93 protein-coding genes, 2 tRNA genes and 2 pseudogenes (1 of these 97 running past the window's edge) are annotated in these 104,008 nt (G+C 44.3%); 59 read left to right on the top strand and 38 right to left on the bottom strand.

Translation table 11 applies throughout. From position 1 onward, the window contains the following. Positions 1-22 precede the first annotated feature (22 nt). Entirely contained in the window at positions 23-1,756 is a 1,734-nt protein-coding gene (gene argS / locus AB4503_RS02125) for an arginine--tRNA ligase (protein ID WP_017070297.1), read from the bottom strand. A gap of 347 nt (positions 1,757-2,103) precedes the next feature. On the opposite strand from argS, the gene AB4503_RS02120 reads away from it, so the two are divergent. Next, on the top strand, positions 2,104-2,700 hold the full coding sequence (locus AB4503_RS02120) for a VOC family protein (RefSeq protein ID WP_017070298.1): 597 nt from the start codon (positions 2,104-2,106) through the stop codon (positions 2,698-2,700). Between the two features lie 315 nt (positions 2,701-3,015). Here AB4503_RS02120 and purU read toward each other — a convergent pair whose 3' ends face one another. Further along, positions 3,016-3,849, bottom strand: coding sequence for a formyltetrahydrofolate deformylase (purU, locus tag AB4503_RS02115; RefSeq protein ID WP_029235356.1), 834 nt, complete (start codon positions 3,847-3,849; stop codon positions 3,016-3,018). A gap of 301 nt (positions 3,850-4,150) precedes the next feature. Between purU and AB4503_RS02110 the strand changes: the two genes are divergently transcribed. The 8 genes from AB4503_RS02110 to rnd all read left to right on the top strand — a co-directional run bounded on the left by AB4503_RS02110 (position 4,151) and on the right by rnd (position 12,139). Then, the gene (locus tag AB4503_RS02110; RefSeq protein WP_372113506.1) at positions 4,151-4,351 is read left to right on the top strand and encodes a hypothetical protein; all 201 of its coding nucleotides are present in this window, start codon (positions 4,151-4,153) and stop codon (positions 4,349-4,351) included. Between the two features lie 160 nt (positions 4,352-4,511). Continuing rightward, a complete protein-coding gene (locus AB4503_RS02105) occupies positions 4,512-6,440 on the top strand; it encodes an ATP-dependent DNA helicase (RefSeq protein ID WP_372113504.1) in 1,929 nt (642 codons plus the stop codon). Between the two features lie 59 nt (positions 6,441-6,499). Continuing rightward, positions 6,500-7,201 carry a tRNA (adenosine(37)-N6)-threonylcarbamoyltransferase complex dimerization subunit type 1 TsaB gene (gene tsaB / locus AB4503_RS02100; protein WP_017062379.1) on the top strand — a complete coding sequence of 234 codons (702 nt, stop codon included), beginning with the start codon at positions 6,500-6,502 and terminating at the stop codon, positions 7,199-7,201. 72 nt (positions 7,202-7,273) lie between these two features. After that, positions 7,274-7,579 carry a chromosome partitioning protein ParA gene (locus tag AB4503_RS02095; protein ID WP_372113503.1) on the top strand — a complete coding sequence of 102 codons (306 nt, stop codon included), beginning with the start codon at positions 7,274-7,276 and terminating at the stop codon, positions 7,577-7,579. Between the two features lie 35 nt (positions 7,580-7,614). Next, positions 7,615-8,175 (top strand): Slp family lipoprotein, encoded by a 561-nt coding sequence (locus tag AB4503_RS02090; protein ID WP_017062377.1) that lies wholly within the window; start codon positions 7,615-7,617, stop codon positions 8,173-8,175. A gap of 49 nt (positions 8,176-8,224) precedes the next feature. Continuing rightward, positions 8,225-9,076: an alpha/beta fold hydrolase gene (locus AB4503_RS02085; protein ID WP_065583833.1), complete on the top strand. Its 852-nt coding sequence runs from the start codon at positions 8,225-8,227 to the stop codon at positions 9,074-9,076. A gap of 106 nt (positions 9,077-9,182) precedes the next feature. Further along, complete coding sequence (gene fadD, locus AB4503_RS02080) at positions 9,183-10,877, top strand: long-chain-fatty-acid--CoA ligase FadD (RefSeq protein ID WP_017062375.1); 1,695 nt, start codon at positions 9,183-9,185, stop codon at positions 10,875-10,877. Between the two features lie 143 nt (positions 10,878-11,020). Next, positions 11,021-12,139: a ribonuclease D gene (rnd, locus tag AB4503_RS02075; protein WP_372113502.1), complete on the top strand. Its 1,119-nt coding sequence runs from the start codon at positions 11,021-11,023 to the stop codon at positions 12,137-12,139. A 129-nt stretch (positions 12,140-12,268) separates the two neighbouring features. Here rnd and minE read toward each other — a convergent pair whose 3' ends face one another. The 3 genes from minE to minC are packed head-to-tail and all read right to left on the bottom strand — an operon-like array spanning position 12,269 to position 14,035. Further along, positions 12,269-12,532, bottom strand: a complete 264-nt coding sequence (gene minE / locus AB4503_RS02070; protein WP_010436847.1) for a cell division topological specificity factor MinE — start codon at positions 12,530-12,532, stop codon at positions 12,269-12,271. Positions 12,533-12,538: 6 nt separating this feature from the next. Beyond that, on the bottom strand, positions 12,539-13,351 hold the full coding sequence (gene minD / locus AB4503_RS02065; RefSeq protein ID WP_009848498.1) for a septum site-determining protein MinD: 813 nt from the start codon (positions 13,349-13,351) through the stop codon (positions 12,539-12,541). 21 nt (positions 13,352-13,372) lie between these two features. Next, complete coding sequence (gene minC / locus AB4503_RS02060) at positions 13,373-14,035, bottom strand: septum site-determining protein MinC (protein WP_017063419.1); 663 nt, start codon at positions 14,033-14,035, stop codon at positions 13,373-13,375. Positions 14,036-14,254: 219 nt separating this feature from the next. On the opposite strand from minC, the gene AB4503_RS02055 reads away from it, so the two are divergent. The 5 genes from AB4503_RS02055 to AB4503_RS02035 all read left to right on the top strand — a co-directional run bounded on the left by AB4503_RS02055 (position 14,255) and on the right by AB4503_RS02035 (position 20,014). Continuing rightward, positions 14,255-14,545 carry a YcgL domain-containing protein gene (locus AB4503_RS02055; RefSeq protein ID WP_017062372.1) on the top strand — a complete coding sequence of 97 codons (291 nt, stop codon included), beginning with the start codon at positions 14,255-14,257 and terminating at the stop codon, positions 14,543-14,545. A gap of 30 nt (positions 14,546-14,575) precedes the next feature. Continuing rightward, positions 14,576-15,574, top strand: a complete 999-nt coding sequence (locus AB4503_RS02050; RefSeq protein ID WP_102428816.1) for a lytic transglycosylase domain-containing protein — start codon at positions 14,576-14,578, stop codon at positions 15,572-15,574. Positions 15,575-15,709: 135 nt separating this feature from the next. Beyond that, positions 15,710-16,630 (top strand): LysR family transcriptional regulator, encoded by a 921-nt coding sequence (locus tag AB4503_RS02045; protein ID WP_017063421.1) that lies wholly within the window; start codon positions 15,710-15,712, stop codon positions 16,628-16,630. Positions 16,631-16,835: 205 nt separating this feature from the next. Beyond that, positions 16,836-18,035, top strand: a complete 1,200-nt coding sequence (locus AB4503_RS02040; RefSeq protein ID WP_017070735.1) for a NupC/NupG family nucleoside CNT transporter — start codon at positions 16,836-16,838, stop codon at positions 18,033-18,035. Positions 18,036-18,199: 164 nt separating this feature from the next. Further along, a complete protein-coding gene (locus tag AB4503_RS02035; protein WP_136978842.1) occupies positions 18,200-20,014 on the top strand; it encodes a sodium:proton antiporter in 1,815 nt (604 codons plus the stop codon). A gap of 125 nt (positions 20,015-20,139) precedes the next feature. On the opposite strand, the gene folD is transcribed toward AB4503_RS02035, so the two are convergent. Continuing rightward, a complete protein-coding gene (folD, locus tag AB4503_RS02030; RefSeq protein ID WP_017062367.1) occupies positions 20,140-20,997 on the bottom strand; it encodes a bifunctional methylenetetrahydrofolate dehydrogenase/methenyltetrahydrofolate cyclohydrolase FolD in 858 nt (285 codons plus the stop codon). 211 nt (positions 20,998-21,208) lie between these two features. Here folD and AB4503_RS02025 point away from each other — a divergent pair. Together AB4503_RS02025 and aroC are read left to right on the top strand one after the other, a co-directional pair. Further along, positions 21,209-21,285, top strand: a tRNA-Arg gene (locus AB4503_RS02025). 269 nt (positions 21,286-21,554) lie between these two features. Then, positions 21,555-22,640, top strand: a complete 1,086-nt coding sequence (gene aroC, locus AB4503_RS02020; protein ID WP_004734182.1) for a chorismate synthase — start codon at positions 21,555-21,557, stop codon at positions 22,638-22,640. 160 nt (positions 22,641-22,800) lie between these two features. Here aroC and AB4503_RS02015 read toward each other — a convergent pair whose 3' ends face one another. Continuing rightward, positions 22,801-23,424: a trimeric intracellular cation channel family protein gene (locus AB4503_RS02015; protein WP_004734183.1), complete on the bottom strand. Its 624-nt coding sequence runs from the start codon at positions 23,422-23,424 to the stop codon at positions 22,801-22,803. A gap of 299 nt (positions 23,425-23,723) precedes the next feature. On the opposite strand from AB4503_RS02015, the gene AB4503_RS02010 reads away from it, so the two are divergent. The 3 genes from AB4503_RS02010 (at position 23,724) to AB4503_RS02000 (ending at position 25,225) form a co-directional block, all read left to right on the top strand. Beyond that, positions 23,724-24,254 carry an elongation factor P hydroxylase gene (locus AB4503_RS02010; RefSeq protein WP_017063424.1) on the top strand — a complete coding sequence of 177 codons (531 nt, stop codon included), beginning with the start codon at positions 23,724-23,726 and terminating at the stop codon, positions 24,252-24,254. A gap of 9 nt (positions 24,255-24,263) precedes the next feature. Further along, the gene (locus tag AB4503_RS02005) at positions 24,264-24,527 is read left to right on the top strand and encodes a YfcL family protein (protein WP_017063425.1); all 264 of its coding nucleotides are present in this window, start codon (positions 24,264-24,266) and stop codon (positions 24,525-24,527) included. A gap of 176 nt (positions 24,528-24,703) precedes the next feature. Next, the gene (locus AB4503_RS02000) at positions 24,704-25,225 is read left to right on the top strand and encodes an NADPH-dependent FMN reductase (protein ID WP_017062355.1); all 522 of its coding nucleotides are present in this window, start codon (positions 24,704-24,706) and stop codon (positions 25,223-25,225) included. 145 nt (positions 25,226-25,370) lie between these two features. On the opposite strand, the gene mnmC is transcribed toward AB4503_RS02000, so the two are convergent. Further along, positions 25,371-27,521, bottom strand: coding sequence for a bifunctional tRNA (5-methylaminomethyl-2-thiouridine)(34)-methyltransferase MnmD/FAD-dependent 5-carboxymethylaminomethyl-2-thiouridine(34) oxidoreductase MnmC (mnmC, locus tag AB4503_RS01995; protein ID WP_372113499.1), 2,151 nt, complete (start codon positions 27,519-27,521; stop codon positions 25,371-25,373). 56 nt (positions 27,522-27,577) lie between these two features. On the opposite strand from mnmC, the gene fabB reads away from it, so the two are divergent. From fabB to purF, 10 genes are all read left to right on the top strand, one after another. Continuing rightward, on the top strand, positions 27,578-28,789 hold the full coding sequence (fabB, locus tag AB4503_RS01990) for a beta-ketoacyl-ACP synthase I (protein ID WP_017062353.1): 1,212 nt from the start codon (positions 27,578-27,580) through the stop codon (positions 28,787-28,789). Between the two features lie 485 nt (positions 28,790-29,274). Beyond that, positions 29,275-30,408: a 4-phosphoerythronate dehydrogenase gene (locus AB4503_RS01985; RefSeq protein ID WP_017062351.1), complete on the top strand. Its 1,134-nt coding sequence runs from the start codon at positions 29,275-29,277 to the stop codon at positions 30,406-30,408. 12 nt (positions 30,409-30,420) lie between these two features. Continuing rightward, positions 30,421-31,434, top strand: a complete 1,014-nt coding sequence (locus AB4503_RS01980) for an aspartate-semialdehyde dehydrogenase (protein WP_017070739.1) — start codon at positions 30,421-30,423, stop codon at positions 31,432-31,434. Between the two features lie 207 nt (positions 31,435-31,641). Then, positions 31,642-36,432 carry a FimV/HubP family polar landmark protein gene (locus AB4503_RS01975; RefSeq protein WP_372113497.1) on the top strand — a complete coding sequence of 1,597 codons (4,791 nt, stop codon included), beginning with the start codon at positions 31,642-31,644 and terminating at the stop codon, positions 36,430-36,432. Between the two features lie 194 nt (positions 36,433-36,626). Further along, positions 36,627-37,421, top strand: a complete 795-nt coding sequence (gene truA, locus AB4503_RS01970) for a tRNA pseudouridine(38-40) synthase TruA (RefSeq protein ID WP_004734161.1) — start codon at positions 36,627-36,629, stop codon at positions 37,419-37,421. A gap of 176 nt (positions 37,422-37,597) precedes the next feature. Continuing rightward, positions 37,598-38,524 (top strand): acetyl-CoA carboxylase, carboxyltransferase subunit beta, encoded by a 927-nt coding sequence (gene accD, locus AB4503_RS01965; protein ID WP_017062348.1) that lies wholly within the window; start codon positions 37,598-37,600, stop codon positions 38,522-38,524. Positions 38,525-38,566: 42 nt separating this feature from the next. Continuing rightward, a complete protein-coding gene (gene folC / locus AB4503_RS01960) occupies positions 38,567-39,829 on the top strand; it encodes a bifunctional tetrahydrofolate synthase/dihydrofolate synthase (RefSeq protein ID WP_017062347.1) in 1,263 nt (420 codons plus the stop codon). Further along, positions 39,830-40,405, top strand: coding sequence for an SPOR domain-containing protein (locus tag AB4503_RS01955; protein WP_017063432.1), 576 nt, complete (start codon positions 39,830-39,832; stop codon positions 40,403-40,405). It begins immediately after the preceding gene. A gap of 61 nt (positions 40,406-40,466) precedes the next feature. Beyond that, entirely contained in the window at positions 40,467-40,958 is a 492-nt protein-coding gene (locus AB4503_RS01950) for a CvpA family protein (protein ID WP_009848678.1), read from the top strand. 34 nt (positions 40,959-40,992) lie between these two features. Further along, the gene (purF, locus tag AB4503_RS01945) at positions 40,993-42,507 is read left to right on the top strand and encodes an amidophosphoribosyltransferase (RefSeq protein ID WP_017062345.1); all 1,515 of its coding nucleotides are present in this window, start codon (positions 40,993-40,995) and stop codon (positions 42,505-42,507) included. Positions 42,508-42,607: 100 nt separating this feature from the next. On the opposite strand, the gene AB4503_RS01940 is transcribed toward purF, so the two are convergent. Further along, positions 42,608-43,483 (bottom strand): LysR family transcriptional regulator, encoded by an 876-nt coding sequence (locus AB4503_RS01940; protein ID WP_017062344.1) that lies wholly within the window; start codon positions 43,481-43,483, stop codon positions 42,608-42,610. Between the two features lie 228 nt (positions 43,484-43,711). Here AB4503_RS01940 and AB4503_RS01935 point away from each other — a divergent pair, with 228 nt between their 5' ends. The 7 genes from AB4503_RS01935 (at position 43,712) to recR (ending at position 49,661) form a co-directional block, all read left to right on the top strand. After that, positions 43,712-44,815: a response regulator gene (locus AB4503_RS01935; RefSeq protein WP_372113495.1), complete on the top strand. Its 1,104-nt coding sequence runs from the start codon at positions 43,712-43,714 to the stop codon at positions 44,813-44,815. Between the two features lie 148 nt (positions 44,816-44,963). Further along, on the top strand, positions 44,964-45,101 hold the full coding sequence (locus tag AB4503_RS01930; protein WP_017067606.1) for a hypothetical protein: 138 nt from the start codon (positions 44,964-44,966) through the stop codon (positions 45,099-45,101). Positions 45,102-45,175: 74 nt separating this feature from the next. After that, the gene (locus tag AB4503_RS01925) at positions 45,176-45,547 is read left to right on the top strand and encodes a YbaN family protein (RefSeq protein ID WP_029225617.1); all 372 of its coding nucleotides are present in this window, start codon (positions 45,176-45,178) and stop codon (positions 45,545-45,547) included. Between the two features lie 161 nt (positions 45,548-45,708). Beyond that, on the top strand, positions 45,709-46,254 hold the full coding sequence (apt, locus tag AB4503_RS01920; protein ID WP_017062340.1) for an adenine phosphoribosyltransferase: 546 nt from the start codon (positions 45,709-45,711) through the stop codon (positions 46,252-46,254). 18 nt (positions 46,255-46,272) lie between these two features. Then, the gene (gene dnaX, locus AB4503_RS01915) at positions 46,273-48,501 is read left to right on the top strand and encodes a DNA polymerase III subunit gamma/tau (RefSeq protein WP_372113493.1); all 2,229 of its coding nucleotides are present in this window, start codon (positions 46,273-46,275) and stop codon (positions 48,499-48,501) included. A gap of 152 nt (positions 48,502-48,653) precedes the next feature. Continuing rightward, positions 48,654-48,983 (top strand): YbaB/EbfC family nucleoid-associated protein, encoded by a 330-nt coding sequence (locus AB4503_RS01910; protein ID WP_017062338.1) that lies wholly within the window; start codon positions 48,654-48,656, stop codon positions 48,981-48,983. A gap of 78 nt (positions 48,984-49,061) precedes the next feature. Next, positions 49,062-49,661 carry a recombination mediator RecR gene (gene recR, locus AB4503_RS01905; protein WP_019823189.1) on the top strand — a complete coding sequence of 200 codons (600 nt, stop codon included), beginning with the start codon at positions 49,062-49,064 and terminating at the stop codon, positions 49,659-49,661. Between the two features lie 66 nt (positions 49,662-49,727). Here recR and aqpZ read toward each other — a convergent pair whose 3' ends face one another. Together aqpZ and AB4503_RS01895 are read right to left on the bottom strand one after the other, a co-directional pair. Then, positions 49,728-50,417 (bottom strand): aquaporin Z, encoded by a 690-nt coding sequence (aqpZ, locus tag AB4503_RS01900; RefSeq protein WP_017099207.1) that lies wholly within the window; start codon positions 50,415-50,417, stop codon positions 49,728-49,730. Between the two features lie 100 nt (positions 50,418-50,517). Further along, positions 50,518-50,766 (bottom strand): YkgJ family cysteine cluster protein, encoded by a 249-nt coding sequence (locus AB4503_RS01895; protein ID WP_017059389.1) that lies wholly within the window; start codon positions 50,764-50,766, stop codon positions 50,518-50,520. A gap of 159 nt (positions 50,767-50,925) precedes the next feature. Between AB4503_RS01895 and AB4503_RS01890 the strand changes: the two genes are divergently transcribed. The 5 genes from AB4503_RS01890 to AB4503_RS01870 all read left to right on the top strand — a co-directional run bounded on the left by AB4503_RS01890 (position 50,926) and on the right by AB4503_RS01870 (position 57,313). Further along, positions 50,926-51,375: a YcgN family cysteine cluster protein gene (locus AB4503_RS01890; RefSeq protein WP_372113491.1), complete on the top strand. Its 450-nt coding sequence runs from the start codon at positions 50,926-50,928 to the stop codon at positions 51,373-51,375. A 68-nt stretch (positions 51,376-51,443) separates the two neighbouring features. After that, positions 51,444-53,012 (top strand): site-specific integrase, encoded by a 1,569-nt coding sequence (locus AB4503_RS01885; RefSeq protein ID WP_372113489.1) that lies wholly within the window; start codon positions 51,444-51,446, stop codon positions 53,010-53,012. Continuing rightward, positions 53,009-54,871: a hypothetical protein gene (locus tag AB4503_RS01880; protein ID WP_372113488.1), complete on the top strand. Its 1,863-nt coding sequence runs from the start codon at positions 53,009-53,011 to the stop codon at positions 54,869-54,871. The genes AB4503_RS01885 and AB4503_RS01880 overlap by 4 nt, the downstream gene beginning before the upstream one ends. 4 nt (positions 54,872-54,875) lie before the next feature. Next, on the top strand, positions 54,876-56,858 hold the full coding sequence (locus AB4503_RS01875) for a hypothetical protein (protein WP_372113487.1): 1,983 nt from the start codon (positions 54,876-54,878) through the stop codon (positions 56,856-56,858). Next, entirely contained in the window at positions 56,855-57,313 is a 459-nt protein-coding gene (locus tag AB4503_RS01870; protein ID WP_372113485.1) for a hypothetical protein, read from the top strand. The genes AB4503_RS01875 and AB4503_RS01870 overlap by 4 nt, the downstream gene beginning before the upstream one ends. Before the next feature lie 145 nt (positions 57,314-57,458). Here AB4503_RS01870 and AB4503_RS01865 read toward each other — a convergent pair whose 3' ends face one another. The 5 genes and pseudogenes from AB4503_RS01865 to AB4503_RS01845 all read right to left on the bottom strand — a co-directional run bounded on the left by AB4503_RS01865 (position 57,459) and on the right by AB4503_RS01845 (position 61,017). After that, entirely contained in the window at positions 57,459-57,779 is a 321-nt protein-coding gene (locus AB4503_RS01865) for a hypothetical protein (RefSeq protein ID WP_372113483.1), read from the bottom strand. Between the two features lie 657 nt (positions 57,780-58,436). Further along, positions 58,437-59,177, bottom strand: a complete 741-nt coding sequence (locus AB4503_RS01860; RefSeq protein ID WP_372113482.1) for a hypothetical protein — start codon at positions 59,175-59,177, stop codon at positions 58,437-58,439. Between the two features lie 196 nt (positions 59,178-59,373). Continuing rightward, positions 59,374-59,958, bottom strand: a pseudogene (locus AB4503_RS01855) (IS5 family transposase); the annotation flags it as partial. Position 59,959: 1 nt separating this feature from the next. Next, positions 59,960-60,076 (bottom strand): annotated as a pseudogene (locus AB4503_RS01850) (ISAs1 family transposase); the annotation flags it as partial. A gap of 512 nt (positions 60,077-60,588) precedes the next feature. Next, a complete protein-coding gene (locus tag AB4503_RS01845; protein WP_017028791.1) occupies positions 60,589-61,017 on the bottom strand; it encodes a VOC family protein in 429 nt (142 codons plus the stop codon). 564 nt (positions 61,018-61,581) lie between these two features. On the opposite strand from AB4503_RS01845, the gene yqfB reads away from it, so the two are divergent. Next, entirely contained in the window at positions 61,582-61,884 is a 303-nt protein-coding gene (yqfB, locus tag AB4503_RS01840; protein ID WP_102353401.1) for a N(4)-acetylcytidine aminohydrolase, read from the top strand. A 601-nt stretch (positions 61,885-62,485) separates the two neighbouring features. Here yqfB and AB4503_RS01835 read toward each other — a convergent pair. The 4 genes from AB4503_RS01835 to AB4503_RS01820 form a co-directional block, all read right to left on the bottom strand. After that, entirely contained in the window at positions 62,486-62,668 is a 183-nt protein-coding gene (locus AB4503_RS01835) for a hypothetical protein (protein ID WP_029203028.1), read from the bottom strand. Positions 62,669-62,711: 43 nt separating this feature from the next. Next, on the bottom strand, positions 62,712-62,975 hold the full coding sequence (locus AB4503_RS01830) for a hypothetical protein (protein ID WP_372113481.1): 264 nt from the start codon (positions 62,973-62,975) through the stop codon (positions 62,712-62,714). Between the two features lie 227 nt (positions 62,976-63,202). Continuing rightward, positions 63,203-63,724: a YgjV family protein gene (locus tag AB4503_RS01825; RefSeq protein WP_372113479.1), complete on the bottom strand. Its 522-nt coding sequence runs from the start codon at positions 63,722-63,724 to the stop codon at positions 63,203-63,205. Positions 63,725-63,822: 98 nt separating this feature from the next. Next, positions 63,823-64,389 (bottom strand): Crp/Fnr family transcriptional regulator, encoded by a 567-nt coding sequence (locus AB4503_RS01820; RefSeq protein ID WP_102291320.1) that lies wholly within the window; start codon positions 64,387-64,389, stop codon positions 63,823-63,825. Between the two features lie 1,455 nt (positions 64,390-65,844). Here AB4503_RS01820 and AB4503_RS01815 point away from each other — a divergent pair. The 5 genes from AB4503_RS01815 to AB4503_RS01795 all read left to right on the top strand — a co-directional run bounded on the left by AB4503_RS01815 (position 65,845) and on the right by AB4503_RS01795 (position 68,067). Next, positions 65,845-66,261 carry a DUF2513 domain-containing protein gene (locus tag AB4503_RS01815; protein ID WP_048666285.1) on the top strand — a complete coding sequence of 139 codons (417 nt, stop codon included), beginning with the start codon at positions 65,845-65,847 and terminating at the stop codon, positions 66,259-66,261. Between the two features lie 107 nt (positions 66,262-66,368). Next, entirely contained in the window at positions 66,369-66,815 is a 447-nt protein-coding gene (locus AB4503_RS01810) for a hypothetical protein (RefSeq protein ID WP_372113476.1), read from the top strand. A gap of 129 nt (positions 66,816-66,944) precedes the next feature. Further along, positions 66,945-67,274, top strand: a complete 330-nt coding sequence (locus tag AB4503_RS01805) for a hypothetical protein (RefSeq protein ID WP_048666283.1) — start codon at positions 66,945-66,947, stop codon at positions 67,272-67,274. 159 nt (positions 67,275-67,433) lie between these two features. Then, positions 67,434-67,742 (top strand): hypothetical protein, encoded by a 309-nt coding sequence (locus AB4503_RS01800; protein WP_048666282.1) that lies wholly within the window; start codon positions 67,434-67,436, stop codon positions 67,740-67,742. Then, a complete protein-coding gene (locus AB4503_RS01795; RefSeq protein ID WP_048666281.1) occupies positions 67,732-68,067 on the top strand; it encodes a hypothetical protein in 336 nt (111 codons plus the stop codon). The genes AB4503_RS01800 and AB4503_RS01795 overlap by 11 nt, the downstream gene beginning before the upstream one ends. A gap of 598 nt (positions 68,068-68,665) precedes the next feature. Here the strand turns inward: AB4503_RS01795 and AB4503_RS01790 are convergent. The 6 genes from AB4503_RS01790 to gap all read right to left on the bottom strand — a co-directional run bounded on the left by AB4503_RS01790 (position 68,666) and on the right by gap (position 75,383). Then, positions 68,666-70,552: a BCCT family transporter gene (locus AB4503_RS01790; protein ID WP_372113474.1), complete on the bottom strand. Its 1,887-nt coding sequence runs from the start codon at positions 70,550-70,552 to the stop codon at positions 68,666-68,668. 122 nt (positions 70,553-70,674) lie between these two features. Then, positions 70,675-71,028 (bottom strand): hypothetical protein, encoded by a 354-nt coding sequence (locus AB4503_RS01785; RefSeq protein ID WP_065584854.1) that lies wholly within the window; start codon positions 71,026-71,028, stop codon positions 70,675-70,677. A 276-nt stretch (positions 71,029-71,304) separates the two neighbouring features. Then, positions 71,305-72,258 carry a ChaN family lipoprotein gene (locus AB4503_RS01780; RefSeq protein ID WP_017067181.1) on the bottom strand — a complete coding sequence of 318 codons (954 nt, stop codon included), beginning with the start codon at positions 72,256-72,258 and terminating at the stop codon, positions 71,305-71,307. Between the two features lie 75 nt (positions 72,259-72,333). Further along, positions 72,334-73,149, bottom strand: a complete 816-nt coding sequence (gene rlmA / locus AB4503_RS01775) for a 23S rRNA (guanine(745)-N(1))-methyltransferase (protein ID WP_372113472.1) — start codon at positions 73,147-73,149, stop codon at positions 72,334-72,336. A 111-nt stretch (positions 73,150-73,260) separates the two neighbouring features. Continuing rightward, positions 73,261-74,145 (bottom strand): D-hexose-6-phosphate mutarotase, encoded by an 885-nt coding sequence (locus AB4503_RS01770; protein WP_372113470.1) that lies wholly within the window; start codon positions 74,143-74,145, stop codon positions 73,261-73,263. Between the two features lie 242 nt (positions 74,146-74,387). Then, complete coding sequence (gene gap, locus AB4503_RS01765) at positions 74,388-75,383, bottom strand: type I glyceraldehyde-3-phosphate dehydrogenase (RefSeq protein ID WP_017059382.1); 996 nt, start codon at positions 75,381-75,383, stop codon at positions 74,388-74,390. 319 nt (positions 75,384-75,702) lie between these two features. Here gap and msrB point away from each other — a divergent pair, with 319 nt between their 5' ends. Then, a complete protein-coding gene (gene msrB / locus AB4503_RS01760; RefSeq protein ID WP_080967323.1) occupies positions 75,703-76,140 on the top strand; it encodes a peptide-methionine (R)-S-oxide reductase MsrB in 438 nt (145 codons plus the stop codon). Positions 76,141-76,318: 178 nt separating this feature from the next. Here msrB and AB4503_RS01755 read toward each other — a convergent pair whose 3' ends face one another. Beyond that, a complete protein-coding gene (locus tag AB4503_RS01755) occupies positions 76,319-77,125 on the bottom strand; it encodes a DUF2989 domain-containing protein (protein WP_333919044.1) in 807 nt (268 codons plus the stop codon). A gap of 113 nt (positions 77,126-77,238) precedes the next feature. Here AB4503_RS01755 and AB4503_RS01750 point away from each other — a divergent pair, with 113 nt between their 5' ends. Continuing rightward, the gene (locus AB4503_RS01750; RefSeq protein WP_010437067.1) at positions 77,239-77,520 is read left to right on the top strand and encodes a YeaC family protein; all 282 of its coding nucleotides are present in this window, start codon (positions 77,239-77,241) and stop codon (positions 77,518-77,520) included. A gap of 143 nt (positions 77,521-77,663) precedes the next feature. Here the strand turns inward: AB4503_RS01750 and ansA are convergent, their stop codons facing one another. Then, positions 77,664-78,680 carry an asparaginase gene (gene ansA / locus AB4503_RS01745; RefSeq protein WP_019823767.1) on the bottom strand — a complete coding sequence of 339 codons (1,017 nt, stop codon included), beginning with the start codon at positions 78,678-78,680 and terminating at the stop codon, positions 77,664-77,666. 118 nt (positions 78,681-78,798) lie between these two features. Beyond that, complete coding sequence (gene sppA / locus AB4503_RS01740) at positions 78,799-80,649, bottom strand: signal peptide peptidase SppA (RefSeq protein ID WP_372113468.1); 1,851 nt, start codon at positions 80,647-80,649, stop codon at positions 78,799-78,801. A 279-nt stretch (positions 80,650-80,928) separates the two neighbouring features. On the opposite strand from sppA, the gene AB4503_RS01735 reads away from it, so the two are divergent. The 3 genes from AB4503_RS01735 (at position 80,929) to AB4503_RS01725 (ending at position 85,804) form a co-directional block, all read left to right on the top strand. Next, positions 80,929-82,938: an NADPH-dependent 2,4-dienoyl-CoA reductase gene (locus AB4503_RS01735; protein WP_017070327.1), complete on the top strand. Its 2,010-nt coding sequence runs from the start codon at positions 80,929-80,931 to the stop codon at positions 82,936-82,938. A 207-nt stretch (positions 82,939-83,145) separates the two neighbouring features. Next, the gene (locus AB4503_RS01730; protein ID WP_017059376.1) at positions 83,146-83,694 is read left to right on the top strand and encodes an NAD(P)H nitroreductase; all 549 of its coding nucleotides are present in this window, start codon (positions 83,146-83,148) and stop codon (positions 83,692-83,694) included. Between the two features lie 115 nt (positions 83,695-83,809). Then, positions 83,810-85,804, top strand: a complete 1,995-nt coding sequence (locus AB4503_RS01725) for a DNA topoisomerase III (RefSeq protein WP_372113466.1) — start codon at positions 83,810-83,812, stop codon at positions 85,802-85,804. An 18-nt stretch (positions 85,805-85,822) separates the two neighbouring features. Here AB4503_RS01725 and AB4503_RS01720 read toward each other — a convergent pair whose 3' ends face one another. Genes AB4503_RS01720 through AB4503_RS01710 form a run of 3 tightly spaced genes read right to left on the bottom strand, consistent with a single transcriptional unit; the run spans position 85,823 to position 87,669 of the window. Next, on the bottom strand, positions 85,823-86,854 hold the full coding sequence (locus AB4503_RS01720) for a DUF3080 domain-containing protein (RefSeq protein WP_372113464.1): 1,032 nt from the start codon (positions 86,852-86,854) through the stop codon (positions 85,823-85,825). Continuing rightward, the gene (locus AB4503_RS01715; protein ID WP_017059372.1) at positions 86,832-87,518 is read right to left on the bottom strand and encodes an SDR family oxidoreductase; all 687 of its coding nucleotides are present in this window, start codon (positions 87,516-87,518) and stop codon (positions 86,832-86,834) included. The genes AB4503_RS01720 and AB4503_RS01715 overlap by 23 nt, the downstream gene beginning before the upstream one ends. A 25-nt stretch (positions 87,519-87,543) precedes the next feature. Beyond that, entirely contained in the window at positions 87,544-87,669 is a 126-nt protein-coding gene (locus tag AB4503_RS01710; RefSeq protein WP_017063447.1) for a hypothetical protein, read from the bottom strand. A gap of 111 nt (positions 87,670-87,780) precedes the next feature. Between AB4503_RS01710 and AB4503_RS01705 the strand changes: the two genes are divergently transcribed. Then, entirely contained in the window at positions 87,781-88,701 is a 921-nt protein-coding gene (locus AB4503_RS01705) for a histone deacetylase (protein ID WP_372113462.1), read from the top strand. A gap of 193 nt (positions 88,702-88,894) precedes the next feature. Then, complete coding sequence (locus AB4503_RS01700) at positions 88,895-91,021, top strand: methyl-accepting chemotaxis protein (protein WP_102398078.1); 2,127 nt, start codon at positions 88,895-88,897, stop codon at positions 91,019-91,021. A 75-nt stretch (positions 91,022-91,096) separates the two neighbouring features. Here AB4503_RS01700 and AB4503_RS01695 read toward each other — a convergent pair. The 3 genes from AB4503_RS01695 to AB4503_RS01685 form a co-directional block, all read right to left on the bottom strand. Next, positions 91,097-91,187 (bottom strand) — tRNA-Ser (locus AB4503_RS01695). 138 nt (positions 91,188-91,325) lie between these two features. Next, a complete protein-coding gene (locus tag AB4503_RS01690; RefSeq protein WP_017065981.1) occupies positions 91,326-93,134 on the bottom strand; it encodes a DUF3413 domain-containing protein in 1,809 nt (602 codons plus the stop codon). 28 nt (positions 93,135-93,162) lie between these two features. Continuing rightward, the gene (locus AB4503_RS01685; protein WP_017068253.1) at positions 93,163-93,390 is read right to left on the bottom strand and encodes a YejL family protein; all 228 of its coding nucleotides are present in this window, start codon (positions 93,388-93,390) and stop codon (positions 93,163-93,165) included. Between the two features lie 84 nt (positions 93,391-93,474). On the opposite strand from AB4503_RS01685, the gene yejK reads away from it, so the two are divergent. The 3 genes from yejK (at position 93,475) to AB4503_RS01670 (ending at position 97,243) form a co-directional block, all read left to right on the top strand. Continuing rightward, on the top strand, positions 93,475-94,479 hold the full coding sequence (gene yejK, locus AB4503_RS01680) for a nucleoid-associated protein YejK (protein WP_017061190.1): 1,005 nt from the start codon (positions 93,475-93,477) through the stop codon (positions 94,477-94,479). Positions 94,480-94,584: 105 nt separating this feature from the next. Then, positions 94,585-95,988 (top strand): Hpt domain-containing protein, encoded by a 1,404-nt coding sequence (locus AB4503_RS01675; RefSeq protein ID WP_372113459.1) that lies wholly within the window; start codon positions 94,585-94,587, stop codon positions 95,986-95,988. 76 nt (positions 95,989-96,064) lie between these two features. Further along, a complete protein-coding gene (locus tag AB4503_RS01670; protein ID WP_017065980.1) occupies positions 96,065-97,243 on the top strand; it encodes a hypothetical protein in 1,179 nt (392 codons plus the stop codon). A gap of 104 nt (positions 97,244-97,347) precedes the next feature. Here AB4503_RS01670 and nhaC read toward each other — a convergent pair whose 3' ends face one another. After that, the gene (nhaC, locus tag AB4503_RS01665) at positions 97,348-98,784 is read right to left on the bottom strand and encodes a Na+/H+ antiporter NhaC (RefSeq protein WP_372113458.1); all 1,437 of its coding nucleotides are present in this window, start codon (positions 98,782-98,784) and stop codon (positions 97,348-97,350) included. A 500-nt stretch (positions 98,785-99,284) separates the two neighbouring features. On the opposite strand from nhaC, the gene asd reads away from it, so the two are divergent. Beyond that, positions 99,285-100,403 (top strand): aspartate-semialdehyde dehydrogenase, encoded by a 1,119-nt coding sequence (gene asd / locus AB4503_RS01660; RefSeq protein WP_017061186.1) that lies wholly within the window; start codon positions 99,285-99,287, stop codon positions 100,401-100,403. Between the two features lie 152 nt (positions 100,404-100,555). Here asd and AB4503_RS01655 read toward each other — a convergent pair whose 3' ends face one another. After that, the gene (locus AB4503_RS01655) at positions 100,556-101,398 is read right to left on the bottom strand and encodes an ion transporter (protein WP_372113606.1); all 843 of its coding nucleotides are present in this window, start codon (positions 101,396-101,398) and stop codon (positions 100,556-100,558) included. Between the two features lie 149 nt (positions 101,399-101,547). Beyond that, positions 101,548-102,186 (bottom strand): YchE family NAAT transporter, encoded by a 639-nt coding sequence (locus tag AB4503_RS01650; RefSeq protein ID WP_017061184.1) that lies wholly within the window; start codon positions 102,184-102,186, stop codon positions 101,548-101,550. A 638-nt stretch (positions 102,187-102,824) separates the two neighbouring features. Here AB4503_RS01650 and adhE point away from each other — a divergent pair. After that, a protein-coding gene (gene adhE / locus AB4503_RS01645; protein ID WP_017061183.1) for a bifunctional acetaldehyde-CoA/alcohol dehydrogenase crosses the window boundary here: on the top strand, positions 102,825-104,008 show its beginning. 1,522 nt of this gene lie beyond the right edge of the window; 1,184 of the gene's 2,706 nt are visible here — the first part of the coding sequence; its start codon is at positions 102,825-102,827; its stop codon lies beyond the right edge, outside the window.

Here is a 104,008-nt window from a genome sequence, read left to right as displayed (position 1 = left end):
CGAATCTCGAATCTCGAATCTCTTACATGCGCTCTAGAGTGTCGATACCTAGAAGCGATAGACCTTGCTTGATCGTCTTCGCTGTTAGTGCAGCAAGCTTCAGACGGCTCTGCTTAACAGCTTTGTCTTCAGCAACTAGGATAGGGCAAGCTTCGTAGAAGCTAGAGAATTGACCAGCTAGTTCGAATAGGTAGCTACACATGATGTGTGGTTGACCTTCACGAGCAACAGACTGTACTGCTTCTTCAAACTGTAGAAGTTTCGCGATAAGCGCTTTCTCTTTCTCTTCAGTGATTTTGATTTCACCTTCAAGCGAGTCCATAGAAATGCCAGCTTTAGCAAATACAGAAGCAACACGAGTGTATGCGTACTGCATGTATGGTGCTGTGTTGCCTTCGAATGCAAGCATGTTGTCCCAATCGAACACGTAGTCAGTAGTGCGGTGCTTAGAAAGGTCTGCGTACTTAACCGCTGCCATAGCAACAGTGTTCGCGATCGCTTTCTTCTCGTCTTCTGCTAGTTCTGGGTTCTTAGATTCGATTAGCTGCGCTGCACGAACTTCGGCTTCATCAAGAAGATCAGCAAGACGAACAGTACCGCCTGCACGAGTCTTGAATGGTTTACCGTCTTTACCTAGCATCATGCCGAATGCGTGGTGCTCAAGAGAAACAGATTCTGGGATGTAACCTGCTTTACGAACGATAGTCCAAGCTTGCATTAGGTGCTGGTGTTGACGTGAGTCGATGAAGTAAAGAACGCGGTCTGCGCCTAGTTCTTCAAAACGGTATTTTGCACAAGCAATGTCGGTTGTTGTGTAAAGGAAGCCGCCGTCGCGTTTCTGGATGATAACGCCCATTGGGTCACCATCTTTGTTTTTGTATTCGTCTAGGAATACAACTTGTGCGCCGTCATCTTCTTTAGCAAGACCTTGCTCTTTCAGATCCGCAACAATAGTTGGAAGCATGTGGTTGTACATGCTTTCGCCCATTACGTCATCACGTGTTAGAGACACGTTTAGACGATCGTAGTTGCGTTGGTTTTGAATCATTGTTACGTCAACAAGCTTCTTCCACATCTCTGCGCAGAACTCGTCGCCGCTTTGCAGTTTAACAACGTAGCCACGTGCTTTAACTGCGAACTCTTCGTCTTCATCGTAGAGCTTTTTAGATTCACGGTAGAAGCCTTCAAGGTCAGCAAGTTCCATTGAAACTTCACCAGACTCAGCCTGAACGCGCTCAAGGTTTGCGATAAGCATACCGAATTGAGTACCCCAGTCACCGATGTGGTTAGCGCGGATAACGTTGTGGCCTAGAAATTCTAGAGTACGAACTACTGCATCACCGATGATAGTTGAACGTAGGTGACCAACGTGCATTTCTTTAGCAACGTTTGGCGCAGAGTAATCCGCAACAATAGTTTGCGTTTCAGCAACGGCAACACCAAGGCGAGAGTCAGCCAATGCTGCGTCTGCTTGTTTGGCTAGGAAAGCTTCATCTAGGAAGATGTTTAGGAAACCCGGACCTGCGATTTCAACTTTAGACGCGATACCGTCTAGGTTTAGAACGTCCAATACTTTTTGAGCAAACTCTCGAGGATTAGTGCCTAGTCGCTTAGCAACGCCCATAACGCCGTTTGCTTGGTAGTCACCAAATTGTGGTTTTGCAGATTGGCGAACAGCCGCAGGAGAGCCTGCAGGTGCGCCAGCGGCTTCTAGAGCCTGAGATACTTTGTCATTAATAAGTGCTTGGATATTCACACGCGTTTCCTTCAATTCAAGGATGATAAGAGTGGCCGTTAATTCTTGGTCATTAAATTGGTTAATTATGCTTCTAGTTAACGATTTAATGCCAAAATCAGCAGCAGACTCTGTTTAAGTTCACAGAAATGGCGGTAATCATACCAATTTTGTGCGGTTTCTTATAGGTCGAATTGATAGAAAATTAACATTTCCTGAGTGGTTTTTGACAATCGACTTTTAGCAAGACGCGTTTGCATGTTTAAGGAGCGAAAAGAACATAGTTATTGAGTGTTTTTTGTAAAAGCAACGCTTGTTGCAAAAGGCAAAACTGATAACATGCAGCCATTATTTGGAGAACACAGACAATGATGATGAGCCTGAAGCAAGCTGAACTAGAACCACAACAAATGATCGCCCGCCTTGATACTTTTATGGCAAAAATCGAGAGCCTAGGAAATACATTAGGTCTGGATTTAAGCTTTGCTCAAGCGGATCATATTGCGCTGCGAATCAATGACACTGAGCTAGCGAAATCTGCCCATCAAGCGTGGTCTGAGTACGGCTCTATGATTTCTGAGGCGATGATTAATGGTCGTCCAATTGTGGTGTTGGCTTTCGATGAACCCTTGCAAAGCCTTGGCTGGAAAATTGAATGTTTGGAGCTGCCATATCCAGCAGAAGGTAAGATTTACCCAAGCCAAGATTGGGAACATGTAGAGTTTGTGATTCCTTCTCATGCCCAAACAGCTGATGAGTATCTAGCGGATCTTAAAGAAACTTACCCGCAGTTCGCTGCTAACTTTGAAACGCTGGGTGAGCAAGGCGTTAAGATCAAACTCTCTAGCCCGAAAGGCGAGGGTGAACGCTTGAATAACCCAACAGTGGCTTTTAAACATCAAGGGATTTGCATCAAGCTGCATCCACACTCTTTGAAGAAGATTGTGGAATCAGAACAGGCTTAATTTGAATAGAGAGTTGCTAGGAAAGAGATTCCTGATCTCGCCTTGGCTCGTCGGAATGACGGGGTGTTCGATGAAATTTTCCAGAGTCTATCTTTGGATAGTGACAGACTGAGCGTTCGAGAGCGTATGTTAGAGCCTATAGCTCGAAGGTTCATCACCGAGTTCGTCATTCCCGATAGCGACGAAGGAGCGTAGTCGGAAATCTCTCAAAGCGAGTCTGATCATCAGATACAAAAAACGCGCGATGGGCTTTCCCTATTGCGCGTTTTTTATTGGGTTCTAACTGGAAGTCTTACCGGAAATCGAATATCCGATTTACAGAATTACAGTCTTGTTGCCGTAAACAAACACATGATCATTGATCACCTTGTTTAACGCCTTACTTAATACATTCTTCTCTACGTCACGACCGGCTTGTGCCATGTCTTTCGCGCTGAAGTTGTGATCCACAGGGATAACATCTTGCTTGATGATTGGACCTTCATCCAAATCATTCGTCACAAAGTGTGCCGTTGCGCCAATGATCTTCACGCCGCGCTCATACGCTTGTTGGTATGGCTTCGCGCCAATAAATGCTGGCAAGAAGCTGTGGTGGATATTGATGATCTTGTGGTGGTATTTTTCAACAAAACCTGGTGTCAGCACTCGCATGTACTTAGCCAAAACAAGGTAATCCGCCTCGTACTGGTCAATCACTTCTAGCATCTTCTTCTCATGTTCTTCACGGTTTAGCCCTTCGTGAGAAACATGGTGGTAAGGGATGTCAAAACGCTCGGTTAGGCTTTGTAGAATGTCGTAGTTACCGACAACGGCCGCAATTTCAACGTCTAAGCTGCCATCGAAGTTCTTCATTAGAATGTCGCCAAGGCAGTGTGCTTCCTTGGTCACGAGTATCACAACACGCTTGCGAGACGAATCAACAAGCTTACGTTTCGTATTTGGTGGCAGGGCTTGATCTAAATCGGCAAGTAAGGTTTCGTCATTGAAATACCCTTCAAGCTCGGTGCGCATAAAGAAGTGGCCACTTGTGTTATCTACGAACTCATTGTTGTGCACAATATTGAGTTGGTGTTTGTAACAAATGTTGGTGATCTTCGAGATGAGGCCTGGGGCATCAGTACAATGTGTTAGTAAAGTTTTTCTTTCCATTTGCATCTTACTTCCATGAAATGTTGCACTTATTATATGAAATCGGGATTCTTCAAATTTAATGCAGGCCGTCGAACGGTGAACTGAGCCGCAATATCACCGTTATAATTAATCTATTATCAAGTTGGTTTCAACAAATTCTGCTGCTCATTTATCGCTTTGATAAATTGTTTGATATAGAAATATCAGTTTTTAGATAGAAAAACAGGCAGAAGCTTCATTTTTAAAAGTTTTGACCGTAGTACGCATTTGAACTTCAACCGAGGCATTTACGCCTTGGCCAAAAATAGAGGTGATACTTATGGATAAAGAGTTACTAGCCAAAAAACTGTACTGCAAGCGAGTGAATTCATTGGCGAGAGGTACCGAATTAGATGGTCATGTTCTAGATGAAATGTGGGAAAGTAAGACCTCACCAACCGATGCAGCGAAAGCCATACAGCCTGGTGATAACCATTTTGAAGATGCTCCTTGGCTATCACGTTATCTCAGTCGAAAATAAAAACGATTCTCTAATTCCTACTTCTTCAATTCTTACCTTCAAGGTAACTGAAGCCACGTCAAGCCAAACCAAACACCTCCGGTGCGAAGTCATTCTTGATTCGCGCCGGCTCACTAAACCTGCCATAATTCTCCTTCTCTTTTTCTAAACTTCGTACTCTATGATATCTAAAACGTTTTCTGCTGATGGCGCTCTGGGCAAAGCTATCCCTGGGTTTCAACCAAGACAAGCTCAGTTAGACATGGCTGAAGCGGTTTCACAAGCTATTGAAAATCAAAGCCAGTTGGTTGTTGAGGCTGGAACAGGTACTGGTAAGACGTTTGCTTACCTAGTGCCTGCGCTGCTTAGTGGCAAGAAAACCATCATTAGTACGGGGTCTAAAAACCTTCAAGAACAGCTGTTTCACCGAGATTTACCCTTGATGGTCGATGCGCTTGGCTTTTATGGTCAAGTTGCGTTGCTCAAAGGACGTTCAAACTATTTGTGTTTGGACAGACTCAGCCGCCAAATGATCGAGAGTCATGGTGCTCATACCGATCCAACGCTGCTGGCTCAGTTAGTCAAAGTTCGTAGTTGGTCGTCATCCACTCAAACGGGTGATTTAGGCGATTGTGATGATATCGCTGAAGACAGCCCGGTTATTCCAACCATTACCTCGACCAATGATAATTGCTTGGGTAAAGAGTGCCCAAGCTATACCGATTGCTTTGTGCTTAAAGCGCGTAAAAAAGCGATGGATTCCGATGTGGTGGTCGTAAACCACCACCTTTTCCTAGCTGATTTGGCGATCAAAGAAACCGGATTTGGCGAATTGATACCTGAAGCTGACGTGTTTATTTTCGATGAAGCACATCAACTTCCTGACATCGCCAGCCAGTACTTCGGACAATCGGTTTCCAGTCGACAGATCCAAGAGTTAGCCAAAGACATTGAAATTGCTTACCGAACTGAAGCCAAAGACATGCGTCAGCTACAGAAAGTAGGGGATAGGCTCGTTCAATCGTCAGCCGATCTGCGTATTGTGCTTGGTGATACCGGCTTTCGTGGTAACTGGCGCGAAGCTTTGAAATCCGAGTCGATTGCACGCGAGTTAGTTCGTTTGCAAGATGCTCTGCAACTTGCTGTTGATGTATTGAAGTTAGCACTTGGGCGAAGCCAGCTGTTAGACACGGCTTTTGAGCGTGCAACCATGATTAAGTCGCGTATCGAACGTGTGTGCGATGTGTCGATCACTGGCTATTCGTATTGGTATGACACTACACCGCGCCACTTTGCTCTGCATATCACACCGCTTTCTGTCGCCGATAAATTCCACGAACAGATTGAGCTGAAGCCGGGCGCATGGGTGTTTACCTCAGCAACCTTGGCGGTGTCGGATGATTTCGAACACTTTACTTCTCGATTAGGGTTAAAACCGTCGGCACAGTTTTCACTGCCGAGCCCGTTTGATTATCCGAATCAAGCGCGCTTGTGTGTGCCTCGTTATCTTCCAGAACCGAATAGCCCCGGTCTCGCGGATAAGCTAGTAAGAATGCTGACTCCTGTGATTGAGCAAAACCAAGGCCGCTGTTTCTTCTTGTGTACTTCACACAGCATGATGAAAGAGTTGGGGGAGCGATTCCGTGAAACCCTCTCGGTTCCCGTTCTATTGCAAGGTGAGACAAGTAAGCAAAAAACCTTAGCCGAATTCATGGAATTAGGTAACGCATTGCTGGTGGCTACAGGTGCTTTCTGGGAGGGGATAGATGTTAGGGGCGACGCATTAAGCTGTGTTATCATCGATAAATTGCCCTTTACAGCCCCTGATGACCCTTTACTTAAGGCTCGAATCGAGGACTGTAAGCTAAAAGGGGGTGATCCTTTTGCACAAGTACAGTTGCCAGACGCTGTGATTACCTTGAAACAAGGTGTCGGCCGATTGATACGTGACAAGCGCGATAATGGTGCTTTGATTATTTGCGATAACCGATTGGTGACTCGCGATTACGGTGGCATATTTTTGGCGAGTTTACCGCCTATCCCTCGTACACGTGACTTAGGGGTCATTAAAGAATTCTTAGCTAAAGACCATTCAACCGCTGCTGAGTAATTGGCATTGTTGAGTTTAGCCATTATTTTTAGATTAGATAACGAATATTTGAGACACAAATGAGCGCGAAAATTCTTGCAGTAGATACCGCAACCGAAAACTGTTCAGTTGCATTAGTAATTGGTGACCAGGTGTTCGCACGTAGCGAAGAGGCTCCTCGAGACCATACGAAGAAAATTCTACCTATGGTGGATGAAGTACTGAAAGAAGCGAATGTCGCTTTAACCGATATCGATGCTATCGCGTTTGGCCAAGGCCCAGGCAGTTTCACGGGTGTGCGTATTGGTATTGGTATTGCTCAGGGCTTGGCTTTTGGTGCGGATTTACCAATGATTGGTGTCTCTACACTGGCAGCGATGGCGCAAGGCAGCTACCGTAAATTTGGTGAAACTCATGTAGCAACAGCGATTGATGCGCGTATGAGCGAAGTGTACTGGGCTCGTTACAGCCGCGAACAAGATGGTCGTTGGACTGCGGTTGATGCCGAATGTGTAACGCCACCAAGTGAACTGGCTGCGCAGTTAGAAGCAGATTCTGAAATATGGGCGAAAGTCGGTACCGGCTGGGAAGCTTATGCCGAGCATATGGATACACTTGCGATCAACACCAAAGCGTGTGAAGTGCTATTCCCAGAAGCTCAAGATATGGCGTTCCTTGCTCAATTTGCTTACGCAGAAGGTAAAGCGGTTGCAGCAGAAGAATCTGAGCCAGTTTATCTTCGTGACAAAGTGACTTGGAAGAAACTGCCAGGTCGCGAATAATTTTTACAAGGTTCTGATGCAAATTAGGTCTAAATGCGTATTATTTAGATTTGAGAGGGCAGATATTTAGTCATGGTATCAATTAACAACTTACCTCCTTCTTCGATAGGCAGCACGTCTAAGCCGAATCGAATTAAAAAGAAGGGGCAGGCAAAAAAATCTGATGCTAGCACTGCGGTTGGGCAACCGACTAAGGTCGCTAATGCTGTTTCTCACTCTATTCGTCAAGTTAAAGAGTCTGAACTACACAAGGCTCAAATCCAGTATGATCTTCCAGAAGGCCGAGGACGTAAGGCTATGGAAGAGTATATGGATGTAATGAATCAGGCGAAGAAAGAAGAACTTGCAAAGCTTATCGGTGTCGATATCTACATCTAGAGCTTCTTATTAATGCCTGTTTAAGGACCAGAACCATGTCAAATTATCTCTCTAAATTACGCTTAATAGCCTTTTCTCTTGGTGTATTGGTACTTGCCGGGTGTTCATCACTTCCTAGCGAGCTTGAAGCAAAATCAGAGCCTGTAATTAGCGATTACCAACAGTGGGTCGACCAACTACCGGATGCGCAAAGTGTTCGATTAGGTGGCGTTATCTCTAAAGTGACCAACTTGAAAGATAAGACTCGAATCGAAGTCGCTAATATGCCGATTTCGAGTAGCGGTAAGCCAGATCTAGACGCAGAGCCAAGCGGACGTTTTGTTGGTTATATTGAAGGGTACGTTGAGCCTCTAAGCTTTGCAGAAGGTCGTCTGATTACTTTGGTTGGTCAGTCAATTGGAAGTGAAGATGGAAAAATAGGGGAATACCCTTACACCTTCCCTGTAATGAAAGTAGACAACCAACGCCTGTGGAACATTACTGAGCGCGTTGTTGTTAACGATTTTGCACCAACCTACTACTCGTGCAGAAGTTTACATTGCCGCAGTTTTCAAACGATGCCAAGACAAGGTCGAGTGATACAAGACGTAGAGTAATTAACTTTATCCGATGTTGATTACGCAAACAGATGGAACTACATGTTTGATGATTGAAAAGTCATACTCCCTCGCGAGCGGGACGCTTGCAACACAACAGATTGGCAACCCACAAACGACCGCAACGACGGTCGTTTTTATTCATGGGTGGTTGGATAATTCGTCCAGCTTTAATCAGGTTATGCAGCAAGTCGCCAAGTTTGCGCCCAATGCTCACCTTGTTGCTATCGATCTCTTCGGACACGGCTTCTCGTCGCACAAATCGGGAAGTTACTACCCATTTCATGATTATATAGATGACTTGCATCAGTTGGTGACTAAATTATCGCCAAACAGACTGGTACTGGTAGGACATTCACTTGGTGCATTGATAGCAAGTTGCTATAGTGCCGCCTTTCCTGAAAAGGTGTCAGGATTAATTCAAATTGAAGGTCACGGACCTCTTTCAGAAGCTCCCCAAGAAACGGTTTCTCGCTTGAGAGATGGGGTACTCAGTCGTCTTCGACAGCGAAGAAAGCCTTCACGTCCTCTGGCAAGCCTTGAGGATGCTATTAAGCTGAGAGCTCACGCCAATCAAATCAATGCTGAATTAATTGCTCCTATTGTCGAGCGAGGAATTGTCGAGTTAGATAACTCTTGGCAATGGCGATGCGACCCTAACCTAAAATGTGACTCGTTATATCGAATGTCACAGGCGCACGCTGAAGCGATCATGGCGGCTATTGAATGCCCTCAATTAATAGTTTTAGGAAATGATGGATTCCGACATTTGCAGCATAATCGCTACAAATCAGCCCATAGTTCTCTGAATATAGAGACTGTTCCTGGCGGACATCATTGCCATTTAGAGAGCCCGGAGCTAGTTTCAGAGCTAATTCTTGGTGTAGTTAACAAAATTTAAACAAGTGTTTGAGCCTTTTAGTGCTCATGCACTAAAGCTGTGCTGTAATACCGCAATGATAAAAAGCGGCGAAGCAGTCGTCAGCTGATAAACGAGGAGTAACATAGTGGACAAACCTTGGCTTTCACGTTATCCAAGTGACGTACCAGAAACGATCAACCCAGATCAGTACCCATCTCTTGTAGAAATGTTTGAACAGTCGGTACAGAAGTACGCGGACCAACCTGCATTCGAGAACATGGGCTCGATTATGACATTCCGTAAGCTTGAAGAGCGCAGCCGTGCTTTTGCCGCTTACCTACAGAATGACTTGAAACTGAAGAAGGGCGATCGCGTCGCGCTAATGATGCCAAACCTACTGCAATACCCAATTGCACTATTTGGTGTATTGCGTGCAGGTATGATTGCAGTGAACGTCAACCCACTGTACACACCTCGTGAGCTTGAACATCAACTGAACGATTCTGGTGCAAAGGCGATTGTTATCGTATCTAACTTTGCGAGCACGCTAGAGAAAGTCGTTGATAACACGCCGGTTAAACACGTTGTTCTAACTAGCCTAGGGCAAATGCTGCCACGCGCGAAAGGGACAATTGTCGACTTTGTAGTGAAATACGTAAAAGGCATGGTGCCTAAGTATGATCTGCCGGGTGCTATCTCATTCAGAAAAGCGCTGCACAAAGGTCGTCGTCTTCAATATGTGAAACCGTTCATGGCGGGTGATGACATCGCGTTCCTACAGTACACTGGTGGTACAACAGGTGTAGCGAAGGGCGCAATCCTAACGCACCGCAATATGATTGCGAACGTACTTCAAGCGAAAGGGGCTTACGGTCCTGTTCTGCAAGAAGGCCGCGAGTTGGTTGTAACGGCATTACCGCTTTACCACGTATTTGCACTGACGGTGAACTGCTTACTGTTTGTTGAGATGGGTGGTCGTAACCTTCTAATTACTAACCCTCGTGACATTCCTGGCTTTATTAAAGAGCTGCAAAAGGTTCCGTTTACCGCAATTACCGGCGTAAACACCTTGTTTAATGCGCTAGTTAATAACGAAGATTTCCACGAGTTGGATTTCAGTAACCTACGCCTATCTGTTGGCGGCGGCATGGCGGTTCAACGCGCTGTTGCTGAGCAATGGAAGAAAGCGACAGGCATTCACCTATTGGAAGGCTATGGCTTAACTGAGTGTTCACCACTGGTAACGGGTAACCCATACGACCTGAAAGACTACACAGGTGCTATCGGCCTACCAGTACCATCGACAGAAGTTCGTATTGTTGATGATGAAGGTAAGGTTATTGCTAATGACCAAGTAGGCGAGCTACAAGTTCGTGGCCCTCAAGTGATGCAAGGTTACTGGCAGCGCCCTGAAGCGACCAAAGAAGTGATCGATCAAGACGGTTGGTTATCGACAGGTGACATCGTTAAGTTTGATGACGAAGGCTTGTTGTACATCGTTGACCGTAAGAAGGACATGATTCTTGTATCAGGCTTCAACGTCTACCCGAACGAGATTGAAGACGTTGTGGCTCTGCATGGTAAAGTGCTTGAAGTAGCAGCTATCGGTCAACCTCATGAAGTGTCTGGTGAATTGGTTAAGATCTACGTTGTGAAGCGTGACCCTAGCCTGACCAAAGAAGACATTATCGCGCACTGTCGTGAGCACTTAACGGGTTACAAAATCCCTAAATTAGTCGAGTTCAGAGATGATCTTCCAAAGACTAACGTAGGTAAGATCTTACGCCGCGTACTGCGTGAAGAAAACGATGCAGAACTTGCGAAACGCGCTAGCGAATAATTAGCCCGTTTGCGCGAAAGTACTGCACCAAAACCATTGAGGCGCTTAATCTAAGCGAGCGCTGAAAAATGGTGTTAGAATGCCGACAGTTAATGTCGGCATTTTTGTATCCGGCGATCAAATAGAAACCTGTGAGAGTTTTTGTGGATTATCAAATCATTACCCAATTGAAAGACCTTGAGCGAGTTTGCCAACAAGCACGTGAAGCCGATGTCGTTATGCTTGATACGGAGTTCGTTCGTACTAGAACCTATTACCCTCAATTAGGCTTGATTCAGTTATTTGATGGTGAAACGCTGTCACTGATTGACCCTATTGCTCTTGATGACATGACACCGTTCGTTACCTTGTTGAAAGACGCATCAGTATTGAAAGTGCTGCACGCGTGCGGTGAAGATTTGGAAGTGTTCCAGAACGCATTTGGCTGTACACCAATACCAATGGTTGATACACAGATCATGGCGGCTTTCTTAGGTCATGGTTTATCAACGGGCTTTGCTGCTCTGGTTTCAGAGTTTGTCGGTGTCGATCTCGATAAGAGTGAATCTCGCACAGACTGGCTAGCGCGTCCGCTTTCTCAAAAACAATTGGACTACGCAGCAGCAGACGTGCATTACCTAATGCCAATGTACAACAAGCTTCTAGAAAAAGTGATGGAAGCTGGCTGGTGGGAAGCGGCTCAGCAAGAGTCTGATTTACAAGTTGCCAAGCGCATTCGTAAAGTAAACCCAGATACAGCCTACCTTGATATTAAAGGGGCGTGGCAGCTTAAACCTAAGCAATTAGCGATCTTACGACCTCTAGCAACTTGGCGTCTAAAAGAAGCAATCAAGCGCGATTTAGCGCTGAACTTTGTCTTCAAAGAACAAGACCTATGGGCTGTGGCGCGTTTTGCGATGAAAGATCCCAAGCACATGGAGCAAGAGGGTTTTGATTACCGCTCTGTGCGTCGCCATGGTGCGAAGATCAGCTCAATCGTAAAGTTAGCGGAACATACACCAGAAGAAGAGTACCCAGCACCAGTAGAACGTCTAATGGACTTCCCTGGCTACAAGCAACTCTTCAAAGTGCTGAAAGATGAAGTGAAAACAGCATCACAACACAGTGGTTTGGCGACGGAATTCTTGGCATCGAAGAAGCAACTTAACCAAATGTTAAGCTGGGTGTGGAAGCACGATCGTAACCCAGAAAAGCTGCCTGATGTTATGCAAGGCTGGCGTTTAGATGTGGTTGGCGAAAAGCTGAGTAAAGCGATCAAATAACCGCTTGCTGCTTTAAAGCCTAACTTAGTTACAGTTATAAACTGCACATACAAAAAAGAGAGCCTAGGCTCTCTTTTTTATTCAATCAATACAAGCAAGTGTATTACCTGCCAATCTTGTTCAGAAAGATTATCGATCTTCTTCTGGAAGCTTAACATTCAACTCTAACACTGAGATGTCGTCATCTTTGTGTTCAAAAGTCAGATCAACCATTGATGGATCGACCTCAACGTACTTGGCAATACACTTCAAGATGTCTTCTTTTAGTTGCGGCAGGTAAGACGGCGCTGGGTCGTCATGGCTGCGTCGTTCGGCAACAATGATCTGCAAACGTTCTTTGGCTAGGTTTGCGGTTGTCTTTTTCTGTGGTCTAAAAAACTCTAATAATGACATTGTGCATTAGCCCCCGAACAGTCGTTTGAAGATGCCTTTCTTCTGTTCCGTTAAGAAGCGGAAGTCAACTTGGCTACCCAGTAGTCGCTCTACAGTATCATTGTAAGCCATACCTGCGTCGGTTGCTTCGTCAAAGATAACTGGAACACCCTTGTTCGATGCGTTCAGTACCGCTTGGCTCTCTGGAATTACACCCAGTAGAGAGATGTGCAGGATTTCTTCAACGTCTTCAACACTGAGCATCTCACCTTGAGTTACACGTGCTGGGTTGTAGCGAGTCAATAGAAGGTGTGTTTTCACTGGCTCTAAGCCGTCTTCAGAACGACGAGATTTAGAGTCAAGAATACCTAGAATACGGTCTGAATCGCGTACTGAAGAGACTTCTGGGTTGGTGGTTACAATCGCTTCATCAGCGAAGTACAACGCCATAAGAGCGCCTTGTTCGATACCCGCAGGAGAATCACAGATGATGAAATCAAAGCCCATTTCATCCAGTTCATCAAATACACGACGAACACCATCTTTTGTTAGTGCGTCTTTATCACGAGTTTGAGAAGCAGGAAGAATGAACAGGTTCTCTGTGCGCTTGTCTTTGATCATCGCTTGGTTCAGCGTCGCTTCACCATTGATAACATTAACGAAGTCGTACACAACACGACGCTCACAACCCATGATTAAATCTAGGTTACGCAGACCGATATCAAAGTCGATAACTGCGGTTTTCTTTCCTTTTAAAGCCAGACCCGAGGCAATAGCTGCACTGGAGGTCGTTTTGCCTACCCCGCCTTTACCTGACGTTACAACGATAATGCGTGCCATTCTGTTTTCCTTTTATTTCTCTTATATTGCGAGGACATCAACGTGTAATACATCGTTTGCCATACTGAACATGGTTTTCTTCTGCCAGTACTCGCTTTCAATTTGATCGCTGAGCCAGTAATTTCCAGCAATGGAAACCAGCTCGGCTTGTAAGTCATTACAAATTATTTTTGCTTCAGTTTGACCACTTGCACCTGCAATCGCACGGCCGCGTAAAGTGCCATGAATATGGATGCTGCCATCGGCAATCACTTCCGCGCCTGCACTCACATGGCTGAGTATCAATAGATCGCCATCTTTCGCATAAACCTGCTGACCAGAACGAATAGGGGTTCTAATCACTTTGATTGGTGCCATTTTCGCTGGAGCTTGAGATGGCGACTTGCTTGCCGTCATCACTGCAAAACCGGCTTCTTTAGCGAGGTTTTGCATTCGCTTATCAGAACAGCCTGCCACACCAACCGGGATCATGCCCGCTTGAGATATACCATTTTTAAGTTGCACAAAATCGATATCGCCCGCGACTTTACTGATGTTGATAACAACAGGTGCGGCAGCGAAAAACGTAGGTGCTTGGTCTACTTTCTCTTGAAGAAAAGAGACTGCATTTTCGACTTGATCATCGGATAAGTGCAAAACAGATAGCGTAAAGCTGCTACCTTTTAGATCTGGGTTACTAGACATCGAAAAACTACAGGACCTCAATAGCGGATTAGTACAATTTCTTTATCAATAAAATAAAGGGCATTGCCTGAAACTAGGTTTATCATGTTATATTCCCAAACCAAGCACAGCAAGTAATCTTGTTGTCAAATGGACGTTTTGTTCCCAATATTTCCCTAACATAAACTATTGATCTCGCAAGTGAGAGTTTTGTAGTCATAATCAATTAAAAGGTTTGTCATGCTGTGTTCTATATATAAAAGCTCAAAGAAAGAAGGAACATACCTTTATATCCCTAAGAAGGATGATTTTTCACAAGTTCCTGACGCATTGATGCAAATGTTTGGTAAACCTAGTTTTGTAATGGTAATTAAAATGGATGGCCGTAAACTGGCTCAAGTAAACATCGAAAAAGTGAAAGAATCACTGAATACCGATGGTTTCTTTTTACAGGTTCCGCCACCACCAGTTAACGAACTTGAGCTTCATAAAGAGCGTAAAGCTCAACAGAAATCTCAAGACGAAGAGTGATAGCCACCTCAATTCAAGGAGGAGTGATCGTTGAGTAAATTTTCGAAAACCATATTGGCTGTGTCGGCATTACTATTGGGTAATAGCCTGACCATAAGTTCAATACAAGCTGAAGAACTGAGCTTCGAGCAATATGTAGAAAAACTAAAACAACAAGGCCGTGAAGAAGGCATCTCTGAAGCGATCATTGATGAAGCCTTTGATGGTGTAACGTTTAAGCCAAGAGCGGTAAAAGCCGACAAAAACCAACCTGAGAAAAAACTGACTCTGGATGAATACATTCCACGAGCGGTTCCAGATTGGAAAGTGAAGCAAGCAAGGTCACTCTACAAGGAGCATTACACCGCGTTAAAGCGTATTGGTGATGAATATGGTGTTCAACCAAGATTCATTGTCGCGCTATGGGGCGTTGAGAGTAATTTTGGTAAGTTCACGGGCAATTACAGCGTTATCGACGCCCTAACGACCATGGCTTATGAAGGACGCCGAGAAGCTTTCTTCCGTAGCGAAGCGATGGCGGCATTGAAGATTCTTGATCAAGGCCATATTGCACCAAAAGAGATGAAAGGCTCTTGGGCTGGTGCGATGGGTCAACCTCAGTTTATGCCAAGCTCATTCTTAGCTTACGCCGCTGATGGCAGTGGTGATGGCAAGAAAGATATTTGGGGCACTGAAGAAGACGTATTTGCTTCGGCGGCCAATTATCTCAGCCAATCAGGGTGGGATGACAAATATACTTGGGGTCGTCAGGTTCATGTTCCGTCAACTGTGTCGATCGATTTACAAGGTCGAGACGAAGACAAAGCGAAATACTTAAAAGAGTGGTCTGAACTCGGTATTAAACGCTATGACGATCGCCCACTGCCAACACTTGATGAAGACATTAAAGCTTGGTTAATCATGCCGGATGATGAAACCGGACGTTCGTACCTCATTTATAACAACTACAATGTGTTAATGAAGTGGAATCGTTCTTACTACTTTGCTTTGGCAGTAAGCCATCTAGCCGACAGAATTAAGTTTGATTAACAGACCTAAGTCGCTTTGAATAGCATTTGGCCTACCATAGGCAGAACGAACTAAAGGACTCTTCGGAGTCCTTTTTGATTTTATATTTCAGAGATTTAATAAGGTGATCTTGTGCTAACAGATAGAGCTGCACAGATGGTGATATTCCATGCGCTGATCAAGCACGAAGGCTTTACCAGTGCTGCAAAAAGCTTGAACGTTTCGGTGTCTCACATTAGTAAGCAAGTCGCTTTGCTTGAAGACTCTATAGGCATCAAGCTGGTGCAAAGGACAACACGAAGCTTAACGCTCACTGAAGCGGGAGACGTGTTCTATCAACATTGTGAGCAGCTGTTTAACACGGTGAAAGCAGCTCAGATGGATATGGACAGCCAGCGCGATGATATCTCTGGAATACTACGCGTCGGGTTGTCGCAGTCATTTGGCACACTCCATATCATTCCGGCGATTGATCAACTCAGACAGCTTTATCCTCAATTGAGAATCGAGGTCCACTTGTTCGACTATAAGGTGGACATGATTGAAGAGCGATTGGATCTCTGGATCACCAACAATGAAGACTTGCCTGAAGGTTACATTGCGCAGCGTTTAGCAGACAGCCAGTTTGTGGTGGCTGCGTCACCGGATTATCTGATTAAGGCCGGGACGCCACATGTACCTTCCGATTTGATTGACCATAACTGTCTTATCTATCGCAGCCGTGAACGAGATTACACATCGTGGGCGTTTGATAACGGGCAAGAAAACCTCAGCGTCAAAGTCGCGGGCGATTACTCAGTCGATTTGGCTGAGGCAGTGCGAGACGCGGCAGTATCAGGGTGGGGTGTTGCTTATTTGGCGACTTACTTAGTGAAAGAAGAGTTTAGAACGGGCAAGCTCATTCAAGTATTGCCAGAGTGGAGAGCCAGTCAGCTGATGCCATTTTATGCCGTTTACCCAAGCCGAAAGAACATGCCTAAGAAGCTTTCAGCTGTGATTGAGTTCATTAAAGATCATATCGGGTCGCCGACGTATTGGGACAAAAACCTCAAAACTTGCGTTGAACTGCATCGTTAACTGTTTCCTAATCTATAAATATAATTTCCACATGGAAAAAGTACGCTTTTTAATCAAAGTTAATTATTAAAATTCAATAACTTAATTATACTCATAGTTAAATCGTGATTACCCCAACATCACATTAACAACCTCAGCTTGCCGCAAACGATTTCCTCTATAGAATGCGTCGCCTTTCCTATCTACAACTTTTAGGTTGACGCACATGGCTTCGCTACTTGGAATTATCACTATTTTAGTTGCCGCTTGGTTACTATCTACGGACAGAAAAAATATTCCACTAAGAACAGTCTCTTTGGCTTTCTTATTACAAATCTCATTCGCGCTGTTGGTTCTGTATGTACCAATGGGTAAAGAAGCGTTGAATGCAGCCACAGGTGCGGTATCTAGCTTGATCAACTACGGTCAAGAGGGGATTAACTTCCTATTTGGTGGCCTAACGAATAACGGATTTGTTTTCGCGATTAACGTTCTAGGCATCATTATCTTTTTTTCTGCACTGATCTCTGGTTTGTACCACATCGGCTTTATGCCAAAGGTGATCAACCTTATCGGTGGCGCACTACAAAAGTTCTTGGGCACAGGTCGTGCGGAGTCACTGTCTGCGACTGCAAACATTTTCGTTGGCATGATTGAAGCTCCATTGGTGGTTAAGCCTTACTTGAAGCACATGACGGATTCACAACTGTTTGCTGTGATGGTGTGTGGTTTGGCTTCTGTCGCTGGTGGTACGCTAGTGGGTTACGCATCGCTTGGCGTTGATCTAAATTACCTGATCGCAGCTGCATTTATGTCTGCACCTGCTGGCCTATTGATGGCTAAGATCTTAGTACCAGGTAGCGCAGATGACGCTCAAGAAAATATTGAGTCTGACGTTGAAATTCCACGAGCAACAAACGTAGTTGAGGCAATGGCAGATGGGGCTATGTCTGGACTTCGTATTGCCGTTGCGGTGGGTGCGACACTACTTGCCTTTATCAGTGTGATTGCAATGCTGAATGGCTTGCTAGGTATTGTTGGCGGTTGGTTTGGCGTAAACCTAAGCTTCGAACTTCTACTAGGTTATGTGTTCGCACCCGTTGCATGGCTGATCGGTGTGCCGTGGTCTGAGGCTGTGGTTGCGGGCTCATTGATCGGTAACAAGATTGTCGTGAACGAGTTCGTGGCTTTCATCCAACTAATGGATGCTAAAGAGGCGCTAAGTGAGCACTCACAAGCGATCGTAACTTTCGCTCTATGCGGCTTTGCTAACATCTCTACCATGGCGATTCTTATCGGTGGTTTGGGCAGCTTAGTTCCAGAGCGTCGCTCTTTCATCTCACAATATGGCTTCAAAGCAATTTGTGCAGGTGTGTTTGCTAACCTAATGAGTGCTGCTATTGCTGGTGTTGTACTTTCTCTATAGTTAACTGATCATGACTTTACTCCCCCTATAGTAAAGTGACTGATTAATCACAATAATATTCGGTTAGCGTGAAAAAGAGAGCCTATAGTGTAAGAACGTAGGCTTTCTTATTTCATTGAATAGTTTGTACCACAGGGTGTGGTGCAAACCTTTTAGGGGCACAAATGGATTTGTCGATTACTTCTTCTTTGGCGTTAATTGGACTCTTGTCTTTAGCTTGTCAGCAGCTCGGCTGGCGTTTACGTCTTCCCGCCATTCTCCCTCTCCTTATCGTTGGCCTATTGTTAGGTCCCGGCCTGAATATTCTAAATCCCGATGCCATTTTCGGTGATGTGCTGTTTCCTATGATCTCCTTAGGGGTTGCCATCATCTTGTTTGAAGGAGCATTGACCCTAAATTTCAAAGAAATCAGAGGCCATGGCCGGATGGTGACTCACCTCGTGAGTTTCGGCATGTTGATTACATGGGCGTGTATCGTGGTGGGGGCATACTACTTTGTGGACTTCAGTTGGCCGTTAGCCGCACTGTTTGGTGCATTAGTTGTGGTAACTGGCCCTACGGTAATCGTGCCCATGCTTCGCAGTATTCAGCCTAAATCTTCGTTAGGCAGTATCTTGCGATGGGAAGGGATAGTAATTGATCCGATTGGCGCTCTGTTTGCGGTTCTCGTCTACGAGTACATTGTTTCTTCTGCCGACCCTACCGGACACGTTCTGTCAGCTCTGGGCCTGACGTTAGTCATAGGTTTAGGCTTAGGGATCATCGGTGGCCATTTGATTGCCAAGATGCTGCAAGGGCATTGGGTACCGCACTATTTACGTAATGTGGCTGTGCTGACGCTAATGTTGGCGGCGTTCTCGTTTTCTAATGATCTGAGTGAAGAATCGGGTTTATTAACCGTGACCATCATGGGGATCTGGCTTGCCAACGTGAAGGGCTTGGACATCGAAGACATCATCGAATTCAAAGAAACCCTGACCGTGTTACTTATTTCTGCGTTGTTTATTCTGTTAGCCAGTCGACTCGATTCGGGGGCTTTCCTTTCGATAGGTTGGGGCGGTATTGGGTTGCTAGCGGTGGTTATGTTGGTGGCTCGCCCGTTAAGCGTGTGGATCAGCGGGATCGGTACGGATCTTAATTCGGCGGATAAATGGTTTTTGAGTTGGATGGCACCTCGCGGGATCGTAGCAGCCGCGGTTTCTTCTCTGTTTGCGATAAAACTGCAAGAGAAGCAATTGATTGAAGGCGCAGATCTGCTCGTGCCCATGGTGTTCTTAGTCATTATTGGTACGGTTGTGATTCAGAGCTTAACCGCGAGCTGGTGGGCGAGAAGGCTAGGGGTCACTCAAGAGAAAGCGCAAGGGGTTATCTTCTTTGGCGCCACTCACTTTGCAAGACAATTTGCCAAGGTGCTAGCCACACACAACATCAACAGTGTGCTTGCTGATACTAACTGGGAAAGCATTCGCTTAGCTCGTATGGATAACTTGAATGTTTACTTTGGTAACCCAGCTTCAAGCCACGCGGAAAACAATTTGGAACTCGATGGGATAGGGCGTGCGATGATCGTCTCGCCTTATCGTCAAACCAACCCGTTAGTCAGCATGCATTACCAAGACGAGTTTGGTGCCAATAAGGTGTTTGAGCTTGAATCGTCAGAGACTAAGCATGAAAGACATCAAGTGAGCCGCAATGGCAATCGAAGTCTGTTCTCGGAAGGGATTACCTATTCTAAGCTTAACTCACTGATGGCTCAGGGTAGCCAAATTAAAAGTACAGGTTTGACCGAGGCATTTGATTTAAAAGAGTTTAATGCTTTGTATCCTAAAGCCATTCCTCTTGGGGTGATCACTGGCGGTGATTTCCGTTTAATGACACAAGGATCTGAGTTGGAAAAACTCATATCAACGGAGTGTGAGCTTATTAGTTTATTACCGCCTTCTGAACAGACGGAAAAAGTTGAGAGTCCAGATAAGTAGCAACGAGCGCTTCATCAAAAGCGAGTCACCCCGTTTTAAAAACGAATAGCTAAGTACCAAAGCATCAAAAAAGCCGCAACGTTCATCACGTTGCGGCTTTCTAATTTATTTATATGCGCTGCGGACTATTTCGAGTGAAATTGCTCACAAGCGATCATGGTGTTCTCGATTAGGCTCGCCACCGTCATTGGGCCAACACCACCCGGCACAGGTGTGATGAAGCTTGCGCTTTCTTTCGCTACGTCGTATTCAACGTCACCCACTAGTTTGCCAGATTCCAAACGGTTGATACCCACATCGACCACAACAGCGCCTTTCTTAATCCAAGCGCCAGGAATGAAGTTAGGTTTACCAACGGCAACTACAACAACGTCTGCTTGACGCACGTGACCTTCAAGGTCTTTGGTGAAGCGGTGACATGTTGTCGTCGTACAACCTGCTAGAAGAAGCTCTAGCGTCATTGGGCGACCTACGATGTTTGATGCGCCAACCACAACCGCGTGCTTACCACGTAAGTCGATGTTGTAACGGTCAAGCAGCGTGATGATGCCTTTTGGCGTGCAAGAGCGAAGCTTAGGCATGCGCTGAGCCAAACGGCCGACATTGTAGGGGTGGAAGCCATCAACGTCTTTTTCTGGCGTGATACGCTCAAGAACGTGAGTGCTATCAATGCCTGCTGGTAGAGGCAGTTGAACAAGAATACCGTCGATCTCTGGATCGTCGTTCAGTTGGTCTACCAATGTTAACAATTCGTCTTCTGTCGCAGTGGCTGGCAAGTCGTAAGATTTAGATACGAAGCCAACTTCTTCACACGCTTTACGCTTACTTCCAACGTAAACCTGAGAAGCAGGGTCTTCACCCACTAAAACAACCGCTAGGCCCGGAGCGCGTAATCCAGCTTCAGTACGAGCTTTTACACGTGCAGCAACTTCGGAGCGAACCGTTTGAGAAATTAGCTTTCCATCAATATTTTGAGCAGTCATGAATTTCCTTAGTATTGATATTCAAGTTAGTGGCTGATGTTTTTGGCGCATTATTCCAGAAAATCTTTTTGATTACCATCAAGCAAACGTTTGCTTTGCTCTATTTTCCAACACTTATATGTTTGTTGGCCTTTTTTTACCCACTTAGATCAGAATGTTACATAAAGCCGTTGCTTTACTGATTCGAATTCGTATAATTCGTTCCTGTAGCGCGCCCTTAGCTCAGCTGGATAGAGCACCTCCCTTCTAAGGAGGTGGTCGAAGGTTCGAATCCTTCAGGGCGTGCCATTATTTAAAGAAACCCGATAACTCTCCGAGTTGTCGGGTTTTTTGCATTTTACATATCATAAAACACTTCTTTTCAAGCGCGACTCATTTTCTTCTGTTATTCGTTTCATTCGGCTTATGTAATAGAAAGTTAAAATTGTTCGTTTTTTGGGGTTTACATCATTTGGTAATAAAGCCACTATGAATTCACGAAGAATAGACAAGTAAAGCTATTAGCCAGTCGGTTTAGGAATCAAACCTTCTGATTGATGGCTGATTTAGAGGAAGCAATGGCAGGAAACAGTATCGGACAACATTTCCGCGTGACCACGTTCGGAGAAAGTCACGGTATCGCACTAGGATGTATCGTAGATGGGTGCCCACCAGGATTAGAAATTACCGAAGCAGACCTTCAAAGAGATTTGGATCGTCGTCGCCCTGGTACTTCTCGCTATACAACGGCTCGTCGTGAAGCGGATGAAGTGAAAATCTTATCAGGTGTATTTGAAGGCCAAACTACGGGTACTTCTATTGGTCTATTGATTGAAAATACAGACCAACGCTCTAAAGACTATTCCGAAATTAAAGACAAGTTCCGCCCTGGCCACGCTGACTATACGTACCATCAAAAGTACGGTGTGCGTGATTACCGAGGTGGTGGTCGTTCTTCAGCTCGTGAAACTGCAATGCGTGTTGCTGCAGGTGCAATTGCGAAGAAATACCTAAAACAAGAATTTGGTGTTGAAATCCAAGCTTACCTTTCTCAAATGGGTGATATCTCAATTGATAAAGTGGATTGGAACGAGATTGAAAACAACGCTTTCTTCTGTCCAGATGCCGACAAAGTACCAGAATTTGATCAACTGATTCGTGACTTGCTAAAAGAAGGCAACTCGATCGGTGCGAAGATTCAAGTGGTTGCGACTAAAGTGCCAGTGGGCCTTGGTGAGCCAATCTTTGATCGTCTAGATGCTGACATCGCGCACGCTCTAATGAGCATTAACGCTGTGAAAGGTGTTGAGATTGGTGATGGCTTCGATGTTGTTAATCAACGCGGTAGTGAACACCGTGACCCATTAACTCCAGAAGGTTTCAGCAGCAATCATGCTGGCGGTATCTTAGGTGGTATCTCTACTGGTCAAGATATTGTGGCAAGCATTGCGCTTAAACCAACATCAAGCATCACTGTACCTGGTGACACAATCACGAAAGATGGTGAAGCAACGCAGCTAATCACGAAAGGTCGTCACGATCCATGTGTTGGCATCCGTGCGGTACCTATTGCAGAAGCAATGCTGGCTATCGTGCTGCTTGACCACTTGCTACGTCATCGTGGTCAAAACTTTGGTGTGACAACTGAAACGCCAAAAATCTAGTTCTGCTTCGTTTTATTCAGAACAGATTTGAAACTGATTTGATAGAAACAAAAAGGGTTGCTTCGTAATGAAGCAACCCTTTTTCACATTAGCAGGATTATTCGTCCTGTTAGCGACTATCGTCGTTAAAGACAGCCAGCAGCTTAAGGCTCTTAATCCATTAATGCACTGAGCTTTCAGGATCAAGCTGGAACGAAGGTAAACGCCACTTGAATCGCACGGCCGCCATGCGCAGCAAGTAACCAACTACAAGCGTCACAATTGTCGCCGTTACGTCGTTGATGCCAAGCTCAAGCAAACCTAGGTATAAACCTGAAGCGACAAGTGCGACAGACGCGTATAGCTCTTCATGCAACACTAACGGTGTTTGACGACAGATAAGATCGCGCAGCAAACCACCAAACACGCCAGTTACCAAGGCAGACACCATGCAGATCATTGGGTGAAGACCCATAGTCATCGCTACCTTAGTGCCAATGATACTGAACACGATAAGCCCTAGAGCATCTAAACGAATGAACAAGCCCTTTAGCTTGATTACCCATTTAGCCAGTCCTGTTGTGATAACACCGGCGATACAGGTGATCGCTAGATACTGCGGGTTTTCAACCCAACCTAAAGGGTAATGACCGAGTAAGATATCGCGTACTGTACCGCCGCCAATTGCCGTTGCACTCGCAACCAACATTACACCAAACCAATCCATTTTTTGTTTGCCAGCACTGAGAGCGCCGGTCATGGCTTCTGCCGTGATGCCAATGATATACAAAACACTTAGTAGCATTGCTGTAGCTCTATAATATAGGTCTATAAATTGGAGTCTTATAGGCCATAGGGATATAAAAATGAAGCGCGAGTGTAGTAGTAAAAATGCTGATTGACGAATGAATATTTGTACCGTGAATGGCCTTTTCAGATTAGCTAAACTAATCATTCACCTCAAAGTAGTGTAATCTGGGATCAGCAATCGATTGTCACGGTAAAGTATTGGGGGCAACCCAATGCCATTGCTCGTGATAGGGCTTTACCGAGCGCTTAAAAAAAAGCAAAATGCCCCAGTTATTTTTACTTAAATTTGATTTTATGACACACCAATACTCAGACATTATCGATATCTTCAATCAGACCTTTTTTGAAAGCTTTAATACCAAACTAGAGCTAGGGGCTGATGAGCCGATCTATTTGCCTGCTGATGATACTATCCCACACCATCGAATCGTGTTCGCACGTGGCTTTTACGCCTCTGCACTCCATGAGATCGCACACTGGTGCGTTGCTGGGCCTGAGCGTCGTTTACTGGAAGATTTTGGCTATTGGTATGAACCTGACGGTCGAACGGAATCGGTTCAAGCTGAGTTTGAAAAAGTAGAAATTCGCCCACAAGCGTATGAATGGATCATTGCGATGAGCGCAGGCTTTCCTTTTAATGTCAGCTGTGACAATCTACACGGCGATTTTGAGCCAGATCGTTTGGCCTTTATGAATAAAGTACATAGCGAAGTTATGGGTATCTTTGAAGTAGGCTTTCCGCCTCGCGTGAAAATGCTCTCTGAAGCATTACGCAGCTTCTACGATGTAGAACCTTTATGTGCTAGCCAATTTATTGTGAAATAAGAGAATATTATGATTATCGAATTTGAAGAAAAACTACTTGAAGTAATTGATGCTCGCATTGAAAACGCATCAGACGATGAACTGTTTGCTGGTGGTTACTTACGTGGTCATATTTCTCTTTCAGTGGCTTCATGTGAAGAAGAAGGCATTGAAGATGTGGCTGAAGTAAAAGCTCGTATTGAACAGAGCCTAGACGACGCTCGCTCTGAACTAACACCAGCAGACCGCACTATCGTTAATGACCTTTGGGTTGAGCTACAAAACCAAGCTTAATCTCGATGTATTAATACTATCCGCTCAGTCCCTTCCTTTCCCATTTTGCTGAGCGAACTGGTTTATTTGAGACTCGTTCGAAATTTTTGAATGAGTCCGTTCATTTCTTGTGATGGTTACATTTTCTTACTACGTTATTCTAATCCCACTTAACGGAATTACAGAAAGGTCACATCATGAAAGTTATCGCATTTGGCGCAAGCACAAGTTCTACCTCAATCAACAAAACACTAGCAACTTACGCAGCAAACTTGATTGAAGGTGCTGAAGTAAAAGTCCTAGACATCAACGATTACAATGTTCCTATGTTCAGTGAAGACACTGAAAAAGAGATTGGCCAAGCGGAAGGTGCTCAAGCATTCCTACGCGACCTAGCTGAAGCTGATGCGTTTGTTATCTCGTTCGCAGAACACAATGGTCACTACCCAGCAGCGTATAAAAACCTATTTGACTGGGCGACACGTATTGAGCGTTCAGTGTTTGGCGAGAAGCCGGCGGTTTACCTAGCGACTTCACCGGGCCCTGGCGGCGCACAAACGGTACTTGGTGCAGCGACAGGTTCTGCACCTTACTTCGGTGGCAACGTGCAAGCGTCAGTTTCAGTACCAAGCTTCTACGATAACTTTGATTTTGAATCTGGTTCTATCAGCAACGAAGAGATCGTTCTACAGATTAAAGACGCGGTTGCTAAGCTGTAAATACAGCTTCGTTTAGAACATCAGTTTAGAGCAACACGAATAACAAAAAGCCCGAGCGACACAATGAACTCGGGCTTTTTAGCTTTTAACTTATTAGTTTCAGATATTCAGAAATTTCAGATGTTCAAAATAGCTGAACTAGAAACTACGGCTTTGATTTAGAATGCTTGTCAGCAACCCATCCAGCCGTTAATGCCTTACCTTTACGCAGTCTGCGTACCCACATTCGACTTGGGTGAATCGCCTCAAGCACATCAACAGGCAAGGGCAGCGGATCGCCACAGATCTGTGATGCTAATACTTCAGCCAATAATGGTGCAGAGCTCAAACCACGTGAACCCAGTCCGATAAAGCAATAAAGGTTAGGGAAGCTTGTTACCGTTTCTACATCCTCAACCGAGTCACGCTGCGGGTTGAAGTTGTGGAGATCTTGGTACTGCTCCTTAATGGCTTCAAAGTCACCAACGTTTCCGACAAACGGAAGGTGGTCACGGCTTACGCTTCGGATACCTTGGCGCGCTAAGTTGTCACTGGTATCGACATCTTTTGTCCATGCTTGGTCTGGTAGTGACCCATGTAGGCGCTCGCCATTGTGCTGCTGAACCTCAATATCAAATTCTTGGTCGATATTGGTTTTGTCGTAGTTCGCACCAATACAGTGATGACCATTGTTGGGGTTCTGTGGCGTCAAATAGCCATCAAAGCACAACACGGTTTTTAGCTGGCTGAGATTTTCCGTGGTCGGAATATGGCTCACTTGGCCTTTAACCGGAGTCAGTGGTACTGGCTGAGTTTGTTCAAACTGAGTGAACTTGTGTCCGTTTGCGACAACTACTTGGTCGTGCTTAGTTTGAATCTCACCTTGAGGTGCCTCAATCGTCAGTAACCATTGTTTTTCAGCTTCGAGCCACTCAAGTTGCGTTACTTGATGTTGATAGTGTGCGCTCACTTGGTTGCTCTCTTCTAGCTTGCCAATCAAGCCTTGAGTCAGTTGAAGAGGGCTTAACCAACCACCCAGCGGAAAGTAAACACTCTCTTTATCGACGGGTAAGCCAATCTTTTCGTTGGCTTGCTCTGGCGATAAACGCTGAATCAGGTCGGTGTGGAAGTTGCCTTCCAACATGCGGTTGAGCTTTTTAGTGGAGCCTTGATCCCACATCAAGATGTTCACGCCACACCAACTGTGATCAAATTGAATAGACTGAGCCGCTTGATTAATAAATTGACGAGCAAACAGTAATCCCGGGCCAAACACGCGAGACACGTTCGAGGTCGCTTCGCTTAATAGCGGGTAAATCGCACCTTGGTTGTTACCTGAGGCATTGCCCGCAGCTTGTGGATGTTCACAATAAAGGGTGATGTTTTTACCACGACGGCTTAGCGTTTTGGCTAATGCAGCACTGGCGACACCACCACCAATGATCGCAATGTCTTGGGATTCAGTGTGTTGAGCGAGGCCATACCAAGGTTTGATGTTGGTGTGAGCGTGCTTTTCGCCAAGTCGGCCGGCGATCATTTCTCGCTTAGTACCAAAGCCTTTGACCTTTTTCATTTCAAAGCCAGCTTCAATTAAGCCACGGCGAACAAAGCCAGCAGCGGTGAAGGTGGCGCAGCTACAATCTTGCTTAGCGAGCTTAGCCATGCCGTTGAATAGGTTTTGATTCCACATCTCTGGGTTCTTGCTCGGAGCAAAACCGTCTAAGAACCAAGCATCAACCAAACCTTCACGCGGGGTTGGTACGTTGGGCATGCAATCTTTAATATCGCCAAACCACAAATCAAGCGTGATTGCACCGTCGCCCAGCACAATGCGGTGACATTCAGGTAGAGCAATAGGGTAGTGTTCTTGGAGTTGCGTCGCATACTCGGCTAATTCTGGCCACGATTGGTGTGCTTTGATCAGATCCTCTTTATTTAAAGGATATTTTTCAAAACTGATGAAATGTAACTCTTTGGTCATCGCTTGTGGGTTATCTTTAAGAAAAGCATCGAACCATTGCCAAACTGCAAGAAAGTTCAAACCTGTGCCAAAGCCGGTTTCAGCAATCACAAAGCGGCGTTGTTCATGTTCAAGCCAACGCTCTGGAAGGTGGTTTTGCTTTAAAAAGACGTAGCGAGTTTCTTCTAAACCGTTAACATTGGAGAAGTAAACGTCGTCAAATTGGTCTGAAACTGGCGTGCCAGACTCATTCCATTCCAGTTCTGCATTAGTAATTGAAGTCATAAAATCTATCATTTTGTGATTTGAAGCGATATGTTGGTAGGGATTGTACGAATTTCTAGGAAAGCTGACCACTTTTGTTAGGCTTCTTAGTTATCATCTAGCTGAATTTAGAATTATAGGAATGTCACATGAAACGAGTCGTAATCACCGGTATGGGTATTGTTTCAAGTATCGGTAACAACGTCGAAGAAGTTTTAGCATCACTGAAAGAGGGTAAATCTGGTATTACCGCTTCAGAGCAGTTCAAGGAAAATGGCTTGCGCTCTCAAGTATGGGGTAACCTAAAAATGAACCCTGCTGACCATATCGATCGCAAAAAAATGCGCTTTATGGGTGATGCAGCGGCATTCGCTTATCTTTCAATGGAGCAAGCAATTGCTGATTCTGGCTTAACTGAAGATCAAGTATCTAATGACCGCACGGGTATCGTTGCGGGTTCAGGTGGTGCTTCATCTCTAAACCAAGTAAACGCGGTAGACATCATCCGTGAGAAAGGCGTGAAGCGCGTTGGTCCATACATGGTTCCACGTACAATGGCTTCTACGGTTTCTGCTTGTCTAGCAACTCCTTTCAAAATCCGTGGTGTGAACTACTCTATGAGCTCTGCATGTGCGACATCTGCACACTGTATTGGTCACGCAATGGAGCTTATCCAACTTGGTAAGCAAGACGTTGTATTCGCTGGTGGCGGTGAAGAACTGGATTGGTCCCTGACTATGATGTTCGACGCAATGGGCGCACTTTCTACTAAGTACAACGACACGCCAGAGCTGGCTTCTCGTACCTACGATGCAGACCGTGATGGTTTCGTTATCTCTGGTGGCGGCGGCATGTTAGTTATCGAAGAGCTTGAGCACGCTGTTGCTCGTGGCGCAAAAATCTACGGTGAAATCGTAGGCTACGGCGCAACTTCAGATGGCTACGACATGGTTGCTCCTTCTGGTGAAGGTGCGGTTCGTTGTATGAAGATGGCGATGCAAAACGTTGATGGCGTTGATTACGTGAACACTCACGGTACTTCAACTCCAGTTGGCGACGTTAAAGAGCTAGGCGCTATCCAAGAAGTATTTGGTGGCAACAGCCCAGCAATTTCTGCAACTAAAGCGATGACAGGTCACGCTCTAGGTGCTGCTGGCGTACACGAAGCTATTTACTCAACGCTAATGCTAGATAACGGCTTTATCGCTCCAAGCATTAACGTTTCGAACCTAGACGAAGCTGCTGCTGGCCTAGACATCGTAACTGAAGCTCGTGATCAAGAGCTAACTACAGTTATGTCTAACAGTTTTGGTTTCGGCGGTACGAACGCAACGCTAGTAATCAAAAAGTACCAAGCTTAACTTAAGCTTGAGTTACAGAGACAAGGTTAATCGTTAAAGGGTTGCGCTAGTGCCGATTCAACACGCACAGGTCACCCAGTAATAATGACCATCAGAACAAAGTTTTTAGACGCAGGTTGGTAAACGTGTTTTTTGAACATAGTTTTTAAATCTGGGTTTAGAGATTGAAAGGTTTCCAGAGCTTGACCAGTACTGACTTTGGTTAGTACTGGTTGAACAGACGCAAGACTCTGTCTCCTGGAGAGCGAGATAGGATCCTTTTGTTCTGGATGTTTGCCCGATTGTTTATTCAATCGGGCATTTTTCGTTTTAGCCGTTTGATCTTGGGTGTTCACTCTGGTTTCGGTTCTTGTCTGCCAAGGTTAGGTGATTCAGCCCTTTATTTATAATGTATTCCAATTGCTACTCGACACCGTGTGTGGAATTTTGCACAATCATTTCAATTCACATTTAGGTCGATAGACCCCAACAAAAGTACTCGCCAAATGAAAATCTTAATCGACGAAAATATGCCTTACGCTGAAGCGCTTTTTAGCCAGCTAGGGGAAGTGACAATGAAGTCTGGTCGCACATTAACAGCTGACGACCTAGTTGACGTAGACGCATTGATGATTCGCTCTGTTACCAAGGTAAACGAGTCATTGATCAGCAAAGCCAATAAGCTGAAGTTTGTTGGTACTGCGACGGCTGGCATGGATCACGTTGACCAAGAGTTGATGAAAGAGCGTGGTATTTTCTTTACTGCGGCGCCTGGTTGTAACAAGGTGGGTGTTGCTGAGTACGCGTTCAGTGCGATGATGGTGCTTGCGCAGCAACAAGGCTTTTCTGTTTTTGATAAAACGGTTGGTATTATCGGCTGTGGTCAAGTGGGCAGTTACTTAGCGAAGTGCCTTGAAGGTATTGGTATCAAAGTTCTGCTGAACGACCCTCTAAAACAGCAAGAGGGTGATACTCGCGAATTTACTGAGTTAGAGACTTTGCTTGAACAATCAGACGTTATTACATTACACACGCCAATCACTAAGACGGGTGAGTATCCAACGCATCACTTGATCAGTGAGCAAGTGCTGAACAACTTACGTGCTGATCAAATCCTGATTAATGCAGCTCGCGGTCCTGTGGTTGATAACCAAGCGCTAAAAGCTCGCCTGCAAAAAGCCGATGGTTTCACTGCAGTGCTTGATGTGTTTGAGTTTGAACCTGAAGTCGACTTTGAGCTTCTTCCGTTACTCGCTTTTGCAACGCCTCACGTAGCGGGCTACGGTTTAGAAGGTAAAGCGCGTGGTACCACGATGATCTTCAACAGTTATTGTGAATTTTTAGGTACTGAACAGCGTGCGTATGCAAGCGACTTATTGCCGACAGCGCCTGTACCTCAAATGAAATTAGATAGAGCTTGGGATGAAGCAACACTGCACAATTTGACTCAGTTGATCTATGATGTGCGCAAAGACGACGCCTTATTCCGTCGCAATATCGTTACGCCGGGTTCTTTTGACAAGATGCGTAAAGAATATTGGGACCGCAGAGAGTACAGTGCAGTCGAGTTAACGGGCGACGAATCTTGTAATTTAACGCCGTTATCTAAACTCGGTTTTATGGTAAAGCCAACTTTATAAAAGAGAGAAACAATGAGCCAAGAATTTAATATTGCTATTTTAGGTGCGACTGGTGCGGTTGGTGAAACCATTCTTGAAGTACTTAAAGAGCGTAAATTCCCTGTCGGTGAAATGCACTTACTAGCAAGTGAACGTAGTGAAGGCAAAACTTCCCGTTTTAACGGCAAAACAATACAAGTACAAAACGTAGAAGACTTCGATTGGTCTCAAGTACATATTGCGTTTTTCTCTGCAGGTAGCGAGCTTTCAGAGCGTTGGGCTCCAATTGCGGCTGATGAAGGTGTGGTTGTCATCGATAACACATCACGCTTCCGTTACGAATACGATGTTCCTCTGGTTGTGCCTGAAGTGAACCCTGAAGCGATTGCTGAGTTCCGTAACCGTAACATCATCGCGAACCCTAACTGCTCGACTATCCAAATGGTAGTAGCGCTAAAACCAATTCACGATGAAGTGGGCCTTGAGCGTATTAACGTTTCAACTTACCAATCTGTGTCTGGTGCAGGTAAGCCAGGTATCGATGAGCTAGCGGGTCAAACGGCTAAGCTTCTTAACGGTATGCCAGCTGAAAACTCAGCGTTCTCACAACAAATCGCTTTCAACTGTATTCCTCAAATCGATGAATTTACAGAGAATGGCTACACGCGTGAAGAGATGAAGATGGTTTGGGAAACTCAAAAAATCTTTGCTGACTCTTCAATCACAGTGAACCCGACTTGTGTCCGCGTACCAGTATTTTACGGTCACGCAGAATCTCTACACATTGAAACTCGCGCACCAATCGGTGCAGATCAAGTGGTTCAGCTTCTAGAGAACACAGAAGGTGTTGAAGTATTCCAAGCGCTAGACTTCCCAACTCAAGTTCGTGATGCAGGTGGTAAAGACCACGTAATGGTTGGTCGTATTCGTAACGACATCAGCCATCACAGTGGCGTAAACATGTGGGTTGTCGCTGATAACGTTCGTAAAGGCGCAGCAACAAACGCAGTTCAAATCGCTGAAGTTCTGATTCGCGATTACTTCTAAGCTTTATTGCTTTGATAAAAAAGCCTCACTCTTTAGTGGGGCTTTTTTAATCGATTAAAAATATTGTTAGTCAAATTGTGTGAAATTGCTGCGAATATTGTTGCTGCAACACATTTTTTGTTTTCATCTCTATAGTTTTACGTCATTTATCCGATATATTTAATAGATCATCACTTTTCCGAATTTAAGCACCTAGCTGAGCCTTTTATGTTTCAAATTTTCAAGCCGTGGTTAATGCCTTTTGCCTTTATCATTGCGACTCAGATTTCCGTTGTTCGTGCAGATTCCATTCGAGTTGTAGGGCCTAATGGCCAGATACAATCAGCGCCTACGTTTTCAGAACCACTTCAAAGAGCGCAATCAAATAGCGCTGAGCCTTCACGTTTCTATGGTCCAACTCGCGGCTCAGAAACATTGTGGTCTATTGCCTCAAAGTTACGCCCTGATAACTCCGTTTCAGTCCAACAAACTCTGTTGGCTATTTATCGCTTAAACCCACAAGCGTTTGAAAACCAGAATATCCATAGCCTGCTGCCTGCGAGCAATCTACGCGTGCCTTCTTTAGAGCAAGCACGTGCAAGCTCGACGCAGCAAGCTATCAACATCATGAACTCACATCTTGCTAAGCTTGATGCTCCTGCAAGTAAGCCTGTCGCTTCAAAACCCAAAGCGCCGAGTTCTGATGCGAAAAATGTTACTCCTGCTAAGCAAGTAAGCACTACTGAAACTGCTAAAAAGCCATTGTCTCCAACTCAATCATCTCTAGCTCAATCTGCACCAACCCAAGAGATGAACAAGTTAGAGAAGCAGCTAGAGCTTTCAGAAACTGAACTGCTGTCACTTGAAGAGAAAAATCACCAACTTCGTTTGATGTTATCGAATGTTCAATCGGAAGTGGATGAGCTAAAAACAGAGCTCAGTGATGAAGACCGCATTCGTAGCGAAGTGGAAAAGCTGCTTGATGAAGAGCGCAGAAAGAACGCCGAAATTGAAAAGATGGCACCAAGTGTCATGGACGAACTGTTATCGAATGGTTGGTTAGTGGCGGCTCTTGCGATTATTCCAGGTCTGCTCATTGGTTTGATCGTTGTGATGCTGTTAGGCCGTCGTTCTAAAAATGATGAGCAACAGCAGACGACTCAAGAACAACCGCTCCAGCCAGAACCAAGTACCGTTGCACCTATTACATTGGGCGACGAGATGGACGACCTTAACGAGCTGTCTTTAGATGATGACTTGTTTGGTACGGAAGATGACGCCAACAAGCTGTTTGACGATCAAGCGCTAGCCGAAGAGGATGATGTCTTTGCTGGTTTAGATGAATCTGATCTCGATTTCAATCTAGATGGTGAAGACGATGACCCATTTGCTAGCATTGGCGAAAACGGTGATTTAGACACCAACTTCGACGATCTAGATTTAGACAGCAGCAACGGCATTAGTGTTAATGGCGAAGAGAAAGCGCTTGGCCTTGAAGAGATGGAACGTGCGCTAGACAAAACAGCGGAAAGCGCCGTCGATACTGATGATGTCGACTTTGATCTTTCTGATGATAACGCAATGTCTGCTGATGACATTGAAGCTTTACTATCTCAAGAGTCTGAAACTGAAGATCTCGGTTCCAACGAGCTAGACCAATCTTTATTAGATGATCTGTTTGCTCTTGATGACGAAGATGACGACAGCTTCGATATTGATGCTCTGATTTCGGAAGAGCAAAGTGATTCGCCTTCTAGCACTGAAACACCAGCAAGCGATGATTTTGACATCGATGCGCTTATCTCTGAGCAACAAAGTGAGACTAAGCCTGTTGATTTGAGCAATGACGATTTTGATATTGATGCTCTAATCTCTGAACAACAGTCCCCTGAGCCAGCTTCACCGACAGCGAATGATGATATTGATGACATCTTTGCCCAAGTTGCTGCTCAGAACGATCAAGCGAATGACCCTTTCAACCTCGATAGCGACGATGAGATTGCCACTAACCTAAACAGTGGTTTGGCGTCTGATGATGATATCGAAAACATTCTGTCTCAGTTCGATAAGCCCATCGTAAATGAAGAACCTCAAGACAGCGTTGATCTGCTTGATGAGCAACTGGCAGGCGATGACGTAGACCTAAGTAACTCGACAGACCTTCTTGATGAGATGCTAGGGGACGATTCGGATGATGAGTCTGAAAGCGAACCTCTTGGCTTTGATTCTCTGTCTGAGCTTGAAGAGCTTTCTGGTTTATCGACCGATGATGACCTCAACATCGCAGAAGACAGCACGGAAACCTTGGATGAATTAATAGGTGACTCTGACGACGATGATTTCGAACTCGACGCCGAAAGTACCGACTTATTGGATGATTTCCTTGATAGTGAATTGTCAGATGATGAGCTTTTAGCGGATGCATCAAAATCAGAATCTCTAGACCCATTTGATGACTTACTGACAAGTGGCATTGAAGACGAGCTTGAATCTGAAGATAAGACGTTTGATAAAGAGTTAGACGCAGCCTTTGGTTTGGACAACGCCAATGAGGAGCCTGAAAAGGACTCAGACGTTGAGCTTACTCCGTTAACCTCTGAAGGTGAGCCTGAGCAAGATCCGGACATTAGTGAAACACCACAACCTGAAGTCGTTACTGATGAATCGTTAGATTCTGAAATGACTCAAGAAAGTTCTGACATTAAGCCAGAAAATGATGAAGCCTTTAATCGTGATGGTTTTATCGATGATTTGTTCGGTGTCGCACCGGCAACGGATGCTTTGCTTGATGACTCGCTAGAAACAACAGACGAAGCGTTGATTGATGAGTTAATGACTTCTGATGGCAATGATTTGTTGCCAGCAATAGAAGAGCCTGTTGAACCATCAATTGACAATACGGTTGAACCAGAGCAAGCGTCTCTTTTAGACAGCGACGAAGTATCAGCGCAAGAAACCGCATCATCGGTTGAAGATGATGAACTGGATATCGACTCGCTGTTATCTGAGAATTCTGATTTTGACAAACCAGATTTTGAAGAGCGAGTTAAAGAAGAAACCGCACAACAAGAACCAGAGCCGAAAGAAGCCGACGTACAAGAGCAAGCTTCGCCATCGTCTTTGAACGATATCTCTGAAGATGAAGAAGAAACGGTTGAAGACTGGTTAGCTGAAGCCATCGACGATGTAGAGTCGCCAGCGAACATTGACTCTGATTTTGACTTTGAACCGAAAATCCAAGGTAGCGATCAGCTTGAAGATGTCGTTGAATCCTTGCCAGAGCCAGTTCGTGCTGCAAACATGCCAGAGATCATTCCAAATGAATTTGGTGTGCCAGAAGACGATGATTGGCTGATTGAAGATGAGGCGTCTGAACCAGAAGCATTAGCGGAAACTGACGTAACACCAGAGCTAGTGACACCTGTCGCTGAACCGAAAGTTGAAGCTACACCACAAGCGGAAGTAGCAGAACAAGCTGAAGTTCTAGGACAAGAAGGCGAAGAAGAATTCTCGTTTGATGACTTCGAATTGCCAGAGTTTAATGAAGAAGATGCACTAGCGGAAGCTGATGCTGAATCAACACCAGAACCAGTAACGCCAGCTATTGATGCTCAACCAAGTGTTGAGCCTCAAACTGAAGCCCAAGTTATAGCTCAGGCGCAAGACGACGAAGAGTTTTCGTTTGATGATTTCGACTTACCAGAGTTTAGTGAAGAAGACGCACTAGCGGAAGCTGATGCTGAATCAACAACAGAGCCAGCAACGCCTGCTATAGACTCTCAATCAAGTGTTGAATCGCAACCTACCGCTGAGCCTCAGTTAGATGCTGCACCACAAGTTGAAACTGCGAAACCAGAAAGCGAAGAAGAATTCTCGCTTGATGACTTCGAACTACCAGAGTTTGGTGAAGACGATGCGTTAGCGGAAGTGGTGAGTGAACCAGATGAAGCACAGTTAGAGCAAGACTTAGCGCCTGACACAGAGAAGTTCGAGTTCGATGACCTTGATCTTCCGGAGTACGATGAAGAAAGCGCAAAAGCAGACTCTGTTTTAGATGATATTGAGCAAAGCAATGCCGAGCCGGTGGCGGAAGCCCAAGGCGTAGAGTTCGATGAGTTTGATTTACCGGAATATGGTGAAGATGAAGCCATCTCTGATGCGTTTGCTGAGAAGCCAACACCACTGACTTCTTTCAGCCCACAAGGCGAAGAGCAAGATGCGTTGCATGATCTGTTCTCAAATCCGCAGAGCTATAGTCAGGCTGATGATTTCTCGAATGCTGAAGACTCTGAACCGGCTGGTTTTGCACAGCCAGAACAATCACTGAGCGCGGCTTCAGAGCCAAACTCAACGCCTGCAGCGGTTCAAGACGAGCCACTAGAAGGCTTTGATGACTTTGATGAGACAGCATTAGCTGAGTTGCTTTCTGAAGATGTTCAAGACTCTGTCGACAACATGTTCGATAAGCCATTGGACGCAACTTCGATTGATAGCGCAGGGTTAGATATTGACGCCATGCTTGAAGTCGGCGGCGAAGACTGGAAAGGCTTTAACCTAGCGCCAGAACAACAATCGAGCATGCATAATGATGTGCCTGATGACCAACAAGAGATTTGGGCATCGGCTGAACAGCAAGCTGAACCGAAAATCAAAGAAGAGAATTGGGCTGAACAAGACAATCTAACCGAATCAGGCAACAGTCGTGATAAGCAGTACATGACGATTGATGAGCTAATGGCTCAAGTCGAGCAAGAAGGTGAAGAAGTCATTAATCCAGACGATGAAGAGCTTAAACTGGATGTGGGTCTTAACGAATTCCCTGATGTTATCGGTGATATTGGCAATTATGATGTCGACAGCAATGCAGAAGCTGCGGGTAAGCTTGATTTGGCCAAAATCTACATCGAGATGAGTGACTCGCAAGGGGCAATTAAGCTTCTAGAAGAGGCAATCGTTGACGGCAGCGATGATATTCGTCGAGAGGCAAAAAATCTTATCGATACGTTAAACGGTCGATAAATTTACAAATCAGAAAGGGTAGCGTTGGCTACCCTTTATTTTAAGGCGATACAGAGCGCTATCGTTTCATTTGGTTTTTCAACAGCATCGTCTCGGTCGATGCTGATTGTTTATTGAAGTTTTAGCCCCATCCTATTTGGGCTAGCACTGATTTCCGTATATACTTCTCGCCCATTTTCAAAGAGAACAAGAACATGAAAATTGCTTTAGGTATTGAATATAACGGTACCCACTACTTTGGTTGGCAGCGCCAACGAGACGTGAAAAGTGTCCAAGAAGAATTGGAAAAGGCTCTTTCAGTTGTCGCGAATCACCCTGTAGAAGTTATGTGCGCAGGTCGTACAGATGCCGGTGTTCACGGTACGGGACAAGTCGTTCACTTTGAAACTAATGTCGATCGTAAAATGGTGGCATGGACAATGGGCGCGAATGCCAACATGCCAAAAGATATTGCGGTTCGTTGGGCGACAGAAGTGAATGAGGATTTCCATGCTCGTTTCTCGGCTACTGCCCGCCGTTATCGCTACATTATCTTTAACCATGCACTACGCCCAGGCATTTTGAATTCAGGTGTGAGTCATTATCATGGTCATCTTGATGAGAAAAAAATGCATGAAGCGGGTCAGTACTTACTTGGTGAGAATGACTTCACTTCGTTCAGGGCAACACACTGTCAATCTCGTAGCCCATGGAGAAACATGATTCACTTGAACGTGACTCGTCATGGACACTACATTGTGATCGATATTAAAGCGAATGCGTTTGTTCACCACATGGTGAGGAATATTACGGGTAGCCTTATTGCCGTAGGTAAAGGTGAGCAGAAACCAGAGTGGATCCAGTGGCTTTTAGAAGCTAAAGATCGAAAAGTAGCCGGCGCAACTGCAAAAGCGGAAGGTTTGTATCTGGTGGATGTTGATTATCCTGAACATTTTGAGCTACCACGAGAGCCAATTGGTCCTCTATTTTTACCGGATAATTTGAACTAAATGTGAGACTTAGGTTCAAAAATTATTACGGTTTAGTGCGTAAGATAGTCCCAGAAAATAGGTACAACCAGTTTTTTATCTACAGTCGCTGTTTTATGTGCTTTAATTCCCACGCATAATTCCCAAATTTATTTCTTTCGCAATCAAGCGGAAGAATCGAAACAAAAAGGTCTTCCATGAGTTGGCTTGAAAAGATTTTAGAAAAAAGCAACATCGTAACATCTCGTAAAGCGTCTATCCCTGAGGGTGTTTGGACGAAATGTACTTCTTGTGAGCAGGTTCTGTACCATGCTGAACTAGAGCGTAACCTAGAAGTATGTCCAAAATGTGACCATCACATGCGCATGAAAGCACGTCGTCGTCTGGATACATTCCTAGACAAAGGTGAGCGTGTTGAACTAGGTGCTGATCTTGAGCCACAAGACAAGCTGAAGTTTAAAGACTCTAAGCGTTACAAAGAACGTATCTCTGCTGCTCAAAAAAACAGTGGTGAAACAGACGCATTAGTTGCAATGAAAGGCGAACTATTGGGTTTACCTATCGTAGCGTGTGCTTTTGAATTCTCATTCATGGGCGGCTCAATGGGTTCTGTTGTTGGTGCTCGTTTCGTGAAAGCGGTAGATGCTGCTATCGAGAACAACTGTGGTTTAGTGTGTTTCTCTGCAAGTGGTGGTGCTCGTATGCAAGAGGCATTGATGTCTCTAATGCAAATGGCGAAAACCAGTGCTGCGCTTGAGCGTCTATCTGCGAAAGGCCTACCGTTTGTTTCAGTTATGACTGATCCAACAATGGGTGGTGTTTCTGCAAGTTTGGCAATGCTTGGCGATATCAATATTGGTGAACCAAAAGCACTGATCGGTTTTGCTGGACGTCGTGTAATCGAACAAACGGTACGTGAAGACCTTCCTGAAGGTTTCCAACGCAGTGAGTTCCTACTAGACCACGGTGCTATCGACATGATTGTTGACCGTCGTGAGATGCGTCAGCGCGTTGCAAGCCTTGTTGCTAAAATGACCAACCAGCCTTCACCATTAGTAGTTTCTGTGAACGATTCACCGAATGAAGCTACTTATGAAGTACCAGAAGCGCCAGAAAAAGGGTAAAGTACCTTCTAACAAACCAACTTAATTATGGTTATGAGTTAGATGAGTCAACAACCTATTCCTCAAGCCACATCCTCTTTGGAGATGTGGCTTGATTATTTATCAAACATCCACACAAGCGCTATTGATCTTGGATTAGACCGAGTTCAGGCCGTCGCCTCTAAGGCAAACCTCACCAAACCTGCTCAACATGTTATTACTGTTGCCGGAACCAATGGCAAAGGCTCAACATGTGCACTGATGGAAGCGATTCTATTGGACGCTGGTTACTCAGTTGGTGTCTACAGCTCTCCTCACTTAATTCGCTATAACGAACGTGTTCGTATCAACGGCCAAGATCTATCTGATGAAAAGATGGTTCAGTCTTTCGATTTCATTGAGAAAGAGCGTGGCGAAATCAGCCTGAGTTTTTTCGAATATGGCACTTTAGCGGCGTTACGTGCATTTCAAACTGAAGCGGTTGATGTTGTGCTTTTAGAAGTGGGTTTAGGCGGGCGTTTAGACGCGACCAATATCGTTGAGCATGATGTTTCTGTGATTACTAGTTTGGCTGTCGACCATGTTGACTGGCTAGGTGATGACATCAATGTGATTGGTTTTGAGAAAGCGGGCATTTATCGTAGCGGTAAACCCGCTATCTGTGGTCAACCCAAGCCACCAGCTACGGTTGCAGCGCACGCTGATGACATTAAGGCTGAGTTCTACCAAGTCGGTATTCAATACACTTATGATGTTGACGGTGATACGTGGAACTGGCGCAGTGGTGCATTCCAACTAGAATCGCTACCTATTCCAAGCCTGCCGTTACCTAACGCTGCAACAGCGTTGATGGCATTGGGCACATCAGAGCTTAGTATTAGCGACGTGAACGTGGTTAACGGCATGAAGAATGCGCAGCTTCCTGGGCGTATGCAGCAAATTAGCGAACAACCGGTGATTGTGCTTGATGTAGCACACAACCCGCATTCTGCTGAGTACTTTGCGCAGCAAGTCGCGAAGAAGTATGCAGGCAAAAATTTACACGTTGTAGTCGCCATGCTTCATGACAAAGATATCCCCGCGACATTGGAAGTATTAGCTCCAATAACAACACATTGGTACCCAGCTTCGCTGAACGGCCCACGAGCCGCAACAGCCGCTGAATTGTGTCAAAGCTTACCTGAAGGTGTAGAGCGGTATTCAAACCCTGTTGTAGCGTTTGAAGCGGCTTTAGCTTCTGTTAAAGGTGACGATGTTGTGTTGGTTGTCGGTTCTTTCCATACAGTGGGTGAAGTATTGGAGCATTGGCAGAAAAAAGGAAACTAAATGGCAAGTAAATTCCAAAGCCGGTTAGTCGGCACCATCATTTTAGTGGCCATTGGTGTGATTGTATTGCCCGATGTACTAGATGGTAAGAAGCTCCACTACAAAGAAGAGTTTGCAAGCATTCCAATTAAGCCTGAGCTTGATAGTAATGTTGAAGTGTTTGAAGTACTCGATCCCGTTGAAGATCAGATAGCGCTACCGGATTCTCCTGTTGAGCAAGTGGTTGAAAGTGGTCGTACTGATAATTCAAACACGCAAACCGCGTCTTCTTCTAATGATAAAGAAGCAGACAAAGTGGCAGTTGTGGTTAAGCCGGTACCTGAAAAAAATGAATACCAAGACAGTGCTTGGATTATTCAATTGATGGCTTTGAAGAATGCTGACAACGCAAAAAACGTTGTTAAGGATCTGCAAAAGCGCGGTTATCAGGCTCACACCAAGCAAGAAAAAACTTTTACGCGAGTAATTATTGGCCCGGATGTCTCTAAATCCAAACTTGAGCGACAAATTAAGGAATTAGAAAAAATTACGGGTTCAAAAGGCCAGTTGCTCAAATTTAAACCGTTAAATCCATAAGAAAACGTTTGCGTCAGCATTTTTTCTGTTAAAATGCGCGCCAACTTAAGATGAAGAATTCATGAATTGGTTAGATTTTGTCATTTTAGGCGTGATCGGCTTCTCTGCCGTGATCAGTTTAGTTCGTGGTTTCGCTAAAGAAGCCTTGTCACTCGTTATTTGGTTTGGAGCATTTTTTATTGCTAGCCAGTACTACGCTAAATTAGCGATGTACTTCACCAATATCGAAGATGAGATGTTTCGAAACGGAACTGCGATAGCAGCATTGTTTGTTGCAACGTTAGTTGTGGGTGCCTTAGTTAACTATGTCATCGGTCAACTAGTTCAGAAAACAGGCCTGTCAGGTACAGACAGAATCCTCGGTGTCGTCTTTGGTGGCTTACGTGGTGTTTTGATTGTTTCTGCAGTGTTGTTTTTCATGGATGCGTTTACTGCATTCCCAAGTTCTGAGTGGTGGAAGAATTCGCAATTGGTTCCAGAATTTAGTCGAATCATTGCGCCGTTCTTCGAGCATTTACAAGCAACATCTAGTTTCTTATCTGGCGCGCTCTAGCGCCAGTTAATGTCGAAAAATCGAGGATTAGGACATGTGTGGTATTGTTGGAATCGTGGGTTCAACACCTGTAAACCAGTCTATTTATGACGCTTTAACGGTATTGCAGCATCGTGGCCAAGATGCCGCTGGTATTTGTACCATAGAAAGCAATCGTTTCCGTCTGCGTAAGGCGAACGGTTTAGTAAAAGATGTTTTTGAAGCAAAACACATGCAGCGCCTACAAGGTGAAGTTGGTATTGGCCATGTTCGTTATCCTACTGCGGGTAGTTCAAGTGCGTCTGAAGCTCAGCCTTTCTACGTAAACTCTCCTTTTGGCATTACGTTGGCGCACAACGGTAACCTGACGAACGCAAACGAAGTTCGTGAGAAGTTGTTCGAAAAAGACCGTCGTCATGTAAACACAACCTCTGACTCTGAAGTTCTACTGAACGTATTAGCTCATGAGATCGATACTGTTAAAGGTAACGTAACTTCAGATGACGTTTTCCGCGCTGTGGCAAATGTGCATCGTACAATTCGTGGTGCTTACGCCGTAACGGCGATGATCATCGGCCACGGTATGATCGCATTCCGTGACCCACATGGTATTCGTCCATTGTGTCTTGGTAAGCGTGAAGTTCAAGGTAAAACAGAGTACATGGTTGCGTCTGAATCGGTAGCACTCGATGCTGTTGGTTTCGACTTCATGCGCGACGTAGCACCAGGTGAAGCTATCTACGCAACGTTTGACGGTGAGCTTTTCACTAAGCAATGTGCAGACAACCCACAACTAAACCCATGTATCTTTGAGTTTGTATACTTTGCACGCCCAGATTCATTCATCGACAAAATCTCGGTTTACAGCGCACGCGTTGAGATGGGTGAGATGCTTGGTATGCGTATTAAAGAAGAGTACGCAGACTTAGACATTGATGTAGTTATTCCAATCCCTGAAACATCAAACGATATTGCGCTACGAATCGCTCAAGCGATCAATAAGCCATACCGTCAAGGTTTCGTGAAAAACCGCTATGTTGGCCGCACATTCATCATGCCAGGTCAGCAACAACGTAAGAAGTCGGTTCGCCGTAAGCTCAACGCAATTCGCTCTGAGTTTAAAGGTAAGAACGTTCTTCTGGTTGACGATTCTATCGTTCGCGGCACAACATCAGAGCAGATCATTGAGATGGCTCGTGATTCTGGCGCAAATAAGGTCTTCATGGTTTCAGCTGCTCCAGAGGTTCGCTTCCCTAACGTTTACGGCATTGATATGCCGAGCGCGACAGAGTTGATTGCTCATGGTCGTGATAACGAAACGATTTGTAAGCAGATTGGCGCAGACGCCTTGATTTTCCAAACGCTACCAGATCTGATTTCTGCAGTGGGCATGGGCAATCAAGACATCTCTCGTTTTGATACTTCTGTATTTAACGGCGAGTATGTAACGGGCGATATCGACCAAGTGTACCTAGATTTCCTAGACTCTTTGCGTAATGACGACTCAAAGGTTCAGCGTGAGATTCAACAAGATCTTGCTAACTTAGAGTTACACAACGAAGGCGCTTAACTAGCGTTTCGTTAGTCATACAGAGTTTCGCTAGCGATACAGAAAATAAAAAACCAGAGCATCGGCTCTGGTTTTTTGTTTATAGAGAAGGGGATTGACCTTAATGAATGTGGTATGCGATCACAAAATCAATAAACAATCTCACTTTCTCTGGTAGATGGTCTTTGTGGTTATAAAGCATGTAAATATCACGAGGGTTAGCGCTCCAGTCTTCTAAAACTTGCACTAAGCTGCCATCTTCAATGTATTCACGAATCATCACGTCAGGCATCAGGGTGATACCTAGGCCTTCTGAGCACGCTTGTCTTACGACATTAAGCGCATTGGCGTTGAAACGGCCTTTCTCGCTATTCACCACCGTCTCTTCATTCGAATTACTCAGCTGCCACTTAATCAGCGGGTAGCCTTTGAGTAGCGAATGGTTCGCTAGCTCTTCAGCATGGCTTGGAGCTGGGTTCTTCGCTAAGTACTCAGGGCTCGCGATAAGAATATCTTTGACTTCACTGATTTTTCGAGCGATTAGGCTTGAATCACGCTGAGGGCCGACTCGGAAAATTACGTCCCACTCCGTTGGATCCAGCTGATCCGCTTGGTTGTTCATCATCAGCTCAATATTGATATCAGGGTATTGAATCATGAATTCACTGAACATTGGCATCATCATGCGCTTGGTCAGGTTTGAGGGTGCCGTAATACGAATCTTACCGGAAGCGCCTTTGCACACGTCAGTTAACTCTTCTGCAGTAGAAGAGAGACGTTGCAACAGCGGAGAGCATTCATTGAAGAAACGTTCGCCTGCCTCTGTTAAAGAAAGTTTACGCGCGTGTCTATTGAGAAGCCTAAGGTTCAAAGAATCTTCTAAGGCTTGGATGCGTCGTGTGATGGTCGCAACCGGAATCATAGTCTTGCGCGATGTTGCGGTGTAGCTCCCATTTTCAACGACGAGTCGAAAGAGGTTTAAATCATCTAATTTCATAAATCCAGACACATTTGTTTACAATCTCATCTAATTTATACGTAACAGTGAGATCAATGTTTGCGTTACGTCAACTCGTTGCACTATTTACAAGTATTCCAACCCTCGTCACGAATTACCAGTAAAGAGTGCAAATTTGTGTATTTAGCATTTTATTACTAAGTTTTATATTAGTTCTTAGAACAGATAACAATAATAATTCGACTTAGTTTTGTGAGGTTATAGATTATGTACAAAACTCACAGTCAGCCAGTAATGACCTCGGCTCAGGAAGTAATTAACCAAAAATGCGTGATGTTGGTTGATGATGATCCTATTTTTCGCCGTATAACCAGCGCGTACCTAGACAAGGTCGGTTATAAAGTGGTTGAGGCTGAAAATGGACTGGACGCTTTGCAGAAACTTAGAGACTCAGCCCCAGATTTAATTGTGTGTGACTTATCAATGCCAATACTTGATGGCATAGAGCTTGTGGAAGAGCTCAGTTTAGAGTACCCGTCACTGCCTATGATCGTTGTGTCTGGCACTGATGATATGTCTGACGTGGCGAAAGCCTTGCGATTTGGTATTAAAGACTTCTTGGCGAAGCCGTTAGAGGATCACCGTCACCTAGGAAGTGCGATTGCGAATACATTGACAGATTCGTTCGATAACATTTCAGACCAACGAGATTTTTCGAGCCAATGGTTCTGTGTGGATGATGGGGGAGAGATCCCTGAAGACCAAGAACTGCATTGGCACCTGAATTACCTTCAAGATAACCCAAGCGCAGCAAAAGACTTACTGCATGCGCTGCTTCCAGAGAAAGATACGCGACAAGGCTCATGGCGTTGCAGTTACCGGTTACTGCAATCAACAGAGATGATGCCACTTGTGTTTGACTATGCGTGGATGATGAACGGGCAGTTTGCTTTTTACCTCGTCGATTCATCGTCGTCTGATAATGGCGGCTCCGCGACAACATTGTTAGTGAGAGCGCTGTTCCACGATTACATAAGAAACAGAAAAGATTTTAATGTTGATCTCAAAGATATTGCTGAAATCTTAGAGAAGGGGATTCGTTGCTCTAAATGCTCCACCCCAGTGAATGCCTTGTTAGGTGTTGCTGACCTTGCCGAGGGAACCATCTCCATTTTGCCTGCGGGTCTAGACGGGCAATGGTCGAATGGTGAATTGAATCAATATATTGCAGCAGGTGAGCGCTTGGGTGAGAACTGCAAGAAGAACTTTATTACGCGGGACCTTCCGATCGAACAGGGCTGCCAACTGTCGTTGAGCCTACTTGGAGCGGCAAGTTTTAGTTTAGACATACACCAAGGGTCTACTGATTAACCCTATATTTCCTCGGTTTTTGTGAATAATTGATTAAGGTATAGTTGCGCAAATGGTGTGGCTATGCCTTTTTTGTTAAATGTCGATTTAGCAAAGCGGGTTTGGTTCGCCGGATACTTACCTTCACTAACAAAAACAAGAAGCAATCATGGCAGATAACAAAGACTTTCAAGACCCGTTTAATGTATTCTACTTTTTAGGATTTTTAGCCGCATTTTTAATGATTCCATTGCTACCAGCAACACTTACGTTGATCCGTGTATTCAATGGTTACGCAACATTCTAGTTAAGCTGTCGTCGCCGATTGGTGATAGCTAACTCAAGGAGGCCACAATTAGCGTTCGAGTTTTAAGCCTCAATATTGCTGGTGGCCTTTGTATATTTCTCGCAGTTCTAGGGATAGTTTTGCCCGTTCTGCCAACCACTCCTTTTCTCCTTCTTGCCAGCGCATGCTTCATGCGAAGCAATCCGAAAGTTCATAAATGGATGCATGAGCACAAAACGCTGGGTCCTTTGCTGAACAATTGGTATCAACACGGTGCCGTCACCAAACAAGTTAAAACGCGTGGCGTATTCTTTATCTTGTTGAGTTTTGCGTTATCCATCTACTTTGCCCCTATCATTTGGGTCAAGGCTTTCCTAATTTGTGTACTTGTTATTCTTCTCACATGGTTTATGCGACTTCCAACCCATGAGTTGGTTGCTGACAGCAAAGAAAATCACTACCATTAAGCCAGTGTGCCTGCTTGTATAGCGGGCGTTTATTATTTCAGCAATCAGAGTTATGACTCTCGTTGCAATGAATACCAATCGTACCTTTCCTTAATTCCGAGCGTTGATGTTTGATTCGTTAACGAGAGTTTGGAAAGCGGCCTAATGAAGTGCATAAGATTATGAACACAGAAAAAATCTCTCTGATCAAAGCAAGCATCAAAAGCATTCCTGATTACCCTAAAGCGGGTATTTTGTTCCGTGACGTAACAAGCTTGATGGAAGATCCAGTAGCTTACAAAGCGACTATCGACCTGCTAGCGGAAACATACAAGGACATGGGCTTTACTAAGATCGTTGGTACTGAAGCTCGTGGTTTCCTATTTGGTGCGCCTTTGGCACTTGAGCTAGGTGTTGGCTTCATTCCTGTTCGTAAGCCGGGCAAGCTGCCTCGTCAAACTGTGGCACAATCTTATGAGCTTGAGTACGGCACCGACACTCTAGAAATCCATACTGATGCTATCGTTGAAGGCGATAAAGTGTTGATGGTTGATGATTTGCTAGCAACGGGCGGTACGATTGAAGCAACAACAAAGTTGATTCGTCAGCTTGGTGGTGTGGTAGAACACGCTGCATTTGTTATTAACCTTCCAGAAATCGGTGGTGACAAGCGCTTACAAGGCTTAGGTCTAGAAGTGTTTAGCATCTGCGAATTCGACGGTCATTAATCCTTTTCGGAATTATTCATGAGCTATCTTGCGTTAGCGCGAAAATGGCGACCAACCAAATTCAAAGAAGTGGTTGGTCAAGCCCATGTTTTAACAGCATTAGAGAATGCCCTTAGCCAGAATAGGTTGCACCACGCATACCTGTTCAGCGGTACACGAGGTGTTGGTAAAACAACCATCGGTCGTTTGTTTGCTAAGGGACTCAACTGTGAAACAGGCATTACCTCAACACCTTGTGGTGAATGTGCAACCTGTAAAGAAATCGATGAAGGTCGCTTTGTTGACCTGCTCGAGATCGATGCGGCATCACGAACTAAGGTAGAAGATACCCGCGAGCTTCTGGACAATGTTCAGTACAAGCCTGCACGTGGTCGCTTCAAGGTTTACCTAATCGATGAAGTCCACATGCTTTCTAGGCACAGCTTTAATGCGCTTCTAAAGACCTTAGAAGAGCCGCCTGAGTATGTGAAATTCTTGCTCGCAACAACGGATCCACAGAAGCTTCCAGTAACGATCTTGTCGCGTTGTTTGCAGTTCCATCTTAAGCCGATCAGCGTTGATAATATTCACGAGCAGCTCGATCATATTCTTGAACAAGAAGATGTGACGTCTGAATCTCGTGCGCTTGGAATGATTGCTCATGCTGCTGATGGCAGTATGCGTGATGCGCTAAGCCTTACAGACCAAGCTATCGCATTGGGTAATGGCAATGTCGTAACAGATACTGTTGCTCACATGCTCGGAACACTGGATACCGACCAAGCTATCCACTTGCTTGAAGCGATTAGCAGTAAGCAGCCACAGCAAGCGATGGCGTGTATCCAAAGCCTTGCTGAGAACGGTGTTGAGTGGGATGGTTTGCTGAATCAGCTTGCGGCCCAACTGCATCGTCTTGCGATGTTCCAAGCTTTGCCATCTACATTAGATAAGGCACAGCCTGACGCTGAGAAGCTTGAACTACTGAGCAAAGCGCTTAGCCCACAAGACATTCAACTCTACTACCAGATCGTGTTGAAAGGTCGTGAAGACTTACCATTGTCGCCAACCGCTCGCGTTGGTATTGAGATGGTGGTTTTACGCATGTTGGCATTTAGACCAGCTGAACAAGCGGTTGCTACGGCAATCTCGACTCAGTCGGCAAGCCCAGCGCCAGTTCCAGCAGCTCAAGCTCAGAACGTTGCTCAGTCAGTGAGTCAACCTGCGCCAATGGCAGCTCCGAGACAGCCTCAGATGCAACAACAGGCGCCTCAACAGCAAGCTATGCAGCAGCCACCCGTGCAACAGACTCCGCAGCAGAATCCAGCACAGTATTCAGATTCGCAAGGTTACGCTGAACATTCAGGCAACCAAGGTTATCCTGAGCAGGATTACCCGCATAGCCAGTATGACGCGCCTCCTGCTTATGATGAGCGTCCAAGCTACGGTGCAGAGCAGCCTCAGCAGCAACAAACGAATTATCAAAACCAGAGTCCGGTTCAACAGCCAAGCGCTGCACCTTCTGCTCCGCAAGAGCAGCCAGCGCGTGCAACTTCGCCTGTGAGTGGTTTACGCCACCAATTACGTTCTCAACGTAGAGGCAGTTCGGCAACAGAAAACAAAGGCTCGGCGCCAAAAAAGGCTAAAGCGACACCAGCTAAAACTTCAGTTCTTGATCGAGTTGCTCAGCAACACGGTGGTTCTGAGCGGGTGTCGCCAGCTTCTTTATCATCCTCTTCGACAGAAAATGTGACCAACGATAATGAACCTTATCGCTGGAAACCGTCTAAACCTGTAGTGAAAGAGGTGAGCAAAGAGCTTACACCTACTCAGATCAAGCGTGCGTTGGAGCATATTAAGACACCAGAAATGGTCGATAAATTGCTTCAAGAGTCGATTGCTCAAGATGAATGGTCAGCCACGATTCAAAAGCTAGAGACAGCCAAGCTTGTTGAACAGTTAGCATTGAACTCAGTTTTTACTAAAAACGACACATCAATCACTTTAACGTTAAGAGCGAGCCAAGCTCATTTGAATACCGACCGTGCGCAGAGTGAGCTATTGCAGTCTCTCAATACTGTGCTTGGAGAAGAGTGTCATTTGAGTGTTGAAATCGGTGATGGTGGAGAAACGCCGCTAGAATTACGAGAACGACTGTATCAAGGTAAGTTGAAAGACGCGTTTACCGCTTTAGAAAACGATGCCAACGTACAGTTCATTGAAAGACGTTTTGCCGCTGAACTCGACAGAGACAGCGTTCGTCCTATCTAGAACGTTTTCTTGTTTAGTGACCGGCGTATCATCCCAGATAAGCAAATCTGAGAACTGAACATCGAGGGGTTGAATCACACTGTTTTAACCCCCATTTAAGCTCGTATAGCTTAATTAATTTTAATAAACCAATTAGACCAGAGAGTATTAACATGTTTGGTAAAGGCGGTATGGGCAACATGATGAAGCAAGCCCAGCAAATGCAAGAGCGCATGCAAAAGCTTCAAGAAGAAATCGCAAATATGGAAGTTACAGGTGAGTCAGGTGCTGGCCTTGTAAAAGTAACGATCACTGGTAGCCACAGCGTTCGCCGTGTTGATATCGATGAAAGCCTAATGGAAGACGATAAAGAGATGCTTGAAGATCTTATCGCTGCTGCTTTCAACGATGCGGCTCGTCGCGTTGAAGAAACTCAAAAAGAGAAAATGGCTAGCGTAACTGGTGGAATGCAACTTCCACCAGGTATGAAGATGCCTTTCTAAGTAACTTATTCTTAAAGGTTAATTCAGGTGGTGGTTTGTGTTGAACAGGCTATTACTTGAACATTAGAACGGTTAAATATGCGTACCAGTCATATGCTGGAGCATTTGATGGAGGCCTTACGTTGTCTACCTGGGGTTGGCCCCAAGTCGGCGCAGCGTATGGCCTTTCATTTGTTACAGCGCGATAGAAAAGGCGGCCTACAGTTGGCTGAAGCTCTTAGCCAAGCAATGACCGAAATTGGTCACTGTAATGAGTGCCGTACTTTTACTGAAGAAGATACTTGCCACATTTGTACCAATCCTAAACGTCAGGAAAATGGTCAAATCTGTGTAGTAGAGAGCCCTGCAGACATTGCAGCTATCGAAGCAACTGGCCAATATTCAGGTCGTTACTTTGTATTGATGGGTCATCTTTCACCACTTGATGGTATTGGTCCAAGCGACATCGGTCTTGATGTTTTGGACTACCGCCTGCGTCGTGGTGATATCTCGGAAGTAATCCTAGCGACTAACCCAACAGTTGAAGGGGAAGCGACAGCGCATTACATTGCTGAGCTATGTAATGCCCATGAAGTGAACGCTAGCCGTATCGCTCATGGTGTTCCCGTTGGTGGTGAGCTAGAGCTGGTGGATGGCACCACGCTTTCGCACTCCTTACTCGGTCGTCATAAGATCTAAAAAAGCCGCTTGGTGAAGCATCACTAAGCGGCTTTTTCTTTTATTGCTTTAGACGTTTTTCAGCGCTTAATCTGAACCTCTTACCGCTTTGTATATCATCGCGCCAATCACGGCACCAATAATCGGTGCAATCCAGAATAGCCACAATTGCGAAACGGCCCAATCACCGACAAATACAGCCACGCCGGTACTTCGAGCAGGGTTCACAGAGGTGTTGGTTACAGGAATACTGATAAGGTGAATCAAGGTCAAACAGAGACCAATCGCAATGGGTGCAAACCCAGCAGGCGCTTTTGAATCAGTTGCGCCCATGATCACGAATAGGAATACCATGGTCATGACCACTTCACAGACCAGTGCAGCGGTAAGTGAATAGCCGCCCGGTGAGTGTTCACCGTAACCATTTGAAGCAAAGCCAGATGCTGCAGCGTCAAAACCAGCTTGGCCTGAAGCAATCACGAATAACACACCACCCGCGATAATACCGCCAATGACCTGGGCAATAATGTAAGGTGCGACGTCTTTGGCATCAAAGCGGCCACCGCTCCAAAGACCTATTGTAACAGCAGGGTTGAGATGACAGCCGGATATATGGCCAATAGCAAAAGCCATGGTGAGTACGGTTAAACCAAACGCGAGGGAAACCCCGAGTAAGCCGATACCTACATCGGGAAAAGCAGCGGCCAAGACGGCACTACCACAACCCCCTAACACCAACCAAAATGTACCGAACATTTCTGCGATATACCTATTCATAACGATCCTTATTAATCTGTACCAGTATCAACAAGATAGTTTAGATTTCGAAGAATTGTGAAATCTTAGATATATAGGAGGAAGAAAAGGTCAGATAATCTTAGGTAATGGCTTCTAACTCGATCAGGTTATCAAGGGCTTCTTGGTCGGTTTTACCACAAATGACAGGGCAAGCTTTGAATTGGTGACATACCTTCGGGCGTGAAGGTTGACCAAATAATTTGCAGAGATCTTGCTCATTTAATTGGATGCAGCGTACCCCAGCAGGCTTACCATTAGGCATTCCAGGAATAGCAGATGTAATACTTGGAGCGATACAGCATGCTCCACAACCTAGGCGACATTCCATCAAATTAAACTCACTAAATAACAGGGTGCGCGATAGTAGCAAAAAATGATGAGAGTGACAGCTGTTGATTGAATCAAAGAATGAACAATTATTATCCTTGAACTTTTTATGGGCTAGCGGTATAACACGCACCCCAGTAAAAGAGTAAGAAGTAATCCTATGACGAATCCATTTTGGCAAGAAAAGACACTAGAACAGATGACCGAGAATGAGTGGGAATCACTTTGCGACGGTTGTGGTAAGTGCTGCCTACATAAACTAATGGATGAAGATAGCGATGAAGTTTACTACACCAATGTGGCGTGTAGCTGGTTAAACGACAAAACATGTTCGTGTAAAGATTACCCGAACCGCTTCACTTCAGGTGAAGAGTGTTTGAAGCTGACTCGTGACAAGATCGATGAGTTTCACTGGCTACCAGACACTTGTGCTTACCGCCTTTTATCAGAATCTAAGCCGATTCCTGAATGGCACCCGTTGATCACCGGATCAAAAACAGAGATGCATGCAGCAGGTGAAAGCGTTCGTAACAAAGTGGTATACGAAATCGATGTTGTCGATTGGGAAGACCACATCCAAAACTTACCTGAATGGGCTAAAAAGCGTTAATTAACTTTTAAAGTTGAGAATCCATACTAAGCTTCACTGTAGTTTGTTATTGCTCAGTGAGGCGTGGTATGGATACCTACTACCAAATTCAAATTTCATCTATCCCTAACTTCGTTTACAAGAAACCTTTAGTGTCCATTGATGAGAATGGTGAACCCCAGGTTACCTACCGTGCCAATGGCAATACGCTCCCAATCAAGAAACTCCCCTTACTCTATATCGCTGGGTATGACGACAAAGACAACCTAATCAGCTACCAACCATTAGACATGGTCAATGAGTTCTTATTGTCGAAAGCAATCGATGATGGCGTACTTGAGCTTGGTACAGACGCACAGGGGCTTGCCCATTACTTCAGTTTTGTATTGGACAAACAGGAAGGGTGGGATGCTGAATACGATGAAGGGGACTTTGACCCTATCTATGATGACCCCCGTCCAGAATGGAGTATCTTTCCTCGTAACAAACAAGAACGGGTAACATACCAATATCGAGATGGAATAAAGCAGCTCGCTATTAATGGCGTATTGGCTAAAACAACGGCTAGGCAATATATGAGTAGTGTTGTTGGTTTCTACAAACACTGTCTTCGCCAAGGTATCCGCTTTAATAACCCTCCCTTCCAGTTTGAGACAGTGAATATCCATTTCGCAGCATCTGCATCCAGTATGAAAGCTTACCAACGTAAGCAGGTACATACGACGGATATGCGGATTAAGTTTTCTAAGTCATCACGCAGTGGCGGCACAAACCTCAGCAACTTGCGCCGTGATCTAAAGCCGTTTACTAATAATGAATGGAACATCCTGCAAAACATATTAATGAAGTCCCGTAGGGTAGTTCGTCATGGTGACAATAATAAACTGCATTCACTGCCTATTGAGTTTTGCCTACACCCAATGATTTGCCGCAATACAGGGTTACGCCGTGAGGAAGCAGCGAGCCTTCATTTAGGGCAGATAGTTAATCCTGAGACCATGATTCAGGATGGCAAAGAGGTGTTTAAAAAGCCTGTTATGGACTTGGGTGTCGGTGATAAGTATCAGTCACTCACAAAGACAGCTGAGGGCTTCGCAGAGAAGAATAAAAGCCGCGTTACCATTATCCCCGCCGCATTGATGAAGATGCTTTACGATTACTCGCAGTCTGACAGGTATCAAAAGCGCCTTGAGAAATTCAAAGTATGGTGCAAGGAGCAGGCTGAGGCAGGTCATACGCATTTCTTTGAGGGTGATGATGCAATCAACCCCGAACTGGAATACCTGTTTATTACCCAGTCTGGGAAACCCATGTTTACGCGGTTACAAGACTTTACTGGGCGCTGGGTTGAAATACGTAACACAGCAAACCTAACCCAAGGTCTTGACCAGCCTATTGTCGGCTCTATACATAATCTGCGTTCAACATTTGCCGTGAATGTATTCCGCCACCTTTTAAATAAAAAGGATGAGCGTGGTAACCCTTCAATCACACCCGATGATGCATTGGATAGGGTGTCAGTGTTGCTAGGCCATGAAGATAGGGCGACGACGATGGAATACCTGAAAATTGCACAGGATATGCCCTCTGCCGATGAAATCTACGAGGATGTACTGGACTATATTGGCGCTTTTGATGATTTGGAGGTGGCAGTATGATGCAGGGACGTAAGCGTACCAAAATTACAACAAAGAAGACCAGCGCACCTATCATCCCACTTCGTTTTGAAGATATGGTTTTAGATTATGGCAATGGACGTAAAGCCTACACTCACCGGCTGCGCTACCGTCATGTCCCGACAGTGAAACAGATTGAATCAGGGAGTGGCGTGTTGGCGAATCGGGATGGTATCGTTAGGGAAATTCACCAACGGCTAAACTCCTTACCTGAAAACTGGTCAAAGCAGGGTTATTTTTCTGGGCTTGTTACCTACTTCCTGTATCTTGATGGCATTGGTTATCACGGTGACCTTTTTACTAATGCCGTCATGATTGATTGCTTAAAGCACTTCAATAAATTAAGCGAGAAAGGTGAGCAGGTATCGGCAGCAGCGCAAATTAAAAGCGGCTTATCTTTCTTATTAAGGCAGTGGAACAGAGAAGCTGACCTTAAGGTACTGCCAGAAGTTGCGGCACTCCCTTTGGTTGCAAATAAATCGTTTCATGTGGAAACAGAGCTGAAGCCGTTATCCAAAATATTGGTTAAAGGCGCTGTGGCCTTTCAGGAAGCGATTGAGAACAATGAGTTGCTAGATATTCATCCGTTCTTTGATGAAGAGCGGTTTGATGAACAAGCAAAGCGTAATGGCTGGACATTAAGGCAAGGTGCAGACAAGAAAAAGGGCTTCAAGCAGTGCATGAGATCCATATCTGCAAACCTAAAGGATGCCTCGCTTCCACATGAGCGACTTCATCGACAGGTATTTTATAATCAGGCATCACGCAATTGGTTTTTCGTGTTCTCAATGCTGACAGGCATGAATACATCGGTGCTCGCTAACGTACAGCATAAGGATGTTTCATTTAAGAGTATTGGTAGTGGGCGGTTTGTTTTTGACGGTGAGAAGTTCAGGGCAGGCTATAAGGATTTAGATAATAGCGCTGGCTTTAGCCAGCGAACTAAAGAGTTGATTACCCGATGGCTAAAAACATCTAAAGTGATGTACCAATCACTGGGTATCCCGCTGTCAAATGAGCTGCCGCTGTGCCCTTTCTTTAATGGCAATGGTGAGGTTTGGACATTCAATAACTCTTGTACAAATATTGGCTACATCAATACTCAGCTTGAGAAGATAACTGGCTTAACGGTTAGTACAAGCCGATTCAGGGCAACAAAATCTGATGTACTGATGCGAGTCACTGAGGATATCTTCCTTGTGTCACAGGGGCTGAATAATGAAATAAATGTTGTCGCCCGACGCTACTCTAGTGGTGTTCAGGCAGACCATGATAACAACCTTAATGCCACGATGGGTGCACAATACGCTATTGCCAAGGGGGAGGATATTGGAAAAGCCATCGAGGGTGCAAAGGCGATGCGCAGCGATATTCTGTCAGATTATGATTATAAGAATTTGCGCAGCCGTGAAAGCAAAGAGCAGCCATTAATGACAACGCCCAGTGGCATCAAGTGCGCAGGGGCAACACCAGAGAAGCTTATTGCGGAAGCAAGGCGCATGAAGCAGTTGGGCATCGATTTTTCCAAAGATACGGGACGTTGCACGGATTTTCTTGCTTGCTTTGATTGTGACAACCATAAATTAGTGGCGTCAGAAAATGATATCTGGTTGATGCTGTCATTTTTAGAACAAATCGAAGACCTCAAAGAGATGGTGGCAAGTAATTCCGCACCGAAGGATGAGTATTTTGTGGTGGAGGGGATATTGAAAAAAGTCCTTCTCAGGCTGAAACAAAAAGCACTTAAAAACTACGCTCAAGCAAAACAGAAAGTGGATGACGGTGAGTACCACCCGCTTTATCAAGACCGAGCCAGCGCAAGCCAATTCTTTAAGGGGTAATTTTATGTCTGAAAAGCTTATACAGCTTCGCCAAGAACTTGTTGAAAACCCGTATGTGACGTTTGACTCTGACGGGAAAGGTGTTTCTCGAGTCTTTGATGCAAAGTGGGATTTCCACGCCCTGAACCAGAATGTGAAAACAGTTTCTTTTAGGCATATTGGTGAGAAGTATCGCCTTGATATTCAGTCTTACCTCTATGCGCTGATGCAATGGCAAAAGAAAAAGTCAAACTCCAATTCCCATACGGCTGTTAGCTCGTTGGCAAATACAAGGAATCGATTAAACACCATCGCAACACGCTGGGGAAAAAGTGATTTCAGCTTGCTTTCGAGCGAGCGAGAGTGGAAAAAGTGTACTAAAGCATTACATGGGGTTGGCGGTGTAGGTATGTGCCAACACATTGCGTCTACGATTAATGCATTGAATAAAGTGGGTCTTGTAACGCGTTATGTCCATAAACGGGAGTATACCAAGTGGGTTAACCCTGATGCTGGTAACGGTCAGGCCATTGCATTTCCTGAAGCGATTCATGTCAGTATTTTAAGGACAGTTGTTGAGTTTGTGGAAACCTATCACCCATATCGCCATCAGATTTCAGAGGCGATGGAGAAGCTATACACCTATCAGGATGAAATGTTCAACGTTGAGCTAAAAGCACTCGATGTAAGTGCCCTTAACGTGAGGCAAATGACGGCATTCACCATAAGGATGTCACGCAGATCAAGAAGGTGGCCTGAACGGAAAGCCATTCCTAACTTCTCCTTTCACAGGCGTGGAAATTGGTTAGGAGCAATGCTCAGGATGTGCTTTATCTGTATTGGCTTATTCTCCGCCGCCCGAAAGGAAGAGCTGCTCTCCATGAACAAAGAGAGCTATGACGATACATTAGCTGCTGTGCCCAAGGTCTCAGGGTTTTCGACAAAGGGAAATAAGGGTGAAAGAATTTATACGACGTGGAATACTGCCCCTATCGCAAAGCTGGCACTGGAGCTAGCTTATGACGCCACGCAAGCCGCGAGAAAATACAGTTTAGAACGACTGGATGACGGTTTTCAACATGGTCTGTTAACCCAAGACCAATATAATGCAAAGAAACAAGACCTTGAAAGTGCCTTTATTTCTTCTGACATCCCTTATGGCAGTGAAGCGCTCATAAATAAAGCATCGCTAAAATACAGTATTGGCGGGGCTAGTGATGCATTGAATATGAAAGAGTTCAACATTACTGCGACCGCCGAAGACGTTGACGAATTCGACCTGTTAAATCCAGAACGAGCAGGAAGTTTAAAGATTGGAGGCGGTTTACCAAAGCTTAGTCCACATGGCTTACGAAGGAGTTTTGTGGTCTTTATGGTGAAGAACCGACTGGGCAATGCGCTTACAGTAAAATACCAACTTAAACACCGCAATATTAATATGTCCAACTGGTACGCGAATTATTCCGAACTGGCGCGTACCAACCAACTGCTGATGGATACAAAGTTAATGAGTGAAGTTGATGAAGCCATTGAAAACTCAGCAGTGGACGCATGGGATGAGATTTACAATGTATCCGATACCTTAAGCGGTGCAGAAGGTGAGCGCATAGCCCAGAATAAAGCAGAGCGGCTAGCACAAGGGGAAGAAATTGTTATGTCCCGAAGTGAATTGCTCGCTTTGGTAAGGTCTGGTGAGAAATCCATTGTATTACTTCCTACAGGTGGCTACTGCACCAACCGTAATTGTGAGCGCCTTTGCTCACTGATGGATATTGTTGAAGCCCCCTGTGAGCATAAGGTAATCACGGATAAAGCGGCTAAAAGGCTTTCAAGGGAGCGGGACAACCTCATTGCTTCGTTCCGGGCAATCAATGATATGGGTGATTATGCCAATGAGTTGATTCTGGATGCCAGAAAAAAGAAGATTCAGTCCATTGAACCTACATTGGTCAAACACAGCATCCCATTTGATGGCTTCAATGATGATATTAAGGCGGTATGGTCATGAAAGTTGAGTATAAGGCAACCTGCAAGGCAGAAGGGTTACTGGTCAATGCATTTCAGCGACTATTAGATGGTAAGCCGCTTCATGTTAAGGCAACGGGCAAGCTCACGTTAAACCGAATCAATAATGAAGCCCAGCTCGGCAATAGCTATGTCCATAAGTTCAAAGAGTTCGTGGTTTACGCTAAAGCTGTTATCGACGAATACAATCTCAACCGTGATAAGGCGATGACAACAGGCTTAGATATTGAGCTAGATGTCCCTTTATCTGAGATTGATAGGCTAAAACACGAATTAAAAAAAGCCAATGAGCTTAAGGATAAATACAGGGTGCAACGAAACAATGCCGTGGAGGCACGGAAACAGTTAGAGGCTGAAAATGCTAGGCTGCGTTTCAGGGTGTTTGATTTACAGCAAGAACTATTAAGTGAAAACTCAGTTGTGACGCCAATCAAGTAGCGTTCTCTTACGCTCAAAGTGTACTGGGGCTAGGATCGTAACTCGTTTCTGCCCCGAAATGAGTTGCGCCTCAAAGTTCAAATAATGGTGCTTTGTTAGCTTTGACATACCAAAAGTAATGAGTGGCAAAAGGCAAGACCTGACCCTAGACAGTTCTTAGAAATACAGGCAATGACATAGGAAGAACATTTTTAGGCTTACCCGCTTTAATTTCCCTAACCTGAATGACACCATCAAACGTGCCAATAGGACTATCGGAACGGATACTTACGAGCACTTTTAGTTCATGCTCTTGCTCACTGGTGTCTTCGATAATAGAAGGTTGAACAGATATCCACTCCTGCAGCGCAGGTACAACGTGCAGCTTAGCCCCTTCAACCTCGGGTAAATTATATAAAACCAAATCAAATATCTGAGTTTGCCCCTGCGACATCTGAATATCCAGAACGCCCATATTCCAAGACACCTTGTCCTTAGCGAACGCACTCCCTACGGGCAAGATTAATAGTATTAACAATAAACAACGCATCTTCACTTCTTTAAAATTACGCAACGTTGTCATTATAGTGATGGCTAAAAAATAAACGGATATTACACTGTGTTGTCACAAAATATGTGATCAAATTATAGAAAATTAGGTTGAATAGTAATGCTTAATATAAGATCGGCTCTGATGGGTGTGCCAGTAAAGGATTCATCTGCGAGATACACTAACGTCGCAATCAAAAACATGATGCTTGCAGCATGAGCTTGAATAAATCTGGTTAACTTTCAGATAGTTACAATGAGATTTCCAGTGTTAGCTTGCATAAGATTGCATTGAAAAACTTCAAATTTCCACGAACTAAGGAACAACTCGTAGTAAAATCACCACCGCCTATACATCAATTCTCGACAAAATCGCTTGGTGATCACACATTAAAGCTCGGCCCTGCTAACAGTTTTTTGGACATAAATCATTTTGAGAAAACATAATATTAGCAATTCATGTATAACTTCAAATATTGGAAAATAACATACCTTGCTTAGTCTTGATTGTGCTGAACAAGACAGAGTTTTCGAACTTGTTCACAATAGGTATTAAGCGCTGTCTTTGCAGCATTTAATACCTATCTATTCAATATTACAGGCACTTTGCAGACCATATTAGGTTGCTGGAAAGAGCCAAAAGGCAAAGTTCAGAAGGTGTTGTATTAGGAACTCCACTCACACCACATAGTGAACTGAATGCGCTTACTGTATCTGAGTGATAAAAAACATTACATGTAAGTGCTTCCGGAGTTATTTTTGTTGCAAAAGAAGCGACACAGTTCGCGTCGGCATCACAAGCATTAAAACAAGAGTTGTTCAAAATAACATCTTGTAATGACATTGTACTTTGGCTAGCAATATAACCGCCTTCTAGCTCGAAGTACGACTGATCTAGCGTGCTATTGTAAACAATGCTCAAGAGCCCGTTGTCTGGTGTGTTTGCACAACTTTCATATCCATTGCGACCATCATCGTAAAAATCATTTTCCGCAATTCTTTGAAGTGTACCTGTGGGAACAGTATGAGAATTTGAGGGGCACCCTTCAGGATATCGGCCTAATGTAGCAAAAGCTTCACAAAAATGTTGATGATTAAGCGCCACATCTAGGCTTTGAGTTGTTTGTTGAGTAGTAGAACAGTCCTTAACATCCCAAACACCATCAAAATTTCGATCTTCATCAGGATCATTAATTCGGTTTTGATTGGTATCCCAGCAATTTATACCAGCCAACCCTGTAGTTCCAGCTTCACCATTATCACCGTCTAAAGGACATCCTGACAATAAAGCAGTTAAAGTAGCTACTATTAGAGCTCTATCAAATCGTATTTCCATATTGAATCCTTTCAATTTAGAGGTTTAAAAAACAACAAAATAACCAATTCACTAATGACATTAATCTCGATGGTTAACTGCTCTCTGATGGGGCTAGTTAGCTTCGGAGGCTCCATGCTTGAATGAGTATACTATGGAAGGGCGTTGTTGATCAATTCTCCCCTAAGAGCGTAGTAACCCCAAGGGCTGCGAGCAATTAAGCAACTTCATTTCTTACGGGCATACCTAGTCTTATGACTTTGTTCATGACCTTGACACCAGCGAGGATTTCACCAACCTGAGCATTGTAAGATCGTAGACTCAATGTAGCACTATTGAGTTGCTTATATCGGTACATGGCTGTCTCTGAAATCGCTCTTTGATGATAGTCATTATCGCGTTTCCACTTGGCTAACGCATTGCATTTTAAGGCTTTAACTGCTTCATTTCTTGGATGCCCTTCCTCCCACAGCCCTGCATTTGAGCGAGGAGGGATAGTTGGTTTGCATCCTTTGTTCTTCAAGACTTTATGACAGGCTTTCGTATCGTATGCTCCGTCTGCTGACACTTGATGTATCTTACGTCTTAATGGGTTGAGTAACGTAGGGAGAACTTCGTTATCACCTACCGAAACAAGGCTAACTTCAGCACCAATTACATCATGGTTTTTTGGGTCTACAGCAAGGTGCAGTTTACGCCATGTGCGCCGCTTTTCTTTGCCGTGCTTGCGAGTTTTCCATTCACCTTCGCCAAACACTTTTAGACCTGTCGAGTCAATCACGACATGGGCTACAGGACCACGGCTAGCGCATTTTAATCCCTGACTCCAGAAGGGCTGAGCGATAATCATCATCTAGCCCTGCCATTTTCTTTTTCCTTGCCATACTAGCTGACTTAGTCGTGTCTTGTTTGAACAGTGATCTGCTCCAGTCATATTAGACACAAGCATATACGACTTTTTCCATACCTTGAGTAATTTATGCTTTGCTAAATTAGCTATCTCGCTAAAATGGAAGTGTCCAAAAGCTTCTCGGATTGAATTTTTACCCGTGGCACTTTCTAACTCGAAAGTGCCCCTAAATTGTTTTCGCCAAAAAGTCTAAATTCACATGCGAGTGGGTTTTGAGCAAATAGAACTAATCTGAAACCCAACACTCACAAAGAACAAAAATGGGTGTTAGAGTGCGGTTCTTAGCTCAAATGAATTTGCTAATTTTTGCACTGTAAGTCGCTTTGAAAGCGTCACAAACTTACAAGTCGTTATGGCAGCAACTAGCCTTGAACAAGTATCTAAAATCTTCGCTATGAGCGCTTGAGGTGGTCTGAGGGCTGTTTTTGATAGCAAACTCACACATTTATTATAATAGGAATAATAACTACCAATATTTCTAACGCCAAGCGTTGGGAATCTGTCTTAAACGCTTGTATAAAACTACTTCGACGGTTTCGCTTTCTCTCCAAGGTGTTGAGTAAACCTTAATAAGTAACCATCTGGATCCTGTATAAGAAACTCCCGTTCACCTGATAGCTTTTCACCAATGTCATACCATGTTTCTTTTAAGTCACGGAAGAAAGGCACCTGAGCTTGTTTTAACCTCTTAAGCAATGGCTCTAAATCTGATAGCTCTATTTGAAAATTAATCCCACGTCCTAATGGAGCGACTAACTCGCCAGTATTCCAACCTGAGTCTGTGATTTGTTCTAGCATGATTTGAACCTGTTCTTGTTCAAGGTATACAAAATCAGGGTTTTCTCGTTTAATCCGTACAGAGAAGCCAAGTACATCGATGTAAAATGATAATGACGCTTCAAAATTGCTTACCGATAATTCGGGAACCATAGGATTCCAGTATTCTTCCATAATCTATCCTTGCTATATGCTGTAATGCCGCCTGTGATAACGCTTTCTATACGGCGAGAGGCCGTATTTAGACGCTGGTTTATGCCTATCTAATCTTTCACGGTCAACAGAAATTGAAGGAATGAAAGCGATTAAATGGTTGTACTGATGAGGTCTATTTAACGGCACTTAGTGCGAACCTAAACATAAACCAATACTTTTGCTAGTGCGATGTTACTCATCGCACTAGATCTTCACAAGTAAATTTGCCATACCTGTAATTATTGATGGTTTTCTAATTTAGCAAAAGCACTGGCAAGGTTTTGTCCAGAACCTTCTCAGGCACCATATTCGTAACTCAGAAATGCCCCATTATTTGGTAGACCTTTCACTCATTCATATCCTGTTCACAGACTTTTTCCATATTAAAAGTTATGCGACACAGAAAATATCCCCAATGATTTCCCTCACTAGTCCATTGGGTTAGATTGAAGCTTAAAAAAGAAAGAGCTTATTGCCGATTCATTTAATGCTGGTGTAAACTTGTAAGACATTGGAGAGAGTTGGTGTAAATCATTGGATAGAATGACATTTTTCACTAGGTTAGAGCGCCAGATTCTTTCTGGTAAAAAAACTGCAACGATTAGAGATAAATCTGAAAGCCATTATTACCCTGGACAGGTTGTTGAAGCATTTACTCTCGAAGATGAGCGGAAAATCTGCAGACTAGAAATAGTTGATGTTGAGAATGTTGAGTTTGAAAAGCTCTGTAGAAAACATGCCAAAGCGGAGAATTTACCATTTGTTTTTATGCTCAAATGGCTATTACGAAAGATATACCCAACGGAATCTAGTTTGTATTTTGTCAGCTTTAAAGTTGTTGGGTAACTCATGGCACCTTAGTATAAACATTCATCCGCGGCAATCTGTAACTAAGAAATGCCCCATTGCGTACTTAGAACACATGAAGACATCATGAGAATGATTTTGGCGACAGCTTGTTGCCAAATTGTCCAACACCTATTTTTGCAAGAGGCTATTGCAAAATTGCGGTATAGGTTGCTTCGTAAATTATTTATGCCCCAAGACGTGTTTAGAGCGCATGAAACCAATGTGAGATTTATTTGTGCAACAAGCTGCATTGCAAGTTCCAATCCCAGTTTTGCAACAGCCTGTTGCAAAAATCACTATGAAGCACTTCTGCTCCAAATTTTCTTACGATGGGTTGACCTTACAGTTCTGTTAAGCATCATTTGACCAACTTTTTCCTAATGCCAGTAGAGTGTCTAGCTGTTTCAGGCCTTGCCATATACATCAATATTAGACTTAGCGAAGGTGAACCATCTGGCTCTAGTTCATCAAGAATTTTAAATGATGGAGAAATTAAATGCCTAGCGGTCCCCCCTAGGTCTCAACGGACAATAAACAGTGTTTAGAGCAATTTTGAGGTCAAGCACAGCTTTCAGTAGCCCACCTTATAGTCAATAATTTAGGTGAAAAATTGGGGGTTTCTACGCTGTTTAAATGCGGATAGAATTTTATGTAATCCCTCAGCTTCTAGTAAATAAATGTTTATCTCTGTATCCATATCAGCTGCAGCAACGAAGTCATCGGGGAATGCAGGTGCAACATTGATCGACTCGATGCCCGTTGGCTTCACAGCGCTTAACATATGCTTTAACTTGCCTAGATGTTGAAGAGCATTTGGAAAATTGTCAATTTGTCAATGACTTTGTTTCACCAACGATAACATCATCATTTTCTAACGAAATGATGATGTTAGCTTTGTCTTTAGCTGTATTGATATCTTTTCTCAAATCCTCATCAACAGTCATGCCTAGTTGCTCTAGAATAGAACGAATCGCCTCCTCAAGTTTCACACCGAAATCTGCTTCTTCGATATCAACACCTGCTGATTGAAGTCCTTGAAGGTCATGACAGGCCAAAAGGTGATAGTTTTCGATGAGTCGATCGTTCAATCTGATGAGTTCGCTCTTAAGCGCTTAAGACAATCAACTTATTTTTTCTAATCAGATATAAATAATTTGGAGTAATTGCTCTAAGTTATTTATATCTGTACGACCTCACGTCGTACGCCCCAAATGATTTAGAGTTAGTAGTCATTTAGGTCATATTAATATGAATCGCTCCTGCTAAAAATGCTCCGTTTTCATGATGCTTGTCACTTAAGTATTGCCTAATATATTTATATGGACTTGTTATGATTCAACATACTCAGATGTATCCCATAATAACGATAATAACCAATAATATTGCTGCCAATAAACAACAACTCCATCAGCACAGCGATAGGAGAACCTACAAGATAATTGTGTATTAGCCAGAGCAAAGTTCCGAAAATCATTAATTGACGTAAACGTTGATCACTTTGACAAAATGCAGCAGTGGTCTGAAATAGCGTTCCGCCAAAACTAAGCAAACTGATAAAGTCAACAAAGGTCACCACAGTGATCACTACCGCAGATGTTAAAAATAGGAGCATCAATTTTTTTGATGTAGTAAAAATGCTAGTGAAATAGCGAACACTCGCGAGTAACATTAAGCTTGCAGCGGTCCATTGTTCTAGTAGAGCAAAGTGGGTGCTAATCAGGATGCCTGATATACATAAGCAACAGACAATTTTTTGTCTTTGTTTAAATTGAAATGATATCAGATCGAATACAATGGCGATTGCTATCAATACTTGGGACCAAAGAAATGCCGACATGCTTCCCTCCTACAAAATTTATGATAAATATGGAGGTGGGATTATGCGTACATATCCCAAAGTAGGAATTAACTAAAGTTAATTCCTACTTCTTATATTTAGTTTTTAATTCTGGCTTTCAATCTCGATAGGCTGACAGGGCTGATACCGATATAGCTAGCTATCTGAATGTTATTAAGTTTGATTAACCAATTTGGCCAATACTGCAGTAAATGCTGGTACCTTTGCTCAGGGGTGTGGAGTAATAGCAGAGCCTCTTTTTGCTCTTTGAATATTAACTGTTGTTGTAACAGTGTGACTTTGGCTTGTAAGAACGAAGGCAATGTCAGTAAATTCAAGGGGATTCTTATCACTTCTGCTGTTGTAATTGCTTCAATTTGATATTGGGCAGACATTTCCTGTAACCAACTTGAATAGAGGAAACATAGTTCACCTTTAAAATAAAACTCTTTGCATCGCTCCTGACCATTCTCACCGTAATGACAAGCTCTAAGTATACCGGACATGATAAAATAACCATAGTCCTGCTGAGATCCCTGTGCGAGCAAAATATCTGATGGGTTCAGTGAGAGCAATCTAAACTGAGTTGACAGGGATTTAACCGCTTGAGGCGGAACACCCATATCAGAAAAATAATCAGTCACCTCTGTGAACTTGCCCAACATAAAACAGGTTCCATATTTGCTTTGTTTCGCCAAGACTAACACATTTAATCACTAGAAATATTTAAGATACTAATGATTATTGGTGTAATTCAGTGGTGAAGTGAAGATGGCGACTTGCTAAGACGTTTTCAATACAAAACCTTATCTAGAGATATACAAACTGAATTAATTTTCTAAATCGTTTATGTCCGTGCGACCTGAAGTCGTATGAAGCGTTGTTCACCACGACAAGAGTGAACCGTCTGTATCACCAGATGACCCTAGGTTCCTGAATAAAGCAGCGGAACCGACAATGTAACGAAACTCAGATCTTACGCTGAGTGGGAACGGAATCGTGAGAGGATGTTCCTCCTGAGAACCACAATTCGGGTGAGTGCTAGGGAGTCAATATGATGAATGTAATGTGAATCCATGTAAGGTGCGTTATACGATGAAGCAGCGGAAGTGGTTAATACGCTGTAGCCAAAATGGCAATGAGAGTCGGAAAGAGATTGGACATTACTCTTTCGTGATCAGCGTACTCTTCGCACTATAGTGGGCATCTAAGTTGACATTTTTACGCAACATACGGAACAGGGTAAGCCTGTATACCTCCCTATGGGAAAGCAACCTGTGAGGGTTGCCGATAGGTATGCAGGTAAAGGAGGCTAGAGAAAGCGAATGCCCCTTTGTAATGAAGGGGATACAGGTTTATATCTGGCGCGAAAGCGAGCTGACTTCTAGCTGGTCTCCCGTTGCGAGATAGCTTGAAGAACTTTATTAAAGAAGAAAAGCAAATGATGATTTCGAATGAAATTAGTGCGTCTTCTGACAACGAACCGTGGTTTCTTATTCACTGAGTGACCATTGGTCAGTTTTAAAGCTTTAAGTGTGTATCGCAAAGGTAATTTATTTACTGGGTGCTTAACGGTGCCTTTGTGGAGGCTTGAGCCGTATGCAGTGAAAGTTGCACGTACGGTTCTGAGGAGGGAGGCACCTGGCAACAGGTGCCGCCTATCCGACAAGGGTGTGCTTCGTACACTGTTAGAACGTTGTTAGAACGTCTTTGCCCCAAACCTTGTTAGATCAAATGCTCTACACATTTTTGAATACTAGCGTTTTCTCTACAAAACCTAATATCAAGTTCATGGCTGATTTACTTACCATCTTTACTTTATTTTCTGTATATCTACACAGTTTATTAAGTTTGAATATGGAAAGTGGCATGTTTTATTGAGTGTTTGGTCTCGATTTGTCGATAGCTGATTTTGTAAACCATTGTTTCTTAATAGGTTTGTGATTTTTGTGTCTTGGATAACACGCCGGCGCGTTTTTATGTGCGGATAGAGTACACATTTCGATGTATTTTCTTTAATTTTTAGTGACTTATGATAAGTTAATCGAAAGGCGGGCAGGTAGAAAACTGAGACTACCTGTTATTAAAAATGTTATGTGTATAAACGATAAGGAAAAAATATGAGGGTCGATTTCGAATATATAAAGGATTTCTTGGCACTTGTCCTCGATAATGAAGAGTTGGATTTTAATCTAAATCAAGAACAGTTTAAGCCGCTTCATGCTGATTTTGATGCAAAGATAAAAATGGTATTCCATTTGGAAATACTGGAAGATCAGGGGCTTATTGAAAGTGTCAGTAATAGAATTCAAGGATTGGGCTTTCAAAGGTCAGGTCGAAATGATGTTATATTGAGTTTCATCCCACTAAGATTGACAGCAACAGGACACCAGTTTGCTGCTGATTTAGTTAAACCCGGAGTGTTAGAAAAGCTCGTTGACAACTTTAAAGACGCCGGTCCAACAGAAGCTGTAAAAGTAGTCCTAGGGTTAGGTAAGAGTATTCTAGAGAAGAAACTGGCTCAATTGACTGAATAGAGGACCTTTTAAAGTAACTTAGAGGATCACTCATTGTGAGAATACACATACAAACGTTTAAGACAGATTCGCGGCGTTAGGCAATACAATGGAATTACGGAGTATGAATGGAGCCAAGTGAAAATAGTTTGGTTATGAATGACGAGAATGCATTCAAGGTACTTACCGAACTTGGGAATGAATATGTTAGAAGAGGTTTTACTAATTCATCTAATTTGGAAAACTTCTTCGTTTCCGGTGACTATATCTCAAAGAATAATAGCACCAAGGATTTAATAAAATACTATAAATCAAAAATTGAGCAAGGTAGCTACAGCGATTATGCTGTGTCACGAACACTACTTAATGGAATGGTTAGGTCGGGTTATTTGGAAAAAGAACCCGGAAAGTACTTCATTTCAGAACTTGGATACAACTGCTATGTTAACCAGAACAACAAATCAGGGTGTAGCTCGTTTTTATCTAAATCAAATCAATTCTTTCAAGAGCATCAGACTCTAATGTTTGTGTTAACAGTGATTGGAATTTGTATTGGTGTTGCCAGTCTTGGCTAACAATTTAAGAGTGATTCCCCACGCTTGGCACTTTTGCTTCTACTTCAAGTTTAGTGTTTATGGCACAATGCTTTAGGTCTGGGTAGAGGCGTTGTGTCTATGGGATATCATTGATTTAAAGGAAGATATATGAGTGGTTCAGCATTAGAGGGTCGAGTTAAAACTCTTGAAGAAGTAGCAGTGAAAATTTTTGAATTAATCCTCAACCTAGTAACAAGTTTAATCGTACTTGGTATTTGTTTGGCAATTCTCGCCGTTTGCTGGTTTTTTGGGATTACTTCCGACAATGCAGTCCTATACTTCAAGGAGTTGGCAAATACTCCTATTTGGCTAATGCTTCTCGCTGTAGTGGGCTTTTTCGGTATTAGCTACTGGTCGATCCTTAAGGCACTTTACAAGTTGTTGTGGAATTATTATTGGGGCAATGTAGTTTTAGGTTTTTTAAAGTCCCTGAAGTAATGAAAACTACACCATACAAGGCTTTTAAGTCGGATTCACAACACTTGGAATTTTGGGTTCTACTTCAAATTTAGTGTTTATGGGACAATGCATTAGGTGTGGGTGGTAGCGTTGTTCACCCCTTAATTGGGCGTAGATATATTCTTTGAGGAGGTCAGGTTGATACTTAAGACTAAGCAAAAGAAAAAAGAAAAAAAGAAGATCGTCAGAGTCGATTTGTATACTCGCATTAAAAAAGCTCTTGAGGACGATAAGTATACTTTTCGAACAATTGGAGGTGTGGCTAAAGCTGCTAATGTTTCTGAGGCTGAAGTAAAAAAGGCATTGCAAGAGCATAAAGAAGAAGTGGTTGAGCTATATCGCAAAGGAGTAAATGGCGAAAAATTAGTTACCACTAGAAAGCACTATCAAAAGAAAGCAACGTGGAAAGAGAAAATGATGGGAGCTGTGCTGAATCGTGTCTACTAATGTTGAAATTATAGGAATGTCAGTTTCGCTTTCTGTATTGCTGTGCTTTACAGGTTTCTTTGGTGGATTATTTCCTCTCATGAGTGATTTGATTACTAGGCAAAAGGTTGAACCAGAGAAGAAAATCGATCTCAATCTGGAGTTTTTTGCTATCAAACTATTTTTGATACCTTTTGGTGCATTGGTATTAACTGCTTTAGCCGTTGCCTTTGGCGCAGTTAGTAATTGGCTTGCCGCTTTATACTTGGGAGGCACTTTGCCTTTGCTGGTTGAAAAAGTCATTACCAACCAGAAAACTGTAGACAACCTAGCCCATCAGCAATAAATATACATAACTAATAAGTATTAAGCGTTGCGCAGCCAACGTCAAATCCCGACTGTGAACAAGCCCGAAGCCACTTTATTAAGTAAATTATTCGATGATGATCGAGGGGCATTGCGCCTTGAACTAGTCTATTCACGCATGGCACCAAGTTAGTGGTTTTCCATACCTGTAGTTATTCATAAATTGCTAATTTAGCAAAAACACTGACACAAAAATGTCCAGAAACGAGTTTCAGCGGATGGTCGAGTGTGTGTGATGGTCGCGGTTGTTTGATGCAGAGGAGTAGAGCACCGATTAGCAACAAAATGTCGAGAATTGCTTTGATTGACTTGATGGGATAGTTGAGAATTTTTGGATGATTTTCTCAGGTTTTGCTTAGAGAAAGGGCTTTTTGTTGAGAAAGCCATGAACTCATTGGTATTGCTGGCCTCTCTCATGATTCATAAAAACAAAAGTTAATTCTTGGAAATCTTGAACCACCCGAACCGCTAGTTAACGAAGACTAGTCAATCACCCGAATAAAAAAAAGGCTCACATTTCTGTGAGCCTTTGTCGTATTTAGGAGGGTCCAAATCAATGGACTGTGTCATGGCTAATGTTAAGCAAGCGGTAAGTCTGCAACCACCTGATTGAACGTGATACGAGCATTCTGAGCTTGCTCAGATAACTCGATCTTTTTCGCTTGTGCGGCACTAAGATTACTCTCGGCCTGCTCAAGTGCTTGTTGTAGGTTCTCTGGTAACTCGTGAGTTTCCATTTGTGAACCTTGTTCTAACACATAAGCGCGAATTTCTTTCTTCATTGCGGCAAGTTCTGTGTAAGCAACACGCTCAAGTTCTGCGGCTTCTTGTGCTGCATCTCTTTCTTTCTCAAACTGAGCCAACGCCATACCTTCAGCAGACCAAGGGTCCATGTCTGGCAGTTCTTCGATGTTGATCGTTGGCTCGATATACGCATCTTGATGGCGTAGGTCGAGGTTAGTCGCACGAACCGCTGAAATCATCAGCATCACAGAGATAGCAAGCAGTGGTAAGCCACCAACAATCGCCGCCGTTTGTAGCGTACTTAGACCGCCTAAGAACATTAGAATCGTTGGTAAGAACGACAGAGTAAATGCCCAGAACATACGGTTCCAGCGCATTGGCTCTTCGGTCACGTTATTTTGTACAACAGACGCTAGGATGTATGAGATAGAGTCAAATGTTGTTGCCGTGAAAATGATACACAGCATTGTAAATACAGCGATAACCAGCGTGCTCATTGGCAATTGTGCAAGCATCGAGAAGATAGCTTTGGTTGCGCCTTCCGCATTCAAAATGGCAACGACATCTAGCTCACCAGAAAGCTGCAGTGATAGGCCGTAGTTACCTAAGATCATGAAGAACAGGAAACAACCTAGAGAACCAAAGAAGATCGACCCTGACACCATTTGTTTGATGGTTCTGCCGCGAGAGATACGCGCAACAAACAGACCCATACTCGGTGCAAATACTAGCCACCATGCCCAGTAGAAAATCGTCCAGTCTTGTGGGAAGTGAGTGTTTTCGAATGTACCGTAACCACCAAATGGTTCAGCCCACGTTGCCATCACGAAGAAGTTAGACAGTAGACGACCAATTGAGTCTAAGCCTGTTTCTAACATGAAGATTGTTGGACCCGCGATCAGAACGAAAGCCAGTAGACCCATCGCACCCCAGAAGTTGATGTTACTTAGGATCTTGATGCCTTTTTCCAATCCAGCATAAGATGAGTAAGCAAAAATCGCAGTACACACTAAAAGCACCATCACTTGCGTTAGGTTATTTTTAGGTAGACCAAATAGGTGATTTAGACCTTCAGTGATCAGAGGAGCGGCTAAACCTAATGTTGTTGCAGCGCCGCCTAATAGACCGAAAATGAATAGGATATCAACGATCTTTCCTGGTACGCCTTTACTACGGTGTTCACCAAGAACAGGCATTAATGCGCTTGAAATCTTTAGAACAGGTTGTTTACGTACGTAGAAGAAGTAAGCGATAGGAATTGCCGGGATTAGGTAGATAGACCATGCGATTGGTCCCCAGTGGAATAGGCCGTAGGTCGCAGCCCAGCGTACTGCTTCTTCACTGCCAGGTTCTAGTTGGAAAGGCGGTGATTGGTAGTAGTAAGCCCACTCAATACAGCCCCAATACAAGATACTTGCACCGATACCGCCACAAAATAGCATGGCAGCCCATGATGCAGTTTTAAACTCAGGCTCTTCATCAGCTTCGCCCAGTTTAATTTGTCCCATATCACTGAATACTACGTACACCATAAATGCACAGGCTGCGAGACCTAGAGCAAGATACAGGAATCCGAGTTGATCAGTCATGAATGTTTTCGCAACCGCAATCCAGTCTGCGCCCTGTGCAGGGAACAAAATGAGCGGGAAAACTATCGTGAGTAGGAGTGCTATAGCACCAAAAAAGGTTGGCTTATCGATAAGCTCAAAAGTGTTTTTCACGAGTATTATTCCATTAAAATGAGAGCGGAATTATGGAATGAACTCGTTTTTTAGACCTAATCGGGTCTATTGTCGTAACGATAAATCGCTTTTATTCTAGAGAATGCGATAGGTTGGCAAGGCTAAATGAGTGCGAGAAGAATACCGCCTACGGTTGCCGCTGCGGACAGGTATTGCCCCGCTGAATAAGAACCATCATCTTCTTCTTCAATCTTATCTGGGTGATCCATACCCAAGGCACCATGAGCGAATGACTCAACTTTATCGGTAACTGTCGCGTTTTCTGCTTCGACTTTCTTCGCTTCTTTATCAATTTCTTTTAGGACAGATAAGAGTGCTTTGCCTTCATCAGAAAGCCTAACCGTATTTTGCTCAACCTTAAGCGGTGTCGGCTTTTCAGCTTCGTTAGCTGAACTCTTAGCGTTCATCTGCGAAGGCGAATACAGCTGAGTATTACTCGTTCCTACTGGCGTCATATAGCTCTCCTTACCTATCCTTAAATATAGTATCGGCAGAGGTGTGAAAAACTTGTGCAATTAATCATCGATAGTGATGTTTTTTTATTCGCACATTACATTTTCGTCTGCTTGGTTAAATCGTCTATTTACTAAGCAAGTCTTGTGCCGATAAGAATGTTTGATTTTAGATAGAGTTAGGATGAATGGCGGGAACGTGATCAAGTTGTGACGATGGGCTAATTATCTAGGATTAGCCCATCGACTCTTTAGCTTAGAAGAGTGGATCAACAGATCCTACTCACACTCTAGGCTAGCGCTACGTTTTGACAGATGCTTGTATGCCTTCATTCGGTTCTCTTTCTTTACAAAGCGAGCCGGCGGCGAAAGCACTTCAAGCTGATAATCACCGCTATCCGATGAGATCGCTTCAACCGGGCTGATGATGGCGATTTTTAAATCAGGGTTACGACGTAGAATTGATGCCGCCGTCCCTAAACCACCCTCGGTGTGGAACTTTCCAGCCACGTGAATCACTTGTTTATCAGGGTTTGATGCTAGGTAATCCACAATCGACTCAGCCATGGTTTCGTCCCAGGTAACCTGAGCGGCAAACTGCTTTTCTGTTTGCTCTGGCGTACCGTGATGCATAGAAGCCATGAACTTTTCTTTGTAAGGGCTATCGCCAGTATCCACTTCGGCAGCAATCCATTGGCGTTGCTCGGTCGATAATTGGTCTAGGTAAGGCAATCCTTTACGGCCAATACACTGCACGAATGGCTTTGGTGCATTTGCCGCAATAACATCGACGTCGTTGGCTTTTGCGAACTCAACTAACGCGCGGTAATCACTTTCGTAATTTGGCCAAGCTGCCGCTTGAGACATGAGAATTTGTTCGCCAATTTCGCCGTTTAAGTATTGGTCAAGTGTGGCTTGGTGCTCTCGAGTGAACTGTTCCATTGAAAGCGCAATGTTTGATGTTGAGTTGCGGCGCGCTTTTAAGAAGTCGGTTTGGAAGCGGTGAATGGCAGAATGCGTGTGCCATTCGCCAATTAGAACCACATCAGCGTCAATCAGCTGCTCGGGTAATGCATCGAGAGAAAGTGTTTCGCCTTGTGGAGAAGCGAACTGGTAGTCATAGAATGTGGAAACGGATTCCGTTTGAGCCACTTTTTGAGAAGTGTCTTTTGCAGGTTGACTAGCACAAGCCGTGAGAAGAGTAGCTAATCCGATAAGAATAATACGTTGCATGAAATGCCTCCTTGAAGAACACGCATACTAAAGGAGGCAAGATAAGATTTCAATGCAAACGATAATCAATATCAATTAAATTTGTTTGCGGTACACTCGCAGCATAAAGTCAGCTTCACAGTTGAATTGCTCTGCCTCGGTGAGTTGTAGTTTAAACTCTTCACTCGCCTTCCAAGCAAACGGCGTCATCTGTAGCAGGTCGAATGCATCTGACCCCGATAGTTCCATCATATAGTTTAGTTGCTCTTGATGCTCAAGCGTAAAACCTTCGATCACTTCTGGATCTTCGTCGTGCAAGCGAACGCCATCATAAATTGCATCACGCAGTTGATACAGGTGTCGGCTAGCTGGTGTCACGGTGATCACCACACCATTATCTTTGATGGTGCGTTGTAACTCTTCAGCCTTGCAAGGCGCGTAAATGCGTAGAATTCCGTCTAAGCTGTTTTCAGCAAAGGGTAGGCGATGGCTTGATGCAACTGAGAAGTCGACAGCAGGGTAGCGTTTAGCGGCGTATTTGATAGCAATCTTAGAAATGTCTAGGCCAAAAGTAGCCCCTTTCTTTTCTTGAAGATTCACAGCAATTTCGTTGGTGTAATAACCTTCGCCACAACCAATATCCAATAGGCTAGGCGTCTCTTCTGGTAGATAGCGAGAACACAACGTCACCACCGCTTGGCGCATTGAGTCATAGTGGTTACCTTCAAGGAAGCGACGACGTGCCTGCATCATCTCTTTGTTGTCACCTGGATCTTTTGAGCGTTTGTGGTGCGCAGGCATCAAATTGACGTAGCCTTCTTTCGCTAGGTCGAACTGATGGTTCTTTTCACACTTAAACGTACGATCGTTTTGAGATAAAGGTTGGTGACACAAAGGGCATTGGTAAGTCATGGAGACCTCTAAAGGAGAATAGACAGCGCAAGTGTAACGAGCTAAAACCAAAAAGTAAAAGAGCGACATAAAGCCGCTCAAAAATCGTTTTTTATAACTGTATTTATACGGTTATTGGGCACTAATCACAGTGATCAGTTGGTGGTTTTCACCCGGCCGGAGTGTTTTACCGGCTTCTAGGCTTGGCGCGTGCAGTGTTGATTCTACGCACATCATAGTTAGGTAACCATCGTCTTGCATGTCGCCCATACTTGCAGCGCCTTCTGCCCACGGGTTCCACAGTACTGCAGAGTTATGACCGTGGTTTTCAACTGTTAGCGTGCGATCCAGCTTCTTGTCAGCAACAAAAATTTGCGTTTCTGGTTGCGTGTAAACACGGTCAATCGTGTCGGTTAGTACCAGTTCATCACCGCCTTGGCAGATCTTGCTACCTTGCAGGCTATCGATGTACTCAGCGCCCATACCTGTGGTGGTGGTGTTATGAATGTCAGCAACGTTTAGGTAAGTGTGCAGCGCACCAGAGAAAGTCCATGGTTGTGAATCTGTGTTCTTCACGTCCAGGGTTACTTTTAGTTGCTCACCGATCTCAACATTCAAACGTGCATCGAACTGATGAGGCCATACTGCTAGCGTCTCTTCGCTTGGCTTCAGACCTAAGCTAACAATCACGCCAGCTTCGCTTTCACGGTGCTCAACCAATTGCCATTCACTTGAACGAGCAAAACCATGTGCAGGTGCTGCAATGCGACCAAACCAAGGCCAACATACTGGAATACCACCACGCAGAGCCGTTTTACCATCGAATTTAGCTTGTTGGCTCATCCAAATCAGGTCTTCTTGACCTTGCGGTTGGAATGACACCACGTGGCCGCCAAACAGTGAAATCGCTGCGTTTGCTTTATCGTGGATAACGCGAACCAGTTTTACACCTTCGTGTTCAACGATAGTGACGTTGTCAGAAAGTGCCGCCAATGCAGGTAGAGTAGATAAATCCATTACATGATCCTTCTAAGGAAATTGAATTCAAATGCTGACTAGAGTGATGCTTGTGTTTTCATAAGTAACAAGCAGAGCCAGTATTAGAATTGAATTTTGCATTTGGGCTATCTTGATGAGCTTAGATAGACGCGGTTTAAAAGATAGCAGGTATTAAAAAGGCGACACTAAGGTCGCCTTTTTCAAAGTCTGCTCAAAACAGTCTTCGCTAATGCTTATCTAAAGCTATTTCTAAAAAGAAATTACTTAGAGATGTGAGCGATTAGGTCTAGAACTTTGTTTGAGTAACCGATTTCGTTGTCGTACCAAGATACAACTTTAACGAATTTGTCAGTTAGAGCAACACCAGCTTTAGCATCGAATACTGAAGTTTGAACTTCACCGATGAAATCTTGTGATACTACTTGGTCTTCAGTGTAACCAAGAACGCCAGCCATTTCGCCTTCAGAAGCTTCTTTCATTGCAGCACAAATTTCTTCGTAAGATGCAGCTTCTTTTAGGTTAACTGTTAGGTCAACTACAGATACGTTAGCAGTTGGTACACGGAAAGCCATACCAGTTAGAAGGCCGTTTAGTTCTGGAAGAACAACGCCTACAGCTTTAGCAGCACCAGTTGAAGATGGGATGATGTTTTGAGAAGCACCACGGCCACCGCGCCAGTCTTTAGCAGAAGGGCCATCTACAGTTTTTTGAGTTGCTGTAGTAGCGTGAACTGTAGTCATAAGACCAGACTCAATGCCCCACTTATCGTTAAGTACTTTAGCGATAGGTGCAAGACAGTTAGTAGTACAAGAAGCGTTAGAAACGATGTCTTGACCAGCGTAAGATGCTTGGTTAACGCCCATTACGAACATTGGAGTTGCATCTTTAGAAGGACCAGTAAGAACTACTTTCTTAGCGCCAGCAGTGATGTGCTTACGTGCAGTCTCGTCAGTTAGGAAAAGACCAGTTGCTTCAGCAACTACGTCTACGTCGATAGCATCCCACTTAAGATCTTCTGGGTTACGCTCAGCTGTAACACGTACAGTTTTACCGTTAACGATTAGGTTACCGCCTTCAACTTCAACAGTACCGTTGAAACGGCCGTGAGTTGAGTCGTACTTAAGCATGTATGCCATGTACTCTACGTCGATTAGATCGTTAATACCTACTACTTCGATGTCTGCACGCTCTTGAGCTGCGCGGAATACGAAACGGCCGATACGGCCAAAACCGTTAATACCTACTTTGATAGTCATTGTAGTTGCTCCACAACTTAATTTCTGATTAAAGATAACTGGTAGTAAAATTACAGAATCCAGTATACATCTGCAATAGATAATCCGACTTAACTTGTTTAATGTCAAAAAAAAGCGACGCTTTTCTTAACAATTGGGTGTAAGTGGTTGAAAATTGACCATTGCAAGTGGCTCTGTACCCTTCCAGTTGGGTAAAATACCCCTAAATGATGATTCACTTATGAGTGTATATGTACAACGTTTCCTGGTGAGAAAGTATGTGCTACAAAACGACTGATATGCAAGCCTTTATAGAAAAAAGTAAATATAATAACTGAGAATGTGGAGAAATATTAACGTGATTCAAAAGGGAGGAAATATGATAAAGCCTGATGAATACTGGCGTGAGCGCCTAACAGACGACGAATTTGCAGTGTGTCGTGAACGTGGTACTGAAGCCCCATATAGCGGTAAGCTACTGCACAACCATAAGACTGGCGTCTATAGCTGCACATGCTGTGAAAGCCCTTTGTTTCTGTCGGATAACAAATACGACTCTGGGTGTGGTTGGCCAAGTTTTGATGCCCCAGTGAATGATGAAGCAGTACGCTATATAGAAGATCTAAGTCACGGAATGAAGCGTGTAGAGATCCGTTGTAACGCCTGTGATAGCCATTTAGGTCACGTTTTTCCTGATGGTCCGAAGACCACAGGTGAACGATTCTGTGTTAATTCGGTGTCGTTAATTTTCAACAAAAATGACGAAAGTACGAAATAACTTGTAACTATTGTCTAATCCTTACAGGTCGCATTTACCGATTTAGGAACGCTGAACGACCCAAGATTTCAGAATTAACTCTAGTACAAATAAAAACAGCTACCAGAAAGGTAGCTGTTTTTTTTGAAAGCGGGTGAATGAATCGGAAGCTTAGGTTAGAACACACTAAATGGTGCGCTCAGTAACTCGGGACGATTGAAGGACTGTAAACTCCATCCTCAATAGCTTCGACGATGTTGTCTGCGTCTTTATTTAGCTTCTTATAGGTTGCCTTGTCGAAACGGTACAGCACAGTTAGCTCTGCTTCAGAAGCAATCGGCACGTCAAAGTCTTTGGCAACCATCGCCCAAACGTACGCTTTTTCCATATGGCCAAGGCTATGGTTGATACTTGCCATCGACTTGAAGATTTCAGTGTTGGCTACTGAGCCATTAGAAAGCGTTAGCGCATTATTGAGTAACTTAAGTGTCTTTGCATGATCGCGGGTGGTGTAGAAGGTTGCCAAGGCATATTGCATCTCTGCTGTATTTAATGCTTCTTTTCCTTCTAGCTGTAGGAAACTGCGTCTGGCGTTGGTGTCCCCAGTTTGTGACCACAAGAAGTAAAGCGTTTCTGGTGTATCGGATTTCGATAGCTCGTAAACAATACGCTCAGACTCTTCGATGCTGTGCATTAAAGAAGTAAAGCGGCGCTCTTGCAGTTTAGATTGATCAATAGTCTCAATTTGTGCTGCAAGCTCTAAGCACTTTTTGTAGGCAGTGACTAATTCAAATTCTTTGATCTTGTTGATTTCGGAGGGCTGCTTCTGAACTTCAAATCGATGCCAGATAAGATCGGTACGTGCGACACGACATTGCCCATCGTTCATGTTCAATTGTTCACACTGAAGGCCCGGGTTGCTTTGGCACAGTTGATCGGTATTTTTGTTCCCTTCAAGACACCCAACCAGAGTGAAAGGCAATAGGCTAATCGCCAACCATTTCATAATTTTCATATTCCTTCACTTGTGATCAAATGCACTTATTATCGGTCAGGTTCTTGACTCAATTCTGTTACGGGTTATTTTCTGGTGAAAATTGTTAAAACTAAGGCTTTACCATGGATGCAGAACAACTTCTTAGCGCAATGACACCCGAGGTCTACGAACGTTTAACTTACGCAGTTGAAACGGGTAAATGGCCAGAAGGTACGGCGCTCTCAAAAGAGCAGCGCGACTCGTGTATGCAAGCGGTTATGTTATATCAATCTAAACATAACTCTGAAGCTCAACATATGACAATTGCAGCTGGTGGTGAAATTAGCTTTAAATCTAAGTCTGAACTAAAGAAACAGTTTAAGTCAGATCAAGAAGACATTGTTAGGGTTAACCCGAATCATTAAGCTTAAATTACAACAAAGGGGTGGCAATGTGCCACCCCTTTTAGTTTAACTCGTTTATTTATAAGCAATAAAACGATTTAGTTCACGTTAAGACGCCGTTGCTATCATCGAATAACTGGGTTTAACATGAATCTGTGAACTGGTTATAAACTCATCTCGCCACGCAACACTTGTTGCATTTGAGCCTTCACTTCTTCGTAGCCTAGGTTTTGGCTTAGTAGATAATGTAACTTCGCCAGTGCCGCTTCCGGTGTCATATCATAACCGCTGACAACGCCAGCTTCTGCCAGTGCACAACCTGTCGCGTAACCCCCCATATTCACTTTACCCGCTAAACACTGAGTAAGGTTCACCACGATAACACCACGCTCTGATGCGTCTTTAAGGTGTTGAAGCAGTTCTGGGTTTTGTGGTGCATTACCAACACCAAAAGTAAGCAGAATCATTGCGTTCACAGGCTGCAATAACGTGTTGCGAATCACTTCGTGTGAGATGCCAGGGTACATTGTGATTACGCCAATAGGTTGCGGAGTAATGTTATGAACCTTGAAAGCGCCTTCAGGTTGTTCGTTTACCTTTACGTTATTGCTAAGTTGGATATTGATACCCGCTTCTAGCAAAGGATTCAGGTTTGGAGAGGTAAACGCATTGAAGCCATCTGCGTGTGATTTTGTGCTGCGGTTACCACGCATCAACTTGTTGTTGAAGAACAGTGTCACTTCGTTGATAGGGTAGTTTGCTGCAATGTGCAGTGCATTCAGCAGGTTTGCTTGTCCGTCTGAACGAAGCTCTGCTAATGGGATCTGAGAGCCCGTAACAATCACAGGTTTGCCGAGGTTTTCAAGCATGAAAGACAGTGCAGAGGCGGTGTATGCCATAGTGTCTGTACCATGCAGGATAACGAAACCATCGTACTTATCGTAGTTCGCGCGAATGTCATCAGCGATGGTCTGCCAATCAAGTGGCGTCATATCTGAAGAGTCCATTAATGGAGAGTATTCGTGAATGGTGTACTCAGGCATCTCTGGGCGATGGAATTCAGGCATGCCAGCTAGCTGCTTATCCATGAAACCTGCGACAGGAACATAGCCGTGGTCAATAGACTTTTGCATGCCAATTGTGCCGCCGGTGTACGCGATATAGATGTGTTTTCTTTCCATGGCGATTAATACTTAGTGTGATATAGGGAACAGGGGGGCGATTATAGCGAATTATCATGCAATAAAAAGAGGCGCCTAACACAGAGGTGCCTCTTGATAATAAAGCGTTGAGCTTATCTTATTGAACTTGGCAGTTTAAGCAGAAAGCGTATCGGCCTTGTGGGTCGTTAAAGTTGCCTAACAGCTGGCTATCTTGAGCTAACTGTTGAGTAACGGGCTGTAAACTGCTTGGAATCATTGACTGAATATCAAGGCCTATCGACATCTGAATTTGGTTCATAAATTCTTGAATAAATTGCTCAGTCGCCGAAAGTGGTTCTTCAACCCAGTAGATGTTGTAACTTTCAAGCTCTGCAAGTGAAGCCGCCGCTGCAACCGCATCATCGAAATCGCCAATCTCATCGACTAAGCCTTTCTGAATCGCATCTTGACCTGTCCAAACTCGACCTTGAGCAATCTTGTCGACCGCATCGACTTCCATGCCGCGATTTTCTCCAACTAGGCTGATGAATCGACGGTATCCGTTTTCAATGCCCATTTGGAACGCGTCTTTCGCGCCATCGCTAAGTCCAGTTGTAATCCCAAGACCTGAGAAAGGTGACGTACCAACGCCATCTGTGTAAACACCAATATCATTCAGTCCTTTTTCGAAGGTAGTGATAACACTGAAGATACCAATCGAACCCGTTAGTGTGGTTGGCTGAGCTAGGATCTTATCTGCGCCCATCGAGATCCAGTAACCACCTGAAGCAGCAAGACTCGACATCGACACAACAACTGGCTTACCCGCTTGCTTGATCGCTTCTATTTCATTACGAATAACTTCTGAAGCAAAGGCACTGCCACCTGGGCTATCTACACGAAGTACAACGGCTTTCACTTTATCGTCGTTACGTGCTTGGCGAAGTAGGGCTGCAGTGGTATCTCCGCCAACTGTGCCACGTGGCTGCTTGCCATCCATAATTGCGCCGCTGGCAACAATCACGGCAACGTCGTGTGATTCACTGGTCATGTCGGGAAGCATGGTTGCACGGTATTCGTAGTAACCAAACGCGTTGTAGCTGTCTTGACCGTCACTGCCGAAAACATCTGCAAGCTCTAGGCGAACTTGTTGGCGTGTCGCTAACTCATCCACTAAGCCAAGTTTTTCAGCCAGTTTTGCAATGTCACCATCGACAGACTCAAGTTCTTTCAAGAAGGTGTCCATGCTTGGGTTCAGTGTTTTAGCATCGATCTGACGGTTGTTACTGACGTCATCAACGTACGCACCCCATAGTTGGCTTAACCAACGAGAAGCGGACTCTTTCGCTGCATCTGACATGTCGTCACGAATGAAAGGCTCAATAGCTGACTTGTAAGTACCAACGCGGAACACATGAGTGTTCACATCGAGCTTCTCTAACAAGGTTTTGTAGTAAAGCGAATAAGCGCTGTAACCTTTAAGAAGAACGCCGCCATCTGGTGATAGGAAGACTTTAGTTGCGTAGCTTGCTAGGTAGTATTGGCTTTGGTTGTAAAAGTCACCCACCGCATAAATCGGTTTGCCTGTTGCTTTGAACTCATTCAATGCTTTAGCAATGTAGCGCAGTTTGGTTAGGTTGGTTTCTGGCAACTCTTTGAGTGCTAAAACGATACCTGTAACCTTGTCATCGTCTTTTGCGTAGCGAATCGTTTCAACGATATCAAACAGGATGTTCTCTTTTGGAAGGTCTTTGCCAAGCAGTGAACCTGTGACCGAATCCATCGGATTGATATAGCGACTTTGTTCCACAATAGGACCAGACAGGTTAAGCACCAGAGCTGAATCCTGTGGAACCGTCGGTTGAGCCGTATCTGAATGGAAGTACACAAAGTAGATGATGGCGATACTGAGTAAAAAGACTAGGTTAACCAGCGCAAGACGTACAAACGTAATGAGCTTCCAAATCCCTTTAAAGAACATGCCTATAAATTTGAATATTTTTTTCATTCTGTCTCCGCAGTGAGATCACGTCGCTTTAACAAGCCGTAGTACCATTAATCTCAATAATATGAACTGCTTAGTATCCTACGATAATTCCCAAGCTCAAACTACACCAAGAATTGTTAATCGATATATATTCTCATTAAGTGTAGTCAAATTAAGGGCTTCTGAACGATTAATACGTGCAGCATTATGATCGGTGTTACAAAAATGTAAACGGTTGTTTGAACTTTTGGTGATTGAACTATACTGTGGTCAGACCACAAGGATAAAATAATAGAAGTGATGTCTGCCATGTACCCACATTTACTTGAACCACTCGATCTTGGATTTACCCAGTTACGTAACCGTGTATTGATGGGATCAATGCATACAGGTTTAGAAGAAAATAAAGAAGGTCTCCACAAACTCGCCGCGTTTTATGAAGAGCGAGCAAAAGGAGGCGTTGGCCTTATTGTTACCGGTGGTTTCTCTCCTAATTTACGTGGCAGATTAACCCCATTTAGTGCTGAATTCAGTAAAGTGAAGCATGCAAAAGCTCACCAAGTTGTTACCGAGGCCGTGCACAAGCATGGCGGTAAGATTGCCCTTCAGTTGCTGCATGCTGGCCGCTATGCCATGCACCCATTTGCGCAAAGTGCGTCTGGCATTAAAGCGCCTATCGCTAAGTTCGCTCCAAGTGAGATGAGCCCTCGTCAGATTAAAAAGACCATTGGTGCCTTTGCCAACAGTGCCGAACTCGCCCAAGTCGCGGGTTACGACGGCATTGAGATTATGGGATCTGAAGGTTACTTGATTAACCAATTCATCTGTAAACGTACCAATATGCGTTACGACGAATGGGGCGGTTCTTATGAGAAGCGCATGCGTTTCCCGCTGGAGATTGTTAAATCGATTCGCGAAGCAGTGGGTGACGACTTCATTATTATTTTCCGACTGTCGATGCTGGATTTGGTTGAGCAAGGCAGCACCTTTGAAGATGTTGTTTTATTGGCTCAAAAGCTGGAAGAAGCAGGCGTGACTATTATCAATACCGGTATCGGTTGGCATGAAGCACGTGTTCCGACTATCGCGACGCAAGTACCACGAGGCGCATTCTCTTGGGTGACGGAAAAAGTGAAACCATACGTGTCGATCCCAGTGGTGACATGTAACCGAATTAATACGCCAGAAGAGGCCGAACGTATTCTTAGCTCTGGGCAGGCTGATATGGTGTCTATGGCGCGTCCATTCTTGGCAGACCCGGATTTTGTTAATAAAGCGGCTCAAGACCAAGCTCAGTTTATTAATACCTGTATCGGCTGTAACCAAGCTTGTCTTGATAACGTGTTTAAAGGTAAACGCGCGAGCTGTTTGGTTAACCCACGCGCTTGTTACGAAACCGAAATTGTTGTTCAGCCAGCGCAAGCGACTAAGACCATTGCAGTTGTCGGCGCAGGCCCTGCAGGTTTAGCGTGTGCCACGACTTTAGCGCAACGTGGACACAAGGTTGACTTGATTGAGAAAAATGACCGTATCGGCGGTCAGTTTAGATTGGCAATGCAGATTCCGGGTAAAGAAGAATTCAGAGAAACGATTCGCTACTTTGCTAACCAAATCGACGCATCGGGTGTGAATTTGAAATTGGATACTGAAGCAACGTTTGAGATGTTGTTGAAGTACGATGAAGTCGTGATGGCGGCTGGCGTAGAGCCAAGAAAGCTCGATATTGAGGGCATTGACCAAGAAAACGTGGTCGATTACCAAACCTTGATTCGTGAAAAGACACCAGTAGGCGAAAAGGTCGCGATTGTTGGTGCTGGTGGTATTGGTGTCGATGTGGCAACCATGCTGACAGAACCGACTTCACACAGCCTAGACGATTGGCTGCATGAGTGGGGCATCGATAAGAATATGGAACACCCAGGCGGACTTTACCCTTACCCTGATTCATTCAGCGATAAAACGGTGTGGGTGATGCAGCGTAAAGCGGGTCGTGTTGGTAAAGGTCCGGGCAAAACTACAGGCTGGATTCACAAACGCACACTAGAAAAACGCGGTGTTAATCTACTGGGTGGCGTGAGCTACAACAAGATTGATGACCAAGGTCTGCATATCAGCGTTGGTAAGAAAGAGCAGGTGCTGGATGCTGACTCGGTTATCGTATGTGCAGGTCAGGTGTCAGTTCGTCCATTCGAAGACATGTGGCAAGAGTTTGGTGGCAAACTGCATGTGATAGGCGGCGCCGATTACGCGGGTGAATTGGATGCAGTACGCGCAATTCGTCAAGGTGTTGAGCTAGCGATTAAGTTATAGAATCAGCTATCAAACTGTAATCTTATCAGTAGATATTGTTACTTAATTTGCTGAGTTAGATTTTGAACAAGGCTCCTAAGTCATAGATTTAGGAGCCTTTATTGTTTCGAATCTAGCCTAAATGGACAGCCGTTGAGATTTATTATCGTTTGTATTCTGTGCTAAAGTTCAAGTATACAAATAATAAAGAAATAGTAAGGACTTCAAATGGATGCTTTGGATCTATTGCTCAACAGACGCTCAATCGCAAAACTCTCTGATCCGGCACCTGAAGGTGTGGCGTTAGAAAACATCATCAAAGCAGGGCTGCGTGCTCCAGACCACGGTGCACTAACACCATGGCGCTTTGTTATCGCGCAAGGTTCAGGCCTACAAAAGCTTTCAGACATCTTGGTGCGCGCCGCTGAAGCGGATGACAGCGAAGAAGCGGTTATCGAGAAAGTAAAAAAAGCGCCGTTCCGAGCTCCGATGGTGATTACTGTGATTGCCAAAGTAACTGAGCACGAGAAAGTGCCTGCTATCGAACAACATCTGTCTGCGGGTTGTGCTGCACAGGCGATGCAAATGGCCGCAGTCGCACAAGGTTTCCAAGGCTTTTGGCGCTCAGGTAAATGGATGTTCCACCCAGAAGTACACCAAGCATTTGGCCTAGAAGGCGACGATGAAATTGTTGGCTTCCTATACCTAGGCACTCCAGGCTGTACACCAATGAAAGTGCCAGAGCGCGACTTCTCTAAGTTCGTTGAGTTTTTATAAAGAAAGCTGAAGCTTGAATAGTGGAATGCTAACTGTATAAACAACCAGTTTTTCTTGATTTATTAGAGCCACATTAGATAATGTGGCTCTAATTGTTTGTAGCATCTGGAAAAACATGTCTCGCCTTATTATTGCTGAAAAACCAAGCCTCGGCCGCGCGATCGCCGCTGCACTGCCTAATCCACAGAAGAAAGACCAAGGGTTTATCAAATGTGGTAACGGGGATGTGGTGACTTGGTGTATTGGACACTTATTGGAGCAGGTTGAGCCGGATGCTTATGATGACCGTTATAAGAAGTGGAACTTAGCCGATCTTCCTATTGTGCCAGAGCAATGGCAGCTAAGACCGCGTAAGACTTCAAGCAAACAGCTCACGGTGATCCGAAAGCTATTGAAGGACGCCACTCAAATTGTTCACGCCGGAGACCCGGATAGAGAAGGGCAGTTGCTGGTTGATGAAGTGATTGATTACTGCAAAGTCTCTAAGGCTAAGAAAGAGTCGATGGACAGGCTACTGATCAGCGACTTGAACTTACCTGCCGTAAAACGTGCACTTTCTCAAATGCGCAGCAACCGTGACTTTATTCCGCTTTCTATTTCCGCATTAGCGCGCTCTAGAGCCGATTGGCTGTATGGCATGAACATGACTCGTGCTTATACCTTACTCGGTCAAAAGGCTGGCTACCAAGGTGTGTTGTCGGTCGGGCGAGTACAAACGCCTGTACTTGGTTTGGTGGTAAGGCGCGATGAAGAGATCGAAAACTTTATTCCGAAAGATTACTTCACTTTGCACGCTTTGATCCCTTATCAAAATCACGGCCAGAGCTTTGATATTCGTGCGCGTTGGAAGCCAAGCGAAGCATGTAAACCATGGCAAGATGAAGAAGGGCGCGTGCTCAATCGAAAGCTGGTTGAGAATGTGGCTAACCGAATTGCGAATCAACCCGCGACGGTGACGGAATCAGAGCAAAAGCAAAGTAAACAAGCTGCGCCACTGCCTTACTCGCTGTCAGCCTTGCAGATTGATGCGTCTAAGCGTTTTGGTATGAGTGCTCAACAGGTGTTAGATACGTGTCAGTCATTGTACGAGAAACACAAACTCATCACTTACCCACGTTCTGATAGCCGCTATTTGCCTAAAGAGCACTACTCACAGCGAGAGTCGATCGTAGACGCTATCGCTAACAATGCCAAAGAGCTGCAAAGTGGTGCTCAAGGTGCGGATCTTTCTCTTAAATCCAAAGCATGGAACGACAGTAAGGTCGATGCTCACCACGCAATAATTCCAACACCGAAGAAATCATCGGTGAACGGCCTGTCTGCCAACGAGATGAAAATCTATCAGCAAATCGCTCGTCAGTATCTAATGCAGTTTTACCCACCTGCGGTTTTTGCTGATGCTAAGCTGGTCTTTGATATCGCTGGTGGCGTGTTCATCGAAAAAGGGCGTCAGCTTATCAACCCGGGTTGGAAGGTGTTGATGGGTAAAACGGATACCGAAGAAAAAGGGGATGGCACGGATACGGTTCCTCCATTGGATAAAGGTACGGTGTTGACGTGCCGTGAAGGCGTGATTGGTGATAAGAAAACTGAGCCACCAAAACACTTCACGGAAGCGACATTGCTTCAAGCGATGACAGGTATCGCGCGTTTTGTTGCGAACAAAGATCTCAAAGCCATTTTGAAAGAAACCGATGGCCTTGGCACAGAAGCAACCCGTGCGGGTATTCTAGATACTCTATTCAAAAGGCAGCTGCTAACGCGCCAAGGTAAGAGTATTCACAGTAGCCCTGCGGGCAGAGGCTTGATTCATGCCTTACCTGAGGATTCTACCTTCCCAGACATGACGGCACATTGGGAGCACCAGCTGCAAGGCATGGCAGAACGAAATCAAGCGTATCAGCCTTTCATGCAAGCGTTAGAAAGCAAGATTGATGGTTTAATGGGTAAAGTAAAAACGGGAGAAGTTCCTGAATCACTCCGCCACCTTCCTAAAGTCGAGAGACCTGCCTTCAAACGCCGTAAAGGCGGTGGGGCGAAGAAGTCTTACGCCAAGACAGGTACGTATGCTAAGAAAGGTACTTCCGCTAAAAAGAGCACTAAAAGCTAAGACTTATTGAGGTTAGGATTAGCGACCGACTTTACGGCCACAACGTTTAAACAGCTGCTGCCAATAATCAACATGGCGGCGAGTGGATGATCGAAAGGCGTGATGCGCATCTTTGATGGGAAAGTAATAACTGTGTAGTTCAGGTTGTGCGTCAAACATCCCAAGTTGCGGGGCTAACTGCTGATAGTAGCCATCTAATTGCGCCATGTACGGCTGAACTTTGCCTATATATTGCTGCTCGAACACATTGTTGAGATAGCGAAACTTGGTCGTGTCTCGTTGTTTACCACAGATGATATTGTCATCAAAAGTTGTCAGCTGTTTGGTGATGGTATCAAGCTCAACTGACGCCCGAGCGAGCGAGTAGTATAAATCCCCAAGGGTCGAACTCTTCTCTAATACTTCTTGAACCTCAGTGGTTTTGCCGGAAACGAGCGATGTGTTTAACGCTTGATTGATGTGTTCTAACGCATCACTGGTTTGTCGTACCTGATCGCCTATATCAGCGCGTAACCACTGACTACCCCGCATTTGTGACTGCATAGCATCGCTGGCATAGATGAGATTCCATTGATGCAGTGGAAACTGTGCGAGTTTCTGTTGCTCAATTTCTCTTAGTAATTCTACGATCTCTGGGTCTAATTCATTACTGGATAAACATTTGCCCACGCCTTCAAGTAGCGCGACTTGATAATCGTAATTACGAAACTCATCCGCGACCTTGCCCAGAACCGAATTTCTTTCTGCAATCAGATTGAACAATCCACACTGACGAAGCTGGTAGCTGTCGATGAGGCCGATAGAGAGTGAGGGCACGTCAAGCAGCAGTTCTCGTTTTCTCGGTAGGCTTTCAAATTCCCATTCCTCTATTATCTCGTCAGCATCTTGTACTCTGGCTATCTTTGTTTGATAGTCGTCGAACAAGTCGCCGGGGCCATCACTGAAACAGCCAGCTAGCATCACTGTTAGACAAAACAGCGTTGAGTGCTTAACTAGGTTTGAGAGATGCCCTGCATTCATCTGTGGATTACCAGTCAATTTCGCTGCCATCGAAATTGAAGAAGTGACCACTCACTTCGGTATTCGCTGACTCGATGACTTCAATCAGGCCGGAAGCTGAAGTGTCGGTGTCGATCAGAGCATTAGGGCCACCCATTTCAGTCTGCACCCAACCTGGATGCAGTGCTAACACCGTAAAGCCATCATCGGTTAAGTCGTTGCTTAGGCTCTTCACCACGGAGTTTAGAGCGGCTTTAGAGGAGCGATAGATGTAACCGCCGCCTGAGGTGTTCTCTGACATACTGCCGACTCTAGAGGATAAACAAGCGACCTTTTTGATATCGCTGTCTTTGAGTAAAGGCAATAGCGTTTCGACAAGCTTTAGTGGAGCGATGGTGTTGACTTCGAATACACGACGCCACTCTTCAACATCGGTATTACCCAGCCCGTAGCCTTTAGGGCCATAGTAGCCAGCGTTGTTGATCAAGATATCAATCGACTCTATTTGCGAAGGGAGTTGGCTTACTGCTTGGTAATCGGTTATCTCTAATTGAATACAGGTAAGGTTGGTGTTGTGGTCTGCGAGTGAGAGCAGTTCTTTTGCTGAATTGTCATCACGATAAGTCGCGTACACCTTGTGATTACTTTCCAAGTATTGTCGAGTCAGGCTTAAGCCAATGCCGCGGTTCGCTCCAGTAATAAAAATAACGCTCATGGTGATTCCTTTTCAGTTCAATTAGTTAAGTTTGATGGCTTAACACGAGAAAATCAACGCTCCACCAACTGGCCATTAGCATTCCTACAAAAATCATTACTGCTGCCGCTGAGCCGCAGATCACCCCAAAGATGAGTATTACGTTTTTCATTGTTATCTCTTTTCTTTAATTAATGGTAGCGATAATCATTATCATTAATTAGGGTTGTCGCCAAGTCTGAGACTGTTATGATTTTGAGAAAGATACGCAATTAGCCTGATTATGATTCCTTTAATTTACCACCCAATCTATTCGCAGTTACCTTTACCAGAAGGTCACCGTTACCCAATTAACAAATATCAGTTGTTGCATAGTGCTGTTGAGGCGCTGATAGATAGTGAACTTCGATGGAAGAGCAAGTTTGAAGTGTGCCAACCAATGCCTGTTTCGATAGAACAAGTAAAGCAGGTACACGATAGTGAATATGTCGATTTGCTTGTATCTGGTAATTTGCCTGCAGCAAAGATGAGACGCATCGGTTTCCCTTGGAGTGAGCAACTTATCGAAAGAACACTCTACTCAAGTGGTGGAACCTGCTTGGCCGCTGAAATGGCAATAGAGAGTGGTTTAGCGATTCATTTGAGTGGTGGTTATCATCACGCGCATCATGATTTTGGCAGTGGTTTTTGTTTGTTGAACGATTTGGTCTTAGCGGCAAAACACGCGCTGACCTTTGAACATATCGATAAAGTGCTGATCGTTGATAGCGACGTTCATCATGGTGATGGCACAGCAACTCTTTGCCAAGAGAACGACGACATCATTACTCTGTCGTTCCACTGCGACAAAAACTTCCCTGCACGAAAACCGCTATCTGATTTAGATGTGTCGTTAAGTCGTGAAACAGAGGATGAAGAGTTCTTACGTTGTTTTGAACAAGTCACTAAGTTAGCGATTGCTCACCATCAACCTGATCTGATTATTTATGATGCGGGGATCGATATCCATCAAGACGATGAACTGGGTTATTTGAATGTCTCGACACAAGGGATATTTGAACGCGACTGTTTCATGATTGAATTAGCGAGATCAGAGTCTATTCCGATGGCCAGCGTAGTCGGTGGCGGATACCGCACTCAACACCAAGATCTGGTGCCGATTCACATGCAACTGTTAAAAGCGGCTTATCATGTTTACAGTTAGCCTCTCAAATTGGCGCCTGATAGCTCATTGAAATGATGGTGTGAAATAAGCGCATATTGCACCATAAAAGACACAGCTGCACCATTATGGATCATTTAAAGTTCTTTTTTATTAATTAGTTACGTATTTGTGTGATTAATTGTGGTCTGTAAATTGCTTTACCCATGTGTCTATAAAAACACAAGGGATAAAAATGAACCTGACGGACAAGGAACGTAGTTGGCTTAATTGGTTTGGCGCAACAGGAAAACTGGCTATGCGCAGAGCTTGTTTCCTCAATAGAAGTAGGACGGAAGAGCTTGAACAAGCTTTTGAAAGTATTGCTCACACGCGAGTTCAACTTCTGCATAATTGGGTCAAGAATCAATGGGATTTTTTAGAAGACTCTGCGGTTTATTTAGCAAGTCGAACGGAAGAACAAGCTCAGGGGACGTTAGCTAGTCTTCTTAAACGCAGTACGGATTTTTCTGAGTTGGCGATCGTCGATGCCAAGGGGATCGCACAAGCATCGAGTTATCATGAACATATAGGGGTTACTCTTGGAGACAAGAAGGCTTTAGTTGAAGGGGCTTCAAAGCGTTATCTTCATGGGCCGTATATGGATCCACGCACGTTGAACGTAGGGGCCTCGAGTTCATCGTTTCATGACCAAGTGACGTTGATGTTTTATGTCCCATTTTCTCGGGATGAAGGGCCACAACAATTCTTATGTGGTCGTGTTCCAAATGATGTTATTGGTGACATTATTCAGAGAGAAGCGGGGCATATTTATAGCGAGTCGGGTGATAACTATATCTTTATGGTCGACTCCATTCATGATCCTCATACTCAGCCGGGTGTTGCGCTCTCTCGTTCTCGCTTTGAAGATAATACCTTTTCACACGGCGAGAACTTAAAGCAAGGGATTCATACTGATTGGGGAACGGTTAAGATTCAGCACCACACCGAATTTGAGATTCGCTTTACAGACCCAGCCACTAATCAGCTTCACCCAGGCGTGAGAGAAACCATTAAAAATGGCAGTAACCTGTTTATAGATTATCCCGGGTATTCCGACTATCGCCACATACCCGTTATTGGCAAAGGTATCACCTTTCAATTGGATGGTTCACCAGATACCTTTGGCATGATGTGTGAGTCCGATTTAGAAGAGGTCTACAGAGACCGAAGTCTAAGTTATACCTTATCTAAGCACTTCATCAGCTGCATGCTACTGCCTCTATTTGTTCCATTACTGTTTGCCAACCTTTATACACTCACACCTTTTATACAGAGTGGCATTATGTTCGCTTGCGCGTTGCTTTCATTGGGCTTATTCCGTTTAGTTAGCGCTAAACCACTAGCGAAGAAGATTCACGAAATGACCGGGGTAATGCAGACCTTAGCTGAAGGTGATGGCAACTTAAGTCGGAGACTTGATCCCACCACATTCAGTCATAATGAACTTGGCAACTTAGGGCGCTGGACTAACAGTTTTATCGACAATTTAGATAACACGGTGAGTGAGTTGATCCATGCGAGTCACGAAGTTAGAGAGGTTTCGGAATCGATGTTTCGTCGCAGTGTCGTGATGAAGCAAACCAGTGATGATGCATCACAAGCGTTAAGCAATATGCTTCAGTTGAGTCAGTATCAACAGAGCGAAATTACTCATGCGAGTGTCTCAGCAACGCAAATGGACACGGTGATGAAACAAGCCGTCCTGAGCGCAGAGAAGGAGTACAATCAGTCCGTCGAAGGCATGGAGATTGTTCGCAATATCGTAGAAAGCTCGGCGCATAGCGTGAATGAGGTGAATAATGAAATGACTAAGGTGTCTGACATTATAGATATCATTACTGACATTACCGCGCAGACTAACCTTTTGGCCTTGAATGCGGCCATTGAGTCGGCAAGAGCAGGTGAACACGGGAGAGGGTTCTCTGTCGTCGCTTCTGAAGTAAGAACTCTGGCTGACCGAACTTCACAAGCTGCTAACCATATTAGTGACCTAATGAAAGAGCTGCATAGTAAGTCTCGCAGTGCTGTTGAGTCCATGGAGCGAGGTGTCGAGAATGTGAGTAAAGGAAACTTAACAGTCGACTCAAATGCTCGCAGTGAGCAAATTCAATCAGCGGTGAGTGACCTCTTTACCACGATGTCTAACTTAGATGAAAACAGTCAGAAAAATGGACAAACGGCAGATAAAGCCCAACGTTCAATATCTGACTTACAACTGTCTACTAAGCAACTCGCACGTCGAGTGTCCTTGATGGGCAATGCATTGAGCCGTTTAGACCAATTGATTGGGCGTTTTGAAGTGAGCCGAAAGGTGGCGTAGTGGAAAATACGTAAGTTCTTTACGCAAACGCCAGATACAAAAAAGCCGCTGATTTCTCAGCGGCTTTCTTTAATGTGGTGGAGGGATAGGGATTTGAACCCTAGAACCGCTATTAACGGTTGCCGGTTTTCAAGACCGGTGCTTTCGACCACTCAGCCATCCCTCCAGTGGCGTTAATAATATAAGGGGTGGAGGATCTTGTAAACCCTTAATTTTCATAATTTTGTTTTGTTGCTTGTTTTCTAATCATTCACGGCAATAAAAAAGGGAAGCCATTGGCTTCCCTTTGCTGTTTGCTGATTATTTAGTCATTTTTTGTGTAGAAACGCTGTAGCTCTGTCAGGCCTTGCATCAACACAGGTAAGCGAGGGCTTACGTTTTTCAGGCGCTTGTAATTTTGGTCGTACAATTTGTAGTTACCAAATTTATCCAACACCGTTGTTTGCTGGTCAGTAACAAGAGCAAGTTCACGAGAGTCGCCCGCGAGAATCCACTTTCTGTTACGTTCATTAAACAGGCTGCGACCACTACTGAAATCTGTTGGGTTCGAAGATACACCCAATAGCTCTTGCATCAGTGTTACTGACACGTCTAGATGACTAGAACGGTGGGTGTATTCAGAAGCAGACTTGCCAGGCCAGCTGATAAACAGTGGTACTTGTAACTGATAACGACTGTAGTTGGAGTTTGCACCCCAGCTGTTGGTTTTGGTTTCGTTAAACTCAGTACCGTGGTTAGAGGTAATGATAACCACCGTGTTATCGGCAAGCTCTAAGCGTTCCAGTTCAGCGTAGATAGTTGCTAGCTGAGCATCGGCCGCTGTCGCCGACTTTTGATAGTCTGCTGCAAAACGCTCTGCTGTCGTTAGCGTAGAGTCCGACTCTGAACTTGAATCGTAGCTGGCGAAGTTATCCAGTGTGGTTAATTCAATAAAGTTAAACCAAGGGCGTTTAGCTTGCGGTGATTGAATCCAGTTAGACCAAGCTTTTATGGCACTCTGGTCATCATAAGTTGCTTGCTCTGGCATCACATCACGGCCTCGGAAGATGATATCCGAGTACAGTGCATCACTAAAGTTGTCGCCACTGAAAGCAGCGAACTTGTAATCGTGATTCTCTAAAACATCGAGCAATACTGCGCTTGACCCCTGAGCTTCAATGCTGCTTGCGTAGCTGCTCGGTAGGCCGTAGAACAAGCCAAAAATACCAAACATATCGTTACTTGAACTGTAGTGGTTGGTGAAGTTGATCGACTGTTGTGCGTAGGCATAGCTGTTTGGCATCGCTGTCGCATTAAGAGCGTCAGAGCGAAGGTTGTTCACACTCACCATCAGGATATTAAGATCATCACTGCGGCGGTTGTATTGAATTTTTTCTAGCGGGTAGCTAACTAGGTTTACATTCTCTTTGTTCGCTTCTAAACGCTCAAGGTACTCTTCACGGTCTAATAGGCCATGTTTTTCCATAAAGCTTTTCGCTGTCATTGGGTAAGACAGTGGGAAGTTCGCTTTCTGGCTAGTAATTGGGTTATAGAAGTACGCATCAGCCCACATGTAGGTCAAGTGGCTGCTGATGAAACACAAGAAGAAGACGGCAGTAATCGGACGGCCAATGTGTTTATGAGACAGTTTACGCTGCTTACGCCAAACCCATTCAGATAGACCGAGTTGCAGCAAGAAGATAAGCGGCATAACAATGAAGAGGTGCTGCAAATCAGACGTGAATGCAGATTCCTCTCCACTGAATAAAACCTCCCACACGACAGGCGTCAGGTGGAGGTTTATATTTTGATACGTTTGGGTATCAATCAGTAGGACAGTTAAACCTATGGTCGCGAAGATAACGGCAACCAAACGTAATAACTTCCTCGACGGAAGAATAAAAGTGAGCGGGAACAGCACTAATAGATAGAGCGCGAACACTAAAAAGCCAAAATGACCAACCCACGATGCAGCCAAATAGAATTGGCCTAGCAAGGTTTCTGGCCAAGCAGATTGAGTAATATAACGAGTACCAATCAACATCGCAGCAATGATGTTGAAAAATGCAAACCAGTGACCCCAACCAACCAGTCGAGATACACGATCGCTATATGAGTTTGCGCTGTCTACCATTTATAATTCTTTTATCCGTCAATCAAATTTAGTGAGACTTTTTATCTTCAAGAGAAGAAATTAAAGCCTCGGCAAATTTTTCAGCAATTCCTTTGCGTTGTGAAGCAGCAACATTCTGATTTAAGACATTGGTTGCGATATTTCCAGCGATCATCAGTGAAAGTTCTGGCGAAGCTTTGTGCTTAGATAGTACAGCACCTACTTCAGCTAGGATTTTTTCAACTTGATCATCTGTGTATTTAGATATAATCGGCATAAGGACTCTAATAATGATAGTAAAAGCGGCTTATGATAACCTACTATGCACGACAACTGAAACCTGAACGGTAATATTTTCACTATGAGCCTTCACCTTTCCAACGTAATTTTACACCAGCTGAGTAAGAACGATCAGGATGAGCTGATTGTTAACTATCGTGCTGAATCTCTAGAAAACGATGCTTCATCTGAAAGCCTAGTTGCTGAACTTCACCGTGTTTTTAATTCAAAAGCAGGCAAAGGGTTTGGTTCTTTCAAATCTGACAGCGAATTCCAGCAGTGGTTGCATCAACTTCGAGCTGGTGAGACAAACTTTTACGATTTTTCTCAAAAGAGTGCGCAACGTCTAAAAGACGAACTATCAAAGTACCCCTTCGCAGACGAAGGTATCTTGGTAATGGCTGAATATCAGTCACTTGCAACAGATTACCTTTTCATTGGTTTATTGCCTTCAAACCAAAGCCTAAAGGTAACTGAAGGGCTTGATATTAGTGCGACTGACTACCTTGATATCTCAAAAATGGATATCGCGGCTCGCCTAGACCTTTCTACTTATGAGACTGATAAAGAGTCAAACCGTTACTTAACTTATATTAAAGGACGTGTTGGCCGTAAAGTCGCGGATTTCTTCTTAGATTTCTTACAAGCTGAAGTCGGTTTGGATGCGAAACAGCAAAACCAAGTACTGATGCAAGCGGTAGAAGACTTCGTTTCTGACTCTAAATTGGAAAAAGAAGAAGCGATCAGCTACAAAAAGCAGGTTGCGGATTACTGTAACGAGCAGCTTAAAGCCGGTGATGAAGTGCAAGTTCGTGAACTTTCTGGTGAGTTGCCAGCAAGCACAGATGGCACCAGCTTCTTTGACTATACTAGTGAGCAAGGCTACGAGTTAGAAGACAGCTTCCCAGCCGATCGCGCAACTATGCGTAAACTAACAAAATTTGTTGGTGCTGGCGGCGGTTTGAATGTTAGTTTTGATAGTCTGCTTCTAGGTGAACGTATCTTTTACGATCCGGAGACAGACACGCTTACGATTAAAGGCACTCCACCGAACTTACGTGACCAACTGACTCGCAATAAGTCATAGTCCGAAGTTAACGGATAAAAGCGGCAGCAGGATGTTGTCGCTTATTTTGTGCTCAATCTTTTAGTAAGTGTCATGGCTTCAAGTTAACACGCACAAGGAATATAGATGGAACAATCAGTAGCAAAGCCCAAACGCTTTAAAAAACCAGCGACCTTCTTGGTTGTGCTCTTGGCTCTGTGGCTACTTCCTTCATTGGCTCTTCTTAATCTAAGCCGTTCCTACACCAATTCTCTTGCTCAAATCGAAGAGCTCGGTATTCGAGTCAACGAATTGAGGCAATCGCTCTATTTCTCAGAACCGCTTCGAGTCTCTCGTATCAATGATCTCGCACTCGACGCTCAGTTAGTTTATTCGATCCGACTGCAGATTGAATCTGATTTCCAACACGCCTTGTTTCGTCCTGATGTGAACCAACTGTTGTACGTAGCCGATCAGTTCCTAGAAAAGTTCGATGAGTTCATTCCGATCGAAAGCCAAGTTCAAGACATTGTTGATAACATTAAGATGTTGCGTGCTGATAAAGAGCTTTCCCCTAAGCTAAAACCGCTCCTCAACGAATTCGGTGTTGTGGTATTTGAAGCCATGTATTCTGAAAATCAAAGTTCGTCAGCGACTTATCGCGCCTTTGATTCCATTCTAGAAAAATCTTATTCCTTAGAAAACGAAGAACAAGATGCACTCCAACAACTACTGGCTGATGCGTCAGCATTGTTGAGTGATTACGCTCAGCTTAACTATTTGGTTGATAAGATTAAGAAAAACTCAGTAAATGAACAGATCATAAAACTCGAAGCTGAGTTCCATGATCGTCAATTCAACCTATTGTTGGTGATGCTAGGCTTAAGCTTGGTGGCGATGAGCGGGATAGTGTTTTGGGGCGTTAGGTCCACAAAAACGATGAAAGAAGCAGACCAAGAACTCAGCTCTGAACTAGAAATTAATTCAAGTAAGGAAGACGCTTCTTATAGCGATGTTGTTTCCTCAGCAGTGAAACAAGCAGATAGTGACGCTTATGTATCCGAGAACAGGCCAACGCGCCAGTCTTCCGACTCTCAACCTCCGCAGAGCGTTAACGTTACAAGCCAACCCGTTGTACCGCAATACTCTATTCAGCAAGTCCCTGAACAGGCGCCAGTAGTAGAGAAACACGTTGCCAGTGTCACAGATTCAAAGCCTGCGATTGATATCGAAGACATGTTAGAAACGCTCGATGGTGATGCTGAGTCTGTCGAACTCTTGCTTGGTGTGTTTGTACAAGACCACGCAGGTGACTACGAGAAGTTTAAGTCTTTGTTGACCAAAGATGAAACCTCCGCGGCTCGCATTGTACATAGCTTAAAAGGCGTGGCTGGCAGTATTAAAGCGTCTCGGTTAGCCATCATTGCCGCAACCATTGAAATGACAATGAAGCAGTCCAGAGCGATCAGTGAACATGATTTAGCTGAACTAGAGCAGGCTATAAAAGCCTCTGTGGATTCTGCTCATGAATATTTAGACAGTCAGCGTTAACTTTTACAGGATTTTTGACAATACTATGACGAAGCGCTCATACAATCAGCGCCCTTAGTCTTTGTCAGAGGTTTATATGTTACGAGTTTCGAGTCGAAGTTGGATGGTGTTGGTGCTTAGCATTGTGCTAAGTGGTTGTTCTCTCTTAGAAGTTAAGTTAGATAGTCAAACGACGCCTCTCACTCAACAAGAGTTAAATGCTCGGATCATGACGCGTGAATACGCCAAGATGTTCTTTACACGAGTAGAAGATTCGGCCGATCTCATCGCGCAATCTTACCCTGCTGATGACACCTTACATCAATCTTATGTGTTGCTTTGGAAGATCCATGCAGAGCAGGGCTTACAACAAGCGGCTTACCAAACTTCCCCTATGTCTGCGTTAATTGACTCGTGGGTTTTCACTGCCCAAATGAATCAGTTTTATAGCCAAGGCGACGGCGCGGATCTGTTCGCGACGGATGATGCAGTAGAGACCGCTCGTTTTCTTGATCAAGAAGCCGAGAAGCTGGCAAAGGGTGTATTGAGCTCGAGTGATTTCAAAAACAGCAAAGCGTTCGTTGCGCAGTTTTCTGCTAGCCACCCATTTAAAGACCTCACATTCAGAAGCACACCTGCTTACCGTGAATGGCTAAATTACCTTGGTAAAGACGAATCGCAAATCGTCCAGAGCTTAGGCACCATGCCAGAAGCAATGAGTGACGCATCTGATCGTTTAAGCCTTATGGCTGACCAGACACCAAAACTGATGTCGTGGAAGGCGGAGTTGGTTGCATTGAATAGCTCACTAACGGGTGAAGACCTATCGATGACGCTGGAAAGCCTTCGTCAAACATCAGCAAGCATGCAAGACTTCATTGAGAACAATCCGGAGTACATGCAAACACTGGCTTCTATTATGTCGACAGAAATGCAACCATTGCTCAACGACCTCAGTGATAAAACCGACCAAAAATTAGCGATGTTGAGCGATGAACGTGTGGCTTTAGAAAAAATGGTGACACGTGAGAGAGAAGCACTTGTAGAGATGATTGCGAAAGAGCGCATCGAGATTGCGGGTATTGTGACTTCAGAGAGAGAACTGTTCACACAAGACCTTGATCGCGTCTCTCAAGAGGTGGTGGTACTTGCGATTGATAAACTGATGGAGTTAATCAAAGGTGTGATTATCTACTTCATCCTGTTTATCTTAGTGGTGTTCTTTGCTCCGTTAGGTATCGGTTACTGGTTGGGTAAACGAACCGCCAATAAATAGATAAATAAGTAAATCAGCAGATCAAAAAAGAGCGCTCTAGGGCGCTCTTTTTGCATTTATCCATTAACGTTTTGAGTTACGTTCGAAAGCGTTAGCTCCTGAACTTAAGCTTGTTGCTTGCTTAACTCGGTCGCTTCTTCAGCTTCAAACACTGGTGCTGTTGGTTCACACTTATCAACGAACCAACCCATGTAAGATGTCACGATAGTCACGATGATACAGATGAAGCTTAACCACATGAAGGGTGCGTAAGACAGCGTCGCAACACCAAGAATACTCGCCATGTAGATACCGTTATCACTCCAGGGAACCATACCCGACGTTAGCGTGCCACCAAACTCAGCATTACGCGATAGGTTCTTACGCTTGTAGCCTAAACGGTCGTAGTTTTTCGCACAGATTTTTGGCGTAAGGATTAACGATACGTACATTGCAGAACCGAACACGTTACCCATGAAGGCCGTACCAATTGTGCTCGTCGCTAGTGAGCCTGCGCTGTTTACGCGGCGCTCAAACACCTTAGCGATTGTCTCTAGTACGCCCACTTTATCCAGTAAGCCACCGAAACCTAGACCAAATACGATAACCGCAACTGAACCTAGCATTGAAGACATGCCGCCACGGTTAAGAATCGAATCAATAAACTCTACGCCAGATGAGATTGAGAACGGTGCCCAAGCCGTGTTGAATGCCGTTAGGAAGTCGATATCTTGGATCATGACTGCCCAGATAATACCCAGCAGAGAACCAAAACTGATGACCGGGAATGAAGGCATACGGAAAGCCAACAGACCAAGCACGATAAGTACCGGAACGAATGAGTAAGGCGTGATGTAGAACTGAACTTCCATCGCTTTGATGACAGAGTCTACTTGGCTCATGTCAACGTTGCCCGCGTAGTGGAAACCAAACGCAGTAAACATGATGCCTGTAATCACGTAGCTGATTAACGCAACTGGAAGCATGCCCTTGATGTGTTCAACCACTTCAACACCAGACATTGAAGAAGCCAGAATCACTGAATCAGAAAGAGGAGACATCTTGTCACCGAAGTAACAGCCTGACAGCACGGCACCTGCAGTAATCGGTGCTGGAACACCTAGGCCTTGGCCGATACCCATCATCGCGATACCTGCTGTACCCGCAGCACCCCAAGAAGTACCGGTCGCCAATGCAGTTAGAGAACAGATGATCATGGTCGCTAAAAGGAAGATAGAAGGGTGGATAGCTTTCAGACCATAGTAAATGATAGTAGGTACGATCCCGCCTGAGATCCAAGTACCAACAAGAGCGCCAACGGCTAAAAGTATTAAAACCGCGCCTAAGCCATTGGATATTCCTTTGAGTGCTGCTTTTTCTAAGTCTTTGTATTGGTGTCCAAGACGAATACCAAGAACCATGATAATGAACCAGCCAATATACAAGGCAAGTTGAATTGGAAGGTCAAGCTTTGCAGTAAAGGAAAAAGCAAGGGATAGAAATAGTCCTAACGCGATGAATACCTGCAATAGGTTCGGTAGGCGAGTTTTACTCTGCTTCATAAAAGCCTCTTGTGATTTCGAGCATTTATAGTGCTTCGTTATAGTGTGTGGTGCAAAACGGACACTACAGTAATTAGTTTATTATATCGAAAAAATACGCCCAAGTTGTGATATTTGACTGTTAACTCAATCAATTGTGGTTTCATAATCTAAATTTTTGTTACATTCATGGTTGTTACATGTTGAAATCTGTCGCACGTTGTTTTCGTTTTGTAAAATAAAACTCTGATTAACCTTGGTTTAAAAGAGGGATTTACTGTTTGTGATGAGCGTCGATTGAATCGACTTTGGCGATGTAAATGTTTGAATTTAACGATAATGGACGCTTAATCAATGAGGTGGAGATGGAATGTCGATACAGAGATAACTGCACGATTCATTACGTTCACTTAAAAGAAACGAAAAAGTTACACTTTTTGACAAAAAGCACTTGAGTTCTGTTTCTGAAAAACTTATAGATGGGGGAGAGCAATTTTTAATTTATACATGGAGAGTGAGCGATGAGAGTAGGTCTAGTTGGTTGGCGCGGTATGGTTGGTTCTGTACTGATGCAACGTATGGTTGAAGAGAAAGACTTCGACTTGATTGAGCCTGTTTATTACAGCACATCTCAGATTGGTATTCCTGCCCCTGTTTTAGGTGGTAAAGATGCGGGTCTACTTCAAGACGCTTTTGATATTGATAGCCTAAAACAGCTTGATGCTGTGATTACCTGTCAAGGCGGCGATTACACATCAAAAGTATACCCAGCACTGCGTCAAGCAGGTTGGAAAGGTTACTGGATTGATGCAGCATCTACTCTGCGTATGGATGCTGATTCAATCATCACTCTTGATCCTGTTAACTTGGCTCAAATCCAGCAAGGCATTCACAGCGGCACCAACACGTTCGTTGGCGGTAACTGTACTGTGAGCTTAATGCTTATGGCTCTAGGTGGTCTGTACGAGAAAGGCATGGTTGAGTGGATGAGTGCCATGACTTACCAAGCAGCTTCTGGTGCGGGTGCTAAGAACATGCGTGAGCTGATCTCACAAATGGGTGTGATCAACGACAGCGTAAGTTCTGAGTTAGCAAACCCTTCAAGCTCAATTCTTGATATCGATAAGAAAGTGGCTGATACGATTCGTTCATCTTCATTCCCAACAGACCAATTTGGTGCTCCGCTTGCAGGCTCACTGATTCCTTGGATCGATGTGAAGCGTGAAAACGGTCAGAGTAAAGAAGAGTGGAAAGCCGGTGTTGAAGCGAACAAGATTCTTGGTCTAGATGGTCAGCCAATCCCAATTGATGGTACTTGTGTACGAATCGGTGCAATGCGTTGTCACGCTCAAGCACTAACGATCAAGCTTAAGCAAGACGTGCCAATGGACGAGATCGAAGAGATCATCGCAACGCACAATGATTGGGTTAAAGTGATTCCTAATGACCGCGACATCACGGCACAGGAGCTAACACCAGCGAAAGTAACAGGCACAATGTCTGTACCTGTCGGTCGTCTGCGTAAGATGTCGATGGGTAACGACTTCCTAAACGCCTTCACGGTTGGTGACCAACTACTTTGGGGTGCTGCAGAACCACTACGTCGTACTCTACGCATTATCCTTGCTGAGAAATCGTAATAGGCAAGATTGCTTAAATTCTATTAGCTGATAAACCGAAAGGGTTGACGACAAACGTCAACCCTTTTTAGTTTATTGCTACCTCGTTATTCGGCCCTCGAAACTGCCCTTAAATCTCTTCGCATCTCGCTACTCGAATCTCGTGTCTGCTTTTATTTCTCGTCGGTGACGACACGCTTGTCTGGATCCGCTAATTCGCTAGCACAGTGCTTGCAATACATGGCGTCTGAATCATGACCCGCTCGGTTACAATTCGGGCACTTAACCAACTCTTTGTGCGAGTTCATCTCATTACTGAGTTCTGCAGTAATGATCCCGGTTGGCACTGCTAAGATAGAGTAACCCAATAGCATGGTCAGTGATGCTATGGCTTTACCAAGCGCGGTCTGCGGCACCATGTCACCATAACCTACCGTAGTGATAGTCACGATGGCCCAATAGATACTGTGAGGAATACTGGTGAAGCCATTGTCAGGACCTTCAATAACAAAGATCAAGGCGCCAAAGATAACCACCAAGATGCCGACGGTGCTAAAGAAGATCAGTATCTTTCGTCGTGCCATTAATAGTGAGCGCAACAGAATATTGGAATCTTGCAGGTAGCGAACCAGCTTTAGAATTCGGAAGATACGCATCACACGCAGCAGTCTCACCACACCCATAAATGAAGCGCCTGGGAAGATGATTGCTAGGTAGGTCGGAAGAATCGCCAATAGGTCAACGACACCATAAAAACTGGTGGCGTAAGATTTTGGCTTTGGGGAGCAATAGAGCCTTAACAAATACTCAAGAGTGAAGAGTGCAGTGAAGGTGTATTCGATATAACGCAGCTGTTGTGACCATTCGGTCATCACATTAGGGATGGATTCTAAGATCAGAACCAACAGCGAAGCCAAGATTGCAACGATCAGAGTTATATCAAATGCACGTCCGGGTGGCGTGTGAGTACCAAAGATAATGACGTACAAATGATGCTTGAGTGGCTTGCGTGACATAAGGAGAGGTTCGTCTTCTGTTAAATGCATTAACAGTCATTATACAAGCTTCATAATAACGAGGCGAGTGAAAGCCCAATTGCTTTACTCGCCTCATCTATATTTCAATATTGTTGCCCTTTATAGAGCAACCGAAATGTTGTTAAACGTTATGCCAAGCCTGGGAACAGATTACGTAGGCCATTGGCGATGAACTCGATGCCCAATGCGCCAAGAATCAGACCCATGATACGAGTGATCACGTTGATACCCGTTTGACCTAAAAAGCGAACGATAACCGGCGCTGAACGGAACAAAAGCCAAGAGCACGTTGCGAATGCGATGATGCTAATGCCGATGCCGACCGTATCAATAGCAGCAGGGTAGCGAGAACCATAAACAATGGTCGAGCTGATTGCACCTGGGCCTGCCATTAGCGGCATAGCAAGTGGAACAACGCCGATCTGCTCTTTGCTGATGTATTCAGACTTCTCTTGTTTGTTCTGCTTATCTTCACCGAGCTTACCGCTCATCATCGAAAATGCGATGCTCAATAACAGTAAGCCACCAGCAACGCGGAATGAATCCAACGAGATGCTAAACATATCAAGAAGCATTTGCCCTGCAACAAGTGACATAATCAAGATCACGGCAACAGCAATATTTGCTTGTAAGGCTGTCCTGTTCCTCTCTTCTGGCGGCATATGAGCAGTAAGAGAAACAAAAACAGGCATGATGCCGATTGGGTTTACGGCAGCAACAAGCCCAAGGAAGAATTGCATAAAAATTGCGAGTTCTAAGCCTTGCATGAGAGCGATCTCCAGTTAGCGTACTTAAGGTTGAAGGGTTGATCTGTGAATAGTTTAGGCGCGTAATGTAAGGGACAAACTCAATTTACGCGAATGAAAAAAACTAACTTGAAATGGGTGATTCTTTTTAGAAAAACTAATTGAATCTCACTTTTGTTTTAAGCCTGTTGCAAGCTAGTTGGTAGTGTTTCATTTTGTAATTTATTATTGAGTAACTGTTAACCGACGCACGAAATTAATAAAAATTATGTCAGAATCTAGCCCGTACAACGCTATGGATATACTCTCAGTAGCACGAATATAGCTGTATACATGTAATTTAACGGACCAAAAATGAAACTTTTTTACAGTTTATTACGCTATGTAGAAAAAAGTTGTCTGTTTGCTTGTTTTTTGCGCGAACGAAAAGTGTGAGTTTAATCTATATAAATCATGCTCTTAAGTTCATTTTTGCGATTGCCTTACTACTTTCTGGTTAATTCTTTTTGGGTAACTGATCTGGGTCAATTTTTTTCACACAGTGAAATAATATACTCAGCCCTGAAAGCAATTTACTAAGAACGCTGGTGTTTAAGGTTAACGGCAAGCAGCGAATTTAATAAAAAGTTTTTAATATTTATTATTTTAGGAGATCCACCATGCCTGTAACTAACTTAGCGGAACTTGATGCTCTAGTAGCTCGCGTTAAAGCAGCACAAGAAGAGTTTGCAACATTCTCTCAAGAGAAAGTAGACGCAATCTTCCGCGCAGCTTCTCTTGCTGCTAACCACGCTCGTATTCCACTTGCTCAACAAGCAGTTGCTGAATCTGGAATGGGTATTGTTGAAGATAAGGTTATCAAAAACCACTTTGCATCTGAATTTATCTACAACAAATACAAAGACGAAAAAACATGTGGCATCTTAGAAGAAGATGACAACCTAGGCACAATGACTATCGCTGAGCCTGTAGGTATCATCTGTGGTATCGTTCCAACAACGAACCCAACTTCTACAGCAATCTTCAAATCTCTAATTTCTCTTAAGACACGTAACGGCATCATCTTCTCGCCACACCCACGTGCAAAGAACTCAACTAACGACGCAGCGAAACTAGTTCTAGACGCAGCTGTTGCAGCTGGTGCTCCAAGAGACATCATCGGTTGGATCGACCAACCATCTGTAGAGCTTTCTAACGCGCTTATGAAGCACGACGGTATCGCACTTATCCTTGCTACTGGTGGTCCAGGCATGGTTAAAGCAGCATACTCTTCTGGTAAGCCTGCTATCGGTGTTGGTGCTGGTAACGTTCCTGTCGTTATCGATGAAACAGCTGACATCAAACGTGCTGTAGCATCTATCCTTATGTCTAAGACTTTCGATAACGGCGTAGTATGTGCTTCTGAGCAAGCTGCAATCGTAGTTAGCGAAGTATATGACGAAGTTAAAGAGCGTTTCGCTTCTCACAAAGCTCACGTTCTATCTAAAGCTGACGCTGATAAAGTACGTAAAGTTCTGCTTATCGACGGCAACCTAAACGCTAAAATCGTAGGTCAACCTGCTCCAGCAATCGCTGAAATGGCTGGTGTTAAAGTTCCTGCTGATACAAAAGTACTTGTAGGTGAAGGTCTTGGTAAAGTTTCTTACGATGACGAATTCGCTCACGAGAAACTATCTCCAACTCTAGGTCTATTCCGCGCAGATGACTTCGAAGACGCAGTTGCTCAAGCGGTAACTATGGTTGAAATCGGTGGTATCGGTCACACATCTGGTCTTTACACTAACCAAGATACTAACGCAGACCGCATCCGTTACTTCGGTGACAAGATGAAGACTGCTCGTAT

Origin of the sequence: Vibrio sp. 10N.222.55.B11, assembly GCF_041473705.1 — a bacterium.
Classification (GTDB): Bacteria; Pseudomonadota; Gammaproteobacteria; order Enterobacterales; family Vibrionaceae; genus Vibrio; species Vibrio crassostreae_C.
This window is presented reverse-complemented; position numbering and strand designations above follow the sequence as displayed.

Coding starts and splice junctions, on each gene's coding strand:
- AB4503_RS01950 (WP_009848678.1), top strand. CDS start 40,467: ATGAATTGGTTAGATTTTGTCATTTTAGGCGTGATCGGCTTCTCTGCC.
- AB4503_RS01875 (WP_372113487.1), top strand. CDS start 54,876: ATGTCTGAAAAGCTTATACAGCTTCGCCAAGAACTTGTTGAAAACCCG.
- AB4503_RS01805 (WP_048666283.1), top strand. CDS start 66,945: ATGAGTGGTTCAGCATTAGAGGGTCGAGTTAAAACTCTTGAAGAAGTA.
- AB4503_RS01885 (WP_372113489.1), top strand. CDS start 51,444: ATGGATACCTACTACCAAATTCAAATTTCATCTATCCCTAACTTCGTT.
- minE (WP_010436847.1), bottom strand. CDS start 12,532: ATGTCATTATTAGAGTTTTTTAGACCACAGAAAAAGACAACCGCAAAC.
- AB4503_RS02000 (WP_017062355.1), top strand. CDS start 24,704: ATGAAAGTTATCGCATTTGGCGCAAGCACAAGTTCTACCTCAATCAAC.
- AB4503_RS01720 (WP_372113464.1), bottom strand. CDS start 86,854: ATGGCAGCGAAATTGACTGGTAATCCACAGATGAATGCAGGGCATCTC.
- AB4503_RS02090 (WP_017062377.1), top strand. CDS start 7,615: ATGTCAAATTATCTCTCTAAATTACGCTTAATAGCCTTTTCTCTTGGT.
- sppA (WP_372113468.1), bottom strand. CDS start 80,649: ATGAAAAAAATATTCAAATTTATAGGCATGTTCTTTAAAGGGATTTGG.
- accD (WP_017062348.1), top strand. CDS start 37,598: ATGAGTTGGCTTGAAAAGATTTTAGAAAAAAGCAACATCGTAACATCT.
- gap (WP_017059382.1), bottom strand. CDS start 75,383: ATGACTATCAAAGTAGGTATTAACGGTTTTGGCCGTATCGGCCGTTTC.
- AB4503_RS01810 (WP_372113476.1), top strand. CDS start 66,369: ATGGAGCCAAGTGAAAATAGTTTGGTTATGAATGACGAGAATGCATTC.
- AB4503_RS02110 (WP_372113506.1), top strand. CDS start 4,151: ATGGATAAAGAGTTACTAGCCAAAAAACTGTACTGCAAGCGAGTGAAT.
- AB4503_RS01935 (WP_372113495.1), top strand. CDS start 43,712: ATGTACAAAACTCACAGTCAGCCAGTAATGACCTCGGCTCAGGAAGTA.
- AB4503_RS02085 (WP_065583833.1), top strand. CDS start 8,225: ATGATTGAAAAGTCATACTCCCTCGCGAGCGGGACGCTTGCAACACAA.
- AB4503_RS02010 (WP_017063424.1), top strand. CDS start 23,724: ATGACACACCAATACTCAGACATTATCGATATCTTCAATCAGACCTTT.
- apt (WP_017062340.1), top strand. CDS start 45,709: ATGAACACAGAAAAAATCTCTCTGATCAAAGCAAGCATCAAAAGCATT.
- AB4503_RS01825 (WP_372113479.1), bottom strand. CDS start 63,724: ATGTCGGCATTTCTTTGGTCCCAAGTATTGATAGCAATCGCCATTGTA.
- ansA (WP_019823767.1), bottom strand. CDS start 78,680: ATGGAAAGAAAACACATCTATATCGCGTACACCGGCGGCACAATTGGC.
- AB4503_RS01730 (WP_017059376.1), top strand. CDS start 83,146: ATGGATGCTTTGGATCTATTGCTCAACAGACGCTCAATCGCAAAACTC.
- AB4503_RS02120 (WP_017070298.1), top strand. CDS start 2,104: ATGATGATGAGCCTGAAGCAAGCTGAACTAGAACCACAACAAATGATC.
- AB4503_RS01750 (WP_010437067.1), top strand. CDS start 77,239: ATGGATGCAGAACAACTTCTTAGCGCAATGACACCCGAGGTCTACGAA.
- AB4503_RS01955 (WP_017063432.1), top strand. CDS start 39,830: ATGGCAAGTAAATTCCAAAGCCGGTTAGTCGGCACCATCATTTTAGTG.
- AB4503_RS01785 (WP_065584854.1), bottom strand. CDS start 71,028: ATGACGCCAGTAGGAACGAGTAATACTCAGCTGTATTCGCCTTCGCAG.
- AB4503_RS02095 (WP_372113503.1), top strand. CDS start 7,274: ATGGTATCAATTAACAACTTACCTCCTTCTTCGATAGGCAGCACGTCT.
- AB4503_RS01755 (WP_333919044.1), bottom strand. CDS start 77,125: ATGAAATGGTTGGCGATTAGCCTATTGCCTTTCACTCTGGTTGGGTGT.
- AB4503_RS01815 (WP_048666285.1), top strand. CDS start 65,845: ATGAGGGTCGATTTCGAATATATAAAGGATTTCTTGGCACTTGTCCTC.
- purF (WP_017062345.1), top strand. CDS start 40,993: ATGTGTGGTATTGTTGGAATCGTGGGTTCAACACCTGTAAACCAGTCT.
- AB4503_RS01770 (WP_372113470.1), bottom strand. CDS start 74,145: ATGGATTTATCTACTCTACCTGCATTGGCGGCACTTTCTGACAACGTC.
- truA (WP_004734161.1), top strand. CDS start 36,627: ATGAAAATTGCTTTAGGTATTGAATATAACGGTACCCACTACTTTGGT.
- AB4503_RS01975 (WP_372113497.1), top strand. CDS start 31,642: ATGTTTCAAATTTTCAAGCCGTGGTTAATGCCTTTTGCCTTTATCATT.
- AB4503_RS02055 (WP_017062372.1), top strand. CDS start 14,255: ATGCTGTGTTCTATATATAAAAGCTCAAAGAAAGAAGGAACATACCTT.
- AB4503_RS01845 (WP_017028791.1), bottom strand. CDS start 61,017: ATGGAAGAATACTGGAATCCTATGGTTCCCGAATTATCGGTAAGCAAT.
- asd (WP_017061186.1), top strand. CDS start 99,285: ATGAGAGTAGGTCTAGTTGGTTGGCGCGGTATGGTTGGTTCTGTACTG.
- AB4503_RS01650 (WP_017061184.1), bottom strand. CDS start 102,186: ATGCAAGGCTTAGAACTCGCAATTTTTATGCAATTCTTCCTTGGGCTT.
- aqpZ (WP_017099207.1), bottom strand. CDS start 50,417: ATGAATAGGTATATCGCAGAAATGTTCGGTACATTTTGGTTGGTGTTA.
- AB4503_RS02015 (WP_004734183.1), bottom strand. CDS start 23,424: ATGCTACTAAGTGTTTTGTATATCATTGGCATCACGGCAGAAGCCATG.
- AB4503_RS01675 (WP_372113459.1), top strand. CDS start 94,585: ATGGAACAATCAGTAGCAAAGCCCAAACGCTTTAAAAAACCAGCGACC.
- AB4503_RS02045 (WP_017063421.1), top strand. CDS start 15,710: ATGGTGATATTCCATGCGCTGATCAAGCACGAAGGCTTTACCAGTGCT.
- AB4503_RS01870 (WP_372113485.1), top strand. CDS start 56,855: ATGAAAGTTGAGTATAAGGCAACCTGCAAGGCAGAAGGGTTACTGGTC.
- AB4503_RS01860 (WP_372113482.1), bottom strand. CDS start 59,177: ATGGAAATACGATTTGATAGAGCTCTAATAGTAGCTACTTTAACTGCT.
- minD (WP_009848498.1), bottom strand. CDS start 13,351: ATGGCACGCATTATCGTTGTAACGTCAGGTAAAGGCGGGGTAGGCAAA.
- AB4503_RS02035 (WP_136978842.1), top strand. CDS start 18,200: ATGGATTTGTCGATTACTTCTTCTTTGGCGTTAATTGGACTCTTGTCT.
- recR (WP_019823189.1), top strand. CDS start 49,062: ATGCGTACCAGTCATATGCTGGAGCATTTGATGGAGGCCTTACGTTGT.
- AB4503_RS01685 (WP_017068253.1), bottom strand. CDS start 93,390: ATGCCGATTATATCTAAATACACAGATGATCAAGTTGAAAAAATCCTA.
- AB4503_RS02105 (WP_372113504.1), top strand. CDS start 4,512: ATGATATCTAAAACGTTTTCTGCTGATGGCGCTCTGGGCAAAGCTATC.
- aroC (WP_004734182.1), top strand. CDS start 21,555: ATGGCAGGAAACAGTATCGGACAACATTTCCGCGTGACCACGTTCGGA.
- AB4503_RS01655 (WP_372113606.1), bottom strand. CDS start 101,398: ATGTCACGCAAGCCACTCAAGCATCATTTGTACGTCATTATCTTTGGT.
- AB4503_RS01670 (WP_017065980.1), top strand. CDS start 96,065: ATGTTACGAGTTTCGAGTCGAAGTTGGATGGTGTTGGTGCTTAGCATT.
- AB4503_RS01895 (WP_017059389.1), bottom strand. CDS start 50,766: ATGGAATGTCGCCTAGGTTGTGGAGCATGCTGTATCGCTCCAAGTATT.
- AB4503_RS01705 (WP_372113462.1), top strand. CDS start 87,781: ATGATTCCTTTAATTTACCACCCAATCTATTCGCAGTTACCTTTACCA.
- AB4503_RS01780 (WP_017067181.1), bottom strand. CDS start 72,258: ATGCAACGTATTATTCTTATCGGATTAGCTACTCTTCTCACGGCTTGT.
- tsaB (WP_017062379.1), top strand. CDS start 6,500: ATGAGCGCGAAAATTCTTGCAGTAGATACCGCAACCGAAAACTGTTCA.
- AB4503_RS01940 (WP_017062344.1), bottom strand. CDS start 43,483: ATGAAATTAGATGATTTAAACCTCTTTCGACTCGTCGTTGAAAATGGG.
- AB4503_RS01820 (WP_102291320.1), bottom strand. CDS start 64,389: ATGTTGGGCAAGTTCACAGAGGTGACTGATTATTTTTCTGATATGGGT.
- folC (WP_017062347.1), top strand. CDS start 38,567: ATGAGTCAACAACCTATTCCTCAAGCCACATCCTCTTTGGAGATGTGG.
- AB4503_RS01930 (WP_017067606.1), top strand. CDS start 44,964: ATGGCAGATAACAAAGACTTTCAAGACCCGTTTAATGTATTCTACTTT.
- AB4503_RS02040 (WP_017070735.1), top strand. CDS start 16,836: ATGGCTTCGCTACTTGGAATTATCACTATTTTAGTTGCCGCTTGGTTA.
- AB4503_RS01715 (WP_017059372.1), bottom strand. CDS start 87,518: ATGAGCGTTATTTTTATTACTGGAGCGAACCGCGGCATTGGCTTAAGC.
- AB4503_RS01710 (WP_017063447.1), bottom strand. CDS start 87,669: ATGAAAAACGTAATACTCATCTTTGGGGTGATCTGCGGCTCAGCGGCA.
- fabB (WP_017062353.1), top strand. CDS start 27,578: ATGAAACGAGTCGTAATCACCGGTATGGGTATTGTTTCAAGTATCGGT.
- AB4503_RS01985 (WP_017062351.1), top strand. CDS start 29,275: ATGAAAATCTTAATCGACGAAAATATGCCTTACGCTGAAGCGCTTTTT.
- purU (WP_029235356.1), bottom strand. CDS start 3,849: ATGGAAAGAAAAACTTTACTAACACATTGTACTGATGCCCCAGGCCTC.
- AB4503_RS01725 (WP_372113466.1), top strand. CDS start 83,810: ATGTCTCGCCTTATTATTGCTGAAAAACCAAGCCTCGGCCGCGCGATC.
- AB4503_RS01735 (WP_017070327.1), top strand. CDS start 80,929: ATGTCTGCCATGTACCCACATTTACTTGAACCACTCGATCTTGGATTT.
- AB4503_RS01890 (WP_372113491.1), top strand. CDS start 50,926: ATGACGAATCCATTTTGGCAAGAAAAGACACTAGAACAGATGACCGAG.
- AB4503_RS02005 (WP_017063425.1), top strand. CDS start 24,264: ATGATTATCGAATTTGAAGAAAAACTACTTGAAGTAATTGATGCTCGC.
- AB4503_RS01690 (WP_017065981.1), bottom strand. CDS start 93,134: ATGGTAGACAGCGCAAACTCATATAGCGATCGTGTATCTCGACTGGTT.
- AB4503_RS01835 (WP_029203028.1), bottom strand. CDS start 62,668: ATGTTAAGCGCTGTGAAGCCAACGGGCATCGAGTCGATCAATGTTGCA.
- dnaX (WP_372113493.1), top strand. CDS start 46,273: ATGAGCTATCTTGCGTTAGCGCGAAAATGGCGACCAACCAAATTCAAA.
- yejK (WP_017061190.1), top strand. CDS start 93,475: ATGAGCCTTCACCTTTCCAACGTAATTTTACACCAGCTGAGTAAGAAC.
- folD (WP_017062367.1), bottom strand. CDS start 20,997: ATGACTGCTCAAAATATTGATGGAAAGCTAATTTCTCAAACGGTTCGC.
- AB4503_RS01700 (WP_102398078.1), top strand. CDS start 88,895: ATGAACCTGACGGACAAGGAACGTAGTTGGCTTAATTGGTTTGGCGCA.
- AB4503_RS01880 (WP_372113488.1), top strand. CDS start 53,009: ATGATGCAGGGACGTAAGCGTACCAAAATTACAACAAAGAAGACCAGC.
- AB4503_RS01980 (WP_017070739.1), top strand. CDS start 30,421: ATGAGCCAAGAATTTAATATTGCTATTTTAGGTGCGACTGGTGCGGTT.
- msrB (WP_080967323.1), top strand. CDS start 75,703: ATGTGGAGAAATATTAACGTGATTCAAAAGGGAGGAAATATGATAAAG.
- yqfB (WP_102353401.1), top strand. CDS start 61,582: ATGACATTTTTCACTAGGTTAGAGCGCCAGATTCTTTCTGGTAAAAAA.
- nhaC (WP_372113458.1), bottom strand. CDS start 98,784: ATGAAGCAGAGTAAAACTCGCCTACCGAACCTATTGCAGGTATTCATC.
- AB4503_RS01910 (WP_017062338.1), top strand. CDS start 48,654: ATGTTTGGTAAAGGCGGTATGGGCAACATGATGAAGCAAGCCCAGCAA.
- rlmA (WP_372113472.1), bottom strand. CDS start 73,149: ATGACTTACCAATGCCCTTTGTGTCACCAACCTTTATCTCAAAACGAT.
- minC (WP_017063419.1), bottom strand. CDS start 14,035: ATGTCTAGTAACCCAGATCTAAAAGGTAGCAGCTTTACGCTATCTGTT.